General features: G+C 42.0%; 127 protein-coding genes, 1 pseudogene and 1 riboswitch (1 of these 129 only partly in view). Of the genes and pseudogenes, 77 read left to right on the top strand and 51 right to left on the bottom strand.

Translation table 11 applies throughout. The annotated features are described in order from the left end of the window. Positions 1-204, top strand: the 3' end of a protein-coding gene (purL, locus tag UH38_RS13690; RefSeq protein ID WP_045055219.1) for a phosphoribosylformylglycinamidine synthase subunit PurL. Its footprint begins 2,097 nt before the window's first position; the window shows 204 of its 2,301 coding nt (coding positions 2,098-2,301); its start codon lies beyond the left edge, outside the window; its stop codon occupies positions 202-204. Positions 205-374: 170 nt separating this feature from the next. Next, positions 375-1,862: an amidophosphoribosyltransferase gene (purF, locus tag UH38_RS13685; protein WP_045055218.1), complete on the top strand. Its 1,488-nt coding sequence runs from the start codon at positions 375-377 to the stop codon at positions 1,860-1,862. A gap of 163 nt (positions 1,863-2,025) precedes the next feature. Here purF and UH38_RS13680 read toward each other — a convergent pair whose 3' ends face one another. Beyond that, entirely contained in the window at positions 2,026-2,802 is a 777-nt protein-coding gene (locus tag UH38_RS13680) for a TIGR00297 family protein (protein WP_045055217.1), read from the bottom strand. A 43-nt stretch (positions 2,803-2,845) separates the two neighbouring features. On the opposite strand from UH38_RS13680, the gene UH38_RS13675 reads away from it, so the two are divergent. Both UH38_RS13675 and UH38_RS24870 read left to right on the top strand, forming a co-directional pair. After that, entirely contained in the window at positions 2,846-3,271 is a 426-nt protein-coding gene (locus tag UH38_RS13675; RefSeq protein WP_045055216.1) for a VOC family protein, read from the top strand. Between the two features lie 568 nt (positions 3,272-3,839). Next, positions 3,840-4,553, top strand: a complete 714-nt coding sequence (locus UH38_RS24870) for a hypothetical protein (protein WP_052672384.1) — start codon at positions 3,840-3,842, stop codon at positions 4,551-4,553. Between the two features lie 55 nt (positions 4,554-4,608). Here UH38_RS24870 and UH38_RS13665 read toward each other — a convergent pair whose 3' ends face one another. The 7 genes from UH38_RS13665 to UH38_RS13635 form a co-directional block, all read right to left on the bottom strand. Beyond that, entirely contained in the window at positions 4,609-5,682 is a 1,074-nt protein-coding gene (locus tag UH38_RS13665; RefSeq protein WP_045055215.1) for a tetratricopeptide repeat protein, read from the bottom strand. A 110-nt stretch (positions 5,683-5,792) separates the two neighbouring features. Continuing rightward, positions 5,793-6,425 carry a nitroreductase family protein gene (locus tag UH38_RS13660; RefSeq protein ID WP_045055214.1) on the bottom strand — a complete coding sequence of 211 codons (633 nt, stop codon included), beginning with the start codon at positions 6,423-6,425 and terminating at the stop codon, positions 5,793-5,795. Between the two features lie 52 nt (positions 6,426-6,477). Beyond that, on the bottom strand, positions 6,478-7,203 hold the full coding sequence (locus tag UH38_RS13655; protein ID WP_045055213.1) for a 16S rRNA (uracil(1498)-N(3))-methyltransferase: 726 nt from the start codon (positions 7,201-7,203) through the stop codon (positions 6,478-6,480). Between the two features lie 9 nt (positions 7,204-7,212). Next, positions 7,213-9,258, bottom strand: a complete 2,046-nt coding sequence (gene sir / locus UH38_RS13650) for a sulfite reductase, ferredoxin dependent (RefSeq protein ID WP_045055212.1) — start codon at positions 9,256-9,258, stop codon at positions 7,213-7,215. A gap of 205 nt (positions 9,259-9,463) precedes the next feature. Further along, on the bottom strand, positions 9,464-10,006 hold the full coding sequence (locus UH38_RS13645; protein WP_045055211.1) for an outer membrane beta-barrel protein: 543 nt from the start codon (positions 10,004-10,006) through the stop codon (positions 9,464-9,466). Positions 10,007-10,401: 395 nt separating this feature from the next. Next, entirely contained in the window at positions 10,402-10,935 is a 534-nt protein-coding gene (locus UH38_RS13640) for a GIY-YIG nuclease family protein (RefSeq protein ID WP_045055210.1), read from the bottom strand. 7 nt (positions 10,936-10,942) lie between these two features. Further along, a complete protein-coding gene (locus tag UH38_RS13635) occupies positions 10,943-11,266 on the bottom strand; it encodes a hypothetical protein (protein WP_045055209.1) in 324 nt (107 codons plus the stop codon). A 192-nt stretch (positions 11,267-11,458) separates the two neighbouring features. Here UH38_RS13635 and UH38_RS13630 point away from each other — a divergent pair, with 192 nt between their 5' ends. Beyond that, positions 11,459-12,079, top strand: coding sequence for a cytochrome b/b6 domain-containing protein (locus tag UH38_RS13630; protein WP_045055208.1), 621 nt, complete (start codon positions 11,459-11,461; stop codon positions 12,077-12,079). Continuing rightward, positions 12,076-12,798 (top strand): molybdopterin-dependent oxidoreductase, encoded by a 723-nt coding sequence (locus UH38_RS13625; RefSeq protein WP_045055207.1) that lies wholly within the window; start codon positions 12,076-12,078, stop codon positions 12,796-12,798. Before UH38_RS13630 ends, UH38_RS13625 begins: the two co-directional genes overlap by 4 nt. A gap of 148 nt (positions 12,799-12,946) precedes the next feature. Here UH38_RS13625 and UH38_RS13620 read toward each other — a convergent pair whose 3' ends face one another. Together UH38_RS13620 and UH38_RS13615 are read right to left on the bottom strand one after the other, a co-directional pair. Then, the gene (locus tag UH38_RS13620; protein WP_200892437.1) at positions 12,947-14,212 is read right to left on the bottom strand and encodes a chloride channel protein; all 1,266 of its coding nucleotides are present in this window, start codon (positions 14,210-14,212) and stop codon (positions 12,947-12,949) included. 5 nt (positions 14,213-14,217) lie between these two features. After that, entirely contained in the window at positions 14,218-14,487 is a 270-nt protein-coding gene (locus UH38_RS13615) for a hypothetical protein (RefSeq protein WP_045055205.1), read from the bottom strand. A gap of 395 nt (positions 14,488-14,882) precedes the next feature. Here UH38_RS13615 and UH38_RS13610 point away from each other — a divergent pair, with 395 nt between their 5' ends. From UH38_RS13610 to UH38_RS13595, 4 genes are all read left to right on the top strand, one after another. Then, positions 14,883-15,728: an RnfABCDGE type electron transport complex subunit D gene (locus UH38_RS13610; protein ID WP_045055204.1), complete on the top strand. Its 846-nt coding sequence runs from the start codon at positions 14,883-14,885 to the stop codon at positions 15,726-15,728. Positions 15,729-15,752: 24 nt separating this feature from the next. Then, on the top strand, positions 15,753-17,072 hold the full coding sequence (locus UH38_RS13605) for a DUF2330 domain-containing protein (protein ID WP_045055203.1): 1,320 nt from the start codon (positions 15,753-15,755) through the stop codon (positions 17,070-17,072). A gap of 311 nt (positions 17,073-17,383) precedes the next feature. Further along, positions 17,384-19,828 carry a phosphoenolpyruvate synthase gene (gene ppsA, locus UH38_RS13600; protein WP_045055202.1) on the top strand — a complete coding sequence of 815 codons (2,445 nt, stop codon included), beginning with the start codon at positions 17,384-17,386 and terminating at the stop codon, positions 19,826-19,828. A gap of 41 nt (positions 19,829-19,869) precedes the next feature. After that, positions 19,870-21,372, top strand: coding sequence for a dolichyl-phosphate-mannose--protein mannosyltransferase (locus UH38_RS13595; protein WP_200892436.1), 1,503 nt, complete (start codon positions 19,870-19,872; stop codon positions 21,370-21,372). On the opposite strand, the gene trmB is transcribed toward UH38_RS13595, so the two are convergent. Then, on the bottom strand, positions 21,369-22,004 hold the full coding sequence (gene trmB / locus UH38_RS13590) for a tRNA (guanosine(46)-N7)-methyltransferase TrmB (protein ID WP_045055200.1): 636 nt from the start codon (positions 22,002-22,004) through the stop codon (positions 21,369-21,371). The two genes, UH38_RS13595 and trmB, sit on opposite strands and share 4 nt — an antisense overlap. A 104-nt stretch (positions 22,005-22,108) precedes the next feature. Next, complete coding sequence (locus UH38_RS13585) at positions 22,109-23,335, bottom strand: FIST signal transduction protein (RefSeq protein WP_200892435.1); 1,227 nt, start codon at positions 23,333-23,335, stop codon at positions 22,109-22,111. A gap of 310 nt (positions 23,336-23,645) precedes the next feature. Between UH38_RS13585 and UH38_RS13580 the strand changes: the two genes are divergently transcribed. From UH38_RS13580 to UH38_RS13550, 7 genes are all read left to right on the top strand, one after another. Next, positions 23,646-23,867 (top strand): Calvin cycle protein CP12, encoded by a 222-nt coding sequence (locus tag UH38_RS13580; RefSeq protein WP_045055253.1) that lies wholly within the window; start codon positions 23,646-23,648, stop codon positions 23,865-23,867. 201 nt (positions 23,868-24,068) lie between these two features. Further along, a complete protein-coding gene (locus tag UH38_RS13575) occupies positions 24,069-24,665 on the top strand; it encodes a DUF3177 family protein (RefSeq protein WP_045055198.1) in 597 nt (198 codons plus the stop codon). A gap of 14 nt (positions 24,666-24,679) precedes the next feature. Then, positions 24,680-24,979 (top strand): DUF7734 family protein, encoded by a 300-nt coding sequence (locus UH38_RS13570; RefSeq protein ID WP_045055197.1) that lies wholly within the window; start codon positions 24,680-24,682, stop codon positions 24,977-24,979. A gap of 202 nt (positions 24,980-25,181) precedes the next feature. Next, positions 25,182-26,639, top strand: a complete 1,458-nt coding sequence (glmM, locus tag UH38_RS13565; RefSeq protein ID WP_045055196.1) for a phosphoglucosamine mutase — start codon at positions 25,182-25,184, stop codon at positions 26,637-26,639. Between the two features lie 9 nt (positions 26,640-26,648). Continuing rightward, positions 26,649-27,122, top strand: a complete 474-nt coding sequence (locus UH38_RS13560) for a type II toxin-antitoxin system VapC family toxin (RefSeq protein WP_045055195.1) — start codon at positions 26,649-26,651, stop codon at positions 27,120-27,122. A gap of 3 nt (positions 27,123-27,125) precedes the next feature. After that, entirely contained in the window at positions 27,126-27,314 is a 189-nt protein-coding gene (locus tag UH38_RS13555) for a hypothetical protein (RefSeq protein ID WP_045055194.1), read from the top strand. 176 nt (positions 27,315-27,490) lie between these two features. Further along, positions 27,491-28,129: a peroxiredoxin gene (locus tag UH38_RS13550; RefSeq protein ID WP_045055193.1), complete on the top strand. Its 639-nt coding sequence runs from the start codon at positions 27,491-27,493 to the stop codon at positions 28,127-28,129. Between the two features lie 49 nt (positions 28,130-28,178). Here the strand turns inward: UH38_RS13550 and UH38_RS13545 are convergent, their stop codons facing one another. The 3 genes from UH38_RS13545 to UH38_RS13535 all read right to left on the bottom strand — a co-directional run bounded on the left by UH38_RS13545 (position 28,179) and on the right by UH38_RS13535 (position 30,410). Continuing rightward, positions 28,179-28,418, bottom strand: coding sequence for a 2Fe-2S iron-sulfur cluster-binding protein (locus UH38_RS13545; protein WP_045055252.1), 240 nt, complete (start codon positions 28,416-28,418; stop codon positions 28,179-28,181). 6 nt (positions 28,419-28,424) lie between these two features. After that, positions 28,425-29,906: a cobyric acid synthase CobQ gene (gene cobQ / locus UH38_RS13540; protein ID WP_045055192.1), complete on the bottom strand. Its 1,482-nt coding sequence runs from the start codon at positions 29,904-29,906 to the stop codon at positions 28,425-28,427. A gap of 105 nt (positions 29,907-30,011) precedes the next feature. Continuing rightward, entirely contained in the window at positions 30,012-30,410 is a 399-nt protein-coding gene (locus tag UH38_RS13535; protein WP_045055191.1) for an Npun_F0494 family protein, read from the bottom strand. 139 nt (positions 30,411-30,549) lie between these two features. Next, a riboswitch (guanidine-I (ykkC/yxkD leader) is annotated at positions 30,550-30,684 on the top strand. Between the two features lie 267 nt (positions 30,685-30,951). Here UH38_RS13535 and speB point away from each other — a divergent pair. From speB to UH38_RS13485, 10 genes are all read left to right on the top strand, one after another. After that, on the top strand, positions 30,952-32,157 hold the full coding sequence (speB, locus tag UH38_RS13530) for an agmatinase (RefSeq protein ID WP_045055190.1): 1,206 nt from the start codon (positions 30,952-30,954) through the stop codon (positions 32,155-32,157). A 64-nt stretch (positions 32,158-32,221) separates the two neighbouring features. Further along, on the top strand, positions 32,222-32,596 hold the full coding sequence (gene hypA / locus UH38_RS13525; RefSeq protein ID WP_045055189.1) for a hydrogenase maturation nickel metallochaperone HypA: 375 nt from the start codon (positions 32,222-32,224) through the stop codon (positions 32,594-32,596). Beyond that, the gene (gene hypB, locus UH38_RS13520; protein ID WP_045055188.1) at positions 32,580-33,299 is read left to right on the top strand and encodes a hydrogenase nickel incorporation protein HypB; all 720 of its coding nucleotides are present in this window, start codon (positions 32,580-32,582) and stop codon (positions 33,297-33,299) included. Before hypA ends, hypB begins: the two co-directional genes overlap by 17 nt. A gap of 108 nt (positions 33,300-33,407) precedes the next feature. Further along, entirely contained in the window at positions 33,408-34,982 is a 1,575-nt protein-coding gene (locus tag UH38_RS13515) for a phosphate ABC transporter substrate-binding/OmpA family protein (protein ID WP_045055187.1), read from the top strand. 26 nt (positions 34,983-35,008) lie between these two features. Then, positions 35,009-36,037, top strand: a complete 1,029-nt coding sequence (locus tag UH38_RS13510) for an ABC transporter substrate-binding protein (protein ID WP_045055186.1) — start codon at positions 35,009-35,011, stop codon at positions 36,035-36,037. Between the two features lie 332 nt (positions 36,038-36,369). Beyond that, entirely contained in the window at positions 36,370-37,191 is an 822-nt protein-coding gene (locus UH38_RS13505) for an ABC transporter permease (RefSeq protein ID WP_045055185.1), read from the top strand. Positions 37,192-37,286: 95 nt separating this feature from the next. Next, positions 37,287-38,084 (top strand): ABC transporter ATP-binding protein, encoded by a 798-nt coding sequence (locus tag UH38_RS13500; RefSeq protein WP_045055184.1) that lies wholly within the window; start codon positions 37,287-37,289, stop codon positions 38,082-38,084. A 65-nt stretch (positions 38,085-38,149) separates the two neighbouring features. Then, positions 38,150-38,590 carry a peroxiredoxin gene (locus UH38_RS13495; RefSeq protein WP_045055183.1) on the top strand — a complete coding sequence of 147 codons (441 nt, stop codon included), beginning with the start codon at positions 38,150-38,152 and terminating at the stop codon, positions 38,588-38,590. Positions 38,591-38,961: 371 nt separating this feature from the next. Next, positions 38,962-40,452 (top strand): exosortase O, encoded by a 1,491-nt coding sequence (xrtO, locus tag UH38_RS13490; protein WP_052672383.1) that lies wholly within the window; start codon positions 38,962-38,964, stop codon positions 40,450-40,452. Positions 40,453-40,454: 2 nt separating this feature from the next. After that, positions 40,455-43,148: a TIGR02921 family PEP-CTERM protein gene (locus tag UH38_RS13485; RefSeq protein WP_045055182.1), complete on the top strand. Its 2,694-nt coding sequence runs from the start codon at positions 40,455-40,457 to the stop codon at positions 43,146-43,148. 61 nt (positions 43,149-43,209) lie between these two features. On the opposite strand, the gene hisC is transcribed toward UH38_RS13485, so the two are convergent. The 4 genes from hisC to UH38_RS13465 all read right to left on the bottom strand — a co-directional run bounded on the left by hisC (position 43,210) and on the right by UH38_RS13465 (position 45,837). Next, a complete protein-coding gene (gene hisC, locus UH38_RS13480) occupies positions 43,210-44,259 on the bottom strand; it encodes a histidinol-phosphate transaminase (protein ID WP_144405680.1) in 1,050 nt (349 codons plus the stop codon). Between the two features lie 212 nt (positions 44,260-44,471). Continuing rightward, positions 44,472-44,741: a ParE family toxin-like protein gene (locus UH38_RS13475; protein WP_045055181.1), complete on the bottom strand. Its 270-nt coding sequence runs from the start codon at positions 44,739-44,741 to the stop codon at positions 44,472-44,474. Continuing rightward, positions 44,738-44,956 carry a hypothetical protein gene (locus UH38_RS13470; protein WP_045055180.1) on the bottom strand — a complete coding sequence of 73 codons (219 nt, stop codon included), beginning with the start codon at positions 44,954-44,956 and terminating at the stop codon, positions 44,738-44,740. Before UH38_RS13470 ends, UH38_RS13475 begins: the two co-directional genes overlap by 4 nt. 257 nt (positions 44,957-45,213) lie before the next feature. After that, positions 45,214-45,837, bottom strand: a complete 624-nt coding sequence (locus UH38_RS13465; RefSeq protein ID WP_045055179.1) for a Uma2 family endonuclease — start codon at positions 45,835-45,837, stop codon at positions 45,214-45,216. A 142-nt stretch (positions 45,838-45,979) separates the two neighbouring features. Between UH38_RS13465 and UH38_RS13460 the strand changes: the two genes are divergently transcribed. Genes UH38_RS13460 through arsC form a run of 4 tightly spaced genes read left to right on the top strand, consistent with a single transcriptional unit; the run spans position 45,980 to position 48,121 of the window. Then, the gene (locus UH38_RS13460; protein WP_045055178.1) at positions 45,980-46,288 is read left to right on the top strand and encodes an ArsR/SmtB family transcription factor; all 309 of its coding nucleotides are present in this window, start codon (positions 45,980-45,982) and stop codon (positions 46,286-46,288) included. Between the two features lie 59 nt (positions 46,289-46,347). Further along, on the top strand, positions 46,348-47,064 hold the full coding sequence (locus UH38_RS13455; protein ID WP_045055177.1) for an MIP/aquaporin family protein: 717 nt from the start codon (positions 46,348-46,350) through the stop codon (positions 47,062-47,064). A gap of 2 nt (positions 47,065-47,066) precedes the next feature. Beyond that, a complete protein-coding gene (gene arsH, locus UH38_RS13450; protein ID WP_045055176.1) occupies positions 47,067-47,729 on the top strand; it encodes an arsenical resistance protein ArsH in 663 nt (220 codons plus the stop codon). Beyond that, positions 47,726-48,121: an arsenate reductase, glutathione/glutaredoxin type gene (gene arsC, locus UH38_RS13445; RefSeq protein WP_200892434.1), complete on the top strand. Its 396-nt coding sequence runs from the start codon at positions 47,726-47,728 to the stop codon at positions 48,119-48,121. The genes arsH and arsC overlap by 4 nt, the downstream gene beginning before the upstream one ends. 76 nt (positions 48,122-48,197) lie before the next feature. Here arsC and UH38_RS13440 read toward each other — a convergent pair whose 3' ends face one another. Next, positions 48,198-48,386 (bottom strand): DUF6887 family protein, encoded by a 189-nt coding sequence (locus tag UH38_RS13440; protein ID WP_200892433.1) that lies wholly within the window; start codon positions 48,384-48,386, stop codon positions 48,198-48,200. 17 nt (positions 48,387-48,403) lie between these two features. Beyond that, on the bottom strand, positions 48,404-48,586 hold the full coding sequence (locus tag UH38_RS13435; RefSeq protein ID WP_045055174.1) for a DUF6888 family protein: 183 nt from the start codon (positions 48,584-48,586) through the stop codon (positions 48,404-48,406). A 162-nt stretch (positions 48,587-48,748) separates the two neighbouring features. Here UH38_RS13435 and UH38_RS13430 point away from each other — a divergent pair, with 162 nt between their 5' ends. Both UH38_RS13430 and ggt read left to right on the top strand, forming a co-directional pair. Next, positions 48,749-49,915 (top strand): pyridoxal phosphate-dependent aminotransferase, encoded by a 1,167-nt coding sequence (locus UH38_RS13430; RefSeq protein WP_045055173.1) that lies wholly within the window; start codon positions 48,749-48,751, stop codon positions 49,913-49,915. A gap of 6 nt (positions 49,916-49,921) precedes the next feature. Further along, on the top strand, positions 49,922-51,448 hold the full coding sequence (gene ggt, locus UH38_RS13425; protein WP_045055172.1) for a gamma-glutamyltransferase: 1,527 nt from the start codon (positions 49,922-49,924) through the stop codon (positions 51,446-51,448). Here ggt and UH38_RS13420 read toward each other — a convergent pair whose 3' ends face one another. The 7 genes from UH38_RS13420 to UH38_RS13390 form a co-directional block, all read right to left on the bottom strand. Continuing rightward, complete coding sequence (locus UH38_RS13420) at positions 51,449-52,498, bottom strand: 3-deoxy-7-phosphoheptulonate synthase (RefSeq protein ID WP_045055171.1); 1,050 nt, start codon at positions 52,496-52,498, stop codon at positions 51,449-51,451. It abuts the gene before it with no gap. 167 nt (positions 52,499-52,665) lie between these two features. Further along, a complete protein-coding gene (locus UH38_RS13415; RefSeq protein ID WP_045055170.1) occupies positions 52,666-52,944 on the bottom strand; it encodes an acylphosphatase in 279 nt (92 codons plus the stop codon). Between the two features lie 134 nt (positions 52,945-53,078). Further along, positions 53,079-53,294 carry a hypothetical protein gene (locus UH38_RS13410; protein WP_045055169.1) on the bottom strand — a complete coding sequence of 72 codons (216 nt, stop codon included), beginning with the start codon at positions 53,292-53,294 and terminating at the stop codon, positions 53,079-53,081. A gap of 221 nt (positions 53,295-53,515) precedes the next feature. Then, on the bottom strand, positions 53,516-54,304 hold the full coding sequence (locus tag UH38_RS13405) for a YdcF family protein (protein ID WP_045055168.1): 789 nt from the start codon (positions 54,302-54,304) through the stop codon (positions 53,516-53,518). A 73-nt stretch (positions 54,305-54,377) separates the two neighbouring features. Continuing rightward, positions 54,378-55,913, bottom strand: coding sequence for a bifunctional aminoglycoside phosphotransferase/ATP-binding protein (locus UH38_RS13400; protein WP_045055167.1), 1,536 nt, complete (start codon positions 55,911-55,913; stop codon positions 54,378-54,380). A gap of 131 nt (positions 55,914-56,044) precedes the next feature. Continuing rightward, complete coding sequence (locus UH38_RS13395; RefSeq protein ID WP_045055166.1) at positions 56,045-56,683, bottom strand: 50S ribosomal protein L25/general stress protein Ctc; 639 nt, start codon at positions 56,681-56,683, stop codon at positions 56,045-56,047. A gap of 33 nt (positions 56,684-56,716) precedes the next feature. Next, positions 56,717-58,051 (bottom strand): adenylosuccinate synthase, encoded by a 1,335-nt coding sequence (locus UH38_RS13390; RefSeq protein WP_045055165.1) that lies wholly within the window; start codon positions 58,049-58,051, stop codon positions 56,717-56,719. Between the two features lie 175 nt (positions 58,052-58,226). Here UH38_RS13390 and UH38_RS13385 point away from each other — a divergent pair, with 175 nt between their 5' ends. Continuing rightward, positions 58,227-59,240: an adenosine deaminase gene (locus tag UH38_RS13385; protein ID WP_045055164.1), complete on the top strand. Its 1,014-nt coding sequence runs from the start codon at positions 58,227-58,229 to the stop codon at positions 59,238-59,240. On the opposite strand, the gene UH38_RS13380 is transcribed toward UH38_RS13385, so the two are convergent. The 5 genes from UH38_RS13380 to UH38_RS13360 are packed head-to-tail and all read right to left on the bottom strand — an operon-like array spanning position 59,237 to position 66,099. Further along, positions 59,237-60,145: a cation diffusion facilitator family transporter gene (locus UH38_RS13380; RefSeq protein ID WP_045055163.1), complete on the bottom strand. Its 909-nt coding sequence runs from the start codon at positions 60,143-60,145 to the stop codon at positions 59,237-59,239. The two genes, UH38_RS13385 and UH38_RS13380, sit on opposite strands and share 4 nt — an antisense overlap. Positions 60,146-60,193: 48 nt before the next feature. Beyond that, entirely contained in the window at positions 60,194-60,661 is a 468-nt protein-coding gene (locus UH38_RS13375; RefSeq protein ID WP_045055162.1) for a hypothetical protein, read from the bottom strand. A 4-nt stretch (positions 60,662-60,665) separates the two neighbouring features. Continuing rightward, positions 60,666-63,818, bottom strand: a complete 3,153-nt coding sequence (locus tag UH38_RS13370; RefSeq protein WP_045055161.1) for an efflux RND transporter permease subunit — start codon at positions 63,816-63,818, stop codon at positions 60,666-60,668. A 16-nt stretch (positions 63,819-63,834) separates the two neighbouring features. Then, the gene (locus UH38_RS13365; RefSeq protein WP_045055160.1) at positions 63,835-65,406 is read right to left on the bottom strand and encodes an efflux RND transporter periplasmic adaptor subunit; all 1,572 of its coding nucleotides are present in this window, start codon (positions 65,404-65,406) and stop codon (positions 63,835-63,837) included. A 24-nt stretch (positions 65,407-65,430) separates the two neighbouring features. Then, positions 65,431-66,099: a DUF305 domain-containing protein gene (locus UH38_RS13360; protein WP_045055159.1), complete on the bottom strand. Its 669-nt coding sequence runs from the start codon at positions 66,097-66,099 to the stop codon at positions 65,431-65,433. Between the two features lie 368 nt (positions 66,100-66,467). On the opposite strand from UH38_RS13360, the gene UH38_RS13350 reads away from it, so the two are divergent. The 6 genes from UH38_RS13350 (at position 66,468) to UH38_RS13325 (ending at position 71,415) form a co-directional block, all read left to right on the top strand. After that, positions 66,468-66,839, top strand: a complete 372-nt coding sequence (locus UH38_RS13350) for a four-helix bundle copper-binding protein (protein ID WP_045055157.1) — start codon at positions 66,468-66,470, stop codon at positions 66,837-66,839. A 166-nt stretch (positions 66,840-67,005) separates the two neighbouring features. Then, positions 67,006-69,267: a heavy metal translocating P-type ATPase gene (locus tag UH38_RS13345; protein ID WP_045055156.1), complete on the top strand. Its 2,262-nt coding sequence runs from the start codon at positions 67,006-67,008 to the stop codon at positions 69,265-69,267. A 20-nt stretch (positions 69,268-69,287) separates the two neighbouring features. Continuing rightward, a complete protein-coding gene (locus UH38_RS13340) occupies positions 69,288-69,821 on the top strand; it encodes a cupredoxin domain-containing protein (protein ID WP_045055248.1) in 534 nt (177 codons plus the stop codon). Positions 69,822-69,845: 24 nt separating this feature from the next. Next, the gene (locus UH38_RS13335; protein WP_045055155.1) at positions 69,846-70,277 is read left to right on the top strand and encodes an NUDIX domain-containing protein; all 432 of its coding nucleotides are present in this window, start codon (positions 69,846-69,848) and stop codon (positions 70,275-70,277) included. Continuing rightward, positions 70,271-70,660 (top strand): RidA family protein, encoded by a 390-nt coding sequence (locus tag UH38_RS13330; RefSeq protein ID WP_045055247.1) that lies wholly within the window; start codon positions 70,271-70,273, stop codon positions 70,658-70,660. The genes UH38_RS13335 and UH38_RS13330 overlap by 7 nt, the downstream gene beginning before the upstream one ends. Then, the gene (locus tag UH38_RS13325) at positions 70,660-71,415 is read left to right on the top strand and encodes an HAD family hydrolase (RefSeq protein ID WP_045055154.1); all 756 of its coding nucleotides are present in this window, start codon (positions 70,660-70,662) and stop codon (positions 71,413-71,415) included. Before UH38_RS13330 ends, UH38_RS13325 begins: the two co-directional genes overlap by 1 nt. 47 nt (positions 71,416-71,462) lie before the next feature. Here UH38_RS13325 and UH38_RS13320 read toward each other — a convergent pair whose 3' ends face one another. Next, entirely contained in the window at positions 71,463-72,275 is an 813-nt protein-coding gene (locus UH38_RS13320; RefSeq protein ID WP_045055153.1) for an SDR family NAD(P)-dependent oxidoreductase, read from the bottom strand. Positions 72,276-72,809: 534 nt separating this feature from the next. Here UH38_RS13320 and crtW point away from each other — a divergent pair. The 5 genes from crtW (at position 72,810) to UH38_RS13300 (ending at position 75,700) form a co-directional block, all read left to right on the top strand. After that, positions 72,810-73,544 carry a beta-carotene ketolase CrtW gene (crtW, locus tag UH38_RS13315; RefSeq protein ID WP_045055152.1) on the top strand — a complete coding sequence of 245 codons (735 nt, stop codon included), beginning with the start codon at positions 72,810-72,812 and terminating at the stop codon, positions 73,542-73,544. A 23-nt stretch (positions 73,545-73,567) separates the two neighbouring features. Next, entirely contained in the window at positions 73,568-74,374 is an 807-nt protein-coding gene (gene thiD, locus UH38_RS13310) for a bifunctional hydroxymethylpyrimidine kinase/phosphomethylpyrimidine kinase (RefSeq protein WP_045055151.1), read from the top strand. 147 nt (positions 74,375-74,521) lie between these two features. Beyond that, positions 74,522-74,659, top strand: a complete 138-nt coding sequence (locus UH38_RS26770) for a hypothetical protein (RefSeq protein ID WP_160295961.1) — start codon at positions 74,522-74,524, stop codon at positions 74,657-74,659. Next, positions 74,643-75,146, top strand: a complete 504-nt coding sequence (locus UH38_RS13305) for a hypothetical protein (RefSeq protein ID WP_045055150.1) — start codon at positions 74,643-74,645, stop codon at positions 75,144-75,146. The genes UH38_RS26770 and UH38_RS13305 overlap by 17 nt, the downstream gene beginning before the upstream one ends. A gap of 215 nt (positions 75,147-75,361) precedes the next feature. Next, positions 75,362-75,700: a P-II family nitrogen regulator gene (locus UH38_RS13300; RefSeq protein ID WP_009632395.1), complete on the top strand. Its 339-nt coding sequence runs from the start codon at positions 75,362-75,364 to the stop codon at positions 75,698-75,700. A 106-nt stretch (positions 75,701-75,806) separates the two neighbouring features. On the opposite strand, the gene rdgB is transcribed toward UH38_RS13300, so the two are convergent. The 6 genes from rdgB to UH38_RS27245 all read right to left on the bottom strand — a co-directional run bounded on the left by rdgB (position 75,807) and on the right by UH38_RS27245 (position 80,930). Next, on the bottom strand, positions 75,807-76,400 hold the full coding sequence (rdgB, locus tag UH38_RS13295; protein ID WP_045055149.1) for an RdgB/HAM1 family non-canonical purine NTP pyrophosphatase: 594 nt from the start codon (positions 76,398-76,400) through the stop codon (positions 75,807-75,809). 142 nt (positions 76,401-76,542) lie between these two features. Beyond that, entirely contained in the window at positions 76,543-77,982 is a 1,440-nt protein-coding gene (locus UH38_RS13290; RefSeq protein WP_045055148.1) for a phosphoglucomutase/phosphomannomutase family protein, read from the bottom strand. A 121-nt stretch (positions 77,983-78,103) separates the two neighbouring features. Continuing rightward, a complete protein-coding gene (locus tag UH38_RS13285; RefSeq protein WP_045055147.1) occupies positions 78,104-79,396 on the bottom strand; it encodes a phospholipase D-like domain-containing protein in 1,293 nt (430 codons plus the stop codon). Positions 79,397-79,506: 110 nt separating this feature from the next. Continuing rightward, positions 79,507-80,007: an orange carotenoid protein N-terminal domain-containing protein gene (locus UH38_RS13280; RefSeq protein ID WP_045055146.1), complete on the bottom strand. Its 501-nt coding sequence runs from the start codon at positions 80,005-80,007 to the stop codon at positions 79,507-79,509. 120 nt (positions 80,008-80,127) lie between these two features. Then, positions 80,128-80,619 carry an orange carotenoid protein N-terminal domain-containing protein gene (locus UH38_RS13275; RefSeq protein WP_045055145.1) on the bottom strand — a complete coding sequence of 164 codons (492 nt, stop codon included), beginning with the start codon at positions 80,617-80,619 and terminating at the stop codon, positions 80,128-80,130. Positions 80,620-80,792: 173 nt separating this feature from the next. After that, positions 80,793-80,930: a hypothetical protein gene (locus UH38_RS27245; protein WP_200892431.1), complete on the bottom strand. Its 138-nt coding sequence runs from the start codon at positions 80,928-80,930 to the stop codon at positions 80,793-80,795. Between the two features lie 51 nt (positions 80,931-80,981). On the opposite strand from UH38_RS27245, the gene UH38_RS28185 reads away from it, so the two are divergent. Continuing rightward, on the top strand, positions 80,982-81,152 hold the full coding sequence (locus tag UH38_RS28185) for a hypothetical protein (protein WP_407640453.1): 171 nt from the start codon (positions 80,982-80,984) through the stop codon (positions 81,150-81,152). A 119-nt stretch (positions 81,153-81,271) separates the two neighbouring features. On the opposite strand, the gene UH38_RS13270 is transcribed toward UH38_RS28185, so the two are convergent. After that, positions 81,272-82,087 (bottom strand): Rpn family recombination-promoting nuclease/putative transposase, encoded by an 816-nt coding sequence (locus UH38_RS13270; protein ID WP_045055144.1) that lies wholly within the window; start codon positions 82,085-82,087, stop codon positions 81,272-81,274. A gap of 122 nt (positions 82,088-82,209) precedes the next feature. Beyond that, positions 82,210-82,674, bottom strand: coding sequence for a DUF6335 family protein (locus UH38_RS13265; RefSeq protein WP_045055143.1), 465 nt, complete (start codon positions 82,672-82,674; stop codon positions 82,210-82,212). A gap of 176 nt (positions 82,675-82,850) precedes the next feature. On the opposite strand from UH38_RS13265, the gene UH38_RS13260 reads away from it, so the two are divergent. From UH38_RS13260 to UH38_RS13235, 6 genes are all read left to right on the top strand, one after another. Next, complete coding sequence (locus UH38_RS13260; RefSeq protein ID WP_045055142.1) at positions 82,851-83,228, top strand: DUF2267 domain-containing protein; 378 nt, start codon at positions 82,851-82,853, stop codon at positions 83,226-83,228. Between the two features lie 48 nt (positions 83,229-83,276). After that, positions 83,277-84,362 carry a DJ-1/PfpI/YhbO family deglycase/protease gene (locus UH38_RS13255; RefSeq protein WP_045055141.1) on the top strand — a complete coding sequence of 362 codons (1,086 nt, stop codon included), beginning with the start codon at positions 83,277-83,279 and terminating at the stop codon, positions 84,360-84,362. 92 nt (positions 84,363-84,454) lie between these two features. Next, a complete protein-coding gene (locus UH38_RS13250) occupies positions 84,455-85,138 on the top strand; it encodes an SRPBCC family protein (protein WP_045055140.1) in 684 nt (227 codons plus the stop codon). Positions 85,139-85,154: 16 nt separating this feature from the next. Next, on the top strand, positions 85,155-86,324 hold the full coding sequence (locus tag UH38_RS13245; RefSeq protein ID WP_045055139.1) for a zinc-dependent alcohol dehydrogenase: 1,170 nt from the start codon (positions 85,155-85,157) through the stop codon (positions 86,322-86,324). Between the two features lie 19 nt (positions 86,325-86,343). After that, positions 86,344-87,513, top strand: a complete 1,170-nt coding sequence (locus UH38_RS13240; protein ID WP_045055138.1) for a zinc-dependent alcohol dehydrogenase — start codon at positions 86,344-86,346, stop codon at positions 87,511-87,513. A gap of 154 nt (positions 87,514-87,667) precedes the next feature. Continuing rightward, on the top strand, positions 87,668-88,012 hold the full coding sequence (locus UH38_RS13235; protein ID WP_045055137.1) for a cupin domain-containing protein: 345 nt from the start codon (positions 87,668-87,670) through the stop codon (positions 88,010-88,012). 43 nt (positions 88,013-88,055) lie between these two features. On the opposite strand, the gene UH38_RS13230 is transcribed toward UH38_RS13235, so the two are convergent. Further along, a complete protein-coding gene (locus UH38_RS13230) occupies positions 88,056-88,547 on the bottom strand; it encodes a DUF411 domain-containing protein (protein ID WP_045055136.1) in 492 nt (163 codons plus the stop codon). A 446-nt stretch (positions 88,548-88,993) separates the two neighbouring features. Between UH38_RS13230 and UH38_RS13225 the strand changes: the two genes are divergently transcribed. From UH38_RS13225 to UH38_RS13195, 6 genes are all read left to right on the top strand, one after another. Next, positions 88,994-89,962 (top strand): manganese catalase family protein, encoded by a 969-nt coding sequence (locus tag UH38_RS13225; protein ID WP_045055135.1) that lies wholly within the window; start codon positions 88,994-88,996, stop codon positions 89,960-89,962. A 137-nt stretch (positions 89,963-90,099) separates the two neighbouring features. Then, positions 90,100-90,690: a sulfite oxidase-like oxidoreductase gene (locus UH38_RS13220; RefSeq protein WP_045055246.1), complete on the top strand. Its 591-nt coding sequence runs from the start codon at positions 90,100-90,102 to the stop codon at positions 90,688-90,690. A 175-nt stretch (positions 90,691-90,865) separates the two neighbouring features. After that, positions 90,866-91,471 carry a CBS domain-containing protein gene (locus UH38_RS13215; RefSeq protein ID WP_045055134.1) on the top strand — a complete coding sequence of 202 codons (606 nt, stop codon included), beginning with the start codon at positions 90,866-90,868 and terminating at the stop codon, positions 91,469-91,471. 450 nt (positions 91,472-91,921) lie between these two features. Further along, positions 91,922-92,167, top strand: a complete 246-nt coding sequence (psaC, locus tag UH38_RS13205; protein ID WP_009556083.1) for a photosystem I iron-sulfur center protein PsaC — start codon at positions 91,922-91,924, stop codon at positions 92,165-92,167. 374 nt (positions 92,168-92,541) lie between these two features. Continuing rightward, entirely contained in the window at positions 92,542-94,395 is a 1,854-nt protein-coding gene (glmS, locus tag UH38_RS13200; RefSeq protein ID WP_045055132.1) for a glutamine--fructose-6-phosphate transaminase (isomerizing), read from the top strand. Between the two features lie 455 nt (positions 94,396-94,850). Further along, on the top strand, positions 94,851-95,039 hold the full coding sequence (locus tag UH38_RS13195) for a hypothetical protein (RefSeq protein WP_045055131.1): 189 nt from the start codon (positions 94,851-94,853) through the stop codon (positions 95,037-95,039). A 107-nt stretch (positions 95,040-95,146) separates the two neighbouring features. On the opposite strand, the gene UH38_RS13190 is transcribed toward UH38_RS13195, so the two are convergent. Continuing rightward, the gene (locus UH38_RS13190) at positions 95,147-95,749 is read right to left on the bottom strand and encodes a Uma2 family endonuclease (protein ID WP_045055130.1); all 603 of its coding nucleotides are present in this window, start codon (positions 95,747-95,749) and stop codon (positions 95,147-95,149) included. Positions 95,750-95,791: 42 nt separating this feature from the next. After that, complete coding sequence (locus UH38_RS13185) at positions 95,792-96,364, bottom strand: Uma2 family endonuclease (RefSeq protein WP_045055129.1); 573 nt, start codon at positions 96,362-96,364, stop codon at positions 95,792-95,794. Positions 96,365-96,500: 136 nt separating this feature from the next. Here UH38_RS13185 and UH38_RS13180 point away from each other — a divergent pair, with 136 nt between their 5' ends. Beyond that, entirely contained in the window at positions 96,501-97,331 is an 831-nt protein-coding gene (locus UH38_RS13180) for a class I SAM-dependent methyltransferase (protein WP_045055128.1), read from the top strand. Positions 97,332-97,396: 65 nt separating this feature from the next. Continuing rightward, positions 97,397-98,875, top strand: a complete 1,479-nt coding sequence (locus UH38_RS13175) for a leucyl aminopeptidase (protein WP_045055127.1) — start codon at positions 97,397-97,399, stop codon at positions 98,873-98,875. Positions 98,876-99,007: 132 nt separating this feature from the next. Here UH38_RS13175 and UH38_RS13170 read toward each other — a convergent pair whose 3' ends face one another. Beyond that, on the bottom strand, positions 99,008-100,075 hold the full coding sequence (locus tag UH38_RS13170) for an LOG family protein (protein WP_045055126.1): 1,068 nt from the start codon (positions 100,073-100,075) through the stop codon (positions 99,008-99,010). Here UH38_RS13170 and UH38_RS27900 point away from each other — a divergent pair. Beyond that, on the top strand, positions 100,074-100,196 hold the full coding sequence (locus tag UH38_RS27900) for a hypothetical protein (RefSeq protein WP_268748888.1): 123 nt from the start codon (positions 100,074-100,076) through the stop codon (positions 100,194-100,196). The two genes, UH38_RS13170 and UH38_RS27900, sit on opposite strands and share 2 nt — an antisense overlap. Positions 100,197-100,211: 15 nt before the next feature. On the opposite strand, the pseudogene trxA reads toward UH38_RS27900, so the two are convergent. Next, positions 100,212-100,565 (bottom strand): annotated as a pseudogene (trxA, locus tag UH38_RS13165) (thioredoxin); the annotation flags it as partial. 530 nt (positions 100,566-101,095) lie between these two features. On the opposite strand from trxA, the gene UH38_RS26765 reads away from it, so the two are divergent. The 16 genes from UH38_RS26765 to UH38_RS13095 all read left to right on the top strand — a co-directional run bounded on the left by UH38_RS26765 (position 101,096) and on the right by UH38_RS13095 (position 111,031). After that, on the top strand, positions 101,096-101,248 hold the full coding sequence (locus tag UH38_RS26765) for a hypothetical protein (RefSeq protein WP_160295960.1): 153 nt from the start codon (positions 101,096-101,098) through the stop codon (positions 101,246-101,248). A 527-nt stretch (positions 101,249-101,775) separates the two neighbouring features. Next, entirely contained in the window at positions 101,776-102,114 is a 339-nt protein-coding gene (locus UH38_RS13160) for a hypothetical protein (RefSeq protein WP_045055124.1), read from the top strand. Then, complete coding sequence (locus tag UH38_RS13155) at positions 102,104-102,454, top strand: hypothetical protein (protein ID WP_045055123.1); 351 nt, start codon at positions 102,104-102,106, stop codon at positions 102,452-102,454. Before UH38_RS13160 ends, UH38_RS13155 begins: the two co-directional genes overlap by 11 nt. Then, positions 102,441-103,274: a hypothetical protein gene (locus UH38_RS13150; protein WP_045055122.1), complete on the top strand. Its 834-nt coding sequence runs from the start codon at positions 102,441-102,443 to the stop codon at positions 103,272-103,274. Before UH38_RS13155 ends, UH38_RS13150 begins: the two co-directional genes overlap by 14 nt. A 2-nt stretch (positions 103,275-103,276) precedes the next feature. Next, a complete protein-coding gene (locus UH38_RS13145) occupies positions 103,277-103,900 on the top strand; it encodes a hypothetical protein (protein WP_045055121.1) in 624 nt (207 codons plus the stop codon). Then, on the top strand, positions 103,893-106,319 hold the full coding sequence (locus UH38_RS27895; protein WP_045055120.1) for a collagen-like protein: 2,427 nt from the start codon (positions 103,893-103,895) through the stop codon (positions 106,317-106,319). Before UH38_RS13145 ends, UH38_RS27895 begins: the two co-directional genes overlap by 8 nt. After that, positions 106,312-106,971 carry a hypothetical protein gene (locus UH38_RS13135; RefSeq protein WP_045055119.1) on the top strand — a complete coding sequence of 220 codons (660 nt, stop codon included), beginning with the start codon at positions 106,312-106,314 and terminating at the stop codon, positions 106,969-106,971. Before UH38_RS27895 ends, UH38_RS13135 begins: the two co-directional genes overlap by 8 nt. 175 nt (positions 106,972-107,146) lie before the next feature. Further along, positions 107,147-107,635 (top strand): hypothetical protein, encoded by a 489-nt coding sequence (locus tag UH38_RS13130; RefSeq protein WP_045055118.1) that lies wholly within the window; start codon positions 107,147-107,149, stop codon positions 107,633-107,635. Positions 107,636-107,672: 37 nt separating this feature from the next. Next, a complete protein-coding gene (locus UH38_RS13125; RefSeq protein WP_045055117.1) occupies positions 107,673-108,116 on the top strand; it encodes a hypothetical protein in 444 nt (147 codons plus the stop codon). Between the two features lie 7 nt (positions 108,117-108,123). After that, entirely contained in the window at positions 108,124-108,504 is a 381-nt protein-coding gene (locus UH38_RS13120; protein ID WP_045055116.1) for a hypothetical protein, read from the top strand. A gap of 29 nt (positions 108,505-108,533) precedes the next feature. Continuing rightward, a complete protein-coding gene (locus tag UH38_RS13115; RefSeq protein ID WP_045055115.1) occupies positions 108,534-108,851 on the top strand; it encodes a hypothetical protein in 318 nt (105 codons plus the stop codon). Further along, entirely contained in the window at positions 108,844-109,017 is a 174-nt protein-coding gene (locus UH38_RS26760) for a hypothetical protein (protein WP_160295959.1), read from the top strand. The genes UH38_RS13115 and UH38_RS26760 overlap by 8 nt, the downstream gene beginning before the upstream one ends. Then, a complete protein-coding gene (locus tag UH38_RS13110) occupies positions 109,014-109,673 on the top strand; it encodes a hypothetical protein (RefSeq protein WP_052672382.1) in 660 nt (219 codons plus the stop codon). The genes UH38_RS26760 and UH38_RS13110 overlap by 4 nt, the downstream gene beginning before the upstream one ends. Before the next feature lie 59 nt (positions 109,674-109,732). Next, the gene (locus tag UH38_RS13105) at positions 109,733-109,990 is read left to right on the top strand and encodes a hypothetical protein (protein ID WP_045055114.1); all 258 of its coding nucleotides are present in this window, start codon (positions 109,733-109,735) and stop codon (positions 109,988-109,990) included. A gap of 176 nt (positions 109,991-110,166) precedes the next feature. Next, on the top strand, positions 110,167-110,529 hold the full coding sequence (locus UH38_RS26755; RefSeq protein WP_045055113.1) for a hypothetical protein: 363 nt from the start codon (positions 110,167-110,169) through the stop codon (positions 110,527-110,529). A gap of 4 nt (positions 110,530-110,533) precedes the next feature. Further along, complete coding sequence (locus UH38_RS13095) at positions 110,534-111,031, top strand: CAP domain-containing protein (RefSeq protein WP_045055112.1); 498 nt, start codon at positions 110,534-110,536, stop codon at positions 111,029-111,031. Between the two features lie 197 nt (positions 111,032-111,228). Here UH38_RS13095 and UH38_RS24865 read toward each other — a convergent pair whose 3' ends face one another. The 4 genes from UH38_RS24865 to UH38_RS13075 form a co-directional block, all read right to left on the bottom strand. Beyond that, on the bottom strand, positions 111,229-112,170 hold the full coding sequence (locus UH38_RS24865; RefSeq protein ID WP_052672381.1) for a helix-turn-helix domain-containing protein: 942 nt from the start codon (positions 112,168-112,170) through the stop codon (positions 111,229-111,231). Between the two features lie 13 nt (positions 112,171-112,183). Further along, positions 112,184-112,507: a helix-turn-helix domain-containing protein gene (locus tag UH38_RS13085; RefSeq protein ID WP_082065382.1), complete on the bottom strand. Its 324-nt coding sequence runs from the start codon at positions 112,505-112,507 to the stop codon at positions 112,184-112,186. Positions 112,508-112,653: 146 nt separating this feature from the next. Continuing rightward, positions 112,654-113,007, bottom strand: coding sequence for a hypothetical protein (locus tag UH38_RS13080; RefSeq protein ID WP_045055110.1), 354 nt, complete (start codon positions 113,005-113,007; stop codon positions 112,654-112,656). 127 nt (positions 113,008-113,134) lie between these two features. After that, positions 113,135-113,407: a helix-turn-helix domain-containing protein gene (locus UH38_RS13075; protein ID WP_045055109.1), complete on the bottom strand. Its 273-nt coding sequence runs from the start codon at positions 113,405-113,407 to the stop codon at positions 113,135-113,137. Positions 113,408-114,030 lie beyond the last annotated feature (623 nt).

Genomic DNA, 114,030 nt, shown 5'->3' with positions numbered 1-114,030 from the left:
GTTTCTGTATCTCCCGCCGAGCAAGCATCTTGGGAAAATTACTTGCAGCAAAATTTAGCCAATGATTGGCAAAAAATAGGTGTAGTTAGGAATAACCAATCTTTACGGGTTTCTACTCATGACAATCGCACTTTAATTGAGGCTAGTATCGAGGTGATGAGCGATCGCTTTTATCAGGCGATCGAACGCCGTCTCAATTATTGAGCAAAGTTGTTCTGTGCGAGCATAATTACGTTAATCTTGTATGTGTAGTAGTTAACGTTTTGTTAAGCCCCGTTAAAATTTATAAATTAGCCTGTAGGTAGATACAAACGCTCTGCACCTTAGCCACCTTAATCAAAACTCTGCATCCCGTTCAGGAGTAAAGCCAAAGCATGAACCCCAATTATTCTTCAGTTGAAAGCATCAAGGATAAAGTTGTCGCAGAAGAATCACCTCATACTGTTGATAAGCCAGAGGAAGCGTGTGGAGTTTTTGGTGTCTACGCACCAGGTGAAAATGTCGCCAAACTAACGTACTTTGGCTTATACGCGCTGCAACATCGGGGACAAGAATCAGCCGGAATTGCTACTTTTGACGGCGATACAGTACATCTACACAAAGAAATGGGATTAGTATCTCAAGTCTTTAACGAAACAATTTTGAATAAGTTGCCAGGTTATTTGGCAGTAGGTCATACTCGCTACTCAACTACAGGTTCTAGTAGAGTTGTCAACGCTCAACCAGCAGTTATAGATACAAGATTAGGGAAGCTAGCTTTAGCACATAACGGCAATTTAGTCAATACAGCAGCATTGCGCGAAGAATTACTATATCAGCATAAATTAGTTACTACCACAGACTCGGAAGTAATTGCCTTTGCGATCGCCGAAGAAGTAGATGCAGGCAAAGAATGGTTAGATGGAGCTATCAGTGCTTTTAGGCGCTGTCAAGGAGCCTTTAGTTTAGTTATTGGTACGCCCGTAGGGATGATGGGCGTGCGCGATCCTAATGGCATTCGTCCCTTAGTAATTGGCACATTAGACTCCGATCCTCAGCGCTACGTTTTAGCTTCGGAAACTTGCGGATTAGATATTATTGGCGCTAGCTACTTGCGCGATGTCGAACCAGGGGAAGTAGTTTTAATTAACGAGACAGGTTTATCATCTTTCCAATGGTCGCAGCAACCACAGCGCAAGCTGTGTATATTTGAAATGATTTATTTTGCTAGACCAGATAGCGTCATGAATGCAGAAAGTTTGTACAGCTATCGGATGCGAATTGGACGCACGCTAGCAAAAGAATCTTATGTCGATGCTGATATTGTTATCGGCGTACCTGATTCGGGAATACCCGCTGCTATTGGTTTTTCCCAAGAGTCGGGTATTACCTACGCTGAAGGATTGATCAAAAATCGCTATGTCGGGCGAACATTCATCCAACCTACGCAAACTATGCGCGAATCGGGTTTGCGGATGAAGCTAAACCCTTTAAAAGACGTTCTAGAGGGTAAGCGAGTCATTATTGTTGACGATTCCATTGTTCGCGGTACAACCAGCCGTAAGTTAGTCAAAACTCTGCGGGATGCAGGCGCAATTGAAGTGCATATGCGCGTTTCTTCTCCCCCAGTAACTCATCCTTGTTTTTATGGCATTGATACCGATACTCAAGATCAACTAATTGCTGCTACTAAGTCAGTAGACGAAATAGCTAAGTTATTAGAAGTAGATTCATTGGCTTATCTCAGTCAAGCAGGTATGCTGCAAGCAACACAACAAGATACTAATAACTTCTGTTCGGCTTGTTTCAATGGCGACTACCCCATCTCTATTCCCGAACAAGTCAAGCGCTCTAAACTGATCTTAGAGCCTTCACCTGTGTAACAGTAACCAAAATAATTCGTAATTCGTAATTCGTAATTCGTAATTAAAGAAGGTATTTGCGAACTCCAAATCTTTGATGAGTGTGGTTAACAATTGCGTGTTGGGTTCAAGCCCCTACTGATTGTAATTACAAATTGCCGCTTTGCGGCTTGACCAGTGATATTCACTGGTTTGATAAAGTCCAGGCTAAGGATAGTAAGATAGCAGCGATCGCTCCGATCGCTGTGTTAATAATATTGACTACTTCATTTGTTAGCCAATCTACTTGAGATTGCATGGTTGCACCAATAACGCTTTCTAGGTTGGTGGCAATAAAAGCTGCAACTAAGCAAAAAACTACGCCCCATAAGTCAATTAAACCAACACCCCAAGCAACTAAAGCGATCGCAATTGAACCAATTATTCCAGCCAAAGTCCCTTCTAGACTAACTGCGCCTTCTGTACCTCGCGGTACTGCTTGCAATGTTGTAATTAGATAAGTACGCTTGCCGTAAGCTTTGCCTACTTCGCTAGCACAGGTATCAGATAGTTTGGTGCTAAAACTAGCAACATAACCTAATAGCAGCAAAGATGTAACTAGCTTATCTGGCTGCAAAATCGACGCTGCAACTACGCCCACAGCGCATATAGCCCCTGTTAGCGCCGAACCCCAGACATTTTCTGGTCCTCTTGCACCCGATCGCTTTTCGGCAATGCCTTCAGCTTCTTTCTGCGCCATACCGATGCGAGTAACCGCAGAACCTACTAAAAAATAAAATAATACAACTACATATCCTTGCCAGCCCAAACTACCCCAAATTAGTACGCCTAAAAACCAAGCGTGTAATAATCCTGCTGGTGTAAGTAGTTTTTTCGGAGCAAGCCAAGCTATACCGAGTAAAAATGTGTTTAACCCCACAGCAACTAGCCAAGGATTGAGGAATGATAAAGGTAGCATCATCTTAGTTTTGCCAAAATATGAGTAGTTTTAGTATTTCGTAGCTATGCAAACCATATTCCATCTTGCCTTTCCCATTACCAATATTGCCCAAACAAAAACATTTTACATTGATGGCTTAGGTTGCACTGCTGGGCGCGAAACTCATCATGCTTTAATTCTCGACTTGTACGGTCATCAGTTAGTCGCACACATAACTAAAGAACAACTAACACCACAAAAAGGTATTTACCCCAGACACTTCGGCTTAATCTTTACTGAGGAGACAGACTGGGAAAATTTACTTATGCGATCGCAAACTCACCAACTACTCTTTAGAGAAGAAGCTAAACACCGCTTTCCCAACTCGCCATTAGAGCATCGCACTTTCTTTTTAGAAGATCCTTTTTATAATTTGCTGGAATTTAAATACTACAAACACGCTAAGGCAATTTTCCAACCATTAGAAGGTGCTGCGATTGGCGATTCCTAATTTCCTTAGTATTATTGGCTGGGAGAAATCGCTAAGATATATTGTTGATTTTGGCAAGTCTCTAAATATAGATACTTATTAAGAAATTTGACCAGTTATTAGTAACTACTCGCTCCTATCTGCCTAAACTTTAGAGGGAGAAAGTTGCTACTTTCTACCTAATATTACGTTGAGTCGTTAGCTTTTAACTCTTAGAGATATTTTGAATTTATATAAACTTGCATCAATAAAAATACATCTATTAACAGCCAACACCCCTAAGTATTAATACCAGACGCACAATTAAGTTAAATTTTGTTAATAAATGTCTAAAAATCTTGCTTCCAGTGCTGATAAAATTTCATAATTGCTTTTAATTTAGTCATAATTTAGGGTTGACTGAAATATAGTTCTCAAGGCGGGTTACTAGAAAATCAAAATCGCTATTAATAGAGAGTAGCTAAATTAACATTTTGATGTGAAGTAGGGTGATAGCGAACAAAAGTCAATACATCATAAAGAATAATTACTTGACGTAATAAAAATAGTAGTTAGATTTGTTGGTTAAAAATAAGGAGAAATTAGAGTCATGGGAGCTATTAAGAAGTTATTAACTGGAATTTTATCGTTTTTCGTGGGTTTGCTTGGTGGCAAGAAGGCACAATCAGGACAGCTAAACCCAGCCTCATCGCCAGCTAAAACCAAAAAGCGCAGCGGCTACTTTATGGAGCTAGACGAATCGGAAGAGAACGGCAGTCTGCTCAATAAAATAAATCCGACTGCGGTAGTTAAGCAAGTGCAAGAGACAGCTAACACAGTAGCAAAACAAGCTAAAGAAACGGTTAGTACGGCTACCAAACAAGTCCAAGAAACAGCAAATGCAGCAACAGGGCAAGCCAAAGAGACAGTAAATACAGCCTCAAACAAAGTTCAAGAGACAGCCAATACAGCTACAAACAAAGTTCAAGAGACAGCCAATACAGCTACGGGGAAAGTCAAAGAAACAGCTAAATCTGCTGAACCTGTAGCTGCTAAGTCTGCCAAAGAAACTAATAGGACAGCCGAACCTGCTGCTCAACCAAAAAGTAAAGTTGAGTTAGTTCAAACTGCGGAAGGTCTAAAGGCAGAACCGATAAAGAACGAACCTAGCGTAGTAGCAAGTAGCAACGGGCAAAAAACTGATACTACATTTGCTCCTAAGTATCTGAACCCAGCGACAGCTTCTAGCAAGCGTCGTCGCCCAGGTGCAAATATGAGTAGCTTCTTAGATATGGCAAATCAGGTAAAACCAGCTAAAAGCTAAGTAAAAGAGTAAAGATTAAGGGTTAAAGGGAAAAAGATTTTCTCTTTAACCTTTTTTATTGGGTTGCTTTGGTAAATATTAGGGCGCTGTACAACTGAAAAGCTGAGTCCCAATTAGATTTAGCTCGGCGTAGTATATGAATGTGAGAATTGATGCTCTCTAGTATTTCGGGCTTATCTATTACAGTTTCGCCAAAAGCTGCGAAATCAGACCAAATTTGTGTTGCTGGTGTATATTTCGGCAGAAAATCGAGTAGGCTATTCCAGTTAATTCTAATTGTGGTTTGGCTAGCTAAGGGTGCAATAGTAACGCCTTTGTCGTATTGATAGCTGTTGTCATGCAGCCTGAGAATACAATTTCTGCTAGGAATAATTAAGTCGCAAAAGTGGGCGTAATCTTGAGTTCTGGTTTTGCGCTGGAGTTTGCCACGAGCATTTCGGTCTACTACTTGTTCAAATATAGGTAATAATCCGATCGCGCGATCGCTTACTTCCGACCAGTTAAAATTTAGCGCCCCTATTTGTCCTTGTTCGTTTTCACAGAAGACGGTAGCTGTAGAAATTTGTACGGATTGAAAATAATTGACTTGAAAAACGCGAATTTGCTCAATTTCGGCTATTGTTGTCCAAAAACAGGGGATACCAGCAGCATTTAACTTCTGACCTAAGAATTTGAGTTCGCCAATTGCTCCGCTTTTGTAAAACCTCCAGCCGCGACTAGGTAATTTTAAACGGGCTGTGTAGGGATCGATTTGCATGATTTGAGCAAACTTTTGCGCTGCTACAGTTTTGTCGATAGAGACAGGTTCTAAAACTAATACCCCGATTTGGTTGCTATTTGGTTCTGCTGTAGCTTGGGCGATGTCTGATTGTCTTTGGGCTTGGATAGTTGATTCTACGCGTTGCCAACCTTGACGGGCTTGCATCATCAACTTTTGGTTGTTTGCCTCTTTTAGCAGTGTTAGATACATTTTTTGAGCAGTTTCTAGTTCGCCGGAAACTTCTTGTAGTTTGGCTAAGTAAAATTGTACCCAAGGGTTTTGGGGATTTTCTGCTAGTAGCGGCTGTAGTAGTTGATTAGCGGCTTGGTAGTCTTGGCGTTCAATGGCTGCGGCAACGTCGTCAAGCATGGGGAGAAAATAGGAGTAGTTTTTTATTTATACTCCGTACTTTGGGGATTTTGCACTTGCTGTTTAGACTTGTTTTGCGAACGCAGATGCACGCAGATGAACGCAGATGATTATTGATTATTACCGATCGCTGCTGAAGTCTGATTCCAACTACCAGAGAATACAAAGTTTTCTAAGGGTTTGCGGGTGCGTGGGGCTAGTTCTCGCTGTTGCCATCTTTCAGATAAGGTGTTGGCATCTCCTAGATAACCTAATGCGATCGCTGCTACTGGTTCGTATCCTTCAGGAATGTTGTATGTCTGCTTTGTTAATGGTACGTCGAAGCCCGCCATTTGGTGTACGAATAAGCCGTAAGTTGTTGCTTGCATAGATAAATTGGCAACTGCTGCGCCTACGTCATGAAAGGCATGGCGGTTCTCTACGCCGTTGCGTTCAAAGTAAAGTTTGGCTACGGATATCATTAACACTGGAGCGTTTTTTGCCCACTCTTGATTACCTTGGGCTAAACAACTTAGTAAACGCTCAAATTCAGTTGGGTTATCTTTAGTCGCAATAATGAAACTCCAGGGCTGTTCGTTGTAAGAGGAAGCCGCCCATCTTGCTGCTTCTAATACGCTAGATAATTTTTTGGGTTCGACTGTTTTATCGGCAAAGGCTAGAGGACTCCAGCGCTGCTGGATTAAATCGTTGATAGGGTGTTGAGAATCGGCTAATTTTTCTGTCGTTATATTTCCAGCAGTCATGTTGTTTTCCAGCGAGTAGTGCTGATGTTCTTTTAACAAGTGGCTACTGCAGCTAACTCATTCTTGGGGTTGATTCCTCAAAAGTAGCCGCAATCACAGATAGAGCAACTATTGGGGCTGTAACTGCTCTTAAAATCCGTTTGCCTAAAGAAACAGTTTGAAAATTAGTAGAAGTCGCCTTTTCTATTTCGGTTGTAGTCCATCCGCCTTCGGGACCGATCGCAATAACTATTTCACTAACTAATGGTACAGAATCGATTGCCTTTTTTAAGTGCATATTAGCACCGCGAGCAACGCATATATAGCGATAAGTAGCTGTAACTGTACTAATACTCTTAGTAAAGGTAACGGGTGGGGTAATTGTTGGCACGATCGCTCTTTCCGATTGTTCGGCAGCTTCTAGGGCAATTCTTTGCCAGCGTTCTAGCTTTTGGGGGCTGGGATTGAGTAAAGTGCGATCGCTAATGATTGGCACAATTGTACTTACACCTAATTCTGTACAGTAACGCACAACGTCATCAAAGCCGTTTCCTTTGGGCAATGCTGCCATTAAGGTAATGGTCACAGGTAGCTCAGTTTGTACTGCTATCTGCTCGACAATTTGGGCTGTCTGCGCCTCTTCTAGGGCTGCTAGCCACCACGTACCCAGCCCATCCATAGCAATAAAGCGATCGCCTTCTTTTAACCTTAAGACGCGATTGAGGTAATGATATTGCTCAATCGTTAGCAAAATTTGCTTGCCTTGTAGTTGAGAAGTAGCGATCGCTATACGTTGCATAGGATAGATTTATCCGTTTGCTTTAGCTTCTAAGTAAGCCTTGATTGCTTCGTTGGCTAATTGAGTCATTGGTTTGCCTTGGTTGGTAGCTGCTTCTCTTAGCTGCAAGTAAATATCGTCAGATAGGCTAATTCGCCGACGCAATTTATTATTAGCTGTAGTGGTACTAGCGATCGCGACCACCTGACCGTTAGTTTCTTCGGTAATATCGGCAATTGTCGAATCTGCCATTGCTTCGATTAAGCCATCGCCATCATCTGTAGAATAGGCATCAGCAACATTTTCTGATTCGTATTGTTCGGCAAATTCGCGGATTGCATCAAAGCCGACGCGATCGCAAAATGTACCAAAAGTTTCCCCATCTTGCTTTTCCTGCTTAAAATAGGCAAATATTGGCTTTAATTGCGTCTCCAAATCGTTGATATGCATCCGTTCCATATATGGTTCGGCAAGCCTTGTTTGCGCCGATGAACCGCCTAGCCAAACTTGATACGACTCAGTAGCACTACCAACAAAGCCTAATTCAGCTAAATACGGACGGGCGCAGCCATTTGGGCAACCAGTCATTCGCACCACAAAATGCTCTTTTTCCAAACCTACTTGCTCTAGCAGCGTCTCAATCCGCTTCAACACGCTAGGCATAATCCGCTCGGATTCTGTAATTGCCAAGCCGCACGTAGGCATGGCTGGGCAAGCCATTGAGTATCTAACTAAGGGGTTGATCGCTTCTGGATCTGTTTGTACGCCGCACCGCGTCAAGATATCTTGAATTGCTTGCTTGTTGCTCGGTTCGATGTCAGAGAAAATTACGTTGTGGTGGGGAGTCAGGCGAATGGGTAAATTAAATTGCGTGACTATTTCTCGCAAGGCTGTACGCAATTTTAGCGAACCTTCATCCTTAATCCGCCCATTCTCTACTGAAATGCCTAAAAATAGCTTGCCATCTCCTTGTTCTTGCCAACCTAAGTAATCTTCGTACTTAAATTCTGGCAAGGGTTGGAATGGTGCTAGTTTTTTGCCAAAGTATTCCTCAACTTTAGAGCGGAACTTATCTACGCCCCAATCGTTGATTAAGTATTTTAACCGTGCGTGACGGCGATCGCTGCGATCGCTATAATCTCTTTGGGTAGCGACAATTGCTTTTATTAACTCGTAAACGTCATCTTTGGCAACATAGCAAATTTCATCAGCCATCCGCGCAAAGGTTTCTTCTTTATTGTGCGTCCTTCCCAAGCCACCACCTGCAAACACATCGAAGCCGACTAATTCTTGTTTGTCATTAGTAATTACTACCAAAGTCAAATCCTGAGAATATAAATCGATGGAATTATCGCCAGGTACAGTTACAGCACACTTAAATTTGCGCGGCATATAGTGAGTACCATATATCGGCTCTGGGTTATCGTGGATAATTGTCCCCGTACCGTTGCGCTGACGGGCGGCGACTACTTCGGGGTTTTCTTCGGCGCTAATTACTTTTTCCCCATCTAGCCAAACTTCGTAATATGCGCCTGTTTGGGGTGTTAGTAATTGGGCGATATTTTCTGCGTATTCCCACGCGTATTGATATTCTGGCTTATTTTTAAAGGGTGCAGGCGGAGCCATCACATTGCGGTTGACATCGCCGCAAGCTCCCAATGTTGAACCCATACTTTTAACAATAGCTGCGATCGCATTTTTGAGATTTTTCTTCAAAATCCCATGCATTTGAAATCCTTGTCTGGTTGTCGCTCTTAATGTCTGGTTGCCATATTCGCCAGCTAATTTATCTAGAGTGACAAACAATTCGGGCGGTACGTAGCCTGCAGGATTTCTCGTTCTGAGCATGAATTGATAATCTTTTTCCTGCCCTTTGACGCGATTATCGCGGTTATCTTGTTGATAAGAGCCGTGAAACTTAAGAATTTGAATCGCATCTTCCGAAAAATGCGTTGTATCTTGCTTAAGCTCTGTCGCAACAGGTTCGCGTAAAAAATTACTGCGCTCTTTTAAGCCTTCTACTTTGGATGGTTTGCGCTTGGGTGTAGCAGGGTTGGAGATGGGAGTTTGGACCATAGCACTTTACTATAAGGAGATTTCCAGAATATATCTTGTTACTGCCGCCCAGTAGATTGCCACCGATTGTTAATCTCCGGTAAGTCAGTCGGCATACGAGTAATAAGCCGATCTTAGCACGACAAAAAGTTGGGGTTTGCTGTCTTTACAACAGTCAATACCCCAACTCTATCTAATTATGCAAGCTTATTGCCCAGGAGAGTATTTAGAATCTGTAAGCTGCACCTAGTTGTAAACTGACTGCGGGAACAGAAGTATTTTCATAAGCATCTATGCCTAATTTGACATCGCTGTAGAGCATGATATTTCTAGTTGCTTCAGCCTCAACGCCTGTAGTTAGCACGACTGCATCTTTATTGCCTAAAGGAGTAGGTTTGCCATTCGCTTCTACAAATGAGTAGCCTGCACCGAGATAAACATTGGCTCTGTTCGTAACAGGAACATCGTAGGAAAGCATAGGCATAATCGCGCTTGTTTCGTCACTAAATAGAATTGCGCCGCGTGCAGAAAGAGGCGTATTTGGAATTGCATAACGCCCTTGAATGTTGCCACCAAATGTAGCCGCATCTCCTGTTTGTCCGCCGTTAGTAACACCAGCAGAAACTCCAGCCCCAATATAGCTAGCTTTAGTACCTGTAGGTCGATTTGTAGGTTGGGCAGATGCTTGTCCTACTGACATAAAAATAGGAACAGTTGCTAATACAGATAGAGTAGAAAATGTTGCTAATTTTGTTAAAAACCGTTTCATAATAATTACCTTGACTGTTAGATTTTTCAGTTGATTAGAATGTCGTTAAAACGATTTAAAAAGTTTCAGATTTGCTGCGAGCGCTACTTGCAGATCTTTTGAGCTAGCTCTGTTTGAGCCTGTAACTTATCCTCTTCAACATATTTAATCTAACGAATCAAAACAATAGATTTTGTCTTTTGTAGCCCCTTGTACAACTGTCACACAGTAGACCAGTTAGCAACTGTCACACTTATTTATTAATGACTATATTTATAGAGGTAGCTAACAATTTAATCTATGACAAAAGTCATGTTTGCCAAAGACAAAAATGGTCAAAAAACAAAAAAGTCAGCAGTTTAATATTACATAAATGCCAACTAATATTTGCAATATTTGTTTTTTACTCAAATAACTTATTTTAAATCAAGTAAACCTTTTTCTTTAAGCTTGGGATTAAAGCGAATTGGCACTTGCGAACCGCGAGACTCAAGTTCTGCTAAAATTTGCTGTTCGACTCGCCGCGCGACATTTTTGAGGAGTTTTGTTTGCATCATTTCATCACCAGATGCATAACTATTTTGCTCGTCAGCCGTCATAGTAACTTTGGCATCAATCGGTTCAGTCCATGCTGATTCTTGTGACCGATCGCTTGGCGATATTGTTCCGTCACTAAGCCAAGCATTACGGATATTTTCCAGCAAAGTGCGACTGGGGCGATCGCTCGTTTGCACTTTGATCCAGTAACATTTTTGGACTTGACGCACTAGATGCTGTTTGAGGCTAAGATCGACATCGCGCGAATAACCTACATATTGCAGGATTTTATCGCGGTCAAAAATTGCATAGACTCCCACTTTGCCTTGAAATTGTTCTGGTAATTGACCTTCAGCATCCAAAAAAGGGATGTACTCTAGACTGTCTAGGGAGGGAATATTATCAGTTGTCATTAGCTGCTTATTTTACTCGGCGATAGATGGCACAAAGACGACTCGGTTTAAAGATTTTTGCCCCAAACATGAAGTTAGGCGGGACATTGATAATAACGTATTCATCAGACTGATGATATTGCTCAAATTCTGCTGGCATACCTTTAGGCGTTGCTGTGCTGTAAGGTACAGGTTGGAACAGCAATTGCGTAAATTCGACCGATTCGCAGTGCATTTGCGCGGATACCTGCTTGATGAAGGCTTCACCCTGCAATAAATCAAATAACGCAGCTTTAGCAGCTAAATCGAGGCTAAAACTACTATCAAAGTGTTCGACAATCTTTAAAGGCATTGTTATTTGCAGATTACTACATTCGATCAGCCTAAAAGATCGGGCGATCGCTTGTCAGCAGACAAATAGTAAAAAATTGCGATCGCAATCACTATTCATCTGCGTTTATCTGCGTGCATCTGCGTTCGTCAAAACTCAGCTTTCAGCCTAATATTTGCGACAATAGGGAATTATTCAGGGCAGTTAAAATCTATGGATTCATCCCTACCTACCGATAAACCCTCATTTCGCCGTCCAATACATCAAGCGTTACCAGCAAAGATATTTCACTGGATTAACTTAATAAGCCTGTTTCTCATGATTACCAGCGGCTTGCAGATTTACAACGCCAATCCAGTTTTCGGCGGACGCGGTGGCTGGCAAATTCCCCCATTATTTTTACTAGGTGGTTGGTTAGCTGGAGGTAGACATTGGCATTTTGCCGCAATGTGGTTATTTGCCCTTAACTTACTTTGGTACGGCATCTATATCTTAATTACGCGCCGCTGGAGACATCGATTTGTCAGCAGCAAAGATATCAAAGCCATCCAACACAGCCACAACCCCAAACGCAAAAACTATGCATGGCATAGGCTAGCGTACACTGCGATCGTGCCTATTTTACTTTTGGCTATATTTAGCGGTATAGGAATGTATAAGCCTGCTCAATTTTCCTGGATTGTTGACTTTTTTGGTAGTTGGCAAGCTTTACGCATCGTCCACTTTGTTTCTGTGCCGATAGTCCTTAGATTTACTATTATTCACTCGCTACTCGGTCTTAAAGTTGGTGGTTCGCGTTTATTAGAATCAATGTTTTGGGAAGGAATGTTATGAGTTTGATAGAAGTTCCTAGCCAAGTATTGCTGCGCCGTAGGTTTTTGCAGCTATCAGGACTATCTAGCCTAAGTTTGCTATTAAATGGGTGCGGGGGACGGTTCTTTGAAGAGGTAGTAGGCAAAACTTTTGAGCCTCTAAATCAGAGCGTAGAAGCTTTATTGTTGAATCCGCAAAAGCCCGTACCCGAATTTAGTAGAAGTGCAATTGAACCTGATGCCCTAATCGTTAATACCTTTGACTTTACCCCAGAAATCGATTCCGCTACTTTTCGCCTTAACGTTAACGGCAAGATTAGTAATCCTTTAAGTTTAAGCATGGCAGATATTCACCAGATGCCATATACATCCATGACTATTCGCCATGTCTGCGTTGAAGGGTGGGCGGCGATTGTGCAGTGGGGAGGATTGCGACTGCGCGATATTATTGCCCTCGCTAAACCAAACCCCAATATACGCTACGTCTACTTTAAATCTGCCGATGGTTATTACGAAAGTTGGGATATAGCTTCAGCTATGCATCCTCAGACATTGATGGCTTATGAGAAAAACGGCGCTCCTTTGCCTGTAGATAATGGTGCGCCGCTACGTTTAGCTGCGCCAATTAAGCTTGGTTACAAGCAAAGCAAGTGGGTGACTGATATTTTATTAGTTGAGAATCTGCTACCGATTAAGGGTTATTGGGAAGACCAAGGGTATGAATGGTTTGCAGGGCTTTGACAGTGACCAGTTACCAGTTACCAGGTAAGTGAAACAGTCAAATGCTGCCTTGCCTTGTAGTATATGAGTGCATAACTTGCAACTGTTTAGAATTTAGGCTTGGCGACAGCTATTTATATATTTAACTGGTTGGTAGATTGATAAGTTGTTAATCAGCTTCAATTTCGCGCTGGAGTTTGAGTTGAGAAGCAATAAAGGGAACTTTAGGCGCGAGGAAAAAACCAACTAAACTAGCAAACAAAACTGGTGTAAATGGGCTAATTACAGTTAATTTTGCCATTAGCAAGGTTGTACTTATGGGTGTGCGCGTGACAGCAGCATTTAAAGCTGCCATAGTGCAAATCATCGCTAGTACAGGCTCAAAGCTAGGAATGCTGAGGGCTACGGCTTTACCTATACAAGCACCTGTAAAAAATAGGGGAATAATAATTCCGCCCCGCCAGCTACCAGTGACAGTAATACTGATAGCTAGCATTTTGGCAGCAGCTAGGCTAAATAGAGCGATCGCACCTAAATTACTGCTAATAATTAAATTAAGCTCGTGATGCCCGTAGTAACGAGTTAAGGGAAAAAACATTGCCAAAATGCCCAAACCTAACCCAGCTAAAGCAGTCCGTACGTAGATAGGTGCAGGTAAATCGGCAAAAAAGCGATCGCAAATCCGAAAAATAAAGATAAATATCCATCCTGCTACAGCGCCCAAAACACCGTACAGAATCGCCATCGCAAAATCGTCAATATTATCTAACCTATACTGAGGAAATTCCCAAGTAGGTCCAATCTCTAATTTGGTAATAATGACAAAGACGATATAGCTAGCACAGCTAGAGACAATCGCTGGCAAAATCGCTTCGTAGTATTCTAAAACATATTCGTGGTGCAGAATTTCTAAAGCAAAAATTGCTCCACCTAAAGGTGCGCCAAACAGTGCAGTAAAACCAGCAGCCATTGCTGCAATACTGAGGGATCTAAGTTGTTCTCCTTGCAGTTGCAAGCGATCGGCTACCCAAGTGCCAAAAGAGCCTGTAACCTGGACTAGAGGTGCTTCTGGTCCAGCGCTACCCCCAGCGGAAATACTTGCTAAGGAAGCAAGAATCATTGAGGGATTTTCACGGGCGTTCAGCCTACCACCCTGAAAATGAATATTATCGACAAGTAATCCTATTTCCCCAGGATTACCCAAAAAATAAATTACTAAGCCTACAAATAAGCCAGCAAGTGGCATAACTAACAATAGGCTAAGTCCTGTAAATGCTTCTAGCTGATGAATTATTGCTTCTAATACAAGCCAATAGCAAGCAGCAAATAAGCCGCAGACTATACCTACAGTTGCCCACAGTAGCACCCAAGGAGAAATAGTCAGCGGGTTGCGTTGGGCAAGTTGAGCGATACTAGCAAAAGAGCGTTTTCTCACTGACACTATCTATGAGATTGAATTTTGCTACTTCTGGCTTTGCCAAATAAAGCTGCGATCGCTAAATCGCCCATTTCTCTAACTGGATGGTGAATTATGCGCAATTCATGAGCATATCTAGGCTTAGGATCTTTGACTAGCCAAATTGGCGGAACCATCATTGGATCGTAGCTAGCTATTTTATCAAAGCTTCCTGGTTGAGATTTTAACTCAACCTTTTGACCAGGGCGGTACTCAAAGGCTTCTTCCCAGTCTACGTTTGCATCAAAACTCATAGCAAATAGCAGTAAACGGTATCTGTTGCTACTATTTTAGCCTTCTTCACAAAGAAGTTGATAAATCTGTAACTTTAGATACAGATTGTTATATTTAGCTGCACAATTTGTTAACTTTTGCTTGCGTATCTAGGCAGATTTAGCTCAATACAATTGAAGTTTTATTAAGTTAAACAACTACAACTTATAGCTAGCGATCGCACTTTTCGGCAATATTGAGCGATCGCATTGTTGTTTTTGTTACCTAAACTGTAACAGTCAGATAATTTAACTCAACACCAGCGATACTAACAATAATTATTTGAATCTGTAAAATTTCTGTTGCAAATAACAGTTATAAGTTTTAGCTCTGCTAAAACTTAAATTGCAGTGTGGCTATTTTTTTAAGGAAAACCATGCTATTCCAAGATGCCCGCGATTATCAAATTTTATTTTTAGCTTCATTTCTAATGCTAGGTATTGCTACTAGAGATTGGACGTTAAAACCTGAGTTAATTGGTGCTATTATCGCAACTTGTTTGGTAACTCAGTGGACAAGTGACGAGCTAGTAAAATACTTAAAAAATAAGGAAGATTTTCAATTATCTAACCCTTTGAAGCTATCTTCACTTCGTAGCGCCATAATTACAGCTTTAGGATTGAGTTTGTTACTACGTGCTGATAGTTTCAGTACAGTGATGCTTGCAGGTTCTTTAGCAATTTTAAGCAAACATATTTTTAAATTTAATAACAAGCATTTTTTTAACCCAGCTAATTTTGGGATTATTTCTGTCTTGACATTAACTACTGATGCTTGGGTTTCACCTGGACAATGGGGAGATGAATGGTGGTATGCATTATTGTTTTTTGGTGCAGGCGGAATTGTTTTAAAACAAGTAGGTAGATGGGATACAACAGCAATTTTTCTAGGCACTTACGCATCATTAGAGGCTATACGTAATGTTTGGCTAGGGTGGACTTGGGATGTATTTTTACATCGGTTAATGAGTGGTTCGCTGCTATTATTTGCTTTATTCATGCTAACAGATCCGCGTTCGATTCCTAATGCTAAATTCGGTCGTTGTATTTGGGCAATTTGTATTGCTGGGTTAACCTTTGTTTTGCGAAATCAATACTATGTTCCTACTGCTGTTTTTTGGGCGTTGTTTGCGCTTGCACCGCTAAGTGTAATTTTAGACATTGTTTGGACTGCACCAAGATTTAATTGGTTGAAAGCAAGTAATGAATTGATTGCCAACTAAATAATATTACTTTGAGGAGTTAATATGCATATAAAACGATTTTTGATAGGGTTAATAGCAGTTTCTCTAGCTATTTTTTGTTTCGTACCGAATGCTTGGGCTTTTTGTGGGTTTTATGTATCTAAAGCTGATGCCAAATTATATAATAAAGCTTCGCAAGTAGTAATTGCTCGTGATGGCGATCGCACAGTTTTAACGATGGCGAATGACTACCAAGGCAATGTCAAAGATTTTGCCTTAGTTGTTCCCGTACCTGTAGTTTTAAAGCAGGAACAAGTACGTGTAGGTGAAAGTAAAGTTATCGAACGTTTGGATGCTTTTAGCGCCCCTAGATTAGTAGAATATTTTGATGAAGATCCTTGTGCAACAAACTATTTAAACGATGGCGTGTTTAGAAGTGCAGCACCAGCATCGCCAGTAGCGCAAGAATCAGCACGAAATAGAAGCGATCGCGCGTTAGGAGTTACTGTAGAATCACAGTTTACAGTGGGAGAATATGACATTGTAGTTCTTAGCGCCAAAGAATCCAATGGTTTAGAAACTTGGCTAAATCGTAACGGTTACAAAATCACTAAAGGTGCAAAGCAGTTATTACAGCCGTATATTCGGCAAAAAATGAAGTTCTTTGTCGCCAAGGTAAATCTTACAGAATTTGACAAATCTGGCTACGAAAGACTAAGACCATTAAAAATGGCTTTTGAGTCGAAAAAGTTTATGCTGCCAATTCGCTTAGGCATGATAAATTCAACTAGCGAACAAGACTTAATTGTTTACGTATTGTCGCCAAAAGGACAAGCCGAAATTACCAATTATCGGACAGTAAATATCCCTTCTGACACAGAAATTCCCTTGTTTGTCAAGGAGGAATTTGGCGATTTCTACAAGTCGATGTTTAAGAAGTCCTATACTCAAGAAGATAAAAAAGTAGCTTTTCTTGAGTATGCTTGGAACATGAGTAGCTGCGATCCTTGTTCGGCGGAACCTTTAAATGATGAAGAGTTGCGCCAAGCTGGGGTATTTTGGACAGATTCGCCTGCAAATGGCAATGTATTTTTGACACGCCTCCACGTTCGTTATACTCGCGATAAATTTCCTGAAGATTTGATGTTTCAAGAAACTGCAAACAATCAATTTTTCCAAGGTAGATATGTTTTGCGCCATGCTTTCAAAGGCGAAGCTAAATGCGAAGCTGGCAAACAATATCAAAGAAGTTTACCTAGGCGTTTTGAACAAGAATCGCAGACTTTAGCTAAACTGACTGGATGGAATATTCAAGATATTCGCAAGAAAAATAATCTTCCAGAAAGTCAGTCTATTCCTTGGTGGCGAAAACTTTGGTTCTAAATCAATAATTATAACTGTATCCCCTTTTCTTAGCAGAAAAGGGGGTAATTTTTGCTTTTTCTACTCAAGTGAATATAGATATAACTGCTTTAGCGATCGCCTGTCTGTAGCTAGTAATACTGTTTATTTAGCAAACAATATAAGTAAATTTACCTAATATTTTACAATTTTTGAAAACAATACATTTTTATCAGTTTTTGTATAAAAGTTACATATTTTTAGAAATAAGCAAATAATCATCAAATAGTTTCATTTTTAAACAAATAAACTGGTCATTGCTAGACTAAATGTAGCAAGCAGAGGCGACAGATATGACTACAGCAGTATCAGAGAAATATTCTCAATCTTCTCAAGAGCGATCGCTAATTCTCTGGTTTGATGAAGTAGGAATCAAAGATATTGCCTTAGTAGGTGGCAAAAATGCTTCGTTAGGAGAGATGATTCAGCAGTTAACTCCTAGCGGTATAAAAGTTCCACACGGATTTGCTACGACTGCTCATGCCTTTCGCTTTTTTATTGAAAAAGCGGGAATTGCAGAAAAATTGCGATCGCTATTTACTGAATTAGATGTCGATGACGTGCATAATCTGCAACAAAAAGGCAAACAAGCTAGAGCTTTAATTATGCATACACCATTTCCTGGGGAACTAAGAAATGCGATCGCCCAAGCTTACACTCAATTATGCCAAAAATACGGCAACGATACTGATGTTGCAGTACGTTCTAGCGCTACAGCCGAAGATTTACCCGATGCAAGTTTCGCCGGACAACAAGAAACTTATCTTAACGTCCATACTATCCCAGGAGTATTAGCAGCTTGTCATCGCTGCTTTAGTTCGTTATTTACTGATAGGGCAATTTCCTACCGTCACCACCGAGGATTCGATCATTTAGATGTTGCCCTCTCTGTCGGCGTACAAAAGATGGTACGCTCCGATTTAGCTTGTTCTGGGGTAATGTTTTCGATTGACACCGAGACAGGCTTTAAAAATGCTGCTTTGATTTCTGCTGCTTACGGACTCGGCGAAAACGTCGTCCAAGGTACAGTCAACCCCGATGAATACTACGTATTTAAGCCTACTTTGCAACAAGGATTTCGCCCGATTCTCAAAAAGCGAGTAGGTAGCAAAGAACTGAAAATGGTCTACGATGACGGTTCTAAGTTTACCAAAAACGTACCAGTAGACGAGAGCGATCGCGCCAAATTTGCCTTGCAGGATGAGGAAATTTTACAACTAGCTACATGGGCTTGTGCCATAGAAGACCACTATACCCAAGTTCGGCAACAATACACGCCGATGGATATGGAATGGGCAAAAGATGGGATAACAGGCGAACTATTTATCGTGCAAGCAAGACCTGAAACCGTCCAGTCACAGAAATCCCAAAATATATTACGCAGTTATCATTTTACCACCAAAGTTAACCAAACACCATTAATTACAGGTCGGAGCGTAGGGGAAGCGATCGGACAAGGTACGGCAAGAATAATATTAGATCCGCATAAAATCGACCAATTTCGCCCAAAAGAAGTATTAATTACCAATAAAACCGATCCAGACTGGGAACCGATAATGAAAAAAGCCAGTGCGATCGTTACAAATTCTGGGGGGAGGACGTGTCACGCCGCAATTATTGCTAGAGAGTTGGGGATTCCGGCGATCGTTGGTTCTGGAAATGCTACAAATGTAATCAAAACAGGTCAAGAAATAACTATTTCCTGCGCTGAAGGTGAAGAAGGAAGAGTTTATGCAGGGTTACTACCTTATGAAGTAAGAGAAGTACCCCTCGAAAATTTACCTCGTACTCGCACCAAAATATTAATGAATGTAGGCAATCCCGCCGAAGCATTTAGTTTATCAGCAATTCCCAGCGATGGAGTTGGGTTAGCCCGTTTAGAATTTATTATCGCTAACTACATTCAAGTGCATCCCCTAGCTTTGATTCATTACGATAAGTTAGACGACGAAGTAGTTAAAGAAAAAATCGCCCAGCTAACAGCACTTTACACCGATAAACCCCAATACTTTATCGACAAGCTAGCGCGGGGAGTCGCCACAATCGCTGCTGCATTTTACCCCAATCCGGTAGTAGTGCGAATGAGCGACTTTAAAACCAACGAATATGCCAACCTACTCGGCGGTAGACAATTTGAACCCAAAGAAGAAAATCCCATGCTTGGCTGGCGCGGTGCAAGTCGCTACTATGACGAACGTTACCGCGATGCTTATGCATTAGAGTGTTTAGCCTTAAAACGGGTAAGAGACGATATGGGCTTAACCAACGTCATTCCGATGATTCCTTTTTGTCGCACCCCAGAAGAAGGAAAAAGAGTAATCGCCGAAATGGCAAAACACGGCTTAGAACAAGGCAAAAACGGCTTGCAAGTTTACGTAATGTGCGAATTGCCCAGTAATGTAATTATGGCGGAAGAGTTTAGTCAAGTATTTGATGGTTTTTCTATCGGTTCCAACGATTTAACCCAACTAACACTAGGATTAGACAGAGATTCTAACTTAGTCGCTCATTTATTCGACGAACGCAACCAAGGTGTAAAGAGGATGGTACAAATGGCGATCGCAACTGCTAAGAAAAATCATCGCAAAATTGGCATTTGCGGTCAAGCACCCAGCGATTACCCAGAGTTTGCTAAATTCTTAGTCGAACAAGGAATTGACTCAATGAGTCTTAATCCTGATTCTGTCCTCAAAACTTTACTAATGGTAGCCGAACAAGAAGCAAGATATGAAGTATAGACTTATGCCTGATAATTTAGCTTGCCCTTGTTTTTCTGCTTATGACTTACTCTCACAACCGCCCTGAATCAGATAACTGGTTTCGGATTGGGTTAGCAATCATATTTTTACTGTCGCTTTTCCTTAGATTTTGGGGGTTAGGGCGATTTAATACCTTCGTGTTTGATGAGGTATATTACGCTAAATTCGCCAACAACTATCTCACCAATACGCAATTTTTTAACGCTCACCCACCTTTAAGCCAATATATTATCGCTGTTGGCATTTGGCTCGGCAGCCATCTTCCCTTCGGGCAAGATACAATCAATAATCTTACAGGTTCAGTGCGTTCTACTTGGAGTTACCGCTGGATCAATGCTTTTACAGGTTCGTTTATCCCCCTAGTTATAGCAGCGATCGCTTATCAAATTAGCAATCGTCGCAACTACGCTTTAATCGCGGCTTTATTTGCTGCTACAGATGGCTTGTTCTTAGTAGAGTCCCGCTACGCTTTAAACAACATCTACCTAGTGATTTTTGGGCTGCTAGGGCAGTTGTTTTTGTTATTAGGACTCAAATCGCATAACAGGAAACGCAGCCTATTTCTAGCGCTTGCTGGCGTGTGGTTCGGTGCTTCAGCAGCAATTAAGTGGAACGGCTTATGGTTCCTACTGGGGGCTTATTTAATTTGGCTAGCAGCATGGGTTATAAGCTGGGTAAAACCACTCAGAAATACATACGCAACTCGCCCCAACGCTTCACCCCTGCAAAACCTAACTCAGCTTAAAATCGGACATATATTAGTTTATTTAGCCATTATTCCCGTTGCAGTTTACAGCCTTGCTTGGATTCCCCACTTGCAGCAAAACCCTAAGCCGAACTTCTGGGAGATGCAATACCAAATTTTGTCCTACCACGAAAGAATTGGCGATGGGGCAAACGTACATCCATATTGTTCGGATTGGTACACCTGGTTATTCATGCTGCGCCCCGTAGCTTACTTTTATAAAACTGCAAGTTCCACAACAGAACCATTGTCCTTTACAACTCCAGCCTTACCTGCAGGTGCGGCAAAAATCATTTATGACGTTCATGCTATGGGTAATCCAGCCTTGTGGTGGCTATCTACAGCAGCAATTTTTTATATGCTGTGGCTGCTATTGCGTCATAGTTGGACACCAAAAACAAATATATTTAGCCAAACAAGCGATCGCCACATAACCGACAATTGGATTGTCCTGTATTTAACTCTCAATTGGCTAGCTAACTTGCTTCCTTGGGTTCCTGTTACTCGCTGCGTCTTTATTTATCACTATATGGGCGCTTCAGTATTTTCGGGACTGGCGATCGCTTTTTTTGTAGATCGTTGGCTGGAAAGTTATCGTCCACAGCTACGGGCGCTAGGCGTAACAATTATCTTCGTTATTCTTGCAGCTTTCGTTTTCTGGATGCCAATTTATCTAGGATTACCGTTATCGTTAGAAGCTTACAGGCTGCGTTTACCTTACTTCAATTACGCCCAATTACCTGCTTGGGTAAAGCAATTTTTGCCTAACTGGATTTAACGGCGAGTAAATACAGCCCGATAAACAGCTTCCCCACGCGCTAAAGTTGTTTGTTCTCTTTCTGTCTGTACTGGTAAAGGGTTGGGCGTAAGCAAGGGATCTTGACTTTGGCAGATAAAATCTGGATGCTGGACAAAGCGATCGCTCATTTCTACTAGCAATGGCTCAATATCTGACTGCAAAAACACCATACTACCAGGACTAAGATAAGTGGCAAGTTCTGCGACTAATTGCGGCTGTACCAAGCGCCTTTTGGCGTGACGATTTTTGAACCAAGGATCGGGAAATTGAATGGTTACTCGTTGTAAAGTGCCTGGAAGTAAGGATTTTAGTAGCGGCGCAAGGGAATTATTGACATTGCAAAATAGGAAATGCAAATTAGTTAGATTTAATTTATTGGTAATAGCGATCGCTTCTTCTACCAAAGGTTCGCGGATTTCTAAGCCGAGAAAGTTCCATTCTGGCGTTAAACTTGCCATACTCATCAAAAATTGCCCTCTAGCGCAGCCAATATCTAGATGCAGAGGTTGATGCGGTTGGGCGTAAATTTTTTCCCAATCCAACGGTGCGATCGGTTTTATGTACTTAATTGCTAGTGGATTTACGTGCTGGCGAACTCGAACGGGCGACAAAATTTATCCTCCAAAAATAAAACAATGCTGCTGTGAGGGTAAGGGCGCAATGTATTGCGAAGGTATCTTTTGGGATGAATCCTTCTTCCCAAAAATGCCGCCCCCTACGTACCTACCTGACGACAAATGCCAAAAACAGACGTATAGCCGTGTAAAAATGTGCTACCGCCCACAGGACCAATTTCACCGCTGCAAAAGAACCCACCTAGCGGAATATTGTCCAAATAACGCTTAAATAACTGAGAATCAAAATTTGGTTTGCCATATAAGCCCTCACCTCTACCCAAACAGGAGAACATCAACGCACCTACGGGTGCGGGTTGAGATTGATTGTGTTTTTGATACTTTTGTAACAACCATTCCAAATCTTCAGCCGAAGTTTGAGCATCGCGCAGATGAAATTGAATGCGTTGTCCTGGACGAATGCGATCGCCGATCGCAATTGCGCCTATATTAGGATCTACACCTAGCAAATTGCGAATTAAAAAGTCTCCTTGCTCTAATTCCAGCTTAAATTCATCGCGGACTACGCCAATAAATAAAGCTGTCTGCGCGAGTAGGCGATCTTCTTCGCTTAAACTTTCAATTAGTTGTCGCAGCAATACCAAAGGCGGTTGTTCGTCAATTTCTAGGATGATATTGCGATCGCAAGCAGTAACTTGATAAGGCTTGCCAATTGGTCGGCATCCTTGCGCCACAATAGTTTCTAAGACGATATTGCCGCTTAATGCGACACCTACAGTACCCTCACGATAAAGGCGATTATTACAAAATAATCCAGTACGCCCAGGGGTTGAGCTACCGCTAGCTAATCCGCCCACACTAACTGAACCTGGATAAGCAAAATCTAAGCCTTGCAACAAATCGTTAATCTTCGCTGAAAACGGGTCGGATAATAAAATAAATTGCGGTGTGGGAGATGGTTCGACACCAATCGCCTCTACCCATCTATTAGGAGGACTATCGAGATCGGGTAACTCCTCAGATACAATATGAAACGCTTGCACCTGAACATCTGGCAAGCAGGCTAAACTCAAACTCAAAGCTGGTGCATCCTCAAGTTCTTGCATTTGTCCCCATTTGGACATCCCAACAATTCCCCCACCGCCACAACCAACGATCGCTTTGACATCTGGTAGTTGTTCTCGCAGCAAAGGTAGGAGACGGGGATACTCGCTAGCAAAAGCAGCCGAAATAAATACCAGCCCTAAATCGGCTGGCGCTGGTAACAAAGAAGCTGCACGTTCTGATACATCTGCAACAGCAGCTTCTAAAGAAGAACGATTAGATAGGGCATTAGCCCACTGCATTTGTGCCATAGGTTCCACCATTTGCTAATATCACCAACATATCTAAAAATATGATGACTTTTTGGTTGTACATTGCTGATGCGATCGCTAGAGGAGAAATGTTAAAACATAAAGAGCGATTTTGATACTAAAGTATATTTACTTGTACTACTAAGAAGGAGTAATACTGCAACATTAATTGACATCGGCAAGTGGAAAATCGCACTTTCGCAGCAATTGTCTGACTTTGGTAGTAAGCACAGAGCAATATTTTTGCAGTAGTATGGCTCCTGGAACCTTTCAAACTCAAAGTTTTCTTATACTAGGAAGAAATACCATTACAAACAAATCTATGACCAACATCAACCAACAAATCGAAGACGAAAGAGACCAAGCCCGCACCGTTTGCGATACCAAGGGCGAAAACTCAAGCGAGTGCGCCGCAGCTTGGGATGCAGTAGAAGAATTACAAGCAGAAGCATCACACAAGCGTCAAGTTAAACCCAAGAACTCCTTAGAACAGTATTGCGACGACAATCCTGAAGCTGCTGAATGCCGACTGTACGAAGATTAGTAGCTATAGCGGGTTGCTAGCAGCCCGTCTATTTCCAAGCAACTAGGACGCTAACAACGTACCTCGTTGCTTTTTTTATGCCATAACCCTTGAGGAAAAGGGGAACGGGAAAAAGTTAATATTTAAAACGAAAAACCCAAAAAAACTTAAAACTACTTTCTTCAACTCAAAACTCAAAATTCAAAGCTCAAAACTATTTTTATGCAAGATCCTGTTTGGCTGCGCTCCCTAATTTGGACAGATTACCGTCTAGCGGTACTATTTACAGTTATTATCCCGCTCATATTGCTGATTTGGGCGTTTGCTCAAAAAGCAGATGCGATCGCCCGCTTGTTAACTATCTACTGGCGAGTATCTAGTTTACTAGCAATCTCAGTATATTTATTGATGGCGGCTATACCAGCTGGCTTTATTTCTGGGATTATGGCGCGGATTTTGATCCCGATCTCATTGTGGTTTTGGGTAGACCTAAATGAAGAAATCGCCGATCGCCCATCAGGTCCTTTGAAGCTATGTTTCAATGCTTGGCGGTGGGCAATTTCTATCTATACGGTAATAGGAGCGATCGCAACTTTACCGTTTTTACAGTGCGCTTTTTCTCAAGAAGCGCTCGCTGGCTCTTTTTGTCGCACCTTTTTGGAACCGCCTTTACTATTTAAAGAATATTTCCATCCCAATACCCAGGTTGGCTTCTTAGGCTTTCTAGGTTATGCAGGTCTAATCTTTTATGTCGGTTGCTTGATTTATTTTGTCTTTATCAAGCTCGGCAAGCAAGGGCGATCGGCAATTCCCCAGTAATACTAAGGTGATATATGGATCTTGCTGTTGGTAAACGTCTAGAACAATACACTATCAAAAAGCCTCATGAAGTCTTAATTGTGGATGTAGAAATTGCTCAAGAGCAAGACACCATTGCCATTTTTAAGGGTTTTTCTAGTTCTTTGATGCGTCCAACAGCATTCGATCCTGATATTCCAGTAATTTCAGAAAGAGCAAAAATTCTCAACATCGACAGAGTAGCTAGTCCTTATAATCCAGAATCACCTCGTTATATCCAGCAAGGGCTAACTTGGGAGACTATGCAGCCATTACTTGCTGAAGTAGGACTATAGATTTGTGGAGAGAGTTAGTTTTTGTCAAAGTCAGGGAAAGATTTAGAGGAAAGAGGAAAATTCCTACAGAAGGTTAATGTGCAAGGCTTACTGTCAATGCTAGAAGTATATATACCTAAGTCATGGTCGATATAACTTTTGCAAAATTAGCAGAAAGTGTTATCCTCTTCCCGTGTGCGCGTGTTGTGTGTGGAGTTAAATTATGGTCACGTCCCCTATCAAAACCCAAACTGCCGATTCCCAAGCATTGTCTTGGGATTTTGATTTTTTTACTAGCAGCACTTACAGCTTGAATTTGCCCAAAACTGCTTTATTTGGTACTGACGGGATTAGGGGACGAGTAGGAGACATACTAGGCGCTCCTTTAGCATTGCAAGTAGGCTTCTGGGCTGGATTAGTATTGCAAAAACACTCTGGAAACCCTGGTGTGGTAATTGTCGGACAAGATTCGCGCAATTCTAGCGATATGCTAGCAATGGCTGTTTGCTCTGGTTTGACATCTGCTGGTATAGAAGTATGGAATTTAGGCTTGTGTCCTACTCCTTGCGTCGCTTATTTAACAAGTATTAGCGATGCTATCGGCGGGGTAATGATCTCTGCTAGTCACAATCCACCGGAAGACAACGGGATCAAGTTTTTTGGCGCTAATGGGGCAAAGTTATCTCAAAGGTTGCAAGAAGAAATTGAAGCCGGATTGCGGGGAAAGGGAGTATTACCAGCAAATAAATTAGCCAAAGCCCAGCACTACACGCGCTCGGAATTAGTCAGAGATTATTTAGCAGGCATTAAAAATCCCTTGCAAGCAAAGCTCAATCTGCAAGGAATGCGGATTGTTTTAGATTTGGCTTGGGGTGCAGCGGTAGGAATTGCCCCAGCAGCGTTTCGGGAAATGGGCGCAGAAGTAATTTGCCTGCATAATAAAGCAGACGGCGATCGCATTAATGTTAATTGCGGTTCTACTCATTTGGCTGTGTTGCAAGCTGCTGTGATTGAAAATAATGCAGATATAGGTTTTGCTTTTGATGGCGATGCCGATCGCGTGCTAGCTGTAGATAACATGGGTAATGCTATTAATGGCGATTACATCCTCTACTTATGGGGACAAAGCCTGCAAGCAGCCGGAAAGTTACCAGGAAATACGATTGTCTCAACAGTCATGGCGAATCTTGGTTTTGAACGCGCTTGGGAAAAACAAGGCGGCAAATTAATTCGTACAGCCGTAGGCGATCAATACGTGCAAGCCCAAATGCAAAACATGGGTGCAATGCTAGGCGGCGAACAATCGGGACATATCCTTTGTCACCATTACAGCGTCACTGGCGATGGATTGCTGACAGCCTTACACGTAGCAGCATTAGTTAAGCAAACAGGCGTAAGCTTATCTGAGCTAGCAGCCCAAAGCTTTACTACCTACCCACAGATACTCAAAAACGTGCGCGTCGAAGATCGAGATCGCCGTTTGGGATGGCAAAACTGCGTTCCGGTGCAAAGTGCGATCGCGCAAGCAGAAACAGATATGGGCGATCGGGGTAGAATCTTAGTGCGCGCGTCAGGAACCGAACCAGTAATTCGAGTTATGGTAGAAGCTGCTGATGCTGCTCTTACTCAACATTGGACAGAAAAGCTAGTATCGGTAGTGCAGAGGCATTTAGGCTGTTAATATTTAGCCATGAGCGAGACTGTCTATATTGAAACCAGTATATTAGGCTATCTCACAGCTAGATCGACCAAACACTTGATTCTAGCTGCAAATATAGAAATTACAAAAGACTGGTGGAACTCTCGTCGAAGTGCATTCAAACTTTACGTTTCACAAGTGGTTCTAGATGAAGTAGCGAGGGGAGATGCTGAGATTGCTACTAAGCGTCTGGAAATCCTCAATGGGTTGCCATTAGTAGAACTTAATCAATCTGTACAAAGTCTATCAGCGCAGTTTCTCAGTCGTAGCAATCTTCCTCCAAAAGCTGCCGATGATGCGGTTTATATTGCGGCAGCAACCGTTCACAGATTAGATTACTTGCTAACGTGGAACTGTAAACATATTGCCAATGCTCAAATCCAAAGAAAATTTGCAGAGATTAGCCTTGATTTTGGCTACCAGTTACCCGTAATTTGTACTCCCTACGAACTATTAGGAGGTTAAACGATGTTGCAAAATGAAATTCTGGATGAAATTCACAAAATTCGTGAAAAACACGCAGAATCGTTCAATTATGACTTAGATGCAATGTTTGCAGATTGGCAAAAGAGGCAAGCAGAAAGTGGCAGAGAAGTTGTCAATTTGTCAGTAAATAGCGATCTAATAACTCAAAAGCAGCAGACGGAAAGTAGCTAGTAGGATAGCTAGACAACGAGACCTCTTGTGTGAGTAAATTTACTCAAAAGGATTCCCTCTACAACCTTTACCTAAAATTTTGTTGAAATCCGCTACAGTCCGGTCGGAAAACCGGAGTTTTGTGTAATGATCGCTAAGTAATCAAAAATGGGATTATCGATCAGAGGTAAAGATTCATGGCATTAAGATTAGGCGATACAGTCCCTAACTTCAAACAAGCTTCTACACACGGCGAAATTGACTTCTACGAATGGGCAGGTGATAGCTGGGTTGTACTATTTTCTCACCCCGCTGACTTTACCCCAGTTTGTACTACTGAACTAGGACAAGTCGCCCATCTCAAACCAGAATTTGACAAGCGTAATGTTAAAGCGCTGGCGTTAAGCGTTGATAATGTTGAATCTCACAATGGCTGGGTGGGAGATATTGAAGAAACTCAAGGCGCCAAACTCAATTATCCAATATTGGCAGATCCAGATCGCAAAGTCTCCGACTTGTACGACATGATCCACCCAAATGCTAACAATACTCTGACAGTGCGATCGGTGTTCATTATCGATCCGCAGAAGAAGTTGCGCCTAACATTTACTTATCCTGCTAGTACCGGACGCAATTTTGATGAGATTTTGCGTGTAATTGATTCATTGCAGCTAACAGATGGCTACAGCGTAGCAACTCCTGCTAACTGGGAAGATGGCGGCGACTGCGTAATCGTTCCTTCTTTGAAAGATCCAGAAGTGCTAAAAGAGAAGTTTCCCAAAGGCTACCAAGAAGTTAAGCCTTATCTGCGGATGACTCCACAGCCAAATAAATAAAGTAGTAGGGTGCGTTGACTTGCAACGCACCCTACCAAGTTAGCGGGTTTTACCAAGTTGGATCGCTGTATAAGTTAATTGTTAAATGCGATCGCCCGTCAGGAACACCAGTAATGCACGCGCGTACTGGATTGCCATCATCTATATCTACCTCGCAAGCATGGCAAGTCCCCATCAAGCAGCCTGTAGGAATTATAATGCCACAGCGACTTGCTACATCTAATAGTAGTTCTCCTGGCTCTGCTTCTACAGTAATGTCGTCTGGTAAAAAATGTACGGCAACACTCATTTGCACTTAAATTAAAATATCTTTCAAGTTTAGATGAGCTTCGACACTCGTAGCGAGGTAGTCGAGCATAGTTTCTCGTTGCTCTCGGTAGTTGGGAATACCTGTAGGCAAAGACTTCAAGCCTCTTTGCTGGCGCAAACGGTTTAACCAAGCCCGTCGCCACGCGCCATTATCAAATAGCCCGTGTAAATAACTACCCCAAACAAGCTGACAGCTATCTACTAAACCTAAGCTTGGATCGTCAAATAAAGGCTTATAACCTTCTGTCGAGACATTAGGTGCTTCAATTAAACGCGATCGCCCTTGATGAATTTCATATCCGCCTACAGGCAAACCTATTTGGGGAAAATTAGAAGTTACTTGCCTTTGTTTGGCAATTTTGTAATCTGTAATCATCGTTTTAATGGGCAGCAACCCCAACCCTTCGCAGCGATTAAACTCGCTTTCCAGGCGATCTGGATCGGTAAGAAACTGCCCTAACATTTGGTAGCCGCCACAAATGCCTAATACTGTACCCCCAGCAGCAGCATAATTTTTGATCGCTTCTGCCATGCCGCTTTTTTGCAACAATATTAGGTCAGCAATAGTCGTTTTAGTTCCAGGAATAATTACTGCATCGGGATGTCCTAATTCTTGTCTGGGGTGGACGTATCTTAAAGACACTGTCGGCTCCGATTCTAAAGGATCGAAATCGGTATAGTTAGAAATCCGAGGTAAACGAACGATCGCAATATTTAAGTCAGCTTGGGACTTAGCCGAGCGACGCTCAAATAAATCTAAAGAATCCTCGGCAGGAAATACTTGTTCGATCCAAGGAATTACGCCGACAACTGGGATACCTGTATATTTCTCCAACCATTCAATTCCTGGTTGCAAAATACTTCGCATCCCCCGAAACTTATTGATGACTATACCCTTAATTAAAGCGCGTTCCTCTGGCTCTAATAAAGCTAAAGTACCGACAACATGGGCAAAAGCACCGCCGCGATCGATATCTACAACAAGTAGCGTCGGCGCGTTGAGATACTTCGCCACGCGCATATTTGTTAAATCTCGGTGCTTGAGATTGATTTCTGCTGGGCTACCCGCACCCTCACAGACAACTAAATCAAATTCTGCTCCTAACAGCTGCAACGATTCTTCAATCGCCCGCCAACCGCGCTCGAAATACTGCTGGTAATACTCTGCTGCTCCTACTTTGCCTTCAGATTTCCCCTTGAGGATAACTTGAGATGTCATATCTCCTTGAGGTTTGAGCAAAATTGGGTTCATTTCCGTCATCGGCGCGACACCTGCTGCCCAAGCTTGCACCGCTTGCGCGTAGCCAATTTCTCCACCTGTAGAAGTGACATAGGCATTCAAAGCCATGTTTTGCCCTTTAAATGGAGCTACTCGCCAACCGCGACGGGACACGATCCGACATATAGCTGTAGTCAACAGTGATTTTCCAGCGTGGGATGTGGTTCCCACTACCATTAAGGATTTCATAAGCAGTTATTTATATTAGGCGGGCAGAAAATAGGAACAAGCGTAAACTATATTCTTCATTCTTCCCTTTTACTGCTTATTTTTAACTATGAATGAGAATTTATTTTAAAATGGCAATCTCAAATAGCGAATTGCAGCATTTAACAAGCGATCGCGCCATGTAGGATTTCGCCACTTACCTTTTTGCTCGATTAGCTGGCTGCCTAGCGGTGTCAGGCGAAAACTATCGGTAATTCCTTGTCCATCTACTTCGCGTCGTAGTACGCCAACTTGAATTAACCATAGTAAGTAATTTTCTGCTGCTAATTCTGCTAAATTGCTGTGAGTATAGTTATTTTCTATACCTGCTGCTTGGGCGATCGCATTTGTCGGTACGCTCTCCCGGCGCATTGCCTCAAACAAATTTACTTGAAAAGGCGAACATATTAGCGCTCGTTCGGCTCTAGCGATCGTTTTATCTGCATAGACTAACGATTTAGTATTTTTGGCATTAATAACAGTCATTGTTGTATCTATAAATACTGTTTATTCTGAAAATTTTGATAGGACTATCAATTTACATTGTAAACAAAATCCATGAGTTTATTGACTTTTGCAAAGCAGCTAGGTTATTACTTTTAAAGTCTTAGGTAGAGCAAAAAAAATAATCAGCTTCTAGGGTTCCGATTTAAGTTTTTAGCCAAGGTGAGAAACTTAAATGCCAGGTCCGAGAGAAGCAGCCAGCTAACAGAATTTCTTTGTGATGGTGGTTACACGGCGGGAAAAAAGCCCGGGAGAAAGATAATAGTTGTCAAACTATTATTGCCTGCCTGGGTTTTTTGACAGTGACCAGTAACCAGTTAAATATTCATCCATTGGGTCTAATTCCCACTCTTGAAGAGGTTTGTGGAGGACTGTGCCCACCGCAAACTTTCCGCAACTTAAGACTGCGTTGTAGGTTTAAAGTTGGCGTTACTCGTCCCCACCAGTAAACCTGCTCACTGGTAACTGACAAACTGGTCACTGATTTAATGGGATCACCTTTGTACTTTGGAGAATTGGGAAAATGACAGAACGCGATCGCCCCTTAGAAGAAAGTTTAGAATCTCACTCGTCACAGCCCCCTAGCGAAGCAGAAAGAGCCTTAGAACGCGAAAGACAGTTGCCGCTCACAGGCTGGCAGCAAGAAGTGTCCAAAGGCTTAGAATTTGGCTTAGAAGCAGCAGAAAGTATCGGCGATCGCTCGATCCCGACGTTTTCTCGCGGCGAATTACCTCACTTTGCAGGTATTAATACTTTCCTCAAAGCCCCCTATGTTGAAGATGTCCGCAAAGTAGGCGAGTACGATGTTGCAGTTGTCGGCGTACCTCACGATTCTGGCACGACTTATCGCCCTGGAACTCGTTTTGGTCCTCAAGGGATTCGGAGAATTTCCGCTCTTTATACGCCCTACAGTTTTGAGTTAGGCGTGGATCTAAGAGAACAAATTACTCTATGCGATGTCGGCGATATCTTTACAATTCCCGCTAATAACGAAAAGTCTTTTGACCAAATTTCCAAAGGTATTGCTCACATCTTTAGTTCTGGAGCATTCCCAATTATTTTAGGCGGCGATCATTCCATCGGCTATCCTACAGTGCGGGGGATCTGCCGTCATTTGGGTGATAAAAAAGTAGGCATTATTCACTTCGATCGCCACGTAGACACCCAAGAAAAAGACTTGGACGAAAGGATGCACACTTGTCCTTGGTTCCACGCTACAAATATCAAGAATGCACCGCCAAAAAACTTAGTCCAACTAGGGATTGGCGGCTGGCAAGTTCCCCGCGAAGGCGTGAAGTTTTACCGCGAAAAAGCTAGCAATATTTTGACAGTTACAGACATCACTGAAAAAGGCTTAGACTACGCTGTAGACTTTGCCTTAGAAAGAGCCTTAGACGGTACAGATTGCGTCTATATCAGCTTTGATATTGACTGCATTGACGCAGGGTTTGTCCCTGGTACTGGTTGGCCCGAGCCAGGTGGCTTATTGCCCCGCGAAGCGCTATATATGCTGGGTAAAATCGTCCAACGCGCTCCGATTTGCGGCTTGGAAGTTGTCGAAGTGTCGCCGCCTTACGATATTAGCGATATGACTGCGTTGATGGCAGCTAGAGTTATTTGCGATACGATGGGGCATTTGGTAGTTTCAGGGCAATTGCCAAGAAAAGAAAAACCTGCATATATCCACCCTTACGCTCAACCAGAATTAGTTAATGAATCCACAGGTTAAAGTTATGGACTTGCATCCTCAACTACGAATTACGAATTACGAATTACGAATTATTTGGTGAGCCATGCATGAAACTGATATGACCAAGGCTTTAATTATGACGATTAAAGATTGGTGGGAAGAAAACGAACAGCCGCAGATTGCTGCTATCCATTTAATTGTTGGTAAATTTACTTGCGTTGAGCCTGTCAGCTTGCAATTTGCTTTTGAGGTGCAAACTCGCAATACTTTTTTGGCTGGAGTCAAATTAAATATCCAAGAAACACCGCTAATTGCTTTTTGTCACCGTTGCCAACATGAGTATTTACCAGAAATTGGCATTCAATACGCTTGCCCTGATTGTAAATCGCCAATGGACGATATTCGATCGGGCAGAGAACTCAAGATAGATCGGATTGAATACTCGCTACAAGCAGAAACTTATGCATCAAACATTTGAAGCAGGATTAGGCGTTAATATTCTTGATGCCAATCAGCAAGGAGCAAACAGCAATCGCGCTCATTTTGACGAATGGGGGGTAACTTGCCTCAATATTATGAGCAGTCCTGGCGCGGGTAAAACTGTACTTTTGGAGCAGACTTTAGTTGCTTTGAACCAGGAAATGAAAATTGCTGTGATCGAAGGCGATATGACTACTCAGTTAGATGCCGATCGCTTGCGTAAATATGATGTCCCTGTAATTGCGATTAATACTGGGCGATCGTGCCATTTAGATTCAAAAATGGTCGCTGGCGGTATCCATCAACTAGAACATGGCTACAACCCAAAAGACTTCGATTTGATATTAGTGGAAAATGTCGGTAACTTAGTTTGTCCTGCTGAATTTGAAGTAGGAGAACACGCCAAAGTTGCACTTTTAAGTGTGACGGAGGGAGAAGACAAACCGCTCAAATATCCAATTATGTTTCAACAAGCAGATTGTTTGTTGATTACTAAAATTGATTTGGCTCCTTATTTAGAAATTGATATTAGCCAAATTGAGGCAAATGTCCGGCAAATGAACCCAAATGTCACCATAATTGCTGTTTCTGCTAAGACAGGCGAGGGATTATCAGCTTGGTTTAAGTGGGTGCAAATAATCGCCAACCAACAAAATTCAACATTGCCTAAATCAGAGCGATCGCCCGTTTACCCTCAGTAATTAAACAAAAACAATCCTTATTGCTACTAGGAGGAAATTTTATCTGAATTAACATCGTATAAACAATAACGTAATATAAGTGAGAACAAATTGAGTTAGTGAGAAATCGTGAGCAAACCTGATAACTCTCTAATCCTATATTTGGCTCTTGTGTTTACGATTGGTTTGAGCGTAGGCGGTCTGCTTTCTATAGGTGTTTTTTGGTTGCTAAATCGCGTTGCACCAGCATCTATTTCTAACAAGCAATATCCACCCACAACTAAATTATTAACTGGTCAACTAACGCTGTTAGGGGATACCTTTAGTGGCTACAGCACGTTTCGCAATCCAGCTTTTGGGCGAGAACTAAAAGAATCTGGCGTAAGTTTGCGCTATGCAGACGAATTTAATCAAGCTAAACGCGCGGAAATGTTGCGTCAAGGACAAGCTGACTTTTTGGTAACAACTTTGGATCAATTTCTCAAACAAAAGCCACCAGGAAAAATTGTTGGACTGATAGATCGCACTGTAGGCGCAGATGCGGTTGTTTTGAATACAAAAAAGTATCCCAATCTTAAGTCGCTGTTGGATTTGAACTTGTTGGTACAAAGAGCGCGATCGCAAGGTCAGCAATTGAGTATAGTTTTTGCTAGCGACACTCCTAGCGAGTATTTGGCGCTAGTGTTAAGCACTAAGTTTGAGTCATTTAAGCTCTCAGATTTTCAAATCAAACGAGTAGCAGATGCTTCGCAAGCTTGGGATATGTTGCAAGATCCCAAAGAAAATGTCGCAGTGGCGATCGTGTGGGAGCCTTACGTTACCCGCGCTCGCAAGCAGGGATATACGGTGGTTTTATCAAGTCGAGATACTCCTGGGGTAATTGTCGATGCGATCGTTGCCTCTAACCGCTTGTTGCAATCTCAACCGGATAAAGTTGCAGATTTACTCTCAGTTTATTACCGTCGCATTGATGCTAATATCCGCGATGCTTCTGGGTTGCAAAATCAAATTGCCGAAGATGGCGGACTATCACCTAGCGATGCTGCGACAGTTTTGCAAGGGATTGAGTTTTTTACCGCTGTTGAATCTAAAGCTTGGCTGACAAATGGTACTTTAGAAAAACGCCTCACTTCCACTGCTGCGGTACTAACGCTAGCAGGCAGAATGGATCGAGTTCCCCAATCGCCCAAGGAGTTATTTAGCGCCCAACCAATTAATAAAGCTGCAAGTAACACGCAAACTCTAATTAGTTTAGTCCGCGCTGATAATCCAGAACTAGCAGATAGGCTAGCAGGACAAAAACCAGCCGCAACCAGGCGAATTTCTAATCCTAGCCAAGTGACAGCAGCGCCGAATATTGGTAACTTGCGATCGCCTGGTGAAGTCAAATTTACTAGAGACTCTGCCGAACTTACGGCGACAGGGCAGCAAACTTTAGATCGATTAGTTAAAGAAGTCGCCGAATTTAATCCCCAAACTGTCGCTGTGAGAGTTATAGGTCATACATCTGCTGGTGGTGTGGCTGAATTTAACCAAATTCTCAGTCAAAGACGAGCGCAGGTAGTTGCCGATTATATGCGATCGCGCGGGCTACGGCATAATGTCGTTGCTGAAGGCAAAGGTTCTAGCCAACCCTTGACAAATATTTCCCCTTACGATTCCCGCAACCAGCGTACAGAAATCCGCTTAGTTCGGGTAAATTAAATCCAATAAAATATTTAGGAGATTTGATGAAGTTTCGCAGTTTAGTATCTTTGGGTGCTGTATTTTTATTTAGCTTGTTTGTTACTGTTAGTTGCGCTGCTCAAGAGCAAACAACTACTAATAGTGCTAGTCCTACAACTGCACCGATTCAAATGGGTTTTAGTGCTTGGCCTGGTTGGATTCCTTGGCAAGTTTCTCAGGAAGAAAAGTTATTTGCTAAAAATAATACCCAAGTCGAACTCAAATGGTTTGATGGCTATCTAGACTCAATAAATGCCTTGACAGCAGGACAATTAGATGCTAACTGCCAAACTTTGAACGATACGATTAGTTCTGTTGCCGCAGGTGCAGATCAAGTCATAGTTTTAGTGAATGATAACTCTACAGGCAATGATAAAATCATTGTGCGCGAAGGTATTAATACTATTGCCGATTTAAAGGGCAAAAAAGTGGCTGCTGAAGAGGGTACGGTAGACCATTTTCTCTTACTTCAGGGCTTAAAAACAGCCGGACTGACGCAAGCTGATATTGACTTTCAACCTTTGGAGACTGGTGCTGCTGCTGCTGCTTTTGCTAGCGGACAAATAGATGCAGTAGGAGTTTTCGCCCCATTTACTACTCAAGCATTGAAACGTGCTGGTAGCAAGGAGTTATTTAGTTCTAAAGATTTTCCTGGCTCAATTCCCGACCATTTGGTAGTTAGTCGCAAAATGATAAACGAGCGATCGCAAGATGTCCAAGCGCTAGTAAATACTTGGTTTGCAACGTTAGATTTTATTGCTGCTAATCCCGAACAAGCATATCAAACAATGGCACAAAGAGCCGGAGTATCAGTTGCAGATTACAAACAATACAATACTGGAACTAAAATCTTTACGATTGAGGAGAATTTAAAAGCTTTTAGTCCTGGTAAAGATATGAGTTCTTTATCTTTTGCTGCACAAGAGATTAGTAAATTTTTAGTTGATGCTAAATTAGCCAAACAAGCTCCAGATTTGAGCAAAATTTTTGACGATCGCTTTGTCAAGGCTTATGCTGCTGCTAAAAAAGGTTGAAGTATATCTTGTCTTGCTTCAGCAATAAATTTTTCATAAAGAAATTTAACCAAATCGGTAAAATCTTGATGAATGATGTATGCAAAGCAGGTTTTACCTGTCAACGCGCTATATAATTCTGGAGGAGACCTCCAGAATCCGCGCGTCAAACTTAACTAGGTAACTGCTCATTCAGTAACTTTGCTAACAGTTTTGCTCCCCATTTTAGTTCAATAGTTAATAAAAACTAAAATTTGGGAATTATAAGTTTGGAAATAATCCCTAATTTTTTAGGGTTGCATTTCACTGGCAGCTAATCCAACTACTGAGGAAAGCGTTAACTAATTGCATCTATGAATTCAACTACTACCCATAAAATGCTACGAGAGACAGTATTTTGGCGGATTGGCGAAGATATACCCAAATCTTTGAACTGGACTTTAATTGCTTTATCAATTGGGATTCCCTTTATTTTATGGTGGATAATTTCCAATTCAGGGATAGTCCAACCAGCATTTTTATTACCTACGCCTACTCAAGTTGGAGCAGCACTTGGGCGGTTGTGGGCGGATGGTAGTTTGCAAAAAGATATTACAGCTAGTTTATTTCGCGTTCTTAGTGGCTTTTCATTAGCAGCGATCATCTCCATCCCTTTAGGAATTTTGATGGGTGCTTTTCCCAGCATTCGCGCTTTATTAGAACCAATTATTGGGATTGTGCGCTATATGCCTGCGCCTGCTTTCATTCCTTTGTTAATTTTATACTTTGGCTTAGGAGAAACACCTAAAATTCTCTTGATTTTCATTGGTACGTTATTTTTTAACACCTTAATGGTTATGGATGCCGTTAAGTTTGTACCTAAAGAGTTAATTGAAACAACTTATACATTAGGTGGTTTGCGTAGTACGGTACTTTTGCAAGTAATTTTTCCTTATGTTTTGCCTAGCATTATAGATGCCGGGCGCGTCAACATGGCAGCATCGTGGAACTTAGTAATTGTTGCAGAATTAGTAGCAGCGACAGAAGGCTTGGGACGAAGAATCAGCGTAGCACAAAGGTTTTTGAAGACTGACGAGATTTTCGCTGGATTAATTGTTATCGGCTTAATTGGATTGACTATCGATTTGATATTTCGCTTACTGCTAAGAGTTTCCAACCGTTGGGCGGTAAAGTAATAAAATATACCAAAAAGCTAAGTGACAAAGGAACTGCAAAATTGATTTAAAAGCTTTAGCAGACAAGAAAACAAGGCAAATTTTAGGAGATGTTTATGGGGTTGCAAGTATATAATCTACACAAACAATTTACGACTCGTAATGGTTCGTTAGTTGCATTGAAAGATATTAATCTAAATATAGAAGAAAGCGAATTTATCTGTGCAGTGGGGGCTTCGGGTTCGGGAAAATCTACTTTACTGCGGCTAATTGCAGGGTTAGATACCCCTACAGCTGGACATATTCAAGTAGATGGGGTAAAAGTTACAGGACCAGGACCAGACCGAGGCATGGTATTTCAAAAATATACGCTTTATCCTTGGATGAATGTGGCGGAGAATGTAGGATTTGGGTTGAGGCTGCAAGGTATATCGAAAAGTGAAAGAAGAGAAAAAGTTGGGTATTACTTGCAAGTTGTGGGCTTAAGTGAATTTGCTCGTGCTTTGCCTAAAGAACTATCGGGAGGTATGCAACAGCGAGTTGCGATCGCTCGTGCTTTGGCATCTCAACCAAAAATTTTACTACTAGATGAGCCGTTTGGCGCGTTAGATGCTCAAACTAAAGAAACTATGCAACAGTTTCTCATCGATTTGTGGAGAAACACGGGAGTAACAGTATTGATGATTACTCACGATGTTGAAGAAGCTGTATTTTTGGCGCAACGTTTGTACATACTGTCCTCGCGCCCTGGTACGATTAAAAAAGAATTGACAATGGATTTACCAAGCGATCGCACTTACCATACCAAACGGCATTCTACGTTTCAAGATTGCAAAGAGACGGTGTTAGAGTTGCTTAGAGGTGAAAGCATTAGCCATAACTTTGAACTATCAGAGCGCAAAATCGCCGTTTAACAACCGCCGCAAAGTGGAATAATACTATCATTAAAGTCATTGTATAGTAAGGAAATACTCAAACTATGCCTTTAGCAGTTGGCACAGACGCACCAGCATTCACCGTCAAAGATACCAACGGCAATACCGTTTCGCTATCTGATTATGCTGGTAAAACAGTAGTGTTGTATTTCTACCCCAAAGACGATACTCCTGGTTGTACGAAGCAGGCTTGCAGTTTCCGCGATGCTAGTAATGAATATCAGGGTAAAGATGTTGTGGTATTAGGGGTTAGCGCTGATGATGAAGTGTCTCACCAACAGTTTACTCAGAAGTACAATCTCAACTTTCCTCTCTTAGCGGATACAGATAAAAGTCTAATTAAGGCTTACGATGTCGATGGCGGTGGTTATGCCAAACGGGTAACTTATGTAATTGACGGTAATGGCAAAATCGTTCATGTTGACTCTAGCGTGAATACTTCCAGCCATGCTAGCGATGTTTTAGCTGCATTAGGAATAAACTAAGCTAGCTGACTAAATAATTCGTAATTCGTAATTCGTAATTTATGGTTTCAAGCCCTTTAATTTATTACTGCAGAACAATAAAACGCGAAGCATCGCTTATTAAAGCCCTTGACTGAAGTTAAGGGGTAACAAAGCGCGAAGAAGTGCGAATTACCGCCTTGCGGCTTGACAAATTTTCCTTGTCCCTAATGTGTTAAAGCGCATTGGGGATATTTTTATGCAAATTTCTCAGATGAAATTAATTTTTTCGGATTTGGAACACTTTAGGATTGTAGTTGTCAATAGCACATAAAAATACTCCGTATTAACTCTGACGAAATTAAATTACTTCAGCTAATTTAGATACATACTGCCCTGCTAGGCAAACAAATATGATAGATAAAGCAAACTTAAGAGTACCTGCGATCGCATTTAGTCCGCGCGATAAAATTTGTAGTGCGGCACTTGCAGTTGCTTGGTTTGGGGCAAACTTTCCAGCTTTGCAGTGGCTATTTACGTCTTTGCAAGACACTTCTGCTTTTAATTTAATAGTTTTTGCGGTAGTAGCGATCGCTCTACTCATCCAAGCTATACGTTACCGCCGCAAGCTAGAAATATCGCCCGTATCGATTTTGCAACCAGTACCTTTGATATTGGTGTTTGGAACTGCTATCTCTGCAAGCTTAGGTCAATGGCTGCTAGATGTTCCCCAAATTTCGGTGCTGCTGTTTGCTATTGGTACTTATGGGTTATTAGGTTTATTTATTTCTCCTCGGATATGGCGCAGAGGAATACCCGCAGCGATTATAACTGCTTGTATTTTGCCTTTTAGCGTCCAATTTGGTACGGGGTTGGGGTTTCCTGTTCGGGTAATTACAGCTAAAACAGTCGAGCATATTTTAGCAGTTTGGCAGATTGGAGCAATTTCTTCTCATGACATCATTGTGCTAGAAAATAGTATTGCCCGTGTCGATTTGCCGTGTAGCGGACTCAAAAGCTTGTGGACTGGGACTTTATTTTTGCTGGCTGCAACATGGCTGGAAAATCGGCAAATTAGATACAAGTGGTTGCTAGTTTTTTTTGCAAATATCTTGCTGCTAATTGCTGCTAATACAGGCAGAGTATTACTGCTAGTCTTAATTAGCAATACCTACAACCACCCAGATTTAGGGCAGATAGTTCATATTCCACTAGGGTTAATAGGATTTATTAGTGCAAGTTTAATCACCTGGCTATTGTTGCAAAAAGTTCCGCGCTACAAATTGCAGCCAGTACCAAAGTTAGAATCTACGCCCTTACATCCGGCATCATTATCTCAGCAAATTATCGTCTGCGCCTGTATACTAGGAATTGCTTGTATTCCCCATCCGCCACAGGTATCGACAAGTGCGATCGCATCTATTCAGATGCCCCTAGCAACGCACTCTACACCGATTGAGCTTACAGGTGTAGAAACAGAGTTTTTTGCTAATTACCCAGGTGCGATCGCCCAAAAACACCGCTTTGAGCAGGAAAATATCTCAGGCTCAATCCTATTTATCAGCAGTAATTCTGTGCAAGCTTATCACGCCCCCGAACTGTGCTTATTAGGTAACGGATTGAAAATAGACAAAATGCAACAAAAACAGCTTGCACCAGAGGTTTTAGGACGTTGGTTGTCTTTAAATAATGGCAATTTAGCAGCGGCTTATTGGTTTCAGTCGCCTCAACATACAACTGATGATTTTTTGACGCGCCTCTGGGCGCAGATTACGCGCAAGGATCGCTTGTGGGTAATGGTTTCTATCTTATTCGATGAAGCTGAACAGCCTAATACACCAGCAATTGAAAGTTTTACTACCAATATTCACGATGCGATCGCATCAGCACTACAAGGAACATAGCAATGGAAACCACTTCTAATAGATCGCCTTTATTTGGGCTGTTTTTTTGGCTATTTAACTTAACGTTGCTGCTGATTGCTTATGTAGGCTTATTACCTTTTATTGGCACTGGATTAATCGCCGATGCTTTAAAAGGCGAATTACCGTTTGACTTTTTATTATTTCTGATTGGTTTAGTAGGAGTTCCTACTACTGTCACGATTATTAGTCTGAATAACTCTGCAACATCAGATAAACGCTCGATACCTTTAACTAAGCTATTTTACGGTGTAGAAGTGCCGATGCTAGCAGTATGTATGCTGCGCTTTTTCTGGCTGCGGGAACTTACCCCTAGCAGCATCTTAATTTTGACTACTGGTTTTATCTGCGTCGGCGCATATCTGCATCAGCTAATTTACAACAAACCCACAGGTAAAGGTGCATGGATACAGTTAGTTTGTCATAGCTTAATGCTAGCGATCGCTCTTTACGTAGGCTTACTAGCATTATTCTACGTGCTGCCAATCTCAGCAGCTATTTTATATGGCATATCGCACACGCCCATAGAAACTACCTTTATGGTACTTTTCTATGCGATCGTCCTATTCCCCGTTCCAGTAATATTAACAGCGATCGCTACAGGACCTTTTGGCATCACTAGCGTTTATTTTCAAGCTTGGCGACAAAATTTGCACGACTTTGGCTGGCGTTACGGCAAAAATAAAGCTTGGGGAGTCACTATATCTGTGCTGCTAGTTTGGCTATTCTTGCTAGTAGTAGCGCAGAAACAGCCGCAAACCGAAGTATTTGAGTTACTGCAGAAGCCAAATAAAACTGCAAGCGATCGCGCTTTATTGGTGCAACAATCGGAAAAAATCCGCCAAGGATTGCTTAACGCTTACTTAGCACCTTATCGCTATCAAGACTACGGGCAAGAAAATACTAACATCCGCGACCTTTATCGGACTGTTTTCCACTGGGAAGAAAGCGCAGCGCAGACATTACAAGATACTTATAACATTTTAGCTTCGCCTTTCCTATATAACGGCAGACGTACAGATCGAGACACCGCAGCCAAGCTGTATGCAGAGTTTTTTGATACACCTATATTACGCGGCGAACAAAAGGCAATTCAAAAAGCAGTGCAATCAACGTTTAATCGTACTGAAGCTAAAGCCGGATTGCTAGATGTTGATGAGAAAAAAGTTTGGCTCGCCGAACAGCAAATCAAAGTCGAACCACAAGGCGATTGGGCAAATGTAGAGGTGTATGAAATCTATAAAAACCAGACATTTGAAGACCAAGAGATATTTTACTCCTTTTCCTTGCCCCAAAGTGCAGTAATTACAGGAGTATGGTTAGGTAATGATAGCAATCGCTCTAACCGTTTTCCCTTTATAGTCTCAACTCGCGGTGCTGCCCAACAAGTATATAACGCGCAAGTACAAAGGCGTGTAGATCCAGCACTATTAGAACAAATAGGTCCCAACAATTATCGCTTAAGAGCATTTCCCATCCCAGCCGGAGAAGGTAGAGAATTGCACCTATGGATGACTTACCAAACCTTGCAAACCAAAGATGGAATAGCATTACCGCAACTAAGCGAAAAACGTAATATCTACTGGACTAAAGATACCAAGCGTTTGAGTAATGGTAAAGCTATCAAATCTACTCAAGATAGTTGGTTTCCTATAGCTATTGCAGCTAACCCCATTCAACCCCTACAGCACCAAACTAACTTAAATGGCTATCAAATTACCGCTAAACCCTTAACTAGCCAAGATTATCATTTGCCTCAAAACAAGCACATTGCCGTAGTGCTAGATACTTCTTACAGTATGGCTGCTCATAGAAAAGAAGCAAATGAAACCTTCAAGCAATTAAAAGCATTATCAGCTAGCAACGATTTTGACTTATATCAAACTTCCGCGCCTGGTATTGCTGCAACCAAGGTAGATGATATTACCAAGTTTGATGTAGAAAAGGTGACATTTTACGGCACAATGCAGCCTTTATATATGTTGCAGCAATTTGAGAAGTTACGGGGAAATACAGCTTACGACGCTATTTTACTAATTAGCGATCGCGGTAGCTACGAATTAGGAGACGATAAAGCTAAACCAGTTGCTCTATCTGCACCTTTATGGATCGTACATTTAGGCGGAGTCCAAAGTGCTTACGACGATGCGATCTTTGAGACAATTCAAGCTAGTGGCGGCGGTGTCGCAACCAAAGTAGAGAATGCTTTGGCACGATTTACTACTCAATCAGAACTAAAACCTGCAGTTATTAGTGTTGATGATGGTTATGCTTGGTTTAGCCAAAAAACTGACGTACCAGCAGATCCCAAAGATGAGTTTAATCCTTTTGCAGCAAGGCAATTGGTTAATTATCTCAGTCAAGATCGAGATTTGCAAAAGATTGCTAATTTAGACGGGATTCATAAAGTCGCTAAAGCTGCTCAAATAGTTACGCCCTATTCTTCGATGATCGTGCTAGTTAACGACCAACAGAAGAAAGATTTAAAAGCAGCAGAACAAAAAAAAGATCGCTTTAAGCGAGAAATTGAAGACAAACAACCAGCGCCGCAAATGGGTAATCCTCTAGATGTTTCAGCCGTTCCCGAACCTGCTGAGTGGATGTTGATTTTGGTTGTGGCGATCGCTTTGGGGTTAATTGTTAAGCGCAAACAAACGAACGCAGATGCACGCGGATGAACGCAGATGTCAAAGCGCTAGATTTGTAGGTGCGTTGACTTGCAACGCACCTACTTTGCTTTCAACTCAAATCTATTAAATTTGTCAGCAATAACTGATTTTGCTCGTCATTACCTACTGTAATTCGCAATTTATCGGTTAAGCCTGGTTGATTGAAATAGCGCACTAAAATACCTCGCTGTTTCAATGACTGATATAGATACTCTGCTTGACTGGTTGTAGGAGTAGCCAGTACAAAATTGCCTTGCGAATCTCTAACTGTAAATCCCAATTTTCTTAAGTCTATAGTCAACTTTGCTCTAGATGCTTTGACTTTTTCTGCACAAGTATTTTTATACTGTTGGTCGCGCATTGCGGCTGCACCTACTAAAGTGGCGATCGCATCTACGTTATAACTATCTTTGACCTTAAATAACCCTGCAAGTAATTTGGGGTTGGCAATTCCAAAACCTAAACGCAATCCTGCTAAGGAATAGCCTTTAGACAGCGTTCTTAAGACAATAACGTTCTCAAATTCTTGCACTAAGGAAAGGGCAGAATATTCGGCAAAATCAATATAAGCTTCGTCAATTACTAAAACGCCAGCTAATTGGCTAGCAAGTTGGCGTAAATCTGTTAAAGGTACGCAATGTCCAGATGGACTATTGGGAGAAGCTATAAATGTAATTGCTCCATTAGCTGCAATTAATTTATCTATTGGTAGTTGAAAGTCTTCAGGATAAGGAATTTCAACAACTTCAGCAGGCTGCATTGCTGATAGCGTGCGATATAGGACATAAGTAGGCATCGGGTAAACAACTTTGCGATCGCTTCCTTCTGCACAAGCCCTTACCAATGTATTTAGCAGATCGTCGCTACCATTGCCAACAATTATCCAATCTGAAGGTACTTTTAATGCTTCGCTGACGGCGTTGCAAAATTCTCTTGCATAGGGATCGGGGTAGCGCCTCAACCACTCAATATCTAAGGTGCGTAGAACTTCAACTGCTTTGGGTGAAGGTGGATAAGGGTTTTCATTAGTATTTAGTTTAATAATCGGCGTTCCTGGTTTTGGTTGTTCGCCAGGAGTGTAACCAGTCATTGCAGCGATCGCAGGACGAAACATAATCAAGGAAGGTAAAGGGGAAAAGAAGAAGAGGGCGATCGCACATCTGCTGTGTGAAGTTCATTAAAGTTTTCATGTCTAGCTCATCCCTTCTCATAGGCTTCTCGTTCACTTCCTGTTACTTCTCTAGCACTGATGAGGCGAATGGAATTACCCGTAACTGTATAGCCAGAATCAATTCGACGGTCGGGTGCATTGGGGGGTATTATGCCGCACTGCTACAAATACTCTAGCAACCTGTCGTACTCTGCATGGGAACCAACCCAAAACCAAATTACCGTGTTTCCATCTAATTGACCGACTGCTCGATAGCTTCTACTGATACGTGCCGAGTAAATTGGCAACTCTGGATGTACCTTCTTAAAGCGAAGACTTGGATAGCTTGGGTCTTCCTTAAACTGACGATACGCTGCGCGGGTTTGCGCTTGAACCTGTTCGGGTAAATTAGCAAACAATTTACGGAATTCAGCAGTAGTGCGCGATCTCACATTGTCTCTGGGTCAAGCTCTTGAGTTTTACCTGCACGATACTCAACCATTGCTGAAGCTGCAAGTTTTGCAAGAAGATTAGGTGAGCGAGAGAATGATTCATGCCAACGCAGATCGTCCTCAATTTCCTCCAGAATCATTGCAGCGATCGCGTCCTGCTCATTATCAGGCAAGGTTTGCAATCTGGCGATCGCCCGATCGAGTAACTCGGTCATTGCTACTCCAATTTATGAATATCAAAACCACATCCTATTCATTATCACCGTTTTCAGGCACTTATAGCATAGACCGAACACGTCCCTGAAATACATTTAAACTGCCCTAATTTTGCCAGATTGGTAGGGTGCGTTGTTTGGCAACGCACCTACTGCTAGAACCCAAGCCATCCAAAACTTCTCTCCAACTCCTAGATTTGACATAAACATCTCCGTGTTATGGTTACAAACAAGGCGAGCGCCACAATCTAGCGATTTCAACTCCTAGCCCTTAATACCTGTTCAGCCGTCAGTTCTAAGCCTGGGAAGGTTGGCGAGACGATAGTTTGACTACCTCGAAATTGCTGAATTTCATATTCTCCCTCTACTAGCGTACAGACACAGAGGGTTGGTCGTTTGGGCTTGCCAATGTGCCGAGTTCCACCATTACCTGCGTAGTCTGCAATCCAATATTCAGGAATGCCTAAAACTGCGTAGTCCTCAACCTTACGGGCATAATCATTTTGCCAGTTACTACTAACAACTTCCGCCACAAACTTAATTGAACTACCCTGTGTCAGGATCGATTGCTCAGACCAAAGCGGTTCTTCGATAAGCTCATTTTGGGCAACAACTGCAACATCAGGTCGAAATGCCGTCATCCCAACGTTGGAGGGGCGCAATAGTCCGCGCTGAAGCACAAACCAAGGTAAGCCTGCTTTATCAATCTGGACGCAGATTTTTGTCGTCAGGAGGGCGGCAATTTCTTCATGCAGACCTGTTGGTTCCAAGTCAAACACCTCTCCATCAATCAGTTCATAGCGGTTATCATCGCTATAAAGGGCAAGAAACTCGTCAAAGCTGAGTGGCTGTTGGATTAATTTGGCGATCGCAACTGTCATAAATCAACTTAGCCCAATCAATGTATTCAGTCTACTAGCTCGATATTAGAGAATTTATATAAAAGGTTTATTATCGCCGATCGCGTTGGAAACAAAACTAAAATAGAGAATAGCTGCGCTTACTATATTTCAATTTAATTTGATGCAATCTATTTCTCCAACCATTATTTCTGGCTTTCACGCTCTTTCTGACCCGTTGCGAATTACTATTTTAGAACTACTTAGAGAACAAGAACTTTGCGTCTGCGAACTAGGCGAGGCTTTGGGCGTAACTGGTTCTAAACTTTCTTTTCACCTCAAAACCCTTAAGGATGCTGGCTTAGTCCGCTCTCGCCAGGAAGGACGTTGGATTTATTACGGGCTGAATTTAGCTCAATTTGTCGCTTTAGAACAATACTTGTCTGAGTATCGCCGCTTTAGTCAAATATTGCCTGCTCGTCCTTGTACTTGACATATCAACTTTTCTTGAAATATTATTATATCAACTTTTGTTGAAATGAGTATTAGGCAATGCCCAGACAAGGCACAAAATTAGTTTGCCCTGCGCCTGCTATTGCTATCTCCCATTGCTGGCGAGAAGCAATAGCCGAAGGTATTGGCACGTTTATCTTAGTCTTTGCAGGTACGGGCGCTGTAATGGCAAACTCTATCAGCAATGGCGCAGTAACTCATTTAGGCATTAGCTTTGTTTTTGGAGCGGTTGTAGCGGCTTTAATTTATTGCTTAGGGCATTTAAGCGGCGCACACTTTAACCCTGCTGTAACACTAGCTTTTTGGGCGAGTGGAGTGTTTCCTAGCAAAACAGTCATGCCTTATATATTGGCGCAATGTCTAGGTGCGATCGCAGCTTCAACTTTATTGCTGCTTAGTCTTGGAAATATCGCCAAATTAGGGGCAACTCTACCGCTAAATGGTAATTGGTTGCAGTCTTTAATTTTAGAGACAGTTTTAACATTTATTTTGATGCTAGTTATTTTGGGTTCGGGACTCGATCGCCGTGCCCATATTGGCTTTGCAGGATTAGCGATCGGTTTAACTGTAGGACTTGAAGCTGCTTGTATGGGAGCGATTACAGGCGCAAGTATGAACCCTGTCAGGAGTCTTGCACCTGCTTTGGTAGGTGGAAATATGCAATATCAGTGGGTTTATTGGCTAGCACCAATTTCCGGCGCACAGTTTGCAGTTGTAGTTTATCGGCTACTTTCTAACGGATTTAAGGATATTTAGTAATGGTTAGCACTCATAAACCAAGAATTCTGTTTTTATACGGTTCTTTACGCGATCGCTCTTACAGCCGCTTGTTAGCAGAGGAAGCAGCCAGGATTATTACCGAATTTGGCGCAGAAACGCAGTTTTTCGATCCGTGCGAACTTCCCATACATGGCAGTGTAGAAGCTACGCACCCCAAGGTGCAAGAGTTACGAGAATTAAGTTTATGGTCAGAAGGTCAAGTTTGGTCATCTCCTGAAATGCATGGCAATATTACAGGGATTTTGAAAAACCAAATTGACTGGATTCCTTTAAGTTTAGGTGCAGTTAGACCAACCCAAGGCAGAACTTTAGCTGTGATGCAAGTCAGTGGCGGTTCGCAATCTTTTAATGCCGTAAATACAATGCGGATTTTGGGCAGATGGATGCGGATGTTTACAATTCCCAATCAATCCTCTGTTGCTAAGGCATATCAAGAGTTTCACGAAGACGGGACTATGAAAGACTCTGCTTATCGCGATCGCGTAATTGACGTAATGGAGGAACTTTATAAGTTTACGCTGCTGCTGCGCGACAACACCGACTATCTTACAGACCGTTACAGCGAACGCAAAGAGAAAGCTGCACAAGAGGCAATTATTGCTGCTAACAACGCTTTAGAACTTAATACCTCAAAACTATGAAAAAAATTATGTTTGTCTGCAAGAAAAACTCCCGTCGTTCGCAAATGGCAGAAGGATTCGCGCGTAAATTAGGAGCAGGTAAAGTTGCAGTAGCAAGTTCGGGATTAGAAGCAAGCCATGTAGATCCTAAAACTGTAGAAATAATGTCAGAAGTAGGGATTGATATCAGTAACCAAAAATCCAAGCCATTAAGCGACTTTAAAGCTGAAGACTACGACGCGGTAATTTCCTTATGCGGCTGTGGTGTAAACTTGCCCGAAGAGTGGGTATTGAGAGAAATATTCCAAGATTGGCAACTTGACGATCCTGAAGGGCAATCTATAGACACATTTCGTAGAGTGCGTGATGAAGTCAAAGAACGAGTAGAAAAATTAGTGCAACGTCTTAGTTAAATTAAGATCGAGGATATTTAATTTACAAGCGGAATCAGTAGGGTGCGTTGCGCTGCGCAACGTACCCTACAAATCACTACTCAGATTGACCAAACTTTTCTCTTAATAAAGCTTCTACTTGAGTTTCTGGGTTTTCAAGATCGAATGGATATGGCTGTTCTGTAGCTGGATTGCGCCGATTCATTAAAACCTCTAATGCCGAGCGAAACTCCTCTTCATTATTGCGATGCTCTGAGAGATAGCGTTTTAATTCAAGATTGGTCATTTTGCTGAGATGCTCAATCATAAAACAAAGTTCCAATTTCCATCTGCACTAATTATGACAGCAATATCATCTGCTCTACCAGCTTGAATATAAAGCGTTTTTAACTTGCGATCGTAGCGAAATATCTGGATAGGTTGATATAGGTTGGGGAGCAATTGACAGAGAAAAATTGCTGTATCTGCCTGTTTCTGTTTTGGCAAAAGCTACACCTCTAAAGCACACCAGAACTACACTACCAGAAAGCTAGTCTTTAGTTCGCTGTTTTAATAGCGCGATCGCATCTTACGGCAGTAAAAAACACAAACTCAGATTACAACTGTGGGCTATCCTAAATAGATTAGAGATAAGCCGATAGAGTAATCATGAAGCTGGCAGCACGTGTAGGTGAGGTAACGCCGTCATTAACTTTAGCAATCGCCGCCAAAGCTAAGGCAATGAAGGCTGAGGGTGTAGACGTTTGTAGTTTCAGCGCTGGAGAACCTGATTTTGATACTCCAGCACATATTAAGGCAGCAGCAAAACAAGCTTTAGATGAAGGTAAAACTAAGTACGGTGCGGTTGCTGGCGAACCAAAGTTAAGAGAAGCGATCTCCCATAAGCTGAAAACTGACAATAATCTCAATTACGAAGCTGAAAATATTATCGTTACCAATGGCGGCAAGCATAGCTTATTTAACCTGATGCTGGCGCTACTCAACCCAGGTGATGAAGTAATTATTCCCGCACCCTACTGGCTGAGTTATCCAGAAATGGTTAAACTTGCTGCGGGTATTCCAATTATTGTCGATACTGCCGATACTGGCTGTAAACTTACGCCAGAGCAACTAAATGCGGCAATTACAGCCAAAACTAAGCTATTAATCCTCAATTCTCCTTCTAACCCTACAGGAGTTGTTTACACGCCTGCGGAAATTAGTGCGATCGCTAAAGTAGTGGTAGAAAGAGATATTTTAGTAGTCTCGGATGAGATTTACGAAAAAATTGTCTACGATGGAGCGGAACATATTAGTATTGGCTCGTTAGGTGAAGATATATTTGCCCGCACAATTATTAGTAGCGGTTTTGCGAAAGCCTACTCGATGACTGGTTGGCGGATTGGCTACCTAGCAGGCGCAAAAGAATTAATTAAAGCCGTCAGTACAATTCAAGGGCATAGTACCTCAAATGTATGTACCTTTGCCCAATATGGAGCGATCGCTGCGTTGCAAGGTTCCCAAGACTGTGTAGAACAAATGCGTCAAGCTTTTGCCGAACGGCGTAAGGTAATGCTACAAAAGCTGAATGAAATTCCCGAACTTAGCTGTGCTAAACCTGATGGCGCATTTTATCTGTTCGTTAATATCGGTAAAACTGGGCTAACTTCTCTAGAATTTTGCGATGCTTTTTTAGAAAAACAACAAGTTGCAGCTATTCCTGGGATCGCTTTTGGTACAGACGATTGTATCCGCTTATCATACGCAACAGATATGGCATCAATTGAAAAAGGTATGGATAGGTTAGATAAGTTTGTCAGTAGTTTGCAGGCTTAATTAATAATGACCCAACCTACTCGCGGCGTAGTTGCTGCTGGCAATCAAAAAACCGCTGCTGCGGGGATAGAAATGTTGCAACAAGGCGGTAATGCTTTTGATGCAGCAGTAGCAGCAATTCTTGCATCTTTTGTAACTGAGTCTACTTTGACATCAGCAGCGGGAGGCGGGTTTCTATTAGCCCATACACAAGCTAACGAGCATATTTTATTTGATTTTTTCTCGCAAACCCCTCAAAGCAAGCAAGTAAATAATCTTAACTTCTATCCAGTTGAGATTAATTTTGGTGATGCAGTGCAGGAGTTTCACATTGGTTTGGGTTCGATGGCTGTACCAGGAAATATTGGTGGCGTTTTTCACGTACATCAAAAGTTGGGTAGATTGCCGTTTCATGTTGTCGCCGAACCAGCAATTCATTATGCCAGTAAGGGCGTAGAAATTCAAAAGTTTCAATACTACTCGGCAAATATCCTGGAACCTATTATCAGCGCTTCTTCAGAAATGCTGCAAATTTATGCACCAAATGGGCAAATGCTTGCTCCTGGTGAAACTTTATTCATGCCATATTTTGCTGATACTTTGGCTTATTTAACTCAAAAGGGAGTCAAGGAATTTTATCAAGGAGAAATTGCTCATCAGTTAGTAAAAGATTGTCAAGAATATGGCGGTTACTTAACTTTGTCTGATTTGAAAAACTACCAAGTTATAGAACGGAAACCGTTAATTGTCGATTACAAACAAAATACATTTTTAACTAATCCACCTCCAAGTTCGGGCGGCATATTAATTGCTTTTGCTCTGGAATTATTAGCGAATGTTGATTTCACTAACATTGAATTTGGTTCTACTAAACATTTGCAGATACTTCAAAAAGTAATGCAACTAACAAATATAGCTAGAAAAGATAGGTACAACACCAATATATATCAACAAGATATTGAAAAAAGCTTTTTATCTAGCGAACATATCAATATCTACACCCAGCAATTAAATAAATGGGGAAGCACTACACATATTAGTGTTATTGATGCTGAAGGTAATGCTGCAAGTACCACTACATCTCACGGAGAAGGCTGCGGCTATGTTATTCCAGGTACGGGGATAATGATGAATAATATGTTAGGAGAAGAAGATTTAAACCCGCATGGATTTCATCAATGGCAAGAAGATGTGAGGATTTCTTCGATGATGTCACCGACAATTGTGCTGAAAAATAACCAGCCAGAAATTGTTTTAGGTTCAGGTGGTTCTAACCGAATTAGAACGGCAATTTTACAAGTTATATCCAATATAATTGACTTCAAAATGCCTGTAGATATGGCTGTAAATAGTCCCCGCATTCATTGGGAAAATAACGTGCTGAATGTAGAACCAGGCTTTGATGTGCAGCCAGAATTATTGATAGGCGAGCGCACAATTTTATGGAATCAGCAAAATATGTTTTTTGGTGGAGTGCATACAGCGATGGAATTTGACGGCGTTATTACGGGTGCAGGCGATCGCCGTCGCAATGGTGCGATCGCCTCTCTATAACTATTTCAAACGCTGGTGAGCATCCAAAATAATTCTTTCTGTTTCCTCCCAACCAATACATTTATCTGTCACCGAAACGCCGTATTTAAGTTGTGTCAAATCTCTAGGTAATGCTTGGCTACCTTCATATATATTTGATTCCAACATCATACCGACGATAGATGTATTACCATCGATAATTTGTTGAATTACATCTTCAAAAACCCCTGCTTGGCGCTTGTAATCTTTATTAGAATTGCCATGACTGCAATCAATTACAATTCGCGGGGGCAAATTTGCTTTTTTCAATTTTGCTTCTGCATCTAGTACGCTTTCCGCATCAAAATTAGGCTTACTACCACCGCGTAAGATAATATGTCCGTGAGCATTACCTTTAGTTTTAAATGTACTTACTTGCCCTTTAGGATTGATACCGAGAAAATTGTGCGGGCTTTTGGCAGATTCTAAAGCATTTAGAGCTACCATAATACCGCCATCAGTACCATTTTTAAAACCTACAGGCATAGATAAACCGCTTGCCATTTCTCGGTGAGTTTGCGACTCAGTAGTACGCGCTCCAATCGCCGACCAAGAAATTAATTCACCAATATATTGAGGTATAATCGGGTCGAGAGCCTCTGTAGCAGTAGGCAAGCCCAACTCTGTAATTTTTATTAATAGTTCGCGAGCAATCAATATGCCTTTTTCAATATGAAAAGAATCATCCATATCAGGATCGTTAATTAATCCTTTCCAGCCTACAGTTGTACGCGGTTTCTCAAAATAAACTCGCATAATTAGCAGTAGCTTATCTTGTACTCTGTCAGCTAATGCCTTTAACTTCTGCGAATATTCTTCAGCCAATTTGACATCGTGAATAGAACAAGGACCAACTACTACAAACTTTCTACTATCTTGAAATTCTAATATTTGCTCGATTTCTTTTCTGAACTTGAGGACAGTTTTTTCTGCTGTATGACTTAGAGGTAACTTCTTTTTGATTTGTTCGGGAGTTATTAACGTGTGAGACTCTTGGATGTGCGTATTTGACAGATGGTTTTGATGAGACATATTTCCTAGATGCGATTGGGGTAATTATTCAATATTAACTGTAAAAATAGAGGTTTACTAAAAGTTTAAGTATATAAAATATGGCAATTAAATAACAAATTTTTCGCTCGGTTATTTTAGCTTAAAGTCTACATAAACTGCATCATAAAATCGTAACTATTTTGATATCACCGCCGAATCTCAAATCCTTGGATACCTTCTAATGATTGATATTCAAGTATAATATCTTTAACTTCAGCAGGATGTTGTACTTGACGGATAGAAAGTAGCATTTGCTCGATATTGCTACTATTTCCTTCAAAAACCGCTTCTACTCTACCATCAGGAAGATTTCTCACCCAACCATTAACTTTAGATTTGGTTGCTGCTTGCAAAACTGCATACCTAAAGCCAACTTTTTGCACTCTTCCCGAAACAAAAATATGACAGCGCCTTAAATTATCCATTTGCGACGATCGCATTAAGTCAGTACATATTTATTAAATCAGTAAGCGATCGCTCTTTTCCCGAAGCCAGCAAAAAGCCGTACAACTGCGACTAACAGTTATACAGCTTGTAAAGTTAGAAGCAGGATCGCTAACTAATCGTCATCATCGTCATCATCGTCATCGCGCCGTCTGCGGCGATCGTCATCATCATCGCGGTATCTGTAGCTACGTTCATCATCGTCATCATCGTCATCGCGCCGTCTGCGGCGATCGTCATCATCATCGCGGTATCTACCCCGCCGATCGTCATCATCACGCCGTCTGGTGCGATCGCCGATTAAATCCCTAAACTTATCTCCTAAGTTCATACTTGCTCCTAGTAGATTTTGATTGAGACAATTTACTTAGGAGTGTGTCACGCAGTTTCAACAGATATCTCTGTCATGAGTTATAAATATTAGAATTTAAAGCTCATTTCATTTGCTCACTGGTAACTGGTAACTGGTCACTGGTAACTGGTCACTGGTAACTGGTCACTGGTAACTGGTCACTGGTAACTGGTCACTGGTAACTGGTAACTGGTCACTGCTTAAGCCCAACCGCGCAATTTGTAGATTAGCAGCCCTACATACTCTTTTAAAGCGCGAGTAAAATTTTGTAAATGACTGCTATCAGGCAACAAGTTTAACAACCTAGCTTCAACAGTACCTTGAATTTCTTGAATTTCATTGCTGCTAATGAGAAAATCAGTAGGTGCAGCAACAGCATCGATTTTTTGGCGTTTGAAGATAGCCAGACTGCGCGGCATATGCATAGCTGAAGTTACCAACAAAATCCGGTTAATGCCCCTTTGTTGCAGGATTTTTTTGACATTCACGGCATTGTCGTGAGTATTGTAAGAATTTGGTTCTTGAACAATAGCCGATCGCGGTACGCCAATTTGAGTAAGAATTTCCGTCATATCCTCAGCTTCAGGAGGACCGCTACCCTTCCATTCTATGCGTCCGCCGCTGACAATAATTAAAGGTGCTAAACCTTGGCGATACAAAGTAGCGCCATAGAGAACGCGATCGCCTTCTTCACTCAAATCTACACCAGGGCGGGGCGGAAAACCTGCTTTCGTACTACCACCCAAAACAACAATCGCCTCTGCTGAAGGAAGTTGGGAAGGGATATTTTGCCATTCTAAACTTCGTACCATAGCCAGTGCAGTCCAACCATTGCTAGTCAAAAGCAAAGTTAGTAAAGCTGCAACAACAGGAATAGCCACCCAGCGCGATTTTTTCCATAACATTACCAACGCCACTACTAGCAGCACGCACGTAAACCCTAGAGGATAGATGAATAGAGGTAGTAGTTTGGATAGATAAAGGAACATTAGATGGAGACAAGGAGATGTAGAGACGTAGCATTGCTACGTCTAGGACTAGGTAGAGATTGAAAATACAGGTTTATATTTTGGTTAATTGGGCAGCAATAGGTTGGCTGGTATCTAGCGATCGCACATAAGGTTGTTCTGCTGGTGTAAACGCGTCTGAGGCTGCAATTTGGGACTCTAACAAGTCAGCAGTAGCATCAGCAATATCACCTCGCCGCTGTTGCAAACGCTCCTTCAAGACTTCAATAGGGGCATTACAGTGGATAATTTGCAAAGGTATTTGCTGAAAGTCCGCCATGTCGATCGCATTCATCCTTAAATCTGTGCGATCGTATTTGGCATCCAAAATTACCGTAAAACCTTGGCTTGCCAGCATAACTCCCAATTGCAGCAAGCGATCGTAAGTTTTCTGCGTCATTTCGGGCGTATAAAGTTCATCGCCGCCGCGCTCAGATAGCGCAATTCCACCCAAATGCTTGCGAACAGCATCAGAGCGAATCACAATAGCATCCAACTTCCGCGCCAAGTGTTTTGCAGTCGTACTTTTTCCCGAACCCGACAAACCCGACATCAAAATCAATCTTCCTTGATGGGGTTTAGTGTACTCCCAAGCCAATTTGTAGTAATCAGCCGCAGTTGCTTTAGCTTCTTCTTTAACTTGTGCTGGTACGCCAGGATCGTCAAGCAAAAACGAAGTTACCTTAGCACGCACATAAGCTTGACGGCTCAAATACAAAGGCAATACCTGCAATCCTTCCCAATCGCCAGTTTGTTCCACATAAGTATTGAGAAAAGCATTCCCAAACTCAGGACATTGCCTAGCTTGCAAATCCATCACCGTGAACGCCACATCGTACATTACATCGACAAAGCGAAACGGCTCATTAAACTCAATACAATCGAACAGCAGAATTTTATCTTGCCACAGACAAATATTTCTCAAATGCAGATCGCCGTGACACTCGCGAATAAAATTATTTTGTATCCGACTACTAAATAATTGCGATCGCTCATCGAAAAAACTATCCGTATAATGCTTAGTTTCATCGTACTGAGCCTGACTTTGAGGACCGCCAATATACTTAGTAGTTTGCTCGTAATTTTCATCAATAGCTTGACGTACCTGCGCCACCTCACCAAAAGAGCGAATGAGATCGCTACTTTGAGCATTAGCATGGTACAGAGCTACAACCCTCCCCAACTCCTCCATCTGAGCCTCAGTCAACCTACCATGCTCAAACATTTCACTTAGCAGCACATCTTGAGGAAACTGCCGCATCTTCAGCACATATTCCACAGCCTCCCCAGAACCACCCAAAACAAACTTCCCATTATCCTGAGAAATCGGCAACACCTCCAAATAAAGCTCAGGAGCGCCCCGCTTATTCATCTCCAACTCTTGCCTGCAAAAATGCTCCCGCTTCTCTAACGTAGAATAATCCAAAAACCCAAAATTGACGGATTTTTTCACCTTATAAGCAAACTCACCAGTAAGCAGCACATAAGAAACATGAGTCTGAATCAACTCAACAGGCTCTCTCACCCCATGAGGATAAAACCCCGCCTCCAACATCCGCTCAATCAAATCCGGCACAACAGCATCACTCATATCTTGTTTTACCTCCTCTTTTCGCGCTCTTCGCGTCTATACGCTGCGCTACACTATCGTGAACGCGGTTCGTTAAAAAAAAACCAGGAGTCAAACCCCTGGCATAATACAACAATAAACTACCCCAAAACTTAAGCCGATTCCGTACCAGCTTCCGCACCCTCACTACTATCAGCCACAGCCTCCTCAATAATCGCCTCAGCCTCAGCGCTAACAGTAGAAGGCACAATCGAAACCACAGCCCGCTCAGGCTCACCCAAAGCCGTAATACCCGCAGGTAAAACAAGCTGATTTACATACAAAATATCTTTAAGGTGAAGATTAGAAATATCCACCTCAATAGCATCAGGAATACTATCAGGAGCGCATCTAACCTCAAGTTGAGCCAACACCTGATCTAACACGCCGCCTTCTAGTTTCACTCCAGGAGCTTCGCCTACAAGTTGAATTGGCACTTCCACATCCAAACTATCTTGAGATGCGATCGCAAAAAAGCTGACATGATATGGCGATCTTTTAGCTGGATGCACCTGCACTTCCCTGAGCAAAGTCTTCCCGCGCCAAGACAAGTCAGGAATACTTACATCAATCACAGTATTATTCACCGAAGCTTTTTTAAGCAATGTCTCCAAAGTCTTCACTTTGACTGTCAGCGCGATTGATTCTGCACCTTTATGCCCGTACAAATTAGCAGGAATTAAACCTTCTCGGCGTAAAGCTCTCGGCTTGCTACCTTCCGCCCGTTTTTGACACTCAACTGTAAGTTCCATGACAACCAACTAAATATAAACAATAAACACAATCTAAGAAGCTACCGGAATTCCGTTAGCATCCAACAACGCCCGCTTAGGACCGTGAATCGGATCTTCAACTATAATTGTTTGATCCCGACTAGCACCCAAAGAAACGATCGCAATTGGTACGTCCATCAACTCAGCCAAGAACTTGAGATAATCCAAAGCTTGACGCGGCAGATCGTCTAATGAGCGACAATGCTCTGTAGACTGCTTCCATCCTGGCAAAGTTTTATAAACTGGACGACACTGGGCAAAACGGCGGGCGCTACGGGGAAAATCCTCGCACTTTACGCCATCGATTTCGTAAGCAACACAAACTTTAATTTCCTCTAATTCATCGAGAACATCTAGTTTAGTAATTGCCAAACAATCCATGCCATTGATCCGCACGGCGTAACGACCAATAACAGCATCAAACCAACCGCAGCGGCGCTTGCGCCCTGTTGTTGTGCCAAATTCTGCGCCGCGTTTGCCAATGAGTTCGCCAATTTCCTCGCGTAACTCGGTAGGAAATGGTCCTTCACCTACGCGCGTTGTATAAGCTTTGGCTACGCCAATTACGCGATCGATCGCTGTCGGACCTACACCCGTACCGATGCAAGCTCCTCCAGCTACAGGGTTAGAGGAAGTTACATAAGGATAAGTGCCGTGATCTAAATCTAACAGCGTCCCTTGTGCGCCTTCAAATAATATATTCCGGCGACGCTGGATTGCATCGTAAATTTTTAAAGAAGTATCGACTACATGAGGGCGTAAGCGATCGGCATACTCTAGATACTGGGTAATTACTTCTTCTGGATCTAACGGCGGCAAATTATACAGTTTTTCTAAAATGACGTTTTTGTAGCCAATCGTCCATTCCAACTGTTCGCGCAGTCCTTTGGCATCCATCAAGTCCAAAACTCTGATGCTTATCCTTTCTGACTTATCAGCGTAAGTTGGACCGATCCCCCGCCCAGTTGTCCCAATTTTATAGCTGCCTCGCTTCTCTTCTGATGCTTGGTCGATCAGCCGATGGTAAGGCATTGTGACGTGGGCTGTTTCTGAAATTAGCAGATTGCGCGTGGAAATATTTAGTTTTTCTAACTGGTCTAGTTCGCCAATTAATACTTGGGGGTCAATTACTGTACCGCAACCGATAATGCACTCAGTTTCGGGGTACAGAATTCCTGAAGGGATCAAATGCAGCTTGAACGTTTGACCCTGAACGACAATTGTGTGTCCAGCATTCACGCCCCCTTGGTAACGTACAACAATATCAGCCGACTTACTAAGCAGGTCCGTGATCTTTCCTTTTCCTTCATCGCCCCACTGGGAGCCTATTACTATGACGTTAGCCAAGGGATTTTGTTAAATATTAAAGTTTTCACAAACTACAATTATCAGCATATACCTTAACTTTTGTCAACAAAGGTTTTTACTCTATGGCAAGAGCGTACTTTAATGGCTATTTTGTCAAGCAAAATTTGCTAATATTAGCATTAAGTAATTTAAACATATAAATATAGAGGTCGCTGTGACTTTATACGCTGAATTACACCGTCACTTAGGCGGTTCTGTCGTACCTCGAATTTTGTGGCGTTACTTTCAGCGTCACGCTAGCGATTTAATCGAGCGGTTTCCTGATTATCCTGATTTTGAAGAATTTTACACGCGATCGCGCAATACTTTAGATGAATATCTAGAACTGCACACGCTGGTAGAAAGCGTCCAAACTGTGCAAACTCTGCCTTATTTTATCTACCGATTAATTCGCGGCGCATATATATTTGAAAATTTAGCTTATTTAGAACTGCGCTACACTCCATATCTCCGCACGCCAGATAGTTTGAGCCAGTCAGAACGCATTGACAAAATGGCGGAAATTGTTGATGTGGTGGGAATTGCTAGTCGCGTTCCTGAATATCCCATTGTCACCAGCCAAATATTATGCGCTCACTCGCGGCTACCTTATGAAGTTAATAAAGCAATCATTGACTTAGCAGCCAGCAAACAAGAGTATGTCTGCGGTATAGATATAGCTGGGGGAGACAGTCATTATGCAGAACGATTAGATGAGTTTATCGGCTTATACGAGTACGCGCGATCGCTTGGTGTCAAAACTACCGGACACTTGTACGAAACTACCGCCGGATGTTACCCAGAAATGCTACCTTACTTGATGCGAATTGGGCATGGCATTCAAATTCCCTTATTGCATCCAGAGTTATTAGCTGAAGTAGCAAGAAACAAGCAGTGTTTGGAAGTATGTCCGACAACTTACTTAAAAACAGGCACTTTGGACGATATTAAGCAGTTAAAGATAGTATTTGACCGCTGTTTTGATGCAGGTGTAGATATTGCTATTTGTACTGATAACGCTGGCTTGCACAACGTTCGCTTGCCATTTGAGTATGAAAGCTTGTTAACTCATGACATTATTAACTTCGAGCAACTCAAAGCGTGTCAAGAAGCAGCTTTTCGTCATGCTTTTGCTTGGGGCGGTCGCGATCGCCCAGCTTCAATTCTAACTAGCTTGCTGCAAGCTTAAACTGTATGATGGGGCGCAAGAAAACAAGGATAATTGCGATCGCCTGTTTCTACCTGAATTGTAGAGTGTTCGATGCCAAATAAATCGTGAAGCTGCTGACTAATTTGACTCAAAAAAGCATCACTGGGACAGCCTTGAGGCATAACTAAATGTGCAGTTAGCGCTGTCTCAGTGGTACTCATTGCCCAAATATGCAAATCGTGAACTTCAGCAACACCCTCAGTTTCTTCTAAATAAGTTTTTACAGCAAGTAGTTCGATTCCTGGCGGTACGCCATCAAGAGCTAGACTTACAGAGTCTTGTAGTAGCTGCCAAGTACCAAAAACAATTACTGCGACAATAATTAAGCTCACAACCGGATCGAACCACAACCAACCAGTCGCCACGATTGCGATTCCAGCTAGCACCACGCCTAAAGATACTATAGCGTCGGCTGCCATGTGTAGGAAAGCTCCTTTGATATTTAAATCGCGATCGCGAGCAAACATTAAAGCAGTGATAGTATTGATCGCAATTCCTACCGCTGCTACACCAATCACAACACTACCAGCTACTTGATGAGGATTTAAAAAGCGTTGCACAGCTTCCCAAGCAATCCCACCAGTAACTAATAACAGAAAAATAGCGTTAAACAAAGCTGCCAAAATAGAAGAACGCCGCCAGCCGTAAGTATGACGGTGAGTTGGTAAGCGACGCGAAAGAATACTTGCTCCCCAAGCCAGCAACAGCCCTAAAACATCGCTCAAATTATGACCAGCATCAGCAAGCAAAGCCAGGGAATTTGCAAAAACTCCATAGAATGCTTCAATGGCAACAAATCCAGTATTAAGAACAATGCCAATCACAAAAGCTTGATTGTAGTTCTTAGGAGTGTGAGAGCGATCGTGGTGATGGTGAGCAGACATGATTTAGGCTAATTAATTGTTTGATTTCGGGTTGTGCTAAACAGTAATTTAGAGATTGAAAGAGAAGCGTCCGTCTACCTTTTCGCCCTTAATATCTGAGGTGATTTTTACTTGATACTGACCTGCTGCCTTTTCCGGTAGCAATGCAGCGTAGTGTTTGCCACTAACATCATAAGTTAGGTTTAATGTTTGCTGCTTTCCGTCTGGCGATTGAACTTGCGCCGTCACTTTAGCATCAGCAATTGGTTGATGATTGTCACCTGTTTGCAAATAAAAATCTAAATGAGTGCCGTTAGCTTCTGGTTCCGGTACAAGCTCTAAATGGTACTCACCTGATTCTACTACTTGCCCTCCGGCTTGCGGTACTGAGGCTTGGTCGTTGGAGGTGGTTGGAGATGTTTCTACTTGGGCTGATGGGGAAACCTTAACATCGGTAGTTTGCTCGTTATTACAAGCTGCTAGTCCGAGCAATCCTAGACTAGCAAATAGAATCAAGCTGGTCTTCACTAATTTCATGTTGTTAACTCCTGGGGTTATTTTTGGCGTATGCGCCTTGATGGTTTAAATCTAAAACTGCTGTATCTATGGTTTCAGCAGCCTTTGTTTTCGGCACTAAAATATTGCCGAATTGACTATATAAAGCTGGTAGTACCAGCAATGTCAAAGCTGTAGAAGTAAATAATCCGCCTAATACCACTACTGCTAAAGGCTGGAGGATTTCTTTACCCGCTCCGCCGCCAATTACCAAAGGTCCCAAGCCCAAAGCGGAAGTAAAAGCTGTCATTAAAATCGCGTTGAGTCGCTCCATCGAGCCAGAAACGATCGCTTCCTTTAAAGGCATTCCTTGGGCAAACTTGCTGTTATAGTTGTCAACTAATAACAAGCCGTTGCGAGTTGCGACACCAAATAATGTAATAAAGCCAACTAAAGAAGCGACAGAAATAACTCCGCCTGTAAGCGCTACGGCAACTACTCCCCCAACTAAAGCTAGAGGTAAATTGACCATAATCGTAGCTGTAGAAGGAATTGAGTTGACGGTTAAATACATTAAAACTGAAATAATGACGAAAGCGATCGCGCTAAACACCAAAATATTTTGAGTAGCGCGTTGCTCTGACTCAAATTGCCCGCCGTACTCAACAAAGTAGCCAGAAGGTAACTTTATTTGTTGCGCTACTTTTTGGCGAATTTCATCCACAATAGACCGTAAATCTCTACCTGTGGCATTTGCGGAGACGACAATTAAACGAGAGACATTTTCGCGGTTAATGGTATTTGGTCCTGTACCGTAGGTAATTTGGGCAACTTGAGCCAGTGGAATTTTTTGCCCTGCTGGAGTATCTACTAACAAATTGCCGATCGCATCTAAATTGTTACGCGAGTTTGCATTTAACCAGACGACTAGATCGAAAGTTTGCTGCTCATCCAAAACTTGGGACACTACTTGCCCATTAAGTGCTGTTTCTATCATTTCCGCAAGCGCTCCTACAGTTAAGCCATAACGAGAAGCTGCAAGGCGATCGAACTGAATTTGAATTTGTTTAATTGGTACTTGAGGTTCGAGTTGCAAATCTACTACTCCAGTAACAGTTTGCATGACTTTTTCTACTTCAACACCAACGCTGCGGAGTTGTTCTAAATCTGAACCGAAAATTTTTACAGCGATCGCAGTTCTTACTCCTGATAAAACTTCATCTAGGCGGTGAGAAATAAATCCGCCGACATTTGCTGCTACTCCAGGCAGCCTAGCAAATTCCGCTCTGAGTTTTTCGATACTCGCTTGTCGATCTTTAATCCCTGCGGCACTTAGTTCTACATCTAATTCGCCAAAATTCACGCCACCGACATCGCTATCGCCTGGTGCGCGTCCCGATCGCATAGCAATTGCTTCGAAGCGGCGATCGCCTTTTAAAGCGTCTTGAATTGCCAAGCCAGCAGCATTAGTAGTTTCCAAAGAAATGCCAGGGTAGAGGTTGACTGCATTAATTAGCGATCGCTCTTGAAATTCGGGCAGAAATACCCGTCCTAATGAGGGAGCAATCGCGATCGCCATTACCAAACTTGCCGCCGCTGCTATCAATATCAATTTAGAGCGACGCATTGCAAATATTAAAGCAGGACGATAAAGCCCTTTAAAAAATCTTGCTACCCAAGGCTCTCTAGTTGGCAAATGACCGTAAGGCAACAATACAGCAGATAAAGCAGGCGTAATTGTCAAGGCAGTAAGACTAGATGCTAAAACTGCAACTAAATAAGCTATCCCCATCGGTGTAAAAATCCGCCCTTCCACGCCAGCTAAAGCAAAGATAGGGGAGAAAACAACGATAGTAATCAAAGTTGCGCCAAACAATGAATCGCGTACTTCCTGACAGCCTGCAAAGACGACTTCTAAAGGTGGTAGGGGGTTCTCTTTCAGTCTGTTTTCCCGCAAGGAGCGGTAGACATTTTCGGCATCGACAATGGCATCGTCAACGGCTGAACCGATGGCTACAGCAAGCCCTCCTAAAGTCATGGCGTTTAACCCTTGTCCTAGCCAATTTAAAGCTAGCAATCCCAGTAGTAAAGATAGGGGAAGGGCAGTTAGGCTCACTGCTAGAGTTCGCCAGTTCATTAAAAAGGGGATAAGAATAGCAGCAACAATAATGCTGCCTTCAATTAAGGCGGCGCGGACGTTATCAATGGAAGCATTAATAAAATCGTTTTGCCGAAAGGTGACAGCTACCTTAACATCTTTGGGCAAGCTAGATTTAGTTTCTGCCATTGCTGTCTCAATAGCTCTTGTCACAGTGGGAGTATCGGCAAGCGGCTGTTTATTGACTGTTAGAATAATTGCCTGCTTGCCATTTAAACTCGCATCGCCGCGTTTGAGTGCTGCCCCAATTTTCACCTCAGCAATGTCAGCTAATCTTACAGGCGTACCGTTGCGGGCTGCTACTACAGATTGTTGTAAGTCTGCAATCGATGTCAAGCGCCCGACACCTCTAATTAGCAATTCGCGATCGGAGGTAGTTAAATAGCCACCAGGAGCATTAACGTTTGCTTGCTTGGTTGCTTCAGCGACTTCTGCTAGGGATATGTCAAATGCTGCTAGTTTTTCAGGACTTACTAATACTTGATACTGGCGTACATCGCCACCAAATACTACTACTTGCGTAACTCCTGGTACGGCTAAGAGGCGATTAGTTATTTGCCAATCAATTATTCGCCGTACTTCCATTAAGGGAGTGGTTTCGGAAGTGAAGGCGTATTTAATTACTGTGCCGATAGGAGAGCTAATTGGGGAGATTTGCGGCTGTTCTACACCTTCAGGGAGCTTTGATTGTGCTTGTTGCAACCGCTCGGCTACTAGCTGCCGCGCTTGATAAATATCAGTTCCCCAGTCAAAAATAACTCTGACAACAGAAATACTAACTGCGGATGAGGAACGGACGGTTTCTACTCCTGGAGTACCATTGAGAGCGCTTTCTATTGGTAAGGTGACAAGAGACTCTACTTCCTCTGGAGCCAAGCCAGGAGCTTCTGTTTGAATCTCTACCTGGGGTGGCGCAAAGCTGGGAAATACATCTACTGGCATTTGCGCTGCTACGCGGATTATCCATAGGGTAATTAAGATTGCTCCTAAAATAACTAGCCAACGTCGAGCAATAGACCATTTGATAATTGCATTAAGCATTTCTGATGGTGAATTATTATTTGATCTGCGACTTTTGAGTTTTGCATAGGCGTTCTTCGATCGGTTCGGCTGTTATATAAGTAAGTTTTTTAGGTTTACTACGCCTACCAATCCAGAAAGCAGTAGCACTAATTAATCCCCCAGCAGGAACTAGCAACCACCAAGGTAAATTAGATTCCGCGTTTAGATTCGTTGTTTGCGGCGTATCTTCTCCATCATTACCACCGCGTAAAGATTGGGCGTAAAGTTGGTTTGCTCTTTGTGTAACTACCAAGTCTCCAGTAAATAAACCGCTTTTAACTTCAACTAAATTTCCTGATGTTTGACCTAAATTCACTTCTACAGGCTGGAATGCTGAACCATTTTGCACGTAAACAAGTTGTTTGCCGTTTGCCTCAACTACTGCTGAAGTAGGAATAATAGCGATCGCATCTGCTGTTTGGTTTGTGAGGATTTCTATATTGGCGAACATTCCAGGTTTTAGCTGGCGCAGCGAATTATCTACGGCAATTTGTACTGGTACTACTCGCGTTTCTCCTGCAACTACGGAACCAATGCGGGTAATTTTGCCTGTAAAGGTGCGATCGCTTAAACTAGAAATTCTGACGGTTGCTTGTTGACCTATATTAATTTCGGGTAAATCTTTTTCGTAGACATTGGCGGTAGCGAAAACACCGCTGTCGTCTACAACGGTCATTAATTTGCCACCCGCGTCCTCAAATGATTGACCTAAAGTAACTTGGCGATCGCTTACTTGTCCAGAAATCGGCGCTGTTACTGTTACCAACCCTTTAGCATTCGCAAGGCTACCTAGTTGTTGCAGTCTAGTTCGATAAGTTGCATTGCTCAAATTGATCCGCGACTTAGCTACATTTACCGCCGATTGAGCGCGTTTGAGTTGGGCTTGAGCTTCGATTACGTCTCTACGACTATCAGCTTTAGTCAATTGGGCTTTTGCTTCTACAACCGCTGTTTGCGATTCTAAAGCTTGACGGCGAGGTAAAGCGCCCGCTGCTGCTAATTCTCGATCTTTGTTGTCACGTTCTTGAGCAAGTGCTAGTTGGCTTTTGGCTTCGGCTATTTCAGCGGCGGCTATTTGCAAATAACGTTGATAGTTTTGTTGGGCTAAGTTCAAATCTGCTTGCGCCTGTTGCAAATCTGCTTGTGCTTCTGCTTGTTTTTCTTGAGAAGTTACGCGCAGTTCGGCAAGTTCGGGACTTGACAAAACAGCAACAGTTTGTCCCTTTTTAACACTACTACCAGGTTCGACTAATAGTTCAACTATTGTTCCAGGAATTGGCGCTGTTATTTCGACTTGTTTGTTAGGTACAGTCTCAATTTGCCCAGTAGTTTTAATGCCAATATTTAAGCGCTTGCTATTAACAGGTTCTACTTTTATGCCTAGCCTGGTGGCAGTTTCCTTATCAACTGTAATTGAATTAGTAGTTTGACTGCTTGCCTGATGTCCGCCTTGAAATTCATTGCCATGTCCGCCGTGAGCTAATACATTGTTAGGAGCGATCGCATTTAAACATAATGAGCTTGCTGCACTCCATAGTAATATTTGCCAGAAATCAATTCTAGACATAATAATTTGCGATTTATAATCAAATTACTGGTTGTACCAAGCTTTACGCCACTGTTGCATTTGCTTAACTTCTGTTTGTTGGGAAGCAATAATTTCTTGGGCTAATTGCTTTATTTCTGGACGATTAGACTTATTTAAAGCATCTTTAGCCATAGTTACAGCACCTTCGTGGTGAGGAATCATAGCATTAATAAATCGCAAATCAAATTGAGCATCAGCCGCGCCTAAATCTTCCGACATCATCATAGTTTCGTGCTGTTTGGCTGACATTGGTACTACTGACTTATTTGCGCCACCATAGGCGACGGGTTGTTCGCTTGCTTGGGGATACCATGCTTGTCGCCATTGCTGCATTTGAGCAATTTCTTTCTTTTGCGCTTTGATAATATTGCTAGCTAGCTGCTTAATTTCTGGGCGTTTAGATTTCTCTTGAGCTTCTCTTGCCATTACTACCGCACTTTGGTGATGCATTGCCATTGCATCAATAAATCGTAAATCATAATTAGCATCAGCCGTACCTAAATCCATGTCCATATCGTGATTCATAGTGCTGTGGTCTGTATTGCTAACAGCATCTACACTTGGACTAGAAATGTTTTGATTTGGATTGTTAGTGTTAGTACAACCAGTTACTGAGGCGATCGCTATAATTGCTAAACTTAAAAAACTTATTTTCATGCTAGTAAGTTTCATATTTGTATTCTCCTGATATCTGCAATCAATCTGCCTTTACGCTATTGTAAAGTCTCCACTTAACTAGAGTGTCAAGCGGTAGATTGCTAAAAACTTCCCCAATTAATACAAAATCAGGGGAGCCATAATTTATAAACTTGGATGGTTTGAGAGGGAAAACATAGCGCCGTAGCTAACTAGAACATTTGCATATACTAAGAAGTAAGTGTTCCATCCAAAAATGAAATCAGCGTGAAATTGCTGTACTCCATTAGCAAGAAATATTTGTTCCATCATTGGGAGGACGAGATCGCATTTTGCAAGCTTTAGCGTGATGGGCATGAGGCTACTTGTCTGGCGTACCTAAAAATTGAGTAGAAGTAAAAATAATGACACATCACACATTATCCTTGCACCAAGTCAACCAAGAAATGCAACAATGCATTCAAAACTGTTTGGACTGCCATAGCATTTGCTCGAATACTATTACCTATTGCCTACAACAAGGCGGTATGCACTCCGAACTTCCTCACATTCGCCTGATGCTTGACTGCGCGGAAATTTGCCAAACTAGCGCTAATTTTATGCTACGCGGTTCTGAAATGCACGCTCGTACTTGCGGTATTTGTGCCGAAATCTGCCAAAAATGCGCCGAAGATTGCGAAAGAATTGGCGATGATGCTCAAATGAAGGCTTGCGCCGAAATGTGCCGTACCTGCGCCGAATCTTGTCGTCAAATGTCTATGGCGATGTCTGCTTAAATATTGAATTAAATATTGAACAGTATTTTATTCCCCCAACTATGCCAAAGTTAGGGGAATGTTTCTCTTGATTGTAATTACGTACGCATTATCAATTACGAAATATATTGACTCTCCAGTTAAGTGGAGAGTTCACAATCAAGTTAGGGCGAGTTGAGAGTATGACATGGAAACCCTAACATTAAAACTTAGAGGCATGAGTTGTGCTTCCTGCGCCAAAAGTATCGAGCGAGCAATTCGCGAAGTTCCTGGCGTAGTTGAATCCAACGTAAATTTTGGTATCGAACAAGCAACAATTAGCTACAATCCCAAGCAAACGAACCTAGAGAAAATTCAAGCGGCGATAACTAATGCGGGATATAGTTCTGACTCTTTGCAAGATGAGGAATTTATTAGCGGCGAAAAAGATGCAGAAAAGGATGCCCGTTTGAACCAATTACGCCATCTGCAACGTAAGGTTTTAGTTGGTACAGTTATTAGTATTGTGCTGGTAATCGGCTCTTTGCCAGCAATGACAGGGTTAAATTTACCTTGGATTCCTACATGGTTGCATAATCCTTGGTTGCAATTAGTGCTAACTGCGCCAGTACAATTTTGGTGTGGTAAATCTTTCTATCAAGCTACATGGAAAGCTTTAAAACGTCATGCAGCAACGATGGATACGCTAATTGCACTAGGTACAAGTGCAGCTTACTTCTATTCAGTATTTGCAACAGTTTTCCCTGGCTTTTTGACAAATCAAGGATTAGCACCAGATGTTTACTACGAAACAGCAGCAATTGTGATTACGCTAATTTTACTGGGCAAGCTGCTGGAAAATCGGGCTAAAGGGCAAACTTCTGAGGCTATTCGCAAACTGATTGGCTTGCAAGCTAGAGACGCAAGAGTAATTCGCAACGGTAAGGAAATGGATATTCCCATTCAACAAGTACGACTTGGCGATATAGTTTTGGTACGCCCAGGGGAAAAAATACCAGTAGATGGCGAAGTTATTGCTGGCGACTCTACTGTAGATGAGGCAATGGTGACGGGTGAGAGCGTCCCTGTAAAGAAGCAGCCAGGAGATGAAGTAATTGGCGCTACGATTAACAAAACAGGTAGTTTTAAATTTCGGGTGACGCGAGTTGGTAAGGATACTTTTTTAGCGCAGATAGTTAAATTAGTTCAACAAGCACAAGGCTCTAAAGCACCAATTCAAAAGCTAGCAGATAAAGTTACAGGCTGGTTTGTACCTGCGGTAATTGCGATCGCGATCGCTACTTTTGTAATCTGGTTCAATATTATGGGCAACGTAACTTTGGCACTAACTACTACTGTAGGGGTGTTAATTATTGCTTGTCCTTGTGCGTTGGGTTTAGCTACTCCCACGTCTGTAATGGTAGGTACTGGTAAAGGTGCAGAAAATGGCATCTTAATTAAAGGTGCTGACAGTTTAGAACTAGCGCATAAGATTCAAACTATCGTTTTAGATAAAACAGGTACGCTCACAGAAGGGAAGCCTACAGTTAGAGATTTTGTCACTGTTAACGGTACGGCTAATCGCAATGAGTTAAAACTACTGCGTTTAGCAGCCAGTGTAGAGCGAAATTCCGAGCATCCTTTAGCTGAAGCTGTAGTTAGATATGCCAAAGCCCAAGAAGTAAGTTTAACAGAGGTAGAAAAATTTCAAGCGATCGCAGGTAGTGGCGTTCAAGCTATAGTTGCAGATAGATTGGTGCAAATTGGTACTGGGCGCTGGATGAGTGAATTAGCCATCGATACTAGCGCTCTAGAGGCTCGTAAAGCAGATTTAGAGTTTGCGGGTAAAACTGCTGTTTGGATTGCTGTAGACGGCGAAATGCACGGCTTAATGGGTATTGCTGATGCGCTTAAACCTTCTTCAGTTGAAGCAGTTAGGGCGTTGCAGAAGTTAAGATTGGAAGTAGTAATGCTAACAGGCGATAATCGTCCTACAGCAGAAGCGATCGCTCGTGAAGTTGGTATAACTCGTGTATTTGCCGAAGTGCGCCCAGAACAAAAAGCAGCGCAAGTGCAAGCATTGCAAGCAGAAGGGAAAATAGTAGCAATGGTAGGCGATGGGATTAATGATGCGCCTGCACTAGCTCAAGCAGATGTAGGGATTGCAATTGGTACGGGAACAGATGTGGCGATCGCTGCTAGCGATATTACGTTGATTTCTGGCAATTTGCAAGGGATTGTGACGGCGATTCAACTTAGTCGCGCCACGATGCAAAATATCCGCCAAAACTTGTTTTTTGCCTTTATCTACAACGTTGCTGGTATTCCTATTGCTGCTGGTATTTTATTCCCGCTGTTTGGTTGGTTGCTTAGTCCAATTATTGCTGGGGGTGCAATGGCTTTTAGTTCAGTTTCGGTTGTTACTAATGCTTTGAGATTGCGTAGTTTTAGACCAAAGTCAGGATTTTAGCTATGTTGAATGGAACGCAGATGCACGCGGATGAACGCAGATGGAATGGCTGGTTAGTTGCACGCTGCCAGAGGTATATTGTTGGTACGGTTATTAGCTTGGGGTTTTTACTTGGCTTTACTGGTGTAGCGTCAGCACAAATGCCAGAGCAAACTAATGAATTTCGCCGAATTGAGCAACCTATAGGCTTAAAAACTGCTGTAACTTTGGGTGGATTAGGATTGATTGGTGCTGAGTTATGGTGGTTTTTATTTAGTAAAACGCGATCGCAAAAAGCCGAAAATACTCATGGTGTCCAAGAGTTAACAATTAATGTTGATGGCGGATACGCACCAGATCGGATAATTGTCAAGTCAGGGCAGCTAGTTAGACTAAATTTCTTGCGTAAAGATCCAAGTAGTTGTTTGGAGAAGGTGCTAATACCTGATTTTCACATCGCCCAGGATTTAGCTTTGAATAATATCACGCCGATTGAATTTATTCCAGAAAAACCTGGACAATACCAATTTACCTGTGGTATGAATATGTTTCGCGGTGTAGTCGAAGTACAGTAATGAAGAAATGACTTTATATTTCTAATGGCTTACCGCAATCCTGCTCCTACTGTTGACATTATCATCGAACTCGGCGATCGCCCGCATCGACCAATTATTCTTATAGAACGTCACAACGAACCTTTAGGCTGGGCGATTCCTGGTGGATTTATTGATTATGGCGAACGTGCAGAAGTAGCAGCGCGGCGCGAAGCTGAGGAAGAAGTTGGCTTGCAAGTAGAATTAATCGAGCAATTTCAGGTATATTCCGATCCTAAGCGCGATCCTCGCTCCCATACTATGAGCGTAGTATTTATCGCCACAGCAGTAGGAGAACCCCAAGCGGGAGATGATGCAAAAAGTTGTGGAATTTTTGAATCGTGGCGCATTCCTGCTAACTTATGCTTTGACCACGATCGCATTTTGCAGGATTATTGGCGTTACAGGCATTATGGCATTCGTCCTCGTCTATCATGAAACAAGTTATTAACACAGACAAAGCACCTGCCCCAGTAGGACCTTATAATCAAGCGATCGCAGCTAATGGACAAATGCTGTTCGTTTCTGGGCAAATTCCTCTAAATCCCGATACTGGCGAACTTGTTGGTGCAGGCGATATTACTAAGCAAACTGAGCAGGTACTTACCAACCTCAAGGCTATTCTTACCGCCGCAGGTGTGACGTGCGAAAACGTAGTAAAAACTACAGTCTTTTTGGCAGATATGAACGATTTTGCCACAATGAACTCAGTTTACAGCCAATACTTCGATGAAGCAACAGCCCCCGCTCGTGCTTGCGTTCAAGTTTCTCGTTTGCCTAAAGATGTATTAGTAGAGATAGACTGTATTGCTGTGATTTGATGCCTTATCAACTTTTAGACGCTAATTTAGCTGATATTCGCTTAGTTGCTACCGACATGGACGGGACTTTAACTCAAGCGGGTAAATTTACACCAGAGTTATTGCAAGCTTTAACAGATTTACAGGCAGCAAATATTCAAGTAATAGTTGTAACTGGGCGTTCGGCGGGATGGGTAAGTGGAATTGCTGCTTACTTGCCTATTGCTGGTGCGATCGCTGAAAATGGTGGCTTGTATTATACTAATGGAGATGAATTACCTATATCCCTAAGTTCTATTACTAATTTTGATAGTCATAGGCAGCAGTTAAAAGGTATTTTCCAGAAACTCCAATTAGATTTTCCCCAAATTCGCGAAACTGGAGACAATCGCTTTCGCCTGACTGATTGGACGTTTGACGTGCAAAATCTCAGTGTAGACGAACTACAAAAGCTAAGTAAATTATGCTCTGGTTTAGGTTGGGGTTTTACCTACAGTAACGTCCAATGTCACATTAAGCCATTAAATCAAGGTAAAGCTGCTGGATTAATTCAAGTGCTGCGCGATTATTTTCCTCAAGTTACATCAGAGCAAGTTGTCACAGTAGGCGATAGCCCAAATGATGAAAGTTTATTTAACCCCAGTTATTTCCAACAGTCTGTAGGCGTTGCTAACGTGCGAGAGTATGCAAACCAAATGCAGTATCAACCTAAATACATCACAAATGCTGCTGAATGTGTAGGATTTGGGGAATTAGCAAGTTATTTGCTAGCTTGATTGTTAAAAGAGTAGGGTGCGTTTTGAAAACGCACCCTACCAAGTTATTAAGCTTTTTGCTTGAAACCTTGTCTAAAAATCCACTGCATAAAACCAGGTAATACATTGTAAGCTGCTTTGGACATTCCCGCGGAACCCACTAAAATCTCTGCTTTTTGGTTTTTCACTGCATCCCATACAGCTTTAGCTACATCTTCTGGCTTTTCCACTACTGGAGTGCTAATAACTTGTTCGAGTTGCTGCCGACGTGCCTTAGCATCTTCTTCGTCTATGCCGCGAAAAATTGCCCGTTCCATCAAGCTGCTTTTAATTACGTTCGGATATATGCCGCAAACGTGAATCCCTTTAGGTTTTAGTTCTGAATGCATCGCCTCGGTTAAACCGTTAACAGCAAATTTGCTCGTACAGTAGGGAACTAAATACGGGATTGGCACTTTACTGCCTATAGAAGCTAAGTTTACTATAGTGCCACTACCTCTAGCAAGCATATGGGGTAATAAAGCCTGAATTGTATGAATGTAACCCCACAAATTGGTGTCTATAGCTTGATGCCAATCTTCTAAGGAAAAACTCTCTATTGGTCCTGATATATAAATACCTGCATTGTTTATTAGCACATCCACATTACCCAACTGTGCTAACGCCTTATCTACAAGTGTATTGACTTGTTGGGGATCTTTCACGTCACAAGAAACGGTTAAGGCTGTACGACCGAGATTTTGAATTTCTTGCCCTACTTGGGCTAAAGGTTCTTGCCGACGTGCTGCAAGTATAGTATCGTAGCCATTTTGAGCAAATAATAGTGCAGTTGCTTTACCAATACCTTGCGAAGCACCTGTAATTAAGACTGTAGGAGCCATATTAATGATTTACAAAATAACTTGCTTAATTACCATCTATTAGCCTTACAGTGCCGATCGCAATCCTCTCTCTGTTGGCATAAATGTCTGCCTGAGAGCAAGCTTAGTTGTTATCTGCAATACTATATCAAGCTACTTAGAAATCTTGACTTTGTCGCAACGGAAATACTACCATCTCTTGGCTTGTTTACCATAATTTTACAATCTATGCTGCTTTGTTGCAATTCGTGTACTTTGAGTATATACTCACCTTATATGCTGCTTAGACAGACTTGAGATTTAGTGATTTCTGTTAATAAAAGGACAAAATAACTGTCGCAAGCAGTTAAATATAAATTTCAAGTTTTAATTTATTAATACCTAATATAAATAGATTTTATTATTAAAAATATTAAGTGTATATTGATACAATTCTAATACTAAATACTTTTCATGATTGTAACCTCAGACAGACCAATGTTTAAGTTGAGTTAGATAACATTGGCTATACAGATTACATCCAAAAATAAGTTCCTGCGATCGATAAATAGTAGCATGACGAACAGCAAAAATTCATTTAGTGGGCTTTGGGTTGCTTTATCTATCCTTGGTATATGGGCATCTAGCTTGATTTTATTACTATCGGTTGATGTTAATGGAGTTAATAATCTGCTATTAACTCCATTTATTATTATTCAAACCTTTTTATACACTGGATTATTCATAACTGCTCATGATGCCATGCATGGCGCAGTTTTTCCTGGAAACTTAAAAATAAATAATTTTGTCGGTAACTTGGCGGTAACTCTTTACGCTCTTTTTGACTACGACAAATTATTACAAAAACATTGGTCGCATCATCATCATCCCGCTAGCGAATTAGATCCAGACTTTCACAACCTCAAACATAAAAACTTTTTTTCTTGGTATTTATACTTTATGTTTAGGTACTGGAGTTGGACGAGAATTATATCTTTGATGGCGCTATATAATTTGATTGCTTTTACATTACCTGTTTCGGAAAAGAACTTAACTTTGTTTTGGGTATTACCATCAATTCTTAGTTCCGTACAACTATTTTATTTCGGTACTTATATTCCTCACAAAGAACCAGAAGGCGGTTATACAAACATTCATCGCGCTCAAACTAATCCATTACCAACTTGGCTGTCATTTATAACTTGCTATCACTTTGGCTATCATGAAGAACATCACGAACATCCTGAAGTTCCCTGGTGGGGATTACCAAAAGTATTTAAGATGCAGCGCCAACCTGTTAATAATTACTAATGTAATTGAGTGGTGATATATCGATGGTAAAAGTAGCGCTGACGATTGCTGGCTCAGATAGTGGTGGTAGTGCTGGTATTCAAGCTGATTTACGTACTTTTGCTTTTCACTGCGTACACGGTACTAGCGCTTTGACGTGCATAACAGCACAAAATACTTTAGGGGTGACGAGAGTTGATGCCTTACCAGTCGATGCAGTTGTAGCCCAAATTAGGGCAGTATTTGAAGATATAGATATCCAAGCTGCAAAAACTGGGATGTTATTGAACCAGGAAATAATTACTGCTGTAAGTGCAGAAGTTGAAAGTTTAAATATAAATCATTTGGTAGTAGATCCTGTAATGGTATCGCGTACGGGCGCACAGTTAATTGATGATGCTGCTGTTGCTACCTTACGAGATGTATTGATACCCAAAGCAATACTCGTAACTCCTAACCGTTATGAAGCGCAAATATTAAGCAATTTAGAAATTCATACCCTTGATGAGATGAAAGCCGCAGCGAAAAGAATTTACGCACAAGGCGCAAAGGCGGTTTTAGTCAAAGGTGGCGGAATGAGTGGAGAATTGCGCGGTGTCGATGTGTTGTATGACGGTTTGCAATTAGAGACTTTGCAGACAACTTCTGTAGATACAAATAATACTAGCGGTACGGGGTGTACGCTGTCAGCCGCGATCGCTTCTAACTTAGCTCTTTCTTACCCACTAGACAAGGCTGTAGAAAAAGCGAAAAATTACGTTACTACCGCCTTAAAACATTCTCTAACAATTGGTAAAGGTAAAGGACCTGTAGGACACTTTTTTCCTTTATGTGCAGAACAAAAAGAATAAGCATCATAGCGCATTTAGCAGAATAAAAGTGCTGTCTTGTCTATATAAATTAACGTTTGCTCGAAAGTAGAGAAAATTCATACTTAATTTTTATTAATAAAGATCAAATTGGGGAAATTTCCAGTATGGTTGGGCATAGCTAAAACAGTGACCAGTGAAACAGTGACCAGTGACCAGTGTTGGCTGGTAGATAGTTGCTGTTTGTTAAATGGTATTGGCTTGCATCTGCTATCAGATTTAGCTAAATTGCCCCTATTAATCTTTTCCTATGCGATCGCACCCTAACTCGGATCGGAATTTATCACCAACAGCTACTTATGCGCCCTCTGTACCCCTTTCGGTGTATAGGGAACTAGCTACAGAACTGCAAGCAGCAAAATCGCTGTCAGACTCTCTCAACACCCAAAATCAGCAATTAGCCAGACAAAATCAACAGTTGCGTCAAGAAATTGCTAAAGCTGTAGAGTCAATTTTGCGCTTAGAACAAATTGTGAACTTGCAAAAAGCACCATCTACGCGCACTATACCCAAATCTATCCACAAAATCCCTAAAGTAACAGAAGGACCTTTACCTTTTCCGACCAAAAAGCCGAGTTATAGGGCGGAAACTATTAGCGAACAAGAACAACGTCGCTATCGCCGCCATCACGACGATGTTGAAACTAGCGGCGCTGTTAACGGTTGGTTTTTGGCAATCTCGATTATTTTAATTATGGTGACAGCTTTTGGCGCAGGGTACTTTTTGATGCGTCCTCTAGTTCGCAGTCGCTAAATCAGCTAAAATTGGCGATCGCTATTAATAAATTGTATTAATTGTTACTTATCATTTACCTGATTGAATGATATTCAAATCCAAGGACACTAAAGGCAAGCTGACAAATAAGAGGTTAAATTGGGGAAATTTCTGGGGATTGTACCGATGGAAATAATTGCGCGGTAAACTCTCTAATGAAGGCAAAAGGCTATATAAGGTAAGGAGTGAAGAAGTTGAAAAAAGTTGAAGCAATTATCCGCCCATTCAAACTAGATGAAGTCAAAATCGCTCTAGTAAATGCTGGTATCGTCGGGATGACAGTGTCCGAAGTCCGAGGGTTTGGAAGGCAAAAAGGGCAAACCGAACGCTATCGCGGTTCTGAATACACCGTTGAGTTTTTGCAAAAACTCAAGGTAGAAATAGTTGTCGAAGATAGTCAAGTAGATATGGTAGTAGATAAAGTCATCGCCGCCGCCAGAACAGGCGAAATCGGCGACGGCAAAATATTTATTTCCCCTGTAGAACAAGTAATTCGGATTCGTACAGGCGAGAAAAATCTAGAAGCCGTATAACAGTGACCAGTGACCAGTGACCAGTGACCAGGTAAGAGTAGAATCAGTAAAATGCTGTTTTTGCTTAGTAGCTGAATAACTGCATAACTGGTGACTGGTAACTAAGTCATCTGTCTCGCTTTACTTGCTGAAGTTTTTGCAACTTAGGTAGTAAAGCCTGAAAAGCTTGTCCGCGATGGCTAATTTGGTGCTTTAATTGTGGTGGCATTTCGGCAAATGTCATTTGCTGGCTTGGTACGTAAAAAATGGGATCGTAGCCAAAACCACCAGTACCGCGCGGTGTATCAAGAATTTCTCCAGCACAAATACCTAGTTCCTCCAAAGCGATCGCTCCATCAGGGCTAGCTATAGCAACCGCACAGACGAACTGTGCTTGCCTGTTTGCGGTGTCTCCTAGCTCTTTTAACAGGCGGGAAATGCGATCGCTATCATCTTTGCCATAACGAGCAGAATAGATGCCTGGAGCGCCATTTAAAGCCGCAACTTCTAAGCCAGAATCATCGGCGATCGCCCAATTTCCTGTAGCTTGAGCAACTTGGGAGGCTTTGAGACGAGCATTAGCAACAAAAGTATCGCCTGTCTCCTCAATTTCGAGTTCCTTGGGCTTAAGTACCAATTCCCAATCTAAATCGGTAAGATAAGCCTGCATTTCGCGCAATTTACCAGGGTTTCCAGTAGCAACTACCAATAATCTTGTCATGTTTGTAAGCAGGAAATTAACCGCCAAAAAATACGTATAGCAATGCGTTTAGAAGCCAAGCTAAGAGTTAAATAGAGAATCTATATAGGTGTACCAACCATCTATTCAACTCAAGACTCATAACTCAAAACTCATAACTATTTCAAGCTGCCCACTCTTTCGCCCATGCTAGGGTTTGGTGTACTTGCTCTAGATCTGCTGCTTCGCAATATAGGCGCAATACTGGTTCTGTACCGCTAAAGCGAATCATTAACCAACTGTTGTCGGCTAAACGGAATTTGTAACCGTCGATGCTGATGCAATCTACTACTTGCTTACCAGCAATTTCTTTTAAAGGTTGGGTTTGCAACTGTTGTAGCAAGCGCGATCGCACATCCATACTAGCAAGTGGTAAATCGATGCGATCGTAGGCAGAATGAAAGTTGGTTTTTGCTTGCAGGCTACTGTAAAGTTCGCTTAAATCTAGTCCTGATTGAGCGATCGCTTCTAGTACGTATAAGGCAGAAAGTAAGCCATCGCGTTCGGGTATATAATCAGCGTAGCCAATGCCGCCTGACTCTTCACCACCTAATAAAACGTTGCTTGCTAGCATCCGATCGGCGATGTATTTGTAACCAACTGGAGTTTCATATATTGGTAAGTTATACATTTGGGCAACTAGGGAGATTAAATCGGAACCGCTGACTGTTCTAACAATTTCTCCAGTTAAACCGCGCCGCGCTGCTAAATGTTCGATCAAAATTGGAATTAATATTTGCGAACTTAAGAAATTTCCTTGCCCGTCAACAGCCGCAATCCGATCGCCGTCGCCGTCAAATACAAAGCCTACTGCTAATGCATCGCTAGCTTGCGATCGCCTGTGACTGCGAATCTGGCTAAATAACTTAGATAGATAGCGGGGTAAAGGTTCGGGTGCGCCACCTTCAAATAATGGATCGCGATCGCTATTTATTTCTTGTACTGGTACGCCTAATATCTGCGCCATTCCCCCTGCTGCTGCACCATGCATGACATCGACAAATACCGTTAATTTGCCAGCATTGATGCGATCGCATATTTGGCTAATATCTACTTTCTGTCTGAGATTTTCGCAATAATTAGCCCAAGGTTGGAATTTTTGCAAAGTCCCTTGAGTAGTAGCAGCTAACGATTCGCTCTGCAATAACCCTTCTATTTTCTGCGTTACTTCAGGAGGAACAGATCCCCCAAATGCCCCTTTTACTTTCAACCCCAAGTAATCGCCAGGATTGTGACTAGCTGTAATTACCAACGCACCCAAAGCATTATGATGCTTGACTGCCCAACTAAAAGCTGGAGTTGAAGCATAACTATCGGCTAGCATGACATCAAAACCTGCTGCCATTACTGCTGCTGCTGTTTTTTCGGCAAAGGTTTCTGCCATAAAGCGGCGATCGTAGCCAACAATTATTTTTTTATTATTTACTGTATCGCCGTAAGTTTCTAACAATACTCGTGTAGCGATCGGCGCGACTAGAGTTAGGCGATCGAAGGTAAAGTCGTCGCCAATAATGCCTCGCCAGCCATCTGTTCCAAATTTAATTTCTTTCGCCGCTACTGGCATCAATTTTCCCCCACGCTTCTCAGGCAGGATTTTAACATTTTTGTTAGGATGTCGCGAATAGAAAGGGGAAAGGATAAAAGCAAATAAAATACCTATCTCCCCCTGCTCCCCCTGCTCTCTTTTATAGCTGCGATTGGAAGAACAAAACTATTTGCCCTAAGACTCTTTTCCATACTGCCCGTTTGCGCCAAGCAGCAATATTCACTTGTTTGCACTGAGAAAGTCCGCGTACAAACAAATTTTCGATATTTTTTACTAATTCAGGCTGTGCTGTAGATATATCTAGTTCGTCGTTATGGAAAAAGCTACGCGGATCGAAGTTAGCGCTTCCGGTACTAATCCAGCAATCGTCTATTAACAATGCTTTAGCGTGCATCATACTTGGTTGATACTCGTTAATTTCAATTTCTGCTACTAATAAATCGCGGTAGAGTTCGCAGGAGGCGTAATAAACGAATTTTTTATCGCATTGAGAGCCATTAGTTAAAATTTTTATCTCCACGCCTCTATTTTTTGCCCGAATTAAGGCTTTGCGCGAATTTTCATCAGGCAAGAAATACGGGCTAGAAATCCAGATCCGCTCTTTGGCTGCATATATGCTGGTAAGAAACAAGGCTTTAACTGAAGAAGAGCGATAAGAAGGATCGTCACCAGCAGTAACTAGCATTTGGGGATCGTCTGTAGGCTGAGGATGGAATATATTTAGGCACAGATCGGCTTTACCATGAACGTAAGTCCAATGTTGCATGAACATCCCTTGCAAAGCTGCAACTATTTCGCCCTCAAAGCTCATCTCAAAGTCATACCAAGCACCAGTATCGTCAATATTATCTATACCGTCCCAAAAATCAGAGATCCCAGCACCACCAATTAAAGCTAATTTGCCATCGATTAACAGCAATTTGCGGTGGGTGCGGGCAAAATAATCGATAGGCGCTCTCCAGTTGAAACTATTGAAAAAGCGGATATCTACACCAACGTTTTTTAACCTTTGCCAGTAGCGTTTGGATAGCTTTTTTGAGCCGTGATGGTCTACAATCATTTGCACTTTGACTCCTGCCAAAGCGCGATCGCATATCGCCTCTGCAAACTCGTTGGCGCGTCGCCCAGGAGTCATGAAAAATGTCTCAAAATGAATGCTAGATTCAGCCCTTTTAATTGCCTCAATCCGCGCTGCATAAATATCATCTGCTTCTATCCAATAGTCGATATTTCTCCCTGTAGTAAATACAGAGTTAGATAAAGTCGCCACAGCTAGCGCAAACCGAGGATCTTGGGGATGGGGAACGTTGGTAAGTTTGTATTCAATGCGATCGCGAAACGTTCCCCGAAAATACAAAATAAATAATATTACAGCAATAGCGACGAGGATAACCCCGCCGCTCCAGCAGATTACAGTATAAATTGTTGTCATAGCCACACCTCTATTTTCAGCATAGAGGGTTTTCGGCTCTTACCATCTGCCCTTGCCAAAGTTGTGAGTCTTGAACTAAGAGTTATAACTCAAAACTCAAAACTATTGTGCTATCTGCCTAACGCTTTACTGATGAAGCTAATGCGCTCGTCTTGATTCAAAGATTGCAAAGATTTCAGCACTTCGTTAACGTCTGCAGAAGGGCTAATGTTTGCACCACTACTACTAACCTTTTGCCCCATTTGATACCAAAAGGCTAGCTTTTCTTCTTTACCTAGAGAGCTATAATCGCCTACTGGGATGTTTTCATTTTTTCCCGTAACCAGTTCGCCTAAAGCTTTACTAGGATTTGGATCTAGTGCAACTTCATCTCCATCTTGTCTTTGGGCATCTAGCATATCGCGCAATGCGTCTGTCTGCAATTCCTGGGATAGTTGTCCAACTTTATTAACTAACTCGCTAACTTTAGATGATTGAGGAATAGAGTCTGCAGGTACTTCACGCGCAACGTGCTGAAAAATTAGCGCCATTGCAGTTAGTTTGTCTTCCATTCTCAAGCCGCGAAATGCTGATAAAGCTTTTTGTAGAGATTCGCTTTGTGCTGATGTCATTTTGCTACCTTTTTAGGGTTGTTAGTACTTACGATTAGTTAATCAATAAACAATAGGAAGCTGATATTTTTACCTAACCTCAAGCCTTAAAATATCGCTTCCTATTTCCCCTGCTATATGTTAAATATCAGAGCCTGATTTTGCTTCTGCACCCATCGGTCCTACATAATCGCGGAACAATGTAATTTGCTGTTGGAATTCCATGCCTTTAATTTTGTTAAATACCTCTTCGGCTTGCCCGGAAACTTTGTAATCTGAAGGCATAGGAATGATAGTTCCATTATCCATCCCCTGTGCTAGACGATACCAAAATAGTAATTTGGTAGTTTCGCTCATGGAACCATACATCCGAGTGTATTCATTATCAGCCTTATTAATTAAATCGCGCTGAAGTTGCAATTGCTCTTCATGAGACTTTTCTTTGACTTGATTAAACAAACCTTCAGCTATGTCTGTACCAACAGTGCTAGCACCAGGAGCGGCGGGCGTAATTGAATTACCCATTTCCTTGTAAATTACATAGAACAGACCTAGTTGATCGTCTACATCTAAGCTTTGCAATGATTGTACAGTTTGACTGATATCGGGATCGTTAGTTTGAGTAAATGTCATAGAGCCTCTACTACTTGATTGACAACAGCAATTGTTGCGTTGAAATTAATACTGAAAAAATGTCTGTTTAACGACAATTTCTCTTGAAGATTAACAAAGCAAAAACTGTGATTAAACCTACTTTCGGCAGAAGTAGGGAACCTAACTCAAGGTAGAGGTAAGAGTAATTGAATTTAGTAGGGTGAAAAAAGATGATTCTGCGATACGGATAGACGATTAGAAGGCAAAGTAGCGATTATTACTAGCGCAGGTGCAGGAATTGGTGAAGCGATCGCTTGCCACTTTGCTAAAGAAGGTGCAGAAGGAGTCAAGAGCGGGCTACCGGACGATCCAATTGATGATGACGCAGCACAACTGAGGAAATTGCCAACGTTTGGGCATTTATAGCCTCAGACGAAGCAAGTTACGTTGCTGGTGCTTTGTGGTTATCTGATGGGGGAGTTACCGTTGCTAAAGGTGGTGATACGTTTCGGTTGCGCGCAACCTCAAGGAGAATTGCGCCTAGAACACGCCCGCGACGGCTTAGAAAATAAAGACGCGCAAACTATAAAATAGCTAGGTGAAAGGAGAAGGTTAAAGGGTAAAGTAGAAGAATTTTCCTTTATCTTTTGCTAACAGATTGGTAAAATTACCTTTTACGTGTCTGTCTGTATTATTGGCTGGAAGCTACTTGCCTAACAGCACTAACGTCTATGCCTAGTTCTTGAGCAATTTGCTCTACGCTCATGCCAGTTTTAAGCAACAAGGGAACTGCGGCTAATTTTCCTCGGATTTCGCCTTGTTCAAGTCCTTGTTCAAGTCCTTCTTGGAGAGCATCTTGATAAACTTTTGTTTTCTTCAATTCGCTTAATCCCAACATCTCCTCAATCTCCTGGCGACTTAATTTGGGGAACTTGTACACGAAAATCGTCTCTATTAATTCTAGAATTTTTTTCGACTCTAATATCTGCTTTGGCTGCTGTTGTACTCTATTTATCAGGTTTCGGGCTTTTTGAGGCGCAACTGATTGCTGTACGCCGATTAGTTGTAATAAGCTTAGACCTATGGATGATTCGGTTTGGCGATCGCTCATCCTATCTAGATAAATGCGTTGAAACCTTTGGCTATTAGCAAATTCTTGATACTGTTTAGGTACTCCTGGATCTAGACTAGCCTTAGTGAAGATCAAAACTCCTTGCCAATCGTTTACAGGCTGATAGGAATGCAAATAAAGGAATATTTGGCTAAAAAAGCTGGAATATAAGACGTTTTTTGTGTCTTTGTAGCCTTGGATCTCTACAAACAAGATAGGTAAATCTGTTGCATAAATAGGCGGTACTAAAATACCGTCAATGCGGAAGCTTGTCTGTTTCACTTCTTGGGAAGCAAAGCTATAAGTAGAGGCTCTAGGATCGTTGTTACCGATTAGTTCAAATAAAATACTCGGTGCTGTTTGAAATATTAAGTAAAATAAGCTGTCAGTCTGCACGCTGGTGTCCGGCTCAAATTTAGAGAGCAAACACTTATTTTAAGCCAAAATTAAAGCCATACTACGCATAGCATGGCTAGAAGAGGAATTAGCTATTTTCTGAATCGGACTAAATTTTGACTTTAATCCCTACGTTCTTCGTAATCTTCAGAAGACATAGGATCTAAATCCCAACGACGATCGTCCCGTTCTTCTAATATTTCATTAGTGCGTAAAAAAGCGCGATCGCTCATTTCTAATCCTACTGCTGCACCTAGTTCGTCAACTATATCTTGGTCGGGTGTAGGTGTTGTTCCGCCTACTGCTTCCTCGCCTACAGTTGCGGCTTGCTCCCAGTTTGTATCTACATCTCCACCTGTCAAGGTTGGAGTTCCACCAACCTCGTCTTCTAATTCATCAGATTCGTGCCAAATTGCATCTTCTTCAGCCGCCGCCAGTTCGTGAGTAGGAATCGTATATTCTGCTAACTCTTCTTGCATATTGCCATCGCCAATATTGCCCCCAGGCATGGACTTTACGCCAGTACCATAAGACTCAGTAACTTCTTGCGGTAAGTCTTGGTTATTGATTGCATCTTTTTTCGCCATAAATTTACCTGCGATCGCTTACACAAAGATAGCGCTTCATTTGGTTTGTAACTTATCCCCACAGATGTATCCCTATTGACAGAAGCAATCTATCCCTTTGGAGCGAAGAGAGTGAGAGCTTGGCTGCATACGCTTAATTTAGGGGCAAAGGTAGGGAATTTGAAAATTTTTAGGTTATGAAGCACGACGAATTCATCAAACACGTTCAAACTGTTGCTCAACTTAGTTCAAAAGATGAAGCAGAACGTGCCACTCGCGCCACGCTAGAAACAATCAAGGAACGGATTGTTGGCGATGAAGCGAGCCAACTTGCCGCCCAACTACCAAAGGAATTTGGGCAATACCTACACGGGCGAGAAGGCGAAAACGGTGACACTTTTGGCTTAAACGAATTTGTGGAGCGAGTAAGTAAAAAAGCAGGCACAGAACCGACAACTGCCGCAACGCACGTAAAAGCTGTATTTACTGTTTTGGCTTCAGCAGTAACGCCTGGAGAATTTGCCGACGTTCGCGCTAATTTTTCTGAAGATTACAGCGAGTTGTTCCCAGCATAAAACAAAAGTGCGATCGCTTCAGCAGTAAAACATGACATAGGAGACATCATGGTAGGCAATCATCAAACCCCACAAAAAGTTGCTATTTTAATTGAAAACGGCGTAGAAGACGCAGAATTTCAAGTGCCATACAAAGGTATAAAAATGGCAGGCATGGATGTCACTGTCCTTGGTTCGCGCATGAACGAGACTTATAAAGGTAAGCAAGGCAAAGTCTCAGTGCAGCCTGATGGTACGACAACTGAAGCTATGGCGGCAGACTTTGACGCGGTAGTAATTCCTGGGGGTATGGCTCCCGATAAAATGCGGATTAACCCAAATACTGTGCAATTTGTCAAAGAGGCAATGCAACAAGGCAAACTTGTAGCTGCTGTATGTCACGGACCGCAAGTTTTGATTGAAGGCGATTTGCTCAAAGGTAAGCAGGCTACAGGTTTTGTTGCTATCAAGCAAGATATGATCAATGCTGGCGCAAACTACAGCGATGAGCCGCTAGTAATTGATGGTAACTTAATAACTTCTCGTCAGCCTGGAGACTTGGCAATCTTTACCACAGCTATTCTCAGTCGCCTCGGTTATGGTGGCAAAGAAGCCGCATTACCAAACGAAAAGGATAACGATGCCGAGTGGTGGAAGTTAGCTGATGCTTGGGGCGGTTCTACCAAAGGTGAAATTGTCCAAGGCTTAAATACAGCACTAGCTGGCGAACGTTATGCCCAGGAAGCATTTGAGCAGTACGCGCAAAGAACTAGCGATGAAGAATTTCGCGCTTTGCTCAGAGAAACGATTGGTAACAAACAATTCCATATCAAAAATTTGGAAGCAAGATTGCACCAAATGGGCGAAAAGCCATCACTGACAGCTAATGTTGCCGATACTTATGCCAAGTTGAAAGCATCGGTACAAGGTAGCGACGATACTTCCTTGCTGCGTCGCGCTTTAGGCGATTTGCAAACAGGTGTGGTTGATACCCATAACTTGCGTGTGAAGTTTACAGATCCGGTATCAACAGCTTTATTTACAGCCATTGAGAAAGATTTGTCAGTTTACGAGCAGCATTTAGTCCAGTTGTATCGTTCGCGCTTGGGTACAAAGCCAGCGAAGCCGACAACAGGTGCATCAGTAACAGCGTAGGGATGTAATGGATGGTGTGGGCGCAATGCATCGTAAGGGTGCAATGCATTGCGCCCCTTACAAGTTTTTCCTATTTTTATAAGGAGTAGAAAGTGAGTTCAATTTCTGAAGATAAGAGCAATCAAAGTAATGATGCTGGCGATACTGGGAAGTGGGCTTCGCTAATTGGTGGCGGGGCGATGGTTTTGATGGGATTACGCCAAAGATCCTTACGCGGGGCATTAATGGCGATCGCAGGTGGTGGTTTAGCTTATCAAGCTGCTAAATCCCAAGGTGGCGTTAAAGAAGCGCTAGGGATGGATAAAACAATTAAAGTTGAGAAAACTGTCACAATTAATAAGCCTGCTGCCGAACTGTACCGTTTTTGGCACGATTTCAGTAACTTCGGCAACTTTATGAAGCACGTCAAGTCAGTAACCGTAGTTAACGACAAGCGATCGCATTGGGTAGCTACTGCACCATTGGGCGCAACTGTAGAGTGGGATGCAGACATCATTGAAGATCGGGAAAATGAATTTATTTCCTGGGCTTCGGTAGAAGGCGCAGATATTGATAATTCTGGGTTTGTGCGCTTTAAACCAGCACCAGGCGATCGCGGTACGGAAGTCAAAGTCGTGATGGAATATGCACCTCCTGGCGGCGCTGTGACAGCAACTATAGCTAAGTTGTTTGGCGAAGAACCAGAACAGCAAATTGGCGATGACTTGCGTCGCTTCAAAATGTTGATGGAAGCAGGCGAAATTGCCACCACAGAAGGTCAACCAAAAGGTAGTTAAAAGGAATAAATCATCAATGAAAGCTGTATGCTGGCAAGGCGCTAATAAAGTGCAAGTGGAAACAGTGCCAGATCCAACGATTCTCAACCCGCGCGATGCAATCCTCAAAGTTACATCTACAGCGATTTGCGGTTCTGACTTGCATATATATGGCGGCTATATTCCCACAGTAGAAAAAGGTGACATTATCGGTCACGAATTTATGGGGGAAATAGTCGAAGTTGGCAGTAAAGTAAATAATCTTAAGGTAGGCGATCGCGTTGTCGTACCTTCCACAATTGGCTGTGGCAATTGTTACTACTGTAAAGGCGATCGGTGGTCGTTGTGCGATAACTCCAACCCCAACGGCTGGATGCAAGAAAAGCTTTGGGGTAGCGTCACGTCAGCAATTTATGGCTACTCTCACTTATTAGGCGGCTTTGCAGGCGCGCAAGCAGAATACGTGCGCGTACCTTTTGCCGATGTGGGTGTTGTCAAAGTTCCTCAAGGCATCCCTGACGAGAAATTATTATTTATTTCTGACGCTATTCCTACAGGCTACATGGGTGCGGAATTAGCCGACATCCAACCAGGAGATACTGTAGCTGTCTGGGGTTGCGGTGCTGTTGGTATATTTGCCATGATTAGCGCTTATATGATGGGCGCAGAGCGAGTGATTGCGATTGACCGTTTTCCCGAACGGTTAGAAATGGCACGCAAGTACGCCAAAGCCGACACTATTAACTACGAAGAAATTAGTACAGGCGACGCACTCAAGGAAATGACAGGCGGGCGCGGTCCCGATTGCTGCATTGACGCGGTAGGTTTGGAAGCGCATGGAGTAGGCTTTGAAGACTTCTACGACCAAACCAAACAAAAGTTAAAGCTAGAAACAGATCGTCCTCACGTTTTACGCGAAATGATGGTTGCTTGTCGTAAAGGCGGCAATTTGTCAGTTATGGGTGTTTATGGTGGCTTTGTAGACAAACTGCCATTGGGTGCAGTTATGAATAAGGGCTTGACCATGAGGGCGGGGCAAATGCACGGTCAAAAGTATATGCATAAGTTACTGGATTTAGTTTTAAACGGACAACTCGATCCATCTTTTGTTGTCACGCATCAATTACCCCTAGAACAAGCACCTCACGGCTACAAAATTTTCCAGCAAAAACAAGATAACTGCGTCAAGGTCGTACTCAAACCCTAAACATTACTAAATAATCCTTATGAAAGCACTTTGCTGGCATGGCACTAATGACGTTCGGGTTGATACTGTACCCGATCCGAAAATTCTCAATCCGCGCGATGCCATTATTAAAATTACATCCACCGCGATTTGTGGTTCCGACTTGCACCTTTATGATGGCTACAACCCAACTATGAAGCCTGGGGATATCCTCGGACATGAATTCATGGGTGAAGTTGTCGAACTAGGTAGCGCTGTTAAAAACGTGCAAATAGGCGATCGCGTTGTTGTCCCCTTTACTATCTCTTGCGGTTCGTGTTTTTTCTGCAACCGCGATTTGTGGTCGCTATGCGATAACTCCAACCCCAATGCTTGGATGGTAGAAAAGATTATGGGCTATTCTCCCTCTGGTCTTTTTGGTTACTCGCATTTGACAGGTGGTTATGCTGGCGGACAAGCTGAATATGCTCGCGTTCCTTTTGCCGATACTGGTTTATTCAAAATTCCTGATGGCTTAACAGACGAGCAAGTTCTGTTTCTTACAGATATTTTCCCTACTGGATATATGGCAGCGGAAAACTGCGATATCAAGCCAGGCGATACTGTAGCAGTTTGGGGTTGCGGTCCAGTTGGGCAGTTTGGAATTAAAAGCGCCTATATGTTAGGTGCAGAAAGGGTAATTGCGATTGACCGAGTTCCCGAACGCTTAAAAATGGCGAAAGAACAAAGTGGTGCAGAAGTCATCAACTACGAGGAAATAGATCCAGGTGAAGCCCTCAAAGAAATGACAGGCGGGCGCGGACCTGATTCTTGCATGGATGCTGTAGGGATGGAAGCACACGGCACAGGTTTAGAAGGATTCTACGATGAAGTAAAGCAAGCGCTGCGGCTGGAAACAGATAGACCTACTGCTTTAAGGCAAGCGATCGTAGCTTGTCGTAAAGGTGGCACAGTATCAGTACCAGGCGTTTACACTGGCTTTGTCGATAAAGTACCGATGGGTGCTTTTATGAATAAAGGTTTGACTATGAAAACAGGACAAACTCACGTTCATAGATATTTCCGCCCGTTAATAGAACGCATTCAAAATGGCGAAATCGATCCTTCTTATATCATTACGCACAGGCTGAAATTAGAAGAAGCGCCCCACGCCTACGAAATCTTTAAGCACAAAAAAGATAACTGCATCAAAGTCGTACTCAAACCGTGAAACATCTAAGTCTGGCGATCGCATTTCTTCTATCTACTGTATCTTTCCCTGCTACCGCCCAATATTAAAACGGTAAAGACTTGCGTCAAAAGTTCTCCAGCTTATTTTGCATCTGCATTAATGCCCAACCACTGTTACTTACAAGGTAGAAAATATGAGCGATACAAGTGTAAAAAAGGTAGATTCAACTAATTCTCCCAAAGGTCAATTAGGACAAAAATATCTCGCCTCTGGTAAATCCTTATCTATGCGTCTGTGGGAAAATGAAGAACCAACCTCAGAAGCCAAACCCCCAGCTACGCGGGAATACGAAACTGTAGGTTACGTCATTAAAGGCAAAGCTGAACTACATATTGAAGGACAAATGATATTGTTAGAACCTGGTAACTCCTGGGTAGTACCTAAAGGTTCATCTCACACCTACAAAATCTTAGAATCTTTTACAGCCGTTGAAGCTACAAGCCCACCCGCCCAAGTTCACGGACGCGACGAAGACTAAAATTAACAGCAGTTACGTCTTACGTAACTGCTTTTTTATGCCTTTAGAACGAATATTGGTTAAATACTTTTGTCCGTCCTTGCTTATCAAACGCAACTACAGCAAATGAATCTTTTTTATTCCCCATTTCCATTCCTGGCGTACCTACAGGCATACCTGGAACTGCAATACCATTGATATCGGGCTTTTGTGCTAGAAGTTGCTTAATATCATCGCTAGGAACGTGACCTTCTACTACGTAACCATCAATAATCGCCGTGTGACAAGAGGCTAAATCGTCAGTTACTCCATGTTTCTGCTTAAAGGCAAACATATCAGCCGTAGGCACATTTTTAACTGGAAATCCTTTTGCTTGCAAATGCTCTATCCAGCCACCGCAACAAGTACACGCTGGATCTCTATATACAGTAGCTTCTGGTAAATTGGCAGCTTGCGCGTCTGTAGTAGCTACTAGCAAAACTATGGATGCGATCGCAACTATATAAACTGCCAATTTCTTTATATACCGCCCAATCAAAATTTGTCTATCGTTCATACTGACCCTAGAAATTTATTTTTTATCTAAATTTATTCTAGGCGATCGCTGGGTGTATTTAGATTAATAGCACATCAATATTTGTGCATTTATACCTAAGTGCTTTTTTAAGCATAAATATATACATTGAATTGCGGCATAGATATTGCGAACTTCACAGCGCTTAAGCAAAAAATAATTTATTTACCTAATTTTAACTAGGCATTTCTGTAAGGCTAGCTGAATCTTAGTGCTTGCCCAACAAGTGATCTAGGCGACATTTAAGAATAAATGCTTATATCAAATGGATATTATTTTGTCATACTTCTGGCTGATGCTCCAAACATATTTAAGTAGTTACCTAGAAGAGTAATAGCACTAGCAAATATCTGCGCTTTAAATAAATTTGCTGTCAGTGGCTAATAAGATTTCTCGCCAAAGAAAACAATCTAAGTAAGGAAATTTAAATGTTTTATCACGCCAAAAAGTTACAGTATTTCACACCACCAGAAAAGCCAGATCCAGTTTACGCCAAAAAAATGCAAGAACTCATTGGTGGTTCGTTTGGTGAAATGACTGTAATGATGCAGTATTTATTTCAGGGTTGGAACTGCCGAGGACCTGCAAAGTACCGCGATATGCTGTTGGATATCGGTACTGAAGAAATTGGTCACGTTGAGATGCTAGCGACAATGATCGCCCATCTGTTAGATAAAGCTCCAATAAATATGCAAGAAGATGGGGCGAAAGATCCTGTAGTAGGTGCGGTTATGGGAGGATCGAGTGCCAGAGATGCAATAGCTGCAGCTATGAACCCTCAGCACGCGATCGTTTCTGGTTTGGGTGCAATGCCAGCAGATAGTGTAGGCTTCCCTTGGAACGGTCGGTTTATCGTTGCTAGCGGCAACTTACTAGCAGACTTTCGCTCTAATCTCCATGCTGAATCTCAAGGTCTGATGCAGGCTGTACGGTTGTATGAGATGACCGAAGATCCAGGCGTAAGAGACCACCTCAGCTTTATGATTGCCCGCGATACCATGCACCAAAACCAGTGGCTAGCGGCAATTGAAGACCTGAAGAGCGAAGGCTTTGAGGAAACTGTTGTTCCCAAGATTGCCCACGAATATGGGAAGAACGAATACGCATATCAGTTCTGGAACAACTCAGAAGGACAAGATAGCGCCCAAGGACGTTGGGCAAAAGGTCCATCAATGGACGGCAAAGGTGAGTTTGAGTACGTAGCCAATCCTCAACCTATTGGACCAGAACCCAATCCCCCGCAGCCCGATCCACGCTTGCACGGTACTCCGGCTTCTCCAGCAATGCAAAAGACAAGTGATGGTGGAAGCACTAACATTATTGAGGACGTATCTCAAGCAGTCAAGGGTGCAGGCGAGACAATTAAGCGCACAATTATTGAAGGTGGTAATTTGTAGTCAGATTACCTATGCTTAGACACAGCTAGCGAATCCTTGAGTAACTGAGTTTTAAATATTAAGAAAATCCCTCATCCTTTATCTAGGTTTGAGGGATTTTGTTTCAAAATAAAGTAAGGATGTCAACCAAGTTACTAATGCTAGGTAAATTTTTTAAAAAACCAGATGAGGAACAAAGCGATCGCGTTCCTCCTGGTCAATACTTAACTAAAGGGTTTCCTGTCCTTACCTACGGACAAACTCCGCAAATCAAGACGGAAGATTGGCAATTCAAAGTTTGGGGTTTAGTCAAAAGTGCGACTTTCACCTGGTCGGATTTTATGGCATTACCCCAACATGAGTTTACAGCCGATTTTCACTGCGTCACGCGCTGGTCTAAGCTTGACGTCAAATGGAAAGGGATTAAAGTTACAGACTTCATGAAACTAATTGAGGTAGACCCGAAAGCCGTTCATGTTATGGAACATTGTTATGGCGGTTACACTACCAACATTTCTATGTCAGACTTCGTGCGAGAAGAAAACTTTTTTGCCCATACTGTATTTGACGAACCATTACCAGCCGAACACGGCGGTCCGATGCGTACAGTTATACCTCATATCTATGCATGGAAAAGTGCTAAATGGATTAATGGTTTAGAGTTTCTACCGCGTGAAGAACTAGGCTTTTGGGAACGCAACGGCTACCACAGTCGGGGAGAACCTTGGGCAGAAGAACGCTATAGCTGATACTAATTAATATAGTTTGGAGCGATCGCTAATTCGCTCCATAATTTTGTCCTCCTCACAAAAACCTCAACTTGTTTGGATATAACCATAACTGTAGAGAGGTTGCACGATCTTAACTCTCTAATTTGGATCGATCGATTTTCAGGAGGTTAACCTCGTGAACGCAGCAGACATTATGAGTAGGAATACAATAACTATTCGCAGTTCAGCAACGGTTGTTGAAGCAATAAAGCTGATGCAAGAGAAAGGCTGGAGGGCGCTAGTTGTAGAGCGTCGCCACCCACAAGATGCTTACGGTATTATTACTGAAAGTGATATTGTCTGTAAGGTGGTAGCGTTTGGCAAAGATCCTACCAAAGTGCGCGTTTATGAGGTAATGACTAAACCTTGTATTGTCGTCAATCCTGATTTAGGTGTGGAATATGTAGCGCGATTATTTGCCGATTGTCATCTGCACGTAGCGCCTGTAATTCAAGGCGAACTGTTAGGGATAGTTTCGATATCTGACATCTTGAGCAAAAGTAACTTTACCCTGCAACCCCAAGAAATTTTGTTAGAGCAAAAACTCCAGTTAGCAATTGAAAATGCTGGCATTAGCTGTGCTAAGAAAGGGGCAGATTCTATAGAGTGTACTGCTGCTTGGGATATTGTAGACGATCTGCAATCAGAAATAGCCCATCAACGAGCCGAAAAGCAACCAACAACAGCATTAGTAGATTACTGCAAGCAGCCTGCAACATCAATGCCACAACGAATATATGAAAATTGGTGCAGCGGTTAGAAAATAGCTTCAATACTGCAGGTGGAAGTTCTAGATTAAAAATTCTTGTGAGATTGCATGGGGTGCGACTTGAAAACGTACCCTACTTTAATGATGAATGGGTAAAGTACAAGCGATAGCTTGCTGCAATGCCTGCTATCAATCCATAGCCGCAAATAGCTTGAGTAAAAAGCTAGCAACACCAGCATTTCGCGCTTGCTCAGTTGTCTCAGTCGCCCTCAATCTGCTCATTGCCACAATCGTAATATCTGGTTTAATACATTGTAAATCTTTAATTAATGCTTTTATACACAAGTTAGAAGCTTCTGCTTAAATGTGTAATAAAGTCAAGTATTACGGAATTTAAAGTTCTGTAGCCTTTTGCTGAAGGTGCGAGCGCCTGTGCGGTAGACTATGCCTTAATTATGAGTTTGTCACTAATAACAACACTCGTTTTGGAGTTTTGATTCAATGTCTCATACAGTCAAAATTTACGATACCTGCATCGGCTGTACTCAGTGCGTTCGCGCTTGTCCTACAGACGTTTTAGAAATGGTTCCTTGGGATGGATGCAAAGCAGGTCAAATTGCTTCATCCCCCCGTACAGAAGATTGTGTAGGTTGCAAGCGGTGCGAAACTGCCTGTCCTACTGATTTCCTTAGTATTCGGGTTTACCTGGGTGCGGAAACTACTCGCAGTATGGGGCTAGCGTATTAAATTGGCATTTTACTTCAAGTTCTTGCAGTGCTAACAAGCAAGCGCCAAAACAGCAATTGTTACGTTCAGCGCTGCGTTCGGACTACGTTTGACAAAACATTATTGATAAGGGGGTTAACTAACTCCCTATTTTTTTGTTAGCTTATGTTGCTAAAGGCGATCGCATATTACAAATCATCTTGACCAAAATAATTCGCGCATTAAAGAGGTAATGTGCGAATACAGGACAACAACCAAGCTTTATCGGTCGCAAGCGACCGTTCCATAATTACGAATGCGCGAATGCACGAATTACGAATTGCCTCTTTGCGGCTTGACGATCTGCCCAATGCTCTTGTAGCTTTTACATACATAAAGACCTAGTGGGATCGGCTATGTGCGGAATCGTTGGCTATATTGGCACTCAAGCAGCTACACAAATCTTACTTTCTGGTTTAGAAAAACTAGAGTACCGAGGCTATGACTCTGCTGGAATAGCGACGGTTTTAGAAGGCGAAGTGCATTGCGTCCGAGCAAAGGGCAAATTGCACAACTTGCGCGAGAAACTAGAAAGAATCGAAAACCCTGCAAAAATTGGCATCGGACATACTCGCTGGGCAACTCACGGCAAACCAGAAGAATACAACGCCCATCCACACATGGATACAGCCAAGCGAGTAGCAGTAGTCCAAAATGGGATTATTGAAAATTACCGCGAACTGCGCGAAGAATTGAAACAATTAGGGCATGAATTTCGCTCCGATACCGATACAGAAGTTATTCCTCACCTGATAGCCCAGTTTTTAAAAGCAGATAACCTAACTTTTCTAGAAGCAGTCAGACAGACAGTAAATAGGCTAGAAGGAGCATTTGCGATCGCAGTTATTAACGCCGATTACCCAGATGAATTTGTTGTCGCCCGCCAACAAGCACCTTTAGCGATTGGTTTTGGACAAGGAGAATTTTTCTGTGCTTCGGATACGCCTGCTTTAGTTCCCCATACTAGGGCAGTATTAACGTTAGAAAATGGCGAACTAGCAAGGCTGACACCATTAGGAGTAGAAGTATATAACTTTGCGGGCGATCGCCTCAAGAAGCACCCGCGCACCCTTAACTGGAATCCGGTAATGGTGGAAAAACAAGGTTTTAGACACTTCATGCTCAAAGAGATATACGAGCAACCAGGAGTGGTTAGAGCCTTCTTAGAGGCTTATCTAGATGCCGCAGATGTCATAAATTTAGGCTTGCCAGAATCATTATGCAAAGATGTAGAAAACATCCAAATAGTTGCTTGCGGTACTAGCTGGCACGCGAGTTTAGTAGGTAAATATTTATTAGAGCAGGTAGCTGGGATTCCGACATCAGTTCAATACTCCTCAGAATTTCGCTATGCGCCACCACCTTTAACTGCAAATACCCTGATAATTGGCGTAACTCAATCGGGAGAGACAGCCGATACTTTAGCAGCGCTGACAATGGAAAAAGAGCGCCGCATAGGTAAGTCACCTGCTTATCAGCCGCGCCTACTAGCAATTACCAATCGGTTGGATAGTTCCATAGCATCAGTTGCAGGGCAAGTTATCGATACTCATGCTGGAATTGAAATTGGCGTTGCTGCAACTAAAACTTTTATTGCTCAACTACTTGCTTTTTACTTGTTGGCATTGGATTTAGGCGCTCGGCGGCAAACATTATCAGAAGAACGTCTAGAAGAGATTGTTACTGGTTTACGTCAATTACCAGCCCAAATTGAGTTAATTTTAGAAAGTCAAGAGCGATATATTCAAGAACTTACCCACCAATTTACAGAGACACAAGACTTCATTTTTGTAGGTAGAGGGATAAATTTCCCGATCGCATTAGAAGGTGCATTGAAGCTTAAGGAAATTAGCTATATTCACGCTGAAGGCTATCCTGCTGGCGAATTGAAACACGGACCGATCGCTTTATTGGATGCTAAAGTACCTGTAGTTGCGATCGCTATGCCTGGTAGCGTTTACGAAAAGGCTATTTCTAACGCCCAAGAAGCCAAAGCTAGAGATTCGCGCCTAATTGGTGTCGTGCAAATGGACGATGCTCATGCAGAAGAAATTTTCGACGATTTAATTCCCTTACCTGCCGTTGATGAGTTACTGTCGCCAATTTTGACAGCAATTCCCATGCAACTATTGGCTTATCATATTGCAGCGCGACGTGGCTTAGATGTCGATCAGCCCAGGAATTTAGCCAAATCAGTAACGGTAGAGTAGCAAAAGTAGATGAACCTCAACCTCGTGTAATAGAAAAGCCTACACTCATATTGAGAAGCATAGGTTTCACCGTTTTTTCTTCCATTAAAGGTATTGATGTAAGAGAATGGATGCAAGCCAAACTTGAGCGATATGTAATAAGAAGGACGCAGACAAGGTACTAGCAAAAATTATAAACCTTGGATAGAATGCGGAACTTGAATTGGTTATTAGGAATAGATGCGTCGCTACACCTAGTCAATTAAAATTAAAATAGTTAGTCAAATCAAAATGTTTGAAACCCCGAACGAGATTCAATGGGTAGTTCTTTGTGACTACATTCAAACGTTCGCTCAAATAAGGTTTTGCCTCTACAATTTATACATGAGCGGTAGTTTGTTATTTATTGAAATTAAAAGTTGCGATGATGAACTTGTAAAACATCTTTATATCATTAATTCAGAAGGAGAATTGTTGTGAACCTTGAAAACATAGAAATTGGAGAAATCAAAAATTATATTCAACAAGAGAAAGCAAAGGGACGCTCTGTTAGAGACATTCTTAAAGAAATAGTTGCTGTACGCAGCGATGTTACAGTTTTATCTCACGACCCAACAACTGGACGACAGCAGATATTAGAATCACTTAAGCAGTATCAAAATTAAGATCGCTTCCCTTGCGTTTTTAAATGAGAAAAATCTTTAAGCGCCGATTGATATGTTCTCTATCCATTCATAGTCTAGTTAAGTTACAAAGTAGTTAGAGTCGCTGTTTAAGGTCGAACTTCTTGGACTTCATCTTCCTCAACGGCTTCTAACACCACATCCTCGCAAATTAACTCAATCGAGCAGCTAAAATCGACACTTTTTAATTCAAATTCAGTACCTTCTGTATAGGTATAAAGCTCCCAAACTCGCTTTTCATTCAATCGATAGCACTCAATAATATTCTGCTCAGAACCTATCAATACGTATTCCTTTAATGTAGAAATGCGGCGATAATTTTGGAACTTTTTTCCTCTATCGTTTGCTTCAGTGCTAGGAGAAAGAACTTCAATAATCAAACAGGGATGATAGATAACTTGAATCGCCCGCCTATCTCGTTCATCACAAGTAAGCATCACATCGGGGTAGTGAAATGGACCATTTTCTGACACACCAACCTTGGCATCTGCCATTGAGACTTTACATCCTTTTCCTCGCAGATGATTTTTTAAAGCTGTTGTGAGGTTAACTGCTAAATCGTTATGGGGAATCGTTCCCCCTGTCATGGCAAAAACTTCGCCATCTATGTATTCATATTTAATTGATTGTTTTTCCTCCCAGTCTAAATAATCCTGGGGAGTTAGGTATTGTCTTTCTGGAACTGCTACCATGACAACCTCCTAATTAGCAGCATTTGCTCAATAATCGCGCTTTTAAGCAAAAATTGGCTGTAAATCTAGAACAAATCCTGGCAGAACATCCTCACCAGATAAAGTTGTAGCATCTAAAATCTCAAATTCTTGGTTTGGGCGATAAATTTCTACTCGTCTAGCTTTAGGATTAATTAACCAACCTAGCTGCAAGCCATTTTCTAAGTATTCCCGCATTTTTGCTTGAGTTTCTGCCAACTCATCAGTTTCAGAAACCAGTTCAATGACAAAATCTGGACATAAAGGTAGAAATTTTTTTCTTTGCTCCCCAGTTAGTGCGTTCCATCGCTCTATCCTTATCCACGAAACGTCAGGAGAACGAGTTGCACCATTAGGTAAGCGAAAACCTGTGGAAGAATCAAAAGCTTTTCCCAGCCTGTTTTGACGATTCCATAACCAAAGTTGCCCAGCTAATTCAAAATTGCGATCGCCTGTTTCTCCCCCAGTTGGCGGCATAATAATTAATTCTCCACTAGCTGTTAATTCCAGTTGCAACTGGCGATTAGCAAAAGCAAGTTGCTCAAATTGCTCGTCAGTAAGTCTAAGAACTGGGGGTAATTGCAAAGTTACGCTCATATCAATTCTGCTCCCCTAAAATCATAGTATATGCAAACTAATCTGCTGCTAACGATTCCTGAGCATCAAGAGTAGAGGGTTTTGCCGTTTGCTAAACTATCTGGAGCAATAAAGAGCGATCGCATTTATCTAATCAATGCAAGATTCCCAGCAAGAAGAACCTAAGTTTGGTGCAGATATCTACCCTCTCGAACAACGCAAAACTTGGTACAGTACAGTAGCAGAGGCTTACAACCGCGTTAGACCACGCTATCCTCAAGCATTATGCGATCGCGCTATAGAACTAGCAGGATTGCGTGCAGGTGCATCTATCTTAGAAATAGGTTGCGGTCCTGGTACTGCTACCCTATCCTTTGCTCAAAGAGGCTTTTCCCTAGTTTCCCTCGAACCAAGCCTAGAAGCTTATCAATTCGCCTCGCTGAACTGCGCCCAATATCCCAATGTAGAAATAAAGAATACTACCTTTGAAGATTGGGAATTAGGCGAAAGAAAGTTTGATGCTGTATTGGCTGCAACCTCTTTGCATTGGGTTTCGCCAGAAATTAGATTTGCAAAAACTGCTGCTGTTTTGCGTGACAATGGTGCGCTAATTTTGCTTTGGAATGCTACCGTTCAGCCCCAATATGATATTTACCAAATAATGCATGAAGTATATCAAATTCATGCTCCTTCTCTAGGCAAATATGAAGACAGCGAAACTCAACAACAAAGTCTGGGTAAGTTTGCTCAAGCTGTAGTTGATTCGGGCAAGTTTGAAAACTTAGTAGCTGAATATCTACCCTGCAAAGCGACTTATAGTATTGATGATTATCTGATGCTTCTGAGCACCTACTCGCCGTATATAGAGTTAGAAGCGTATAAGCGAGACACTTTGTTTGCAGAATTAAAAGCAGCGTTAGTAAGTAACGAGATTAGTAGCATTCCCGCCTCCTATCTTTCAGTTTGCCAAGTTGCTAAAAAAATCTAGTTACAAGCTAGGAGCATAAATTTTACGCAATACTGGAAGAAATCAGCTTTAAGTAGAACACGCGGATGGAAATTCGAGCAGTTGACACTCCACTACTAGATTGGGCTGGAGATGCCCTAGCTTTAGGTTTATTTGAAGATAGCATCGAGCAATCTGACGAGTTAAACCAGTTGGATAGCAAACTCTCTGGTTTGCTCAAAGAAATAATTGAAGAGACTGAATTTAAAGGCAAAGAAGGCAGCAGCACCGTCACTAGAGTTGGCGGTGGTAGTGCTGTGCGTAAAGTCATGCTATTTGGACTTGGCAAACCCGAAACGCTGAAATTGGATAGTTGGCGGCGTTATGGCGCAGCGATCGCTAAATTAGCTAAAAAAGAAAAGTGCAAAACTTTAGGAATTAGTTTGCCTCTAGGCAACAACGATTCAGCAAAAATAGCTCAAGCTGTTTCTGAAGGAATTGAGCTTGGTTTGTACCAAGATCGCCGCTTCAAGTCAGAACCAGAGGAAGATGCGATTAATTTAGAACAGGTAGATTTACTTGGGCTAGGAGGACAAAATGAAGCTATTAACCGCGCTCATCAAATCGCCACAGGTGTAATTTTAGCAAGGCAATTAGTAGCTGCCCCAGCGAATACAATTACTCCGATAGCGATGGCAGAAACAGCCCAACAAATTGCCTCCGAACACGGCTTGCAAGTGGAAATTCTCGAACGGGAAGAATGCGAACGTTTGGGAATGGGGGCTTTCTTAGGAGTTGCTCAAGCTTCAGATTTGCCGCCAAAATTTATTCACCTAACTTACAAGCCAGATGGCACGCCGAGAAAGAAGCTAGCGATTATCGGTAAGGGCGTAACCTTTGATTCTGGCGGTTTGAACATCAAAGGCGCGGGCAGCGGCATCGAAACGATGAAGATGGATATGGGCGGCGCGGCGGCGACGCTAGGGGCAGCTAAAGCGATCGCCCAACTCAAGCCGGATGTGGAAGTCCACTTTATTAGTGCTGTGACGGAGAATATGATTTCAGGTCATGCTATCCACCCTGGCGATATTCTTACAGCCTCTAATGGTAAGACCATTGAAGTTAATAATACCGATGCTGAAGGGCGGCTGACCTTAGCTGACGCGCTAGTATTTACCGAGAAATTGGGCGTAGATGCGATCGTCGATCTAGCGACGCTTACAGGCGCTTGCGTGATTGCTTTGGGCGATGATATTGCTGGCTTATGGAGTAGCGACGATAATGTTGCTAACGGGCTAGTACACGCGGCGGAAATCGCTGGGGAAAAGATGTGGCGGATGCCAATGGAAGAAAAGTATTTTGAAGGCTTAAAATCGCCCATCGCTGACATGAAAAATACTGGTCCTCGTCCTGGTGGTTCTATTACTGCTGCATTATTTTTAAAGCAGTTCGTCAAAGAGACTCCTTGGGCGCATATCGATATTGCAGGTCCCGTTTGGGCAGATAAGGAAAACGGTTACAATAACCCTGGCGCTACAGGGTACGGCGTTCGTACCTTAGTTCATTGGGTTCTCAGCGATAATTAATAGCAACTAATTTTAGACAACCGCCATTATGCTGTAAAAGTGTAGTGGCGATTATTTTGGTAATTAAACTGTAGCCACAAGCAAGCGATTGCTCTTTGTCAAAGGGTAATTTATCCTCCTTGTCCCCTTGTCCTACTTACGTTCAGGATGAGCAGCAGCAGGCGTAGGCATACCCAATTGATTAATCTTGGCAATCATTTGGTACATACGCCCTAAGTCTCTTTGGTTGAAGTAAAGAACCAGGCGGGGTAATTTAGCTGTTTCATCTTGGGCTTCTTGAGGTAAAGCCTGACTTTTCTCAATTCGTCCTTTAACTAATATGTCGCTAAAATCAGCATTTAATTGTTCGACATCAGCATCAGATAGTTCTGTTTTGAGACGAATTACTAATTTCTCGCGTACGTAGCGGCTGGAGTGATAAACCTGGTAAAAACGGGTGATAGCACTGCAAGCTACATCTAAGTTGTCAGTAAGCGTGTAAAGGCTGGGATCGTCAGGACTTACTAAACCTTCTTTGACTAAATGTTTATCTATATACGCACTCCAATCGTGCCAGTAACAGCCACCAGGGCGATCGACTAAAATTATTGGTATAGGACCGAATTTGCCTGTTTGGCTTAAAGTCATGCATTCAAAAGCTTCGTCTTGAGTGCCAAAGCCTCCAGGAAATAAAGCTATAGCATCGCTTTCTTTGAGTAAAAATAACTTGCGCGTGAAGAAATACTTGAAGTTAATTAGCTTAGGATCGCCTTGCATCACAGGATTTGCTTCTTGTTCAAAAGGCAATTGGATATTCAAGCCGAAGGAATTATCTCTTCCTGCACCTTCATTTCCTGCTTGCATGATGCCGCCGCCGCCGCCTGTCATGACCATAAATCCAAGTTTGCTGACGCAGCGGGCAAAGTCAGCCGCCATCTGATATTCTGGGGCTGTTGATGGTGTGCGGGCAGAACCAAAAATTGTTACTTTACGGACGTGCCTGTAGGTATGAAATAGCTCTAATCCCCGTTCCATGTCTGCTAGAGAAGCAGATAGAATCTTCCAGTCTAGGCGATCGATCTCGCTGCTAGCAAGCCGTATAACTGTAGTTAGGGTTTGCCCGATTAATTGCCGATTTTGTAAGTTTGGCAGTTTGTCTAGTAATTCGGCAATATCGGCTTCTAAAGAACTGAGGGGATCGAAGGAGGGAGATGGATTCATGAGTGCTGCGGCACAACTGGCACTCTATTCTATCGATTTTTGGGGTACGATTGGCGCGATCGCACTCTATTGGCTGACAAAAAAGCACCTAGCGATCGCCAGGTGCTTTGTATTGATTTAGATTTAAGACTATTATCTAAAGATATTTTTCCAAAGTGTTAGATAAAGTTGTTTTCGGTACTGCACCGACTACCATATCAACTCTTTGTCCGCCTTTAAAAATCATCAGTGTTGGGATACTGCGAATTCCGTATTGGCTGGCAACATTGGGATTTTCATCAGTATTGAGTTTGACAACTTTAACTTGACCGTCGTACTGTTGGGCAATTTCATCGACTACTGGGGCTACCATCCGGCAAGGACCGCACCAGGGCGCCCAAAAATCGACTAAAACTGGCACTTCGCTGTCTAGCACTTCTTGCTTAAAGGTAGAGTCTGTAACTTGTGCGGCTGCTGACATTCCTAGAAATCCTTGGTTATATTGTTTATAACTTTGCTGAAAATTCTATCATAGGGCAAAGCCTATGCTTTAGTTGTAAGAAGTGTATATTTAGATAGATTTTACTTGATTATAACTTTTGTATCGAGATTTTGTAGTTGCTAAAATTTGTTTAGGTTTTCAAATCATATATTTTATAGTTTGTCAACGCTGGAAAAACTAATATATTTGAGATAAATATTTTAACAATAGGTACTAGCATCTTCATTGTAGTTAAATTTTAAAGTTCAAACACATATAATTTAATAAAAAATTATATCCAGCTTGACCATAAAGTAGTACAAAAGCAATCTCTCATTAGAGTTATTTAAGGATTGGCATAAATAATGTAACAGTTGAGATTGTTTAAGTAACAAGCGAGCGCTCAATCCAATCAAATTAAGTTTTTTGCAACAATCAAGAATATGCAGTCTGTAGATTAGCGATCGCTAAAACTTTATTTTCGCCTCCGTAGTAAGTCAGAAGCGATCGCTCCTACTCAATGGTGAAAATAGAAAAGCAATAATTTGGACTAGCAATCAATGCAGCAGAAGCAAAATGCTTGGGTTGCTTTGGGAGTTATTTGTTTTTCTATATCTGTCACTAGCTATCTGAACTCACTACAAGCTAGAACTAGAAAGTTGCTGAATAATTGGCAAGCGATCGCTAAAACTTTAGATCGATTACCATATTAATTCTGAGGTTGCTAGAAGCTGCTCAAGTTGAGAATAGATAAGTAATAATTACTTCGCTTGTAGCCAAGAAATTGATTGTTTGAGGATATCTAGTAACTAATTTGCGATCGCACCTGTCTTAGCTTAATTTTTCAGATATCGCAGTACAGCTATAAGTTGCAAACCCTAAAACTTTGGATAAGTCGAGGTTTTGGGGTAATTATTTATATAGGGAAACAAGGCGACACCCAGATTTGAACTGGGGGATAAAGGTTTTGCAGACCATTATACAACTAGCTGTAAATGATACTAGACAAGGCTTTGAAGCGGATAGCCTTGATAAATGCCTAATTTGTGCCTAAAATACTCGATCTATCCTTGGATGTAGATCCTGCTTTTAGCAGGATCTCTTCGCAATATTTTACAAACATCGCGGGTTCAACCTCAATTGTAAGCGATCGCGCTAAGGCGATTTTAACCGTATTTGCAACGATGCCAAATCCTTAGCTCGAAGCTAGCATCGGCTCAGTTTATACGTATTACTTATTATGGCTGAACCGACATTAACTCAAGTATTTGGACCAGGCGCGGCACAAACTGCTACTACCCTAACAATTGCTAAAGCGGATTTGGCAACGGTGGGATTAACCGCCGCCGCCAGCAACACGGCTGAAAGCTTATTTGTATCTTTGCTCCTGCTGGCTAAAAATTCTCTTACCCCCGCCGCTCAGGAATCCAATCCCGACCAATCCATCACGGTTGCAGAAGCAGATTTCAATTTTCAAACTCTGGTTACTCGTAACAATGCAACCTATAGGCAAAGCACCTACTCAGTGAATCTACAAAAACTAGATACTGGCGCAAACATCGACCCAGATGACTACTAATCTATCCTTGCAGCAACTATTTGGGGCAAGTGCGTATCAAGATAGCGATCGCCTGGTAATCAATAAAGGCGATCTATTTAATCTATCTACTAGGAGTACCAATACAGCAGAAAGCCTATTAGTAGCACTTGTAATGAATGCTTGCAAGCAATTTGAGGGATTAATAGAAGATGAAAATAGTCACCCTATTACCAATGAAAATAATCAAGCTATTACTTATAACAATAAGGATAGATATGAGCTACTAAATGTTTTCTATTGGAAACGTCAATATATTGCCTTTCAATCTCTACCTTATGCACTCGATACCTTTGTAATAGAAAGCAATGAAATACAATGAGTTTGTAGAATCTACTAACTTGCGAGATGATGATATTTTGCTTATTCAAGAAGCTAGTACGCTAGGCATAAAAAAAGTAAAGCTATCCACACTTAAGCAATACATAGGTGTTGGTAGTGAAGGCTCAACAAGCCCAAATTCTCCTGCTGCAAATCCTCCCACTGGTCATATTAAATGGTATAGAGCAGATGAAGTTACTTTAAACGGCAACCTAGTTACTTCTGTAATAGACAAGTCACCTAGTAAAAATAATTTAATACCTTTTAGCGGTAATCCTACTTTGATCGCTAATGCTATTAATGGTAAAGCAGCAATTAATTTTAATAATAGTGCCTTAAAGCATAATACTGAAGCTTACACAGCTAAGATTATCTTTTTAATATTTAGAAAGAACGATAATAATAATTTTTCCGACTATGATGGATACTTAGCTTATAGAAGCGGTAGTTCAGATAAAGTACCTGCTAGCAATGAAACTATTGTTGCTACAGGTATTCGCTCAACTAATAACAAATTAACTGCTGGCGATCTTACTAATGCTTATATTGATAACGTTTTGCAGTCAAGCGGTGATATTCAAAATTTTAATGTAGGAGTTCCTTTTGATACAGGTGTGTTCCACATATTAGAAATTGCAAATAACAATTCAACAGTAGGGGATAAAAACCCTATCGTTGGGGCTGATGCTTTTAGTAGTGGTAGATATTTACAAAACCAAGATATAGCAGAAATCCTAATATACCCTAATTTATTATCAAGTCAAGAACGTACTAATATCTATTCTTACTTTAAATCTTATTATGCTTTTAGTTTTTTATAATTATGGCTACTCATTGCAAATTAGATGATACTCAAGCAACTGTATATATTAATTATCCAATTCAAGAAACGTTAAAGTTTAAAGAGTGTCCAATTGAAATAAGTGTGACTGTTAATAATACTGGAAATAACACCGTTAGTATTGTTTGTGACTACGAACAAAATCACGAACATCATCCTAACTATGTAGTAACTTGGACTGATAGCGAAGGAGTATCAACCGATAGATATTCTTTAAGGTTGGTTGTATGTAGTAGCGGTAATTGTGGAGCGGCTAGCCCTAACAGGTATGGCGAATCTTTTTATGCAATGCACATAGTAAAAAACGGTATTGATACAGGCAATCACTTTCATCCAACAGGTGTTTATAGCGCTAGTATTCAATCTGTTGATTATAGCGGGGTCGGTGAATACACATTTATTGTAACTGACAACAAAGGATCTACACTTACTAGAATTTACCAATCATCACCGCAATATACAGTTACTTGTGATGATGAATGCCCGCCTGGAACTACTAAATGTTTATCTACAAATTACCCAGGTTATTGCTGTTTGCCATGCAAGGAAATCGCAGGGGAAATAAAAGCGATCGCAAGCCAAGTAAGGAGATTAAATAATGGCTGATTGTTGTGCAGAAGTGAAAACCGAATTAGCAGCTTTAAGGGCAGAAGTAGCCAAGCTAAAAAGAGTAGATGAAGAATCAATAATTAATAGGGCAGTAAACAAAGCTAAAGAATTGTTGAAGCCAGAAATAGCAGGAGTTGCGGCGGTGGCTTTTGGGGCTGTTAAGCAAGCAGATTTGTCAATATTTTTGACAAAGCAATTGCGACCTGAAGTAACAACAGCAGTATTACAATCGCGATCGGCATCACTAGCCGCAGAGCATTCAAGAAAACTGGCTGCAGGGGCAATAGATTTAGGCGAACTTGCGAGTATGAAATCTACTCAAGCGGTCATTAAATCTAAAATGGCAGCAGCAGAAGCAGCAGTAGCCAAAGCCCTAGGAACTTCTGCCCAAGGAGCCGCGACGGCAGCAGCGACAAAAGCAACGATAGCAACTAGAGCAGCAGCAGTAGCTCAAGGTGCTGCTACTGCTGCCAGTACATTGGCAAACAGCGCACTTGGCAAAGTATTATTACTTGCTGCAAATGTACTGTCTTTGGCTGGCTCGATAGCGGGATTATTTGCTTTATATGCCACATTAAAAATAGTGTTCCCACGCTTGGATGCTCACGATCGCGAGCTAGATAGATTAGGAAACGATATTTCAACAGCTTATTCGCTGATTGGCATTAATAAAAATTTGGCAATGCAAGCTTTGGGTCAATCCGATCGCGCTCTACTAAATGCTGCTTTTGCTCAAAGCACTGCTAATACTGCCGATAGTAAAGCTAATAATGCTCTTGCCCAGCTTCCACCAATCGAGGTACTAGCCCAGCGTGCTAGCAACACGGCAGATACAGCCAACACTAAAGCTGATAGAGTTATCGCCCAGCTTCCGCCAATTGAGATCCTTGCCCAGCGTGCTAGCAACACGGCAGATACAGCCAACACTAAAGCTGATAGAGTTATCGCCCAGCTTCCGCCAATTGAGATCCTTGCCCAGCGTGCTAGCGAACTTGCAAAACTTGCAGACATTAAAGCAGATCGGGCATTAAACCGTCCTTTGATTCCTGGACCTGCTGGCACTCCTGGTCGAGTTGGCGCTCCTGGTCGAGTTGGCGCTCCTGGTCGAGTTGGTACTCCTGGTCGTGATGGCGCTCCTGGTCGAGTTGGTACTCCTGGTCGAGTTGGTACTCCTGGTCGTGATGGCGCTCCTGGTCGAGTTGGTACTCCTGGTCGAGTTGGTACTCCTGGTCGTGATGGCGCTCCTGGTCGAGTTGGTACTCCTGGTCGTGATGGCGCTCCTGGTCGTGATGGGAAGGATGGGAAGGATGGAAAAGATATAAATCCTACAATCCTTGCAGGCATTACAGCAGCGATCGCAGCATTAGCAGCAAGATTATTACTACAAGAAAAAGTGAATCAAGAAGCCATTAATAAGCTGAATCAGATTTTTAGGATTAATACAACAATTCAGCAACAAACCTTACCCCAAAACTTAGCCAATGCGGCAGCTACGGGAACTTGCCAAACAACAAAACCTGGCGGGTGTATGAATAAGCTTGCTAATGATGCTGCTAAAAATGCTGCTGATAATGCTAGTAGAGGGCTATTCGATAAATTATTCAAGATTCTAGGAGCAGGAGCAGATCTAAATAGTTTAGCTTTGTTGAAGCCCATCCAGAATACTTTAAATACAGTAAATACAAAACTTGGTCCTGCAATAAAAAATGGTGGGATATCGGGAAAATTGGGGAGGCTATCTAGTTGGTTGCAGCTAGATCGCGCCCTAAATTTACTAACTTATGCTGCAACTCTACATAATGCCTGGATGCTATCTAGTGGATTTGGACAAACATTAATGAGCGCAACTTCAAGCTTATTAAATGCTTTTGGAATCAAAGATGACGATGGCAATGCTTTAGATATTCAATCATTAATAGGTAAGCAAGTAGAATTAGCAGCTAAATCAATATTTGGAGAGCAGACTGTTGAGCAGTGGGAAAAACTCTATAAGAAATATGTTCGCGTCTATCAAGCAACAGCTAATATTCTCAGTAAATTTACATCTATTGGATACAGCATTCTAGGAGCTATAAGTGTGATTGGATCTAGAATTAGCAGGATCGGGAATGCTCTTAGATGGTTTGGAGTGCTAGAAGATCGTGCCTACGCCGCAATGAATGAATACGATGATTTTAGTAATCCATTCTTTACAAGGATAACTAGATTAGAGGAAGCAGCAAACGCGATTGATACTGTATCTAGTGAAGTTGTAAATGTCAGACAGCAATCAATAGAGCTTAAAAATCAGAAGAAAGAGTTGGACAAAGCTATTGATGATTTAGAGAAGTTTAGAGCTAGAGAAGATGCTGAATATGCCCACAAAGTAGACAAGTTTACGCCAAAAATCACTGATAAAGATCTAGAAGATGAGTAGATTTACTTGGAGAAGATTTAGAGAAGTTTTAGGGCGAGTACATAACGTACACGTCAAGCGTGCTATTAGAGAAGCTAATAAAGGAGTAGATGATGCGCGGTTGCTTGTTAATAACAAGCGCAATTTAATCTTAGAAAACTGTTTAATAGACAAAGATGATACAGCCCAAATCATCCTACTTAAAGAATTGTTATTTTGGATTGATTTAGGACACTTAAATAAAAATAATTTAGGTTCTGTTTCCTTACCTGAAAGTTGGACTGCTAAAAGGACTACAAACATACCTCAATTAGTAATTAGCTATAGAAATCCACGTAGTAAGAGAACGGATCCGAACTATCAATTAACAATCCCACATTACAAAGGCACTCGTAAACCTACCGCTGTACCTTATACAAAAGGCAACACAACAGGAACTTTAATACTTAAAGACAATAGTAAGTTCGTAGTTAATGCTGTTTCTGAAACTGAAGTAGAAAAATTAGTCAATCATTATAAGAAATACATTAGTACAAAATTCTTGACTAATGACTTGCGAATGACTGAAAGAAAAGGAAAGAGAATAAAAGTAGTTAAATATACACCGATACGTGCTGATTATTACCCAAAAGGGCAAGATGTACCTTATCCAGAGTGGAGACACAGATATTAAAACTGCAGTCTATATTATAATGTAGACTGCAGTTTTGTAGTCTAGAACTTAGTAATATCAGTGCTTTCACCGATTTCTATTCAATAGGTATTCGGTCATAAAGTAAATGAGGTTTGGGCAGAATTAACCATGATTAGTTCTGCTTTTTACTTAGTCATTACTAATGAGGTAATTTATGTCAACTTTTGCACCTGGTAGCAACAACGCTCTAAGTTCTACTAATATTCCAGGAGCATTTTTAGAAATGGCTTACTTGCTTAATCAAGCTGAAAAAAGTATTTCAACTGTTGATAATCCTGTTAACAACGTTACAATCACTTTTGATTTAGAAGCTAGTACAGCAGCAGTAGCAGCAACATTGCCTGTAATAGCATCCTCAGCCGCAAACGGTACGATTACTATAGCAGCAGAAGACTATATTGATAGTCCGATTACTTTTGGATCTGGTAGCACTTTAAAATCTCCTACTTACCCCGGTGCTTTCATAGAAGTAGCACAACTACTTAGTGTAAGCGAGGCAAGTATTACTACTAATCCTGTTAACAACATTACAGTTAGCTTTGATTTAGAAGCAAGAACAGCCACAATTGCTGCAAGTATTCCTGTTACTCCAACTAGATCGAACCAAGGCGGCGTTGAAGTAGTTGCCACAGATTATCTATAAACTAATTTTTGAAATTTTAAATTAGGAGAGCATAATTATGGCAACTCGTAGGGGTCCAACAAAAGGATCGAGAATTTTAGTACAGCTTCCTTTCGGGCGCGATAAGACTGGGGGCGGTAAACCTGCAAGCAGACTTATCTATATCAAGCAGGGCGTAGCTGATGCTTTGGGATTCAAACCAATTCGCACTTTACCAACTCAACAAGTACGCTATAAAACTGCTAGCGGTACAGCAACTACAACTAGATATCAGAAGGGATCTTATAAGCGAAAATCGGTAACTTTGATTTTCAAAGCTCCTAAAAATATTACGGGTTCTACCGGACTATACAAATCAGTTGCTATGCCCATACCAAGCGGCGTAACTCTAGATGATGTAATTAAATACTTTCATACTGGCGCTGGCAAGAGTAAAGGTGTAGTTGCCTTAATTAGTCCTCAAGGATCTCGCATGCAGTGGGCAGAGGCAACACTTAGATAGTAGGAAAATGCTTAGTAACAGTTGGCGATTAGCTGCTAGTTTTAACTGGTCAGATACTACTAAAAATAGTTTGCCGATCGCTAGCAGTTATAAATTTAAGTCTCAAATTATCAAAGTTGAAAGTATTTCAAGCTCTGCTCCTATTAAGTGGCGGCGGGCAGGATATTTGCAGCAAACCGTTTCTACTATACCGATAGTTGAGATTACTGCTCTAGTTGTGCCTCTAAACAGACAAAAAATATTCGCAGTTCCCAGATTGTACGACAGCTACAGTTTTGTTTTTACTCCTGTCTCTTGGCTAAAGAATGGCTTAAGAGTGAGACTGTGGGAGTACACAGGAGCAACAATAGAAAGAGAATTTATGGAGCAACTTTTCTTTATTAAGTAACTATTACTTATCATTGAAAACTTCAACAAATGAACACAATAGTAGTATGGGCGGGGCTAATTGGAACCACTTTAGGAATAATTACTAGCGTACTTGGCTGCATTGCTCTTTATCGTACATCGGTAATCAAAGGCTATGCAGCACAACGAGATTACGAGCATTTAAAAAATTATTACAAGTCGCTTGCAGAGGCTTTTAAATTTCAAACAGAAACTTTTGAGCATGAGTTTCGAGAGGTTCGCAAAGATATAGACAATAGGTGCGATCGCATCGATCAAAATCTGATTGAGCTTAAAGCTTTATCATTTTCAAATGTGCGATTGAAGGCTATCAAAGAAGATGAATAATCTTTTGCAGCGCTTCAATACGCGCTCGTTTGTGATTTTGATTTTAGTTACTGGGGTACTGTATCTGGCAGTTGTCGATCGCTCTTTTCGGATGACATTTGGCGATTTAGCAAAAATTGGAATTGGTGGATATTTAGGACAGTTGATACCACGAGAGGATAAGTGAATATAGCATTAACATCAACTTTGGATACTTCTTTTGCAAGCTCAATTGTGCGCTGGATGGTTGCCAAGAAATTTCAAATCTTTACAGGTCCCAGGCGCTACAACATCGTGTATGTGGAAGGCTGCAACGCTGACGGGACACTCAACGCCGATCGCCCTAACGAATTTAACGATCGCCGCCTAGTAATTGAAATTGTAGATAAGCCCAAAATTTTAGGCAACTGGGAAGCGACGACTGAGCCAGGGGACTATTACACGCAGCACCCAATGAATTCTAAGGGCGCAGCGCGGATCGCTTTTGGGCAGTACGAGGGCTGGTCTGTTGGCTTTCACGGTAAAAGAGACGCGCACGAAGCTTTAGTTCAAGTCTTGCCCGTAGTCGTCTGGCGCGATTACAACAAGGATTACAGGCGAACTGGAGACTTTGCAGATCGCGGGTTATTCGGCATTAATCAGCATTGGGGCTACGATTTGCCAGTAACCAAAATATTTAATGCATCGGCTGGCTGCTTGGTAGGGCGCACTCGTGCAGGGCATAAGGAATTTATGAAATTGCTAAAGCAAGATGCTCGGTACGCCGAAAATAAGAACTACAAATTTTGGACTACGATCGTGCCTGGCGACGAGATGCTCAAGCAATATCCGATTAAGAGGTAGTTGATAGTAACGGCTTGAAACTGGGTAAAACTAGATCATCCGTATTACTACTGTAGTTGATGATGCTTGCAACCCAATACCAGCCAGTAACCGAAGAAGCGCAGCTTGATATGTTTTTGATTGAAGCTACTAATTCCCTAATTAAGAGTAGAAAGATCGAGCTTATTTTTGCTGCTTTGAGTAGCTTTAGCAATCCACACCTTAAGAAAGATATTATTAATTCGCCTAGCTTTATCGAATCAGTAACGCTAATTAAGCGGTTGTCACCTAGTGGCAAATTATCTCTAGCCCATGCTTTACTCGATCAGATAGTATAAAAAGCGATCGCTCTTTCCTTAGCTTTGAGATTTTGAATTCAATGTTGCTTGTGTGGGCAAGGGCGATCGCACAATCTTTATATCGATTCCCGTGATAGTTCTGAGGCTACTATAAACTGCTCAAGCTGAGAATAGGTAAGTAATCCACCGCTTTAAATTACTTGCCTTGTTCTTGTATGAAAGCTTCTAAATTATTATTGACTTCTCTATCAGCCTTCAGCTTTATTTCTATTAGTACGATGCCTCAAGCTGCAAAAGCAGCCGTATCCTGTGAGGCTGGTACAGCTAGTAACTACTCTAATGGGTCGCTGGAAAGCTGCTTTTTAAGTATTGAGGCAAATATTGGATTAAGTAACAACTACTTTCCTTGCAAAGCTAGTAGCAGAATTTCTTTTGATGAGAAAGGACAGTTCAATAGTTGTACTCTTGCCCGTGAAATACAGCTTAGGAGTGGTAACGAGCTTACTACTTGCCCAGCCGATGCCAAAGTGTATGTTGAGATTCAAGAGAGCGGCAATCAATCGGTTAGCTGTTACTAAAACGATGAAAAACTTATTTAATTTAGTTGCCCTTGGCGTTACTTGTCTTTCTCTTTTTACTTCTAGGTATGTTTCTCATCGTCTAAATGATACATCATCAAGAATTAATGATTTTTCCCAGCAGACCAGCCAGCTTCAAAACCCAGTTGATTCTGTATCAAACATCAGTAGTGATACAGAATCACCTCAGTCGCTCAATTCAATGGAGCAATCGGTTTACGAGCAAATCAATAGGCATCGTGAGGCTAAGGGTTTGCCGCCGCTCCTTCTAGATGACTGGCTCAGTCAGCAAGCTAGAAAACACAGCCAAGCTATGGCTAGAGGTGATATCTCGTTGGATCGTGAAGTTTTGCAGCAGGTCAATCAAAAAATTATTAATACGGGACCTTATCAATGTGCTGGTACTGCTGTGGGGATGAATTTAGGCTACGCTAACCCCGCTCAAACAAATGTCGATTATTGGTTGAGGGATGTCTACGGCGACAATCCTACAACTATATGATGGCGAGTATGAGCTAACAGGCGTGGGCGTGGCGATGAATTTCAAAGGCGAGTATTACTTTACTCAAATTTTCTTGCGTCGTTAGTCATTTTGATTCTGTATCGCTTTTGTATCACAGTGTTACTTTGATACAGAATCATTTGCAGCGATCGCAGCGACCAAGCCGATCGCTCAATCAACTGACTATAGAATCGGCATCAACTTTCAGCCAACATGATGTTTTTCCGCTCGATCCATTCGTGCTGATGATGCCAATGTCCATCCGCATCCCTGAGCATTTTGTAAGTTGGGTCAATTTCCAAAATTTCGCCAGATGCCAAACCCGCCGCAATAATCGGGTCTAAAACCGTGTCTTGCGGTTTTTCGGTACTTTCCCTTATTCGCTCCTCCATCTCTTTCCTACGCCCTTCTAATTCTTCGTATTCTGCCCATAATTCCGTGAAGTTCTTGTCGATCCATTTTTTGGGCAGCACTGGGTATTTTGGTAGCTGCTCCATTTTGCCCGCTGCAAATTTCCGAAACTTATCTTTATCTTTTTTCCCGATCTCTCTCTCAGTTTTTGGTTTTTCGTTTTCGTTTGTAGAGAGAGTCTGAAGAGTATAAATAGTCTTATTAGTCTTAGAGGGCGTGAAACCTTTGTTTGGTGCGGATTCTAGAACCTTAACTTGATCATTTGCGATCTCCTCCGATCGCGAATGATCTAGCCCGATCATTTGCGATCGAACCCGATCATTTGCGATCGTTTGCGACGTCAAATTTCCTAAAGCGATCATTTGCGATCGTTTGCAGTCGTTTGCGAGTGCATCACAATCATTTGCGATCGGTTCAGCACATTCATTACTTCGCTCAGACCGTACCCGCCCTTGAATGGACGTTAGCTCAAACTCAAGCCAGCCAAGGTTATCAAGAACTTTTAAAGCTCTAGAAACAGTGATTCTTGATAGCCCTAGCTGCTCGGCTAGTTCAGTAATGTTGATGTTTATCCACTTCTCCCCAAAAGGATCTATTGTTTTGAAGTAGTAAAAAACAATCATCTGCGCTTTTGTTAGTTCTCTGGAAGCCTTCATGTGTTCCTCGGTTTGTAGTGGGTAAAATTTGCCCTCAATTTTGGGTTGAGGGGCATATTGGGTGAATGTCATAATTTTTTGGGGTTTAGAAACTACGGGTTTGTTGAAATGAAACTAAATATGCTCCGGTTGGCTTGTTATATTCAATCCAGCCAAGCTGACCGAGAACTTTTAAAGCGCTGTATAGAGTACGTTTTGAAATCCCTAAATCTGCTGCTATGTCTTGGATGTCTTGGGCGGTGAAGTTCATCCAACTGCCATCAGAACCTAAAATCTGAAGGTAGTAATAGACAGCGCGTTGTGTCGAATTTAGCTCTCTACAAGCTTTTAAGTGTTCTTCCATTCGTAGCGGGTAGAACTTGCTTTCCGTCTTGCTTTGAGGAGTGTTATTGTTGTTGTTATATGTCATAACAGCCTTGGGGTTTGTGAATACTAAATGTATTTATAAATACATAGTTCTTGAGTAAACCCAGCTTGAAGAACTTGTGAGCCTTGAAGCTGGGGCAGGAACAGGCTGTAATCCCTGCGCTATTATTTGTAGCAGCAGGGATTTTCTTAAAACAGCGTATTTCCACTGGTCTTAATCCCTTGCAGGGATTGAAATTTTGCAGGCTTTTTCTGCCAGCTTTTTATTAGGTCTTTCACTTGGGACGGGGTTGCTCCTTCCTCTATAAAGGTGAGAATTTTCTTGGCTCTGGAAATCGCTAGCGGGCTGCGCGTGTTGCCGCCAGGAATATGCAAATGTTTCATTTGTTCGCCATCCCTGTAGCTGAACCGGAAATATTGATTAACTCCTTTGGCGTTTCCCCTTGGGTAGTAGGGGCTGACTGGTTTGTCAGTGAAGGATAGAGATTTGGTTTCGTATTCACCTTGGTCATTTTCTACTTTGAACAGGATTAATTGGGTCATAATTAGGTAATTCCCTCCCAGGGATTGAAATTCCTTCCTTGATTGGATTCTGTATCAGTCCGCTTGCTGACGAACCACACAAAAGCCGCTCGGTCTAGCCAGTAGATCGGGCGGCTTTTTTATGTGGTTAGGTCTGACTTGGCGATCGATGCGGCGGTCCGAAACTATCAGGTAATTCTTGAATCGATTTACCCTTGAACCGCAGCAAGCGATCTAACGCTTTCATTTGGATAATCGTAAATGTTGGTACGCTGTCACCTGCCTCCCAACGACTAACTGTTCTCGCTGACGTACCTATTTGTCTCCCAAATTCCTCTTGGGACATATCTAGCTCCTCTCTAAGTGCTTTCAATGGCGACTCACTCTCCTGTTGAACTCTAGACTCTCTTTTTTTTACCATGATAATACGTCTAGACAAACTGACTAGATAGGCTTGACAGAAGCGCAAGCTTCTAGACATAATGTCTAGTCAGAAACGACATTAAAAAGGACAGTCATAAGAAGGCGGGAAACCTATGAAATGGTCTGTCCTAAGCGGTTCATGCCTGGAAGTTCATAGCTTCCAGGTACATTTAGGTCTATTTAAGTACATTAGGGTATATTTAGCCGACGGTAAAAGCGCCAGGAGCCTAGCTAATAGGTCATTACAGCCATACAGATGAATTAATGGCGGAATCCAGCACTTGCGAGGCGAGAACACCTGTACTAACTCCAACCCAAACTATGAAAAAACTAAAAAATCTCACGATTACTATCTCCTTGCCCCTCAACAATCTAGATTTGTGCTTTGAGCAGCTAAGACATCTCAGAACAATGACTTATTCCTCATGTATGGAATCAGAGGCAAAGTACGACCTCAGAGAACAGATTGAGAAAGCAGAGAAGCGACTATCTAATATGAACCTATCCCACTAACTTTGGAAACCAAATATAGGAACAGGCTAGGAGGAGGAAAGCATCAAAACACACCTTCAAACGTTCCCATCGGACAACGAGTCTTCTGTACTTGCGTTGAAACCAAGA

Origin of the sequence: Aliterella atlantica CENA595 (assembly GCF_000952155.1) — a bacterium.
Taxonomy (GTDB): domain Bacteria; phylum Cyanobacteriota; class Cyanobacteriia; order Cyanobacteriales; family Chroococcidiopsidaceae; genus Aliterella; species Aliterella atlantica.
This window is presented reverse-complemented; position numbering and strand designations above follow the sequence as displayed.

Coding starts and splice junctions, on each gene's coding strand:
- purF (WP_045055218.1), top strand. CDS start 375: ATGAACCCCAATTATTCTTCAGTTGAAAGCATCAAGGATAAAGTTGTC.
- UH38_RS13680 (WP_045055217.1), bottom strand. CDS start 2,802: ATGATGCTACCTTTATCATTCCTCAATCCTTGGCTAGTTGCTGTGGGG.
- UH38_RS13675 (WP_045055216.1), top strand. CDS start 2,846: ATGCAAACCATATTCCATCTTGCCTTTCCCATTACCAATATTGCCCAA.
- UH38_RS24870 (WP_052672384.1), top strand. CDS start 3,840: ATGGGAGCTATTAAGAAGTTATTAACTGGAATTTTATCGTTTTTCGTG.
- UH38_RS13665 (WP_045055215.1), bottom strand. CDS start 5,682: ATGCTTGACGACGTTGCCGCAGCCATTGAACGCCAAGACTACCAAGCC.
- UH38_RS13660 (WP_045055214.1), bottom strand. CDS start 6,425: ATGACTGCTGGAAATATAACGACAGAAAAATTAGCCGATTCTCAACAC.
- UH38_RS13655 (WP_045055213.1), bottom strand. CDS start 7,203: ATGCAACGTATAGCGATCGCTACTTCTCAACTACAAGGCAAGCAAATT.
- sir (WP_045055212.1), bottom strand. CDS start 9,258: ATGGTCCAAACTCCCATCTCCAACCCTGCTACACCCAAGCGCAAACCA.
- UH38_RS13645 (WP_045055211.1), bottom strand. CDS start 10,006: ATGAAACGGTTTTTAACAAAATTAGCAACATTTTCTACTCTATCTGTA.
- UH38_RS13640 (WP_045055210.1), bottom strand. CDS start 10,935: ATGACAACTGATAATATTCCCTCCCTAGACAGTCTAGAGTACATCCCT.
- UH38_RS13635 (WP_045055209.1), bottom strand. CDS start 11,266: ATGCCTTTAAAGATTGTCGAACACTTTGATAGTAGTTTTAGCCTCGAT.
- UH38_RS13630 (WP_045055208.1), top strand. CDS start 11,459: ATGGATTCATCCCTACCTACCGATAAACCCTCATTTCGCCGTCCAATA.
- UH38_RS13625 (WP_045055207.1), top strand. CDS start 12,076: ATGAGTTTGATAGAAGTTCCTAGCCAAGTATTGCTGCGCCGTAGGTTT.
- UH38_RS13615 (WP_045055205.1), bottom strand. CDS start 14,487: ATGAGTTTTGATGCAAACGTAGACTGGGAAGAAGCCTTTGAGTACCGC.
- UH38_RS13610 (WP_045055204.1), top strand. CDS start 14,883: ATGCTATTCCAAGATGCCCGCGATTATCAAATTTTATTTTTAGCTTCA.
- UH38_RS13605 (WP_045055203.1), top strand. CDS start 15,753: ATGCATATAAAACGATTTTTGATAGGGTTAATAGCAGTTTCTCTAGCT.
- ppsA (WP_045055202.1), top strand. CDS start 17,384: ATGACTACAGCAGTATCAGAGAAATATTCTCAATCTTCTCAAGAGCGA.
- UH38_RS13595 (WP_200892436.1), top strand. CDS start 19,870: ATGACTTACTCTCACAACCGCCCTGAATCAGATAACTGGTTTCGGATT.
- UH38_RS13585 (WP_200892435.1), bottom strand. CDS start 23,335: ATGGTGGAACCTATGGCACAAATGCAGTGGGCTAATGCCCTATCTAAT.
- UH38_RS13580 (WP_045055253.1), top strand. CDS start 23,646: ATGACCAACATCAACCAACAAATCGAAGACGAAAGAGACCAAGCCCGC.
- UH38_RS13575 (WP_045055198.1), top strand. CDS start 24,069: ATGCAAGATCCTGTTTGGCTGCGCTCCCTAATTTGGACAGATTACCGT.
- UH38_RS13570 (WP_045055197.1), top strand. CDS start 24,680: ATGGATCTTGCTGTTGGTAAACGTCTAGAACAATACACTATCAAAAAG.
- glmM (WP_045055196.1), top strand. CDS start 25,182: ATGGTCACGTCCCCTATCAAAACCCAAACTGCCGATTCCCAAGCATTG.
- UH38_RS13560 (WP_045055195.1), top strand. CDS start 26,649: ATGAGCGAGACTGTCTATATTGAAACCAGTATATTAGGCTATCTCACA.
- UH38_RS13555 (WP_045055194.1), top strand. CDS start 27,126: ATGTTGCAAAATGAAATTCTGGATGAAATTCACAAAATTCGTGAAAAA.
- UH38_RS13550 (WP_045055193.1), top strand. CDS start 27,491: ATGGCATTAAGATTAGGCGATACAGTCCCTAACTTCAAACAAGCTTCT.
- UH38_RS13545 (WP_045055252.1), bottom strand. CDS start 28,418: ATGAGTGTTGCCGTACATTTTTTACCAGACGACATTACTGTAGAAGCA.
- cobQ (WP_045055192.1), bottom strand. CDS start 29,906: ATGAAATCCTTAATGGTAGTGGGAACCACATCCCACGCTGGAAAATCA.
- UH38_RS13535 (WP_045055191.1), bottom strand. CDS start 30,410: ATGACTGTTATTAATGCCAAAAATACTAAATCGTTAGTCTATGCAGAT.
- speB (WP_045055190.1), top strand. CDS start 30,952: ATGACAGAACGCGATCGCCCCTTAGAAGAAAGTTTAGAATCTCACTCG.
- hypA (WP_045055189.1), top strand. CDS start 32,222: ATGCATGAAACTGATATGACCAAGGCTTTAATTATGACGATTAAAGAT.
- hypB (WP_045055188.1), top strand. CDS start 32,580: ATGCATCAAACATTTGAAGCAGGATTAGGCGTTAATATTCTTGATGCC.
- UH38_RS13510 (WP_045055186.1), top strand. CDS start 35,009: ATGAAGTTTCGCAGTTTAGTATCTTTGGGTGCTGTATTTTTATTTAGC.
- UH38_RS13505 (WP_045055185.1), top strand. CDS start 36,370: ATGAATTCAACTACTACCCATAAAATGCTACGAGAGACAGTATTTTGG.
- UH38_RS13500 (WP_045055184.1), top strand. CDS start 37,287: ATGGGGTTGCAAGTATATAATCTACACAAACAATTTACGACTCGTAAT.
- UH38_RS13495 (WP_045055183.1), top strand. CDS start 38,150: ATGCCTTTAGCAGTTGGCACAGACGCACCAGCATTCACCGTCAAAGAT.
- xrtO (WP_052672383.1), top strand. CDS start 38,962: ATGATAGATAAAGCAAACTTAAGAGTACCTGCGATCGCATTTAGTCCG.
- UH38_RS13485 (WP_045055182.1), top strand. CDS start 40,455: ATGGAAACCACTTCTAATAGATCGCCTTTATTTGGGCTGTTTTTTTGG.
- UH38_RS13470 (WP_045055180.1), bottom strand. CDS start 44,956: ATGACCGAGTTACTCGATCGGGCGATCGCCAGATTGCAAACCTTGCCT.
- UH38_RS13465 (WP_045055179.1), bottom strand. CDS start 45,837: ATGACAGTTGCGATCGCCAAATTAATCCAACAGCCACTCAGCTTTGAC.
- UH38_RS13460 (WP_045055178.1), top strand. CDS start 45,980: ATGCAATCTATTTCTCCAACCATTATTTCTGGCTTTCACGCTCTTTCT.
- UH38_RS13455 (WP_045055177.1), top strand. CDS start 46,348: ATGCCCAGACAAGGCACAAAATTAGTTTGCCCTGCGCCTGCTATTGCT.
- arsH (WP_045055176.1), top strand. CDS start 47,067: ATGGTTAGCACTCATAAACCAAGAATTCTGTTTTTATACGGTTCTTTA.
- arsC (WP_200892434.1), top strand. CDS start 47,726: ATGAAAAAAATTATGTTTGTCTGCAAGAAAAACTCCCGTCGTTCGCAA.
- UH38_RS13440 (WP_200892433.1), bottom strand. CDS start 48,386: ATGACCAATCTTGAATTAAAACGCTATCTCTCAGAGCATCGCAATAAT.
- UH38_RS13430 (WP_045055173.1), top strand. CDS start 48,749: ATGAAGCTGGCAGCACGTGTAGGTGAGGTAACGCCGTCATTAACTTTA.
- ggt (WP_045055172.1), top strand. CDS start 49,922: ATGACCCAACCTACTCGCGGCGTAGTTGCTGCTGGCAATCAAAAAACC.
- UH38_RS13420 (WP_045055171.1), bottom strand. CDS start 52,498: ATGTCTCATCAAAACCATCTGTCAAATACGCACATCCAAGAGTCTCAC.
- UH38_RS13415 (WP_045055170.1), bottom strand. CDS start 52,944: ATGGATAATTTAAGGCGCTGTCATATTTTTGTTTCGGGAAGAGTGCAA.
- UH38_RS13410 (WP_045055169.1), bottom strand. CDS start 53,294: ATGAACTTAGGAGATAAGTTTAGGGATTTAATCGGCGATCGCACCAGA.
- UH38_RS13405 (WP_045055168.1), bottom strand. CDS start 54,304: ATGTTCCTTTATCTATCCAAACTACTACCTCTATTCATCTATCCTCTA.
- UH38_RS13400 (WP_045055167.1), bottom strand. CDS start 55,913: ATGAGTGATGCTGTTGTGCCGGATTTGATTGAGCGGATGTTGGAGGCG.
- UH38_RS13395 (WP_045055166.1), bottom strand. CDS start 56,683: ATGGAACTTACAGTTGAGTGTCAAAAACGGGCGGAAGGTAGCAAGCCG.
- UH38_RS13380 (WP_045055163.1), bottom strand. CDS start 60,145: ATGTCTGCTCACCATCACCACGATCGCTCTCACACTCCTAAGAACTAC.
- UH38_RS13375 (WP_045055162.1), bottom strand. CDS start 60,661: ATGAAATTAGTGAAGACCAGCTTGATTCTATTTGCTAGTCTAGGATTG.
- UH38_RS13370 (WP_045055161.1), bottom strand. CDS start 63,818: ATGCTTAATGCAATTATCAAATGGTCTATTGCTCGACGTTGGCTAGTT.
- UH38_RS13365 (WP_045055160.1), bottom strand. CDS start 65,406: ATGTCTAGAATTGATTTCTGGCAAATATTACTATGGAGTGCAGCAAGC.
- UH38_RS13360 (WP_045055159.1), bottom strand. CDS start 66,099: ATGAAACTTACTAGCATGAAAATAAGTTTTTTAAGTTTAGCAATTATA.
- UH38_RS13350 (WP_045055157.1), top strand. CDS start 66,468: ATGACACATCACACATTATCCTTGCACCAAGTCAACCAAGAAATGCAA.
- UH38_RS13345 (WP_045055156.1), top strand. CDS start 67,006: ATGGAAACCCTAACATTAAAACTTAGAGGCATGAGTTGTGCTTCCTGC.
- UH38_RS13340 (WP_045055248.1), top strand. CDS start 69,288: ATGCACGCGGATGAACGCAGATGGAATGGCTGGTTAGTTGCACGCTGC.
- UH38_RS13335 (WP_045055155.1), top strand. CDS start 69,846: ATGGCTTACCGCAATCCTGCTCCTACTGTTGACATTATCATCGAACTC.
- UH38_RS13325 (WP_045055154.1), top strand. CDS start 70,660: ATGCCTTATCAACTTTTAGACGCTAATTTAGCTGATATTCGCTTAGTT.
- UH38_RS13320 (WP_045055153.1), bottom strand. CDS start 72,275: ATGGCTCCTACAGTCTTAATTACAGGTGCTTCGCAAGGTATTGGTAAA.
- crtW (WP_045055152.1), top strand. CDS start 72,810: ATGACGAACAGCAAAAATTCATTTAGTGGGCTTTGGGTTGCTTTATCT.
- thiD (WP_045055151.1), top strand. CDS start 73,568: ATGGTAAAAGTAGCGCTGACGATTGCTGGCTCAGATAGTGGTGGTAGT.
- UH38_RS13305 (WP_045055150.1), top strand. CDS start 74,643: ATGCGATCGCACCCTAACTCGGATCGGAATTTATCACCAACAGCTACT.
- rdgB (WP_045055149.1), bottom strand. CDS start 76,400: ATGACAAGATTATTGGTAGTTGCTACTGGAAACCCTGGTAAATTGCGC.
- UH38_RS13290 (WP_045055148.1), bottom strand. CDS start 77,982: ATGCCAGTAGCGGCGAAAGAAATTAAATTTGGAACAGATGGCTGGCGA.
- UH38_RS13285 (WP_045055147.1), bottom strand. CDS start 79,396: ATGACAACAATTTATACTGTAATCTGCTGGAGCGGCGGGGTTATCCTC.
- UH38_RS13280 (WP_045055146.1), bottom strand. CDS start 80,007: ATGACATCAGCACAAAGCGAATCTCTACAAAAAGCTTTATCAGCATTT.
- UH38_RS13275 (WP_045055145.1), bottom strand. CDS start 80,619: ATGACATTTACTCAAACTAACGATCCCGATATCAGTCAAACTGTACAA.
- UH38_RS13265 (WP_045055143.1), bottom strand. CDS start 82,674: ATGGCGAAAAAAGATGCAATCAATAACCAAGACTTACCGCAAGAAGTT.
- UH38_RS13260 (WP_045055142.1), top strand. CDS start 82,851: ATGAAGCACGACGAATTCATCAAACACGTTCAAACTGTTGCTCAACTT.
- UH38_RS13255 (WP_045055141.1), top strand. CDS start 83,277: ATGGTAGGCAATCATCAAACCCCACAAAAAGTTGCTATTTTAATTGAA.
- UH38_RS13245 (WP_045055139.1), top strand. CDS start 85,155: ATGAAAGCTGTATGCTGGCAAGGCGCTAATAAAGTGCAAGTGGAAACA.
- UH38_RS13240 (WP_045055138.1), top strand. CDS start 86,344: ATGAAAGCACTTTGCTGGCATGGCACTAATGACGTTCGGGTTGATACT.
- UH38_RS13235 (WP_045055137.1), top strand. CDS start 87,668: ATGAGCGATACAAGTGTAAAAAAGGTAGATTCAACTAATTCTCCCAAA.
- UH38_RS13230 (WP_045055136.1), bottom strand. CDS start 88,547: ATGAACGATAGACAAATTTTGATTGGGCGGTATATAAAGAAATTGGCA.
- UH38_RS13225 (WP_045055135.1), top strand. CDS start 88,994: ATGTTTTATCACGCCAAAAAGTTACAGTATTTCACACCACCAGAAAAG.
- UH38_RS13220 (WP_045055246.1), top strand. CDS start 90,100: ATGCTAGGTAAATTTTTTAAAAAACCAGATGAGGAACAAAGCGATCGC.
- UH38_RS13215 (WP_045055134.1), top strand. CDS start 90,866: ATGAGTAGGAATACAATAACTATTCGCAGTTCAGCAACGGTTGTTGAA.
- psaC (WP_009556083.1), top strand. CDS start 91,922: ATGTCTCATACAGTCAAAATTTACGATACCTGCATCGGCTGTACTCAG.
- glmS (WP_045055132.1), top strand. CDS start 92,542: ATGTGCGGAATCGTTGGCTATATTGGCACTCAAGCAGCTACACAAATC.
- UH38_RS13190 (WP_045055130.1), bottom strand. CDS start 95,749: ATGGTAGCAGTTCCAGAAAGACAATACCTAACTCCCCAGGATTATTTA.
- UH38_RS13185 (WP_045055129.1), bottom strand. CDS start 96,364: ATGAGCGTAACTTTGCAATTACCCCCAGTTCTTAGACTTACTGACGAG.
- UH38_RS13180 (WP_045055128.1), top strand. CDS start 96,501: ATGCAAGATTCCCAGCAAGAAGAACCTAAGTTTGGTGCAGATATCTAC.
- UH38_RS13175 (WP_045055127.1), top strand. CDS start 97,397: ATGGAAATTCGAGCAGTTGACACTCCACTACTAGATTGGGCTGGAGAT.
- UH38_RS27900 (WP_268748888.1), top strand. CDS start 100,074: ATGAGTGCTGCGGCACAACTGGCACTCTATTCTATCGATTTTTGGGGT.
- UH38_RS13170 (WP_045055126.1), bottom strand. CDS start 100,075: ATGAATCCATCTCCCTCCTTCGATCCCCTCAGTTCTTTAGAAGCCGAT.
- UH38_RS26765 (WP_160295960.1), top strand. CDS start 101,096: ATGCAGCAGAAGCAAAATGCTTGGGTTGCTTTGGGAGTTATTTGTTTT.
- UH38_RS13160 (WP_045055124.1), top strand. CDS start 101,776: ATGGCTGAACCGACATTAACTCAAGTATTTGGACCAGGCGCGGCACAA.
- UH38_RS13155 (WP_045055123.1), top strand. CDS start 102,104: ATGACTACTAATCTATCCTTGCAGCAACTATTTGGGGCAAGTGCGTAT.
- UH38_RS13150 (WP_045055122.1), top strand. CDS start 102,441: ATGAAATACAATGAGTTTGTAGAATCTACTAACTTGCGAGATGATGAT.
- UH38_RS13145 (WP_045055121.1), top strand. CDS start 103,277: ATGGCTACTCATTGCAAATTAGATGATACTCAAGCAACTGTATATATT.
- UH38_RS27895 (WP_045055120.1), top strand. CDS start 103,893: ATGGCTGATTGTTGTGCAGAAGTGAAAACCGAATTAGCAGCTTTAAGG.
- UH38_RS13135 (WP_045055119.1), top strand. CDS start 106,312: ATGAGTAGATTTACTTGGAGAAGATTTAGAGAAGTTTTAGGGCGAGTA.
- UH38_RS13130 (WP_045055118.1), top strand. CDS start 107,147: ATGTCAACTTTTGCACCTGGTAGCAACAACGCTCTAAGTTCTACTAAT.
- UH38_RS13125 (WP_045055117.1), top strand. CDS start 107,673: ATGGCAACTCGTAGGGGTCCAACAAAAGGATCGAGAATTTTAGTACAG.
- UH38_RS13120 (WP_045055116.1), top strand. CDS start 108,124: ATGCTTAGTAACAGTTGGCGATTAGCTGCTAGTTTTAACTGGTCAGAT.
- UH38_RS13115 (WP_045055115.1), top strand. CDS start 108,534: ATGAACACAATAGTAGTATGGGCGGGGCTAATTGGAACCACTTTAGGA.
- UH38_RS26760 (WP_160295959.1), top strand. CDS start 108,844: ATGAATAATCTTTTGCAGCGCTTCAATACGCGCTCGTTTGTGATTTTG.
- UH38_RS13105 (WP_045055114.1), top strand. CDS start 109,733: ATGATGCTTGCAACCCAATACCAGCCAGTAACCGAAGAAGCGCAGCTT.
- UH38_RS26755 (WP_045055113.1), top strand. CDS start 110,167: ATGAAAGCTTCTAAATTATTATTGACTTCTCTATCAGCCTTCAGCTTT.
- UH38_RS13095 (WP_045055112.1), top strand. CDS start 110,534: ATGAAAAACTTATTTAATTTAGTTGCCCTTGGCGTTACTTGTCTTTCT.
- UH38_RS24865 (WP_052672381.1), bottom strand. CDS start 112,170: ATGACATTCACCCAATATGCCCCTCAACCCAAAATTGAGGGCAAATTT.
- UH38_RS13085 (WP_082065382.1), bottom strand. CDS start 112,507: ATGACATATAACAACAACAATAACACTCCTCAAAGCAAGACGGAAAGC.
- UH38_RS13080 (WP_045055110.1), bottom strand. CDS start 113,007: ATGACCCAATTAATCCTGTTCAAAGTAGAAAATGACCAAGGTGAATAC.
- UH38_RS13075 (WP_045055109.1), bottom strand. CDS start 113,407: ATGGTAAAAAAAAGAGAGTCTAGAGTTCAACAGGAGAGTGAGTCGCCA.